General features: G+C 44.8%; 103 protein-coding genes and 1 tRNA gene (1 of these 104 running past the window's edge). 85 read left to right on the top strand and 19 right to left on the bottom strand.

Annotated features, from left to right (window positions below; genetic code table 11):
• From leuD to H0W44_05055, 16 genes are all read left to right on the top strand, one after another.
• On the top strand, positions 1 to 135 hold the 3' end of the coding sequence (gene leuD, locus H0W44_05130; protein MBA3581821.1) for a 3-isopropylmalate dehydratase small subunit. 504 nt of this gene lie to the left of the window's left edge; only the last 135 of its 639 coding nucleotides appear in the window; its start codon lies off the left edge, out of view; the stop codon is at positions 133 to 135.
• Positions 136 to 178: 43 nt separating this feature from the next.
• Positions 179 to 1,258, top strand: a complete 1,080-nt coding sequence (gene leuB / locus H0W44_05125) for a 3-isopropylmalate dehydrogenase (protein ID MBA3581820.1) — start codon at positions 179 to 181, stop codon at positions 1,256 to 1,258.
• A 94-nt stretch (positions 1,259 to 1,352) separates the two neighbouring features.
• The gene (locus H0W44_05120) at positions 1,353 to 2,375 is read left to right on the top strand and encodes an aspartate-semialdehyde dehydrogenase (GenBank protein ID MBA3581819.1); all 1,023 of its coding nucleotides are present in this window, start codon (positions 1,353 to 1,355) and stop codon (positions 2,373 to 2,375) included.
• 132 nt (positions 2,376 to 2,507) lie between these two features.
• Positions 2,508 to 6,209, top strand: a complete 3,702-nt coding sequence (locus H0W44_05115; protein ID MBA3581818.1) for a hypothetical protein — start codon at positions 2,508 to 2,510, stop codon at positions 6,207 to 6,209.
• Positions 6,210 to 6,233: 24 nt separating this feature from the next.
• Positions 6,234 to 7,013: a tRNA pseudouridine(38-40) synthase TruA gene (gene truA / locus H0W44_05110; protein ID MBA3581817.1), complete on the top strand. Its 780-nt coding sequence runs from the start codon at positions 6,234 to 6,236 to the stop codon at positions 7,011 to 7,013.
• A gap of 189 nt (positions 7,014 to 7,202) precedes the next feature.
• Positions 7,203 to 7,835, top strand: a complete 633-nt coding sequence (locus tag H0W44_05105; GenBank protein MBA3581816.1) for a phosphoribosylanthranilate isomerase — start codon at positions 7,203 to 7,205, stop codon at positions 7,833 to 7,835.
• Positions 7,822 to 9,030: a tryptophan synthase subunit beta gene (gene trpB, locus H0W44_05100; GenBank protein ID MBA3581815.1), complete on the top strand. Its 1,209-nt coding sequence runs from the start codon at positions 7,822 to 7,824 to the stop codon at positions 9,028 to 9,030. The genes H0W44_05105 and trpB overlap by 14 nt, the downstream gene beginning before the upstream one ends.
• Positions 9,027 to 9,851 carry a tryptophan synthase subunit alpha gene (locus H0W44_05095; protein ID MBA3581814.1) on the top strand — a complete coding sequence of 275 codons (825 nt, stop codon included), beginning with the start codon at positions 9,027 to 9,029 and terminating at the stop codon, positions 9,849 to 9,851. The genes trpB and H0W44_05095 overlap by 4 nt, the downstream gene beginning before the upstream one ends.
• Before the next feature lie 29 nt (positions 9,852 to 9,880).
• The gene (locus H0W44_05090) at positions 9,881 to 10,759 is read left to right on the top strand and encodes an acetyl-CoA carboxylase carboxyltransferase subunit beta (protein ID MBA3581813.1); all 879 of its coding nucleotides are present in this window, start codon (positions 9,881 to 9,883) and stop codon (positions 10,757 to 10,759) included.
• A 25-nt stretch (positions 10,760 to 10,784) separates the two neighbouring features.
• Entirely contained in the window at positions 10,785 to 12,050 is a 1,266-nt protein-coding gene (gene folC, locus H0W44_05085; protein ID MBA3581812.1) for a bifunctional tetrahydrofolate synthase/dihydrofolate synthase, read from the top strand.
• Positions 12,051 to 12,124: 74 nt separating this feature from the next.
• On the top strand, positions 12,125 to 12,730 hold the full coding sequence (locus H0W44_05080) for an SPOR domain-containing protein (GenBank protein MBA3581811.1): 606 nt from the start codon (positions 12,125 to 12,127) through the stop codon (positions 12,728 to 12,730).
• Positions 12,731 to 12,736: 6 nt separating this feature from the next.
• Positions 12,737 to 13,234: a CvpA family protein gene (locus tag H0W44_05075; protein MBA3581810.1), complete on the top strand. Its 498-nt coding sequence runs from the start codon at positions 12,737 to 12,739 to the stop codon at positions 13,232 to 13,234.
• 27 nt (positions 13,235 to 13,261) lie between these two features.
• A complete protein-coding gene (gene purF / locus H0W44_05070) occupies positions 13,262 to 14,779 on the top strand; it encodes an amidophosphoribosyltransferase (GenBank protein ID MBA3581809.1) in 1,518 nt (505 codons plus the stop codon).
• Positions 14,780 to 14,789: 10 nt separating this feature from the next.
• Entirely contained in the window at positions 14,790 to 15,350 is a 561-nt protein-coding gene (locus H0W44_05065; GenBank protein MBA3581808.1) for a L,D-transpeptidase, read from the top strand.
• Positions 15,351 to 15,370: 20 nt separating this feature from the next.
• The gene (gene mtgA, locus H0W44_05060) at positions 15,371 to 16,075 is read left to right on the top strand and encodes a monofunctional biosynthetic peptidoglycan transglycosylase (protein MBA3581807.1); all 705 of its coding nucleotides are present in this window, start codon (positions 15,371 to 15,373) and stop codon (positions 16,073 to 16,075) included.
• 163 nt (positions 16,076 to 16,238) lie between these two features.
• Positions 16,239 to 17,435 carry an O-succinylhomoserine sulfhydrylase gene (locus H0W44_05055; GenBank protein MBA3581806.1) on the top strand — a complete coding sequence of 399 codons (1,197 nt, stop codon included), beginning with the start codon at positions 16,239 to 16,241 and terminating at the stop codon, positions 17,433 to 17,435.
• 26 nt (positions 17,436 to 17,461) lie between these two features.
• Here H0W44_05055 and H0W44_05050 read toward each other — a convergent pair whose 3' ends face one another.
• The 5 genes from H0W44_05050 to H0W44_05030 all read right to left on the bottom strand — a co-directional run bounded on the left by H0W44_05050 (position 17,462) and on the right by H0W44_05030 (position 22,221).
• Positions 17,462 to 18,217, bottom strand: coding sequence for an SDR family NAD(P)-dependent oxidoreductase (locus H0W44_05050; GenBank protein MBA3581805.1), 756 nt, complete (start codon positions 18,215 to 18,217; stop codon positions 17,462 to 17,464).
• A gap of 77 nt (positions 18,218 to 18,294) precedes the next feature.
• A complete protein-coding gene (locus H0W44_05045; GenBank protein ID MBA3581804.1) occupies positions 18,295 to 19,524 on the bottom strand; it encodes a DNA recombination protein RmuC in 1,230 nt (409 codons plus the stop codon).
• Positions 19,521 to 20,177, bottom strand: a complete 657-nt coding sequence (locus H0W44_05040; protein MBA3581803.1) for an HAD-IA family hydrolase — start codon at positions 20,175 to 20,177, stop codon at positions 19,521 to 19,523. Before H0W44_05040 ends, H0W44_05045 begins: the two co-directional genes overlap by 4 nt.
• Positions 20,174 to 20,899, bottom strand: coding sequence for a bifunctional 2-polyprenyl-6-hydroxyphenol methylase/3-demethylubiquinol 3-O-methyltransferase UbiG (ubiG, locus tag H0W44_05035; GenBank protein ID MBA3581802.1), 726 nt, complete (start codon positions 20,897 to 20,899; stop codon positions 20,174 to 20,176). Before ubiG ends, H0W44_05040 begins: the two co-directional genes overlap by 4 nt.
• Positions 20,900 to 20,904: 5 nt before the next feature.
• Positions 20,905 to 22,221: a TRZ/ATZ family hydrolase gene (locus H0W44_05030; GenBank protein ID MBA3581801.1), complete on the bottom strand. Its 1,317-nt coding sequence runs from the start codon at positions 22,219 to 22,221 to the stop codon at positions 20,905 to 20,907.
• A 175-nt stretch (positions 22,222 to 22,396) separates the two neighbouring features.
• Here H0W44_05030 and H0W44_05025 point away from each other — a divergent pair, with 175 nt between their 5' ends.
• Genes H0W44_05025 through H0W44_05015 form a run of 3 tightly spaced genes read left to right on the top strand, consistent with a single transcriptional unit; the run spans position 22,397 to position 25,378 of the window.
• The gene (locus H0W44_05025; GenBank protein MBA3581800.1) at positions 22,397 to 23,026 is read left to right on the top strand and encodes a penicillin-binding protein activator LpoB; all 630 of its coding nucleotides are present in this window, start codon (positions 22,397 to 22,399) and stop codon (positions 23,024 to 23,026) included.
• Positions 23,027 to 23,080: 54 nt separating this feature from the next.
• Positions 23,081 to 24,391 (top strand): hypothetical protein, encoded by a 1,311-nt coding sequence (locus tag H0W44_05020; protein ID MBA3581799.1) that lies wholly within the window; start codon positions 23,081 to 23,083, stop codon positions 24,389 to 24,391.
• On the top strand, positions 24,392 to 25,378 hold the full coding sequence (locus H0W44_05015) for an LPP20 family lipoprotein (protein ID MBA3581798.1): 987 nt from the start codon (positions 24,392 to 24,394) through the stop codon (positions 25,376 to 25,378).
• Between the two features lie 206 nt (positions 25,379 to 25,584).
• Here the strand turns inward: H0W44_05015 and H0W44_05010 are convergent, their stop codons facing one another.
• The 4 genes from H0W44_05010 to H0W44_04995 all read right to left on the bottom strand — a co-directional run bounded on the left by H0W44_05010 (position 25,585) and on the right by H0W44_04995 (position 30,768).
• Entirely contained in the window at positions 25,585 to 25,911 is a 327-nt protein-coding gene (locus tag H0W44_05010) for a hypothetical protein (protein MBA3581797.1), read from the bottom strand.
• A 172-nt stretch (positions 25,912 to 26,083) separates the two neighbouring features.
• On the bottom strand, positions 26,084 to 27,136 hold the full coding sequence (locus H0W44_05005) for a 2-oxoacid:ferredoxin oxidoreductase subunit beta (protein MBA3581796.1): 1,053 nt from the start codon (positions 27,134 to 27,136) through the stop codon (positions 26,084 to 26,086).
• Between the two features lie 12 nt (positions 27,137 to 27,148).
• Entirely contained in the window at positions 27,149 to 28,996 is a 1,848-nt protein-coding gene (locus tag H0W44_05000) for a 2-oxoacid:acceptor oxidoreductase subunit alpha (protein MBA3581795.1), read from the bottom strand.
• Entirely contained in the window at positions 28,984 to 30,768 is a 1,785-nt protein-coding gene (locus tag H0W44_04995; protein MBA3581794.1) for an FAD-dependent oxidoreductase, read from the bottom strand. The genes H0W44_05000 and H0W44_04995 overlap by 13 nt, the downstream gene beginning before the upstream one ends.
• A 382-nt stretch (positions 30,769 to 31,150) precedes the next feature.
• Between H0W44_04995 and H0W44_04990 the strand changes: the two genes are divergently transcribed.
• Complete coding sequence (locus H0W44_04990; GenBank protein ID MBA3581793.1) at positions 31,151 to 33,373, top strand: PAS domain S-box protein; 2,223 nt, start codon at positions 31,151 to 31,153, stop codon at positions 33,371 to 33,373.
• On the opposite strand, the gene H0W44_04985 is transcribed toward H0W44_04990, so the two are convergent.
• Positions 33,339 to 33,719, bottom strand: coding sequence for a hypothetical protein (locus tag H0W44_04985; protein ID MBA3581792.1), 381 nt, complete (start codon positions 33,717 to 33,719; stop codon positions 33,339 to 33,341). The genes H0W44_04990 and H0W44_04985 overlap by 35 nt on opposite strands.
• 73 nt (positions 33,720 to 33,792) lie before the next feature.
• On the opposite strand from H0W44_04985, the gene mtnA reads away from it, so the two are divergent.
• The 14 genes from mtnA (at position 33,793) to H0W44_04915 (ending at position 50,565) form a co-directional block, all read left to right on the top strand.
• Positions 33,793 to 34,857: an S-methyl-5-thioribose-1-phosphate isomerase gene (mtnA, locus tag H0W44_04980; GenBank protein ID MBA3581791.1), complete on the top strand. Its 1,065-nt coding sequence runs from the start codon at positions 33,793 to 33,795 to the stop codon at positions 34,855 to 34,857.
• A gap of 308 nt (positions 34,858 to 35,165) precedes the next feature.
• On the top strand, positions 35,166 to 36,737 hold the full coding sequence (locus tag H0W44_04975; protein MBA3581790.1) for a YdiU family protein: 1,572 nt from the start codon (positions 35,166 to 35,168) through the stop codon (positions 36,735 to 36,737).
• A gap of 192 nt (positions 36,738 to 36,929) precedes the next feature.
• Positions 36,930 to 39,575, top strand: coding sequence for a DNA gyrase subunit A (gyrA, locus tag H0W44_04970; GenBank protein ID MBA3581789.1), 2,646 nt, complete (start codon positions 36,930 to 36,932; stop codon positions 39,573 to 39,575).
• Positions 39,576 to 39,611: 36 nt separating this feature from the next.
• Entirely contained in the window at positions 39,612 to 40,694 is a 1,083-nt protein-coding gene (gene serC / locus H0W44_04965; GenBank protein MBA3581788.1) for a 3-phosphoserine/phosphohydroxythreonine transaminase, read from the top strand.
• Positions 40,695 to 40,726: 32 nt separating this feature from the next.
• Positions 40,727 to 41,893, top strand: coding sequence for a phosphoglycerate dehydrogenase (locus H0W44_04960; GenBank protein ID MBA3581787.1), 1,167 nt, complete (start codon positions 40,727 to 40,729; stop codon positions 41,891 to 41,893).
• A gap of 3 nt (positions 41,894 to 41,896) precedes the next feature.
• The gene (gene pheA, locus H0W44_04955) at positions 41,897 to 42,970 is read left to right on the top strand and encodes a prephenate dehydratase (GenBank protein ID MBA3581786.1); all 1,074 of its coding nucleotides are present in this window, start codon (positions 41,897 to 41,899) and stop codon (positions 42,968 to 42,970) included.
• A gap of 61 nt (positions 42,971 to 43,031) precedes the next feature.
• Positions 43,032 to 43,886, top strand: coding sequence for a prephenate dehydrogenase/arogenate dehydrogenase family protein (locus H0W44_04950; GenBank protein ID MBA3581785.1), 855 nt, complete (start codon positions 43,032 to 43,034; stop codon positions 43,884 to 43,886).
• Between the two features lie 43 nt (positions 43,887 to 43,929).
• Entirely contained in the window at positions 43,930 to 45,240 is a 1,311-nt protein-coding gene (gene aroA / locus H0W44_04945; protein MBA3581784.1) for a 3-phosphoshikimate 1-carboxyvinyltransferase, read from the top strand.
• On the top strand, positions 45,237 to 45,923 hold the full coding sequence (locus H0W44_04940; protein ID MBA3581783.1) for a (d)CMP kinase: 687 nt from the start codon (positions 45,237 to 45,239) through the stop codon (positions 45,921 to 45,923). Before aroA ends, H0W44_04940 begins: the two co-directional genes overlap by 4 nt.
• A 190-nt stretch (positions 45,924 to 46,113) precedes the next feature.
• On the top strand, positions 46,114 to 47,790 hold the full coding sequence (rpsA, locus tag H0W44_04935; GenBank protein ID MBA3581782.1) for a 30S ribosomal protein S1: 1,677 nt from the start codon (positions 46,114 to 46,116) through the stop codon (positions 47,788 to 47,790).
• 38 nt (positions 47,791 to 47,828) lie between these two features.
• The gene (locus H0W44_04930) at positions 47,829 to 48,161 is read left to right on the top strand and encodes an integration host factor subunit beta (GenBank protein MBA3581781.1); all 333 of its coding nucleotides are present in this window, start codon (positions 47,829 to 47,831) and stop codon (positions 48,159 to 48,161) included.
• A gap of 129 nt (positions 48,162 to 48,290) precedes the next feature.
• The gene (lapB, locus tag H0W44_04925) at positions 48,291 to 49,466 is read left to right on the top strand and encodes a lipopolysaccharide assembly protein LapB (GenBank protein MBA3581780.1); all 1,176 of its coding nucleotides are present in this window, start codon (positions 48,291 to 48,293) and stop codon (positions 49,464 to 49,466) included.
• A 20-nt stretch (positions 49,467 to 49,486) separates the two neighbouring features.
• Entirely contained in the window at positions 49,487 to 50,224 is a 738-nt protein-coding gene (gene pyrF, locus H0W44_04920; GenBank protein ID MBA3581779.1) for an orotidine-5'-phosphate decarboxylase, read from the top strand.
• A gap of 68 nt (positions 50,225 to 50,292) precedes the next feature.
• Positions 50,293 to 50,565, top strand: coding sequence for a helix-hairpin-helix domain-containing protein (locus H0W44_04915; GenBank protein MBA3581778.1), 273 nt, complete (start codon positions 50,293 to 50,295; stop codon positions 50,563 to 50,565).
• 153 nt (positions 50,566 to 50,718) lie between these two features.
• On the opposite strand, the gene H0W44_04910 is transcribed toward H0W44_04915, so the two are convergent.
• Positions 50,719 to 50,805, bottom strand: a tRNA-Leu gene (locus tag H0W44_04910).
• Between the two features lie 96 nt (positions 50,806 to 50,901).
• Here H0W44_04910 and queA point away from each other — a divergent pair.
• The 5 genes from queA to secF all read left to right on the top strand — a co-directional run bounded on the left by queA (position 50,902) and on the right by secF (position 56,403).
• Positions 50,902 to 51,954, top strand: coding sequence for a tRNA preQ1(34) S-adenosylmethionine ribosyltransferase-isomerase QueA (gene queA / locus H0W44_04905; protein ID MBA3581777.1), 1,053 nt, complete (start codon positions 50,902 to 50,904; stop codon positions 51,952 to 51,954).
• On the top strand, positions 51,944 to 53,086 hold the full coding sequence (tgt, locus tag H0W44_04900; protein ID MBA3581776.1) for a tRNA guanosine(34) transglycosylase Tgt: 1,143 nt from the start codon (positions 51,944 to 51,946) through the stop codon (positions 53,084 to 53,086). The genes queA and tgt overlap by 11 nt, the downstream gene beginning before the upstream one ends.
• Positions 53,087 to 53,149: 63 nt before the next feature.
• Positions 53,150 to 53,479 (top strand): preprotein translocase subunit YajC, encoded by a 330-nt coding sequence (gene yajC, locus H0W44_04895; GenBank protein ID MBA3581775.1) that lies wholly within the window; start codon positions 53,150 to 53,152, stop codon positions 53,477 to 53,479.
• Positions 53,480 to 53,501: 22 nt separating this feature from the next.
• Entirely contained in the window at positions 53,502 to 55,424 is a 1,923-nt protein-coding gene (secD, locus tag H0W44_04890) for a protein translocase subunit SecD (protein ID MBA3581774.1), read from the top strand.
• Between the two features lie 16 nt (positions 55,425 to 55,440).
• The gene (gene secF / locus H0W44_04885) at positions 55,441 to 56,403 is read left to right on the top strand and encodes a protein translocase subunit SecF (GenBank protein ID MBA3581773.1); all 963 of its coding nucleotides are present in this window, start codon (positions 55,441 to 55,443) and stop codon (positions 56,401 to 56,403) included.
• A 73-nt stretch (positions 56,404 to 56,476) separates the two neighbouring features.
• Here secF and H0W44_04880 read toward each other — a convergent pair whose 3' ends face one another.
• Positions 56,477 to 57,280: an inositol monophosphatase gene (locus tag H0W44_04880; GenBank protein ID MBA3581772.1), complete on the bottom strand. Its 804-nt coding sequence runs from the start codon at positions 57,278 to 57,280 to the stop codon at positions 56,477 to 56,479.
• Between the two features lie 151 nt (positions 57,281 to 57,431).
• On the opposite strand from H0W44_04880, the gene H0W44_04875 reads away from it, so the two are divergent.
• The 21 genes from H0W44_04875 to H0W44_04775 all read left to right on the top strand — a co-directional run bounded on the left by H0W44_04875 (position 57,432) and on the right by H0W44_04775 (position 77,200).
• A complete protein-coding gene (locus H0W44_04875) occupies positions 57,432 to 58,181 on the top strand; it encodes an RNA methyltransferase (protein MBA3581771.1) in 750 nt (249 codons plus the stop codon).
• 99 nt (positions 58,182 to 58,280) lie between these two features.
• On the top strand, positions 58,281 to 58,766 hold the full coding sequence (gene iscR / locus H0W44_04870) for a Fe-S cluster assembly transcriptional regulator IscR (protein MBA3581770.1): 486 nt from the start codon (positions 58,281 to 58,283) through the stop codon (positions 58,764 to 58,766).
• 15 nt (positions 58,767 to 58,781) lie between these two features.
• Positions 58,782 to 59,924 carry a cysteine desulfurase gene (locus H0W44_04865; protein MBA3581769.1) on the top strand — a complete coding sequence of 381 codons (1,143 nt, stop codon included), beginning with the start codon at positions 58,782 to 58,784 and terminating at the stop codon, positions 59,922 to 59,924.
• Between the two features lie 24 nt (positions 59,925 to 59,948).
• Positions 59,949 to 61,172: an IscS subfamily cysteine desulfurase gene (locus H0W44_04860; GenBank protein MBA3581768.1), complete on the top strand. Its 1,224-nt coding sequence runs from the start codon at positions 59,949 to 59,951 to the stop codon at positions 61,170 to 61,172.
• A gap of 60 nt (positions 61,173 to 61,232) precedes the next feature.
• Positions 61,233 to 61,628, top strand: a complete 396-nt coding sequence (gene iscU, locus H0W44_04855; GenBank protein ID MBA3581767.1) for a Fe-S cluster assembly scaffold IscU — start codon at positions 61,233 to 61,235, stop codon at positions 61,626 to 61,628.
• A 32-nt stretch (positions 61,629 to 61,660) separates the two neighbouring features.
• Positions 61,661 to 61,984, top strand: coding sequence for an iron-sulfur cluster assembly protein IscA (gene iscA / locus H0W44_04850; GenBank protein ID MBA3581766.1), 324 nt, complete (start codon positions 61,661 to 61,663; stop codon positions 61,982 to 61,984).
• Between the two features lie 75 nt (positions 61,985 to 62,059).
• Positions 62,060 to 62,584, top strand: a complete 525-nt coding sequence (gene hscB / locus H0W44_04845) for a Fe-S protein assembly co-chaperone HscB (GenBank protein ID MBA3581765.1) — start codon at positions 62,060 to 62,062, stop codon at positions 62,582 to 62,584.
• A gap of 2 nt (positions 62,585 to 62,586) precedes the next feature.
• Positions 62,587 to 64,461: a Fe-S protein assembly chaperone HscA gene (gene hscA / locus H0W44_04840; GenBank protein ID MBA3581764.1), complete on the top strand. Its 1,875-nt coding sequence runs from the start codon at positions 62,587 to 62,589 to the stop codon at positions 64,459 to 64,461.
• A gap of 19 nt (positions 64,462 to 64,480) precedes the next feature.
• The gene (gene fdx / locus H0W44_04835; GenBank protein ID MBA3581763.1) at positions 64,481 to 64,822 is read left to right on the top strand and encodes an ISC system 2Fe-2S type ferredoxin; all 342 of its coding nucleotides are present in this window, start codon (positions 64,481 to 64,483) and stop codon (positions 64,820 to 64,822) included.
• A gap of 10 nt (positions 64,823 to 64,832) precedes the next feature.
• Positions 64,833 to 65,033, top strand: coding sequence for a Fe-S cluster assembly protein IscX (gene iscX / locus H0W44_04830; GenBank protein MBA3581762.1), 201 nt, complete (start codon positions 64,833 to 64,835; stop codon positions 65,031 to 65,033).
• Between the two features lie 104 nt (positions 65,034 to 65,137).
• Positions 65,138 to 65,587 (top strand): nucleoside-diphosphate kinase, encoded by a 450-nt coding sequence (ndk, locus tag H0W44_04825; protein MBA3581761.1) that lies wholly within the window; start codon positions 65,138 to 65,140, stop codon positions 65,585 to 65,587.
• Between the two features lie 20 nt (positions 65,588 to 65,607).
• Positions 65,608 to 66,744: a 23S rRNA (adenine(2503)-C(2))-methyltransferase RlmN gene (gene rlmN / locus H0W44_04820; protein ID MBA3581760.1), complete on the top strand. Its 1,137-nt coding sequence runs from the start codon at positions 65,608 to 65,610 to the stop codon at positions 66,742 to 66,744.
• Positions 66,745 to 66,837: 93 nt separating this feature from the next.
• Positions 66,838 to 67,578 (top strand): type IV pilus biogenesis/stability protein PilW, encoded by a 741-nt coding sequence (pilW, locus tag H0W44_04815; protein ID MBA3581759.1) that lies wholly within the window; start codon positions 66,838 to 66,840, stop codon positions 67,576 to 67,578.
• A 55-nt stretch (positions 67,579 to 67,633) separates the two neighbouring features.
• Complete coding sequence (locus tag H0W44_04810) at positions 67,634 to 68,521, top strand: helix-turn-helix domain-containing protein (GenBank protein ID MBA3581758.1); 888 nt, start codon at positions 67,634 to 67,636, stop codon at positions 68,519 to 68,521.
• Positions 68,522 to 68,558: 37 nt separating this feature from the next.
• Positions 68,559 to 69,842: a histidine--tRNA ligase gene (gene hisS / locus H0W44_04805; protein ID MBA3581757.1), complete on the top strand. Its 1,284-nt coding sequence runs from the start codon at positions 68,559 to 68,561 to the stop codon at positions 69,840 to 69,842.
• 36 nt (positions 69,843 to 69,878) lie between these two features.
• Positions 69,879 to 70,571 (top strand): tetratricopeptide repeat protein, encoded by a 693-nt coding sequence (locus H0W44_04800; protein MBA3581756.1) that lies wholly within the window; start codon positions 69,879 to 69,881, stop codon positions 70,569 to 70,571.
• Positions 70,555 to 71,715 (top strand): outer membrane protein assembly factor BamB, encoded by a 1,161-nt coding sequence (gene bamB, locus H0W44_04795; GenBank protein ID MBA3581755.1) that lies wholly within the window; start codon positions 70,555 to 70,557, stop codon positions 71,713 to 71,715. Before H0W44_04800 ends, bamB begins: the two co-directional genes overlap by 17 nt.
• A gap of 54 nt (positions 71,716 to 71,769) precedes the next feature.
• Complete coding sequence (locus H0W44_04790; protein ID MBA3581754.1) at positions 71,770 to 73,296, top strand: DUF945 family protein; 1,527 nt, start codon at positions 71,770 to 71,772, stop codon at positions 73,294 to 73,296.
• 95 nt (positions 73,297 to 73,391) lie between these two features.
• On the top strand, positions 73,392 to 74,801 hold the full coding sequence (der, locus tag H0W44_04785) for a ribosome biogenesis GTPase Der (GenBank protein ID MBA3581753.1): 1,410 nt from the start codon (positions 73,392 to 73,394) through the stop codon (positions 74,799 to 74,801).
• Between the two features lie 113 nt (positions 74,802 to 74,914).
• Positions 74,915 to 76,141, top strand: coding sequence for a flavodoxin-dependent (E)-4-hydroxy-3-methylbut-2-enyl-diphosphate synthase (ispG, locus tag H0W44_04780; GenBank protein MBA3581752.1), 1,227 nt, complete (start codon positions 74,915 to 74,917; stop codon positions 76,139 to 76,141).
• Positions 76,142 to 76,150: 9 nt separating this feature from the next.
• Positions 76,151 to 77,200 (top strand): squalene/phytoene synthase family protein, encoded by a 1,050-nt coding sequence (locus H0W44_04775; GenBank protein MBA3581751.1) that lies wholly within the window; start codon positions 76,151 to 76,153, stop codon positions 77,198 to 77,200.
• A gap of 3 nt (positions 77,201 to 77,203) precedes the next feature.
• On the opposite strand, the gene queF is transcribed toward H0W44_04775, so the two are convergent.
• Positions 77,204 to 77,593: an NADPH-dependent 7-cyano-7-deazaguanine reductase QueF gene (gene queF / locus H0W44_04770; GenBank protein ID MBA3581750.1), complete on the bottom strand. Its 390-nt coding sequence runs from the start codon at positions 77,591 to 77,593 to the stop codon at positions 77,204 to 77,206.
• Positions 77,594 to 77,698: 105 nt separating this feature from the next.
• Between queF and smc the strand changes: the two genes are divergently transcribed.
• From smc to H0W44_04745, 5 genes are all read left to right on the top strand, one after another.
• Complete coding sequence (smc, locus tag H0W44_04765; GenBank protein MBA3581749.1) at positions 77,699 to 81,202, top strand: chromosome segregation protein SMC; 3,504 nt, start codon at positions 77,699 to 77,701, stop codon at positions 81,200 to 81,202.
• Positions 81,203 to 81,211: 9 nt separating this feature from the next.
• On the top strand, positions 81,212 to 82,420 hold the full coding sequence (locus H0W44_04760) for a hypothetical protein (GenBank protein MBA3581748.1): 1,209 nt from the start codon (positions 81,212 to 81,214) through the stop codon (positions 82,418 to 82,420).
• Positions 82,417 to 84,441 carry an NAD-dependent DNA ligase LigA gene (gene ligA / locus H0W44_04755; GenBank protein ID MBA3581747.1) on the top strand — a complete coding sequence of 675 codons (2,025 nt, stop codon included), beginning with the start codon at positions 82,417 to 82,419 and terminating at the stop codon, positions 84,439 to 84,441. The genes H0W44_04760 and ligA overlap by 4 nt, the downstream gene beginning before the upstream one ends.
• 108 nt (positions 84,442 to 84,549) lie before the next feature.
• Positions 84,550 to 85,035 carry a YajQ family cyclic di-GMP-binding protein gene (locus H0W44_04750; protein ID MBA3581746.1) on the top strand — a complete coding sequence of 162 codons (486 nt, stop codon included), beginning with the start codon at positions 84,550 to 84,552 and terminating at the stop codon, positions 85,033 to 85,035.
• Positions 85,036 to 85,093: 58 nt separating this feature from the next.
• Complete coding sequence (locus tag H0W44_04745; protein MBA3581745.1) at positions 85,094 to 85,660, top strand: Fic family protein; 567 nt, start codon at positions 85,094 to 85,096, stop codon at positions 85,658 to 85,660.
• 14 nt (positions 85,661 to 85,674) lie between these two features.
• Here the strand turns inward: H0W44_04745 and H0W44_04740 are convergent, their stop codons facing one another.
• Positions 85,675 to 86,415 carry a methyltransferase domain-containing protein gene (locus H0W44_04740; GenBank protein MBA3581744.1) on the bottom strand — a complete coding sequence of 247 codons (741 nt, stop codon included), beginning with the start codon at positions 86,413 to 86,415 and terminating at the stop codon, positions 85,675 to 85,677.
• 69 nt (positions 86,416 to 86,484) lie between these two features.
• Here H0W44_04740 and H0W44_04735 point away from each other — a divergent pair, with 69 nt between their 5' ends.
• Both H0W44_04735 and H0W44_04730 read left to right on the top strand, forming a co-directional pair.
• Entirely contained in the window at positions 86,485 to 86,850 is a 366-nt protein-coding gene (locus tag H0W44_04735) for a VOC family protein (protein ID MBA3581743.1), read from the top strand.
• A 449-nt stretch (positions 86,851 to 87,299) separates the two neighbouring features.
• The gene (locus tag H0W44_04730; protein ID MBA3581742.1) at positions 87,300 to 89,621 is read left to right on the top strand and encodes an RNA-binding transcriptional accessory protein; all 2,322 of its coding nucleotides are present in this window, start codon (positions 87,300 to 87,302) and stop codon (positions 89,619 to 89,621) included.
• A 24-nt stretch (positions 89,622 to 89,645) separates the two neighbouring features.
• Here H0W44_04730 and H0W44_04725 read toward each other — a convergent pair whose 3' ends face one another.
• From H0W44_04725 to mltF, 4 genes are all read right to left on the bottom strand, one after another.
• Positions 89,646 to 89,990 carry an ArsC family reductase gene (locus tag H0W44_04725; protein MBA3581741.1) on the bottom strand — a complete coding sequence of 115 codons (345 nt, stop codon included), beginning with the start codon at positions 89,988 to 89,990 and terminating at the stop codon, positions 89,646 to 89,648.
• A 25-nt stretch (positions 89,991 to 90,015) separates the two neighbouring features.
• Positions 90,016 to 90,843: a 2,3,4,5-tetrahydropyridine-2,6-dicarboxylate N-succinyltransferase gene (dapD, locus tag H0W44_04720; GenBank protein ID MBA3581740.1), complete on the bottom strand. Its 828-nt coding sequence runs from the start codon at positions 90,841 to 90,843 to the stop codon at positions 90,016 to 90,018.
• Between the two features lie 18 nt (positions 90,844 to 90,861).
• Entirely contained in the window at positions 90,862 to 92,064 is a 1,203-nt protein-coding gene (locus tag H0W44_04715) for a succinyldiaminopimelate transaminase (protein ID MBA3581739.1), read from the bottom strand.
• 164 nt (positions 92,065 to 92,228) lie between these two features.
• Entirely contained in the window at positions 92,229 to 93,722 is a 1,494-nt protein-coding gene (mltF, locus tag H0W44_04710) for a membrane-bound lytic murein transglycosylase MltF (protein ID MBA3581738.1), read from the bottom strand.
• Between the two features lie 252 nt (positions 93,723 to 93,974).
• Between mltF and H0W44_04705 the strand changes: the two genes are divergently transcribed.
• Positions 93,975 to 95,480: a hypothetical protein gene (locus H0W44_04705; protein MBA3581737.1), complete on the top strand. Its 1,506-nt coding sequence runs from the start codon at positions 93,975 to 93,977 to the stop codon at positions 95,478 to 95,480.
• Positions 95,477 to 95,980: a low molecular weight phosphotyrosine protein phosphatase gene (locus H0W44_04700; GenBank protein MBA3581736.1), complete on the top strand. Its 504-nt coding sequence runs from the start codon at positions 95,477 to 95,479 to the stop codon at positions 95,978 to 95,980. Before H0W44_04705 ends, H0W44_04700 begins: the two co-directional genes overlap by 4 nt.
• Here the strand turns inward: H0W44_04700 and H0W44_04695 are convergent.
• Positions 95,977 to 98,613, bottom strand: a complete 2,637-nt coding sequence (locus H0W44_04695; GenBank protein ID MBA3581735.1) for an Rne/Rng family ribonuclease — start codon at positions 98,611 to 98,613, stop codon at positions 95,977 to 95,979. The two genes, H0W44_04700 and H0W44_04695, sit on opposite strands and share 4 nt — an antisense overlap.
• Positions 98,614 to 99,045: 432 nt before the next feature.
• Here H0W44_04695 and H0W44_04690 point away from each other — a divergent pair, with 432 nt between their 5' ends.
• The 16 genes from H0W44_04690 (at position 99,046) to H0W44_04615 (ending at position 115,190) form a co-directional block, all read left to right on the top strand.
• The gene (locus H0W44_04690; GenBank protein MBA3581734.1) at positions 99,046 to 99,981 is read left to right on the top strand and encodes an RluA family pseudouridine synthase; all 936 of its coding nucleotides are present in this window, start codon (positions 99,046 to 99,048) and stop codon (positions 99,979 to 99,981) included.
• Positions 99,978 to 100,667: an HAD-IA family hydrolase gene (locus H0W44_04685; protein MBA3581733.1), complete on the top strand. Its 690-nt coding sequence runs from the start codon at positions 99,978 to 99,980 to the stop codon at positions 100,665 to 100,667. The genes H0W44_04690 and H0W44_04685 overlap by 4 nt, the downstream gene beginning before the upstream one ends.
• 37 nt (positions 100,668 to 100,704) lie before the next feature.
• Positions 100,705 to 101,682, top strand: coding sequence for a S49 family peptidase (locus tag H0W44_04680; protein MBA3581732.1), 978 nt, complete (start codon positions 100,705 to 100,707; stop codon positions 101,680 to 101,682).
• Positions 101,683 to 101,688: 6 nt separating this feature from the next.
• On the top strand, positions 101,689 to 103,191 hold the full coding sequence (locus tag H0W44_04675) for an NAD(P)H-hydrate dehydratase (protein MBA3581731.1): 1,503 nt from the start codon (positions 101,689 to 101,691) through the stop codon (positions 103,189 to 103,191).
• Between the two features lie 3 nt (positions 103,192 to 103,194).
• The gene (gene tsaE / locus H0W44_04670; GenBank protein ID MBA3581730.1) at positions 103,195 to 103,680 is read left to right on the top strand and encodes a tRNA (adenosine(37)-N6)-threonylcarbamoyltransferase complex ATPase subunit type 1 TsaE; all 486 of its coding nucleotides are present in this window, start codon (positions 103,195 to 103,197) and stop codon (positions 103,678 to 103,680) included.
• 239 nt (positions 103,681 to 103,919) lie between these two features.
• On the top strand, positions 103,920 to 105,173 hold the full coding sequence (locus H0W44_04665) for an N-acetylmuramoyl-L-alanine amidase (protein ID MBA3581729.1): 1,254 nt from the start codon (positions 103,920 to 103,922) through the stop codon (positions 105,171 to 105,173).
• 137 nt (positions 105,174 to 105,310) lie between these two features.
• The gene (mutL, locus tag H0W44_04660; GenBank protein MBA3581728.1) at positions 105,311 to 107,113 is read left to right on the top strand and encodes a DNA mismatch repair endonuclease MutL; all 1,803 of its coding nucleotides are present in this window, start codon (positions 105,311 to 105,313) and stop codon (positions 107,111 to 107,113) included.
• A gap of 11 nt (positions 107,114 to 107,124) precedes the next feature.
• Positions 107,125 to 108,072 (top strand): tRNA (adenosine(37)-N6)-dimethylallyltransferase MiaA, encoded by a 948-nt coding sequence (gene miaA, locus H0W44_04655; GenBank protein MBA3581727.1) that lies wholly within the window; start codon positions 107,125 to 107,127, stop codon positions 108,070 to 108,072.
• Positions 108,073 to 108,167: 95 nt separating this feature from the next.
• The gene (gene hfq, locus H0W44_04650; GenBank protein MBA3581726.1) at positions 108,168 to 108,392 is read left to right on the top strand and encodes an RNA chaperone Hfq; all 225 of its coding nucleotides are present in this window, start codon (positions 108,168 to 108,170) and stop codon (positions 108,390 to 108,392) included.
• A gap of 27 nt (positions 108,393 to 108,419) precedes the next feature.
• Complete coding sequence (gene hflX, locus H0W44_04645) at positions 108,420 to 109,736, top strand: GTPase HflX (GenBank protein ID MBA3581725.1); 1,317 nt, start codon at positions 108,420 to 108,422, stop codon at positions 109,734 to 109,736.
• 94 nt (positions 109,737 to 109,830) lie between these two features.
• The gene (hflK, locus tag H0W44_04640) at positions 109,831 to 110,958 is read left to right on the top strand and encodes an FtsH protease activity modulator HflK (GenBank protein ID MBA3581724.1); all 1,128 of its coding nucleotides are present in this window, start codon (positions 109,831 to 109,833) and stop codon (positions 110,956 to 110,958) included.
• A 21-nt stretch (positions 110,959 to 110,979) separates the two neighbouring features.
• On the top strand, positions 110,980 to 111,855 hold the full coding sequence (gene hflC, locus H0W44_04635; protein ID MBA3581723.1) for a protease modulator HflC: 876 nt from the start codon (positions 110,980 to 110,982) through the stop codon (positions 111,853 to 111,855).
• Between the two features lie 5 nt (positions 111,856 to 111,860).
• Complete coding sequence (locus H0W44_04630; GenBank protein ID MBA3581722.1) at positions 111,861 to 112,049, top strand: DUF2065 domain-containing protein; 189 nt, start codon at positions 111,861 to 111,863, stop codon at positions 112,047 to 112,049.
• Between the two features lie 26 nt (positions 112,050 to 112,075).
• On the top strand, positions 112,076 to 113,278 hold the full coding sequence (locus H0W44_04625) for an ATP phosphoribosyltransferase regulatory subunit (GenBank protein ID MBA3581721.1): 1,203 nt from the start codon (positions 112,076 to 112,078) through the stop codon (positions 113,276 to 113,278).
• A gap of 23 nt (positions 113,279 to 113,301) precedes the next feature.
• Positions 113,302 to 114,600 carry an adenylosuccinate synthase gene (locus H0W44_04620; protein ID MBA3581720.1) on the top strand — a complete coding sequence of 433 codons (1,299 nt, stop codon included), beginning with the start codon at positions 113,302 to 113,304 and terminating at the stop codon, positions 114,598 to 114,600.
• 194 nt (positions 114,601 to 114,794) lie between these two features.
• The gene (locus H0W44_04615) at positions 114,795 to 115,190 is read left to right on the top strand and encodes a hypothetical protein (GenBank protein MBA3581719.1); all 396 of its coding nucleotides are present in this window, start codon (positions 114,795 to 114,797) and stop codon (positions 115,188 to 115,190) included.
• The last annotated feature ends 153 nt before the right edge of the window (positions 115,191 to 115,343 follow it).

Below are 115,343 nucleotides of genomic sequence, written 5' to 3'. Positions count from 1 at the left end.
TTTGATATTGCCGATTATCGACGTCATCGTTTGTTGAACGGTTTAGATGACATTGCTTTAACCTTGCAACACGCTGAGGCTATTCGAGCGTATGAGCAGCAACGTAAACAAACCTCGCCTTGGTTATTTTCTTGATATTAAAATCTTTTATTAATTTATTTTTAGTGAGTAAAGCTGCATGACAAAAAAAATCGCAATTTTAGCGGGTGATGGCATAGGTCCGGAAATCATGGTCGAAGCATTAAAAGTATTAACGGTGTTGAATAACGAATTCGCTCTGAATGTTGAAACGGAAAAGGCCTTAGTCGGTGGCGCGGCTTACGATGCAGAAAAACATCCATTGCCAGAAAGCACTTTAAAAACATGTCGCGCTGCGGATGCTATTTTGTTGGGCGCAGTCGGTGGTCCGCGTTACGACAACTTACCGCGTGAATTACGGCCTGAGCGTGGTTTATTAGGATTGCGCTCAACTTTTGGTTTGTTTGCAAATTTGCGTCCCGCTATTTTGTATCCGCAGCTAGCCGCAGCTTCTAGTTTAAAAACAGAATTGGTTGCAGGTTTAGATCTTATGATTGTTCGCGAATTAACCGGGGGTATTTATTTTGGTCAGCCACGCGGTTTGGGTCTGAACGCCGACAAACAACGCGAAGGTTTTAATACGATGCGTTATTCAGAACCCGAAATTGAACGCATTGCACGCGCAACGTTTGAAATTGCTATGAAGCGTAATAAGCGCGTTTGTTCAGTTGATAAGGCCAACGTTTTAGAAGTATCTGAGTTGTGGCGTGAAGTGGTTACACGGGTTGCGCAAGAATATCCTGCGGTGAGTTTGTCGCATATGTATGTTGATAACGCCGCTATGCAATTAGTGGCACGACCGAAACAATTTGATGTGATGGTTACCAGTAATTTGTTTGGCGATATATTGTCAGATATCGCCGCGATGTTAACGGGTTCGATAGGTATGTTGCCATCGGCTTCTTTAAATGAAGACGCCAAAGGTATGTATGAGCCCGTACATGGTTCGGCGCCTGATATCGCAGGCAAAGGCGTTGCGAATCCGATCGCGACGATTTTGTCTTTAGCAATGTTATTGCGTTACACCTTTAACGAAGCCGCATTGGCGGATCGCATAGAGCAGGCGGTAGCTAAAGTGTTAGATGCAGGTTTGCGTTGTGCAGACATTGCAACGGCAGGCACGCGTGTCGTTAGTACCGCAGAAATGGGTGATGCTATTACGCAGGCATTACGTGCATAGATAGGCTTATGTGCGTAAAGATGCAGCAACAAAGGCTTCGCGTTATAATGCGCGACTTTTTTCGTTAAACCGTATTTGAGAGTGCAGATCCGCTATGAGTAAGAAAGTGAATGTTGCGGTAGTTGGTGCTACCGGCGCTGTCGGTGAAGCTATGTTAGCCATTTTGGCTGAGCGTAAATTTCCCGTTGATCAAGTGTTCCCGTTGGCGAGCGAACGCTCCGCGGGTAAAACGATAGAATTTAACGGCAAGCACATCAGAGTCGGAAATTTAGCGGAATTTGATTTTAGTAAAACGCCGATTGGTTTGTTTTCAGCAGGCGCTTCAGTATCAGCAGAGTATGCGCCGAAAGCCGCAGCTGCGGGTTGCGTTGTGATCGACAACACGTCGCAGTTTCGTTATGACGATGATATTCCCTTAGTCGTGCCTGAAGTTAATCCGCACAAAATTGCGGAGTATAAAAATCGCGGCATTATCGCAAACCCTAATTGTTCAACGATTCAAATGCTGGTGGCTTTAAAGCCTATTTATGATGCGGTAGGTATTGAGCGCATTAATGTGGCGACTTACCAAGCGGTATCGGGTACCGGTAAAGAAGCGATTGAAGAGCTGGCTCAACAAACGGCTAATTTGTTAAATGGTAAAGCCGCTGATTGCGAAGTCTATCCAAAACAAATCGCTTTTAATGTGTTGCCGCATATCGACGTATTTATGGATAACGGCTACACCAAAGAAGAAATGAAAATGGTCTGGGAAACTCAGAAGATCATGGGCGACGACACCATTATGGTTAATCCTACCGCAGTGCGTGTGCCTGTGTTTTACGGTCATTCGGAAGCGCTTCATATTGAAACGCGCCGCAAGATCAGCGTTGAAGATGCCCGTGCTTTATTGGCCAAAGCGCCCGGCGTAGTAGTGTTAGATGAGCGCAAAGCAGGCGGTTACGCGACCGCTGTAACAGAAGGTGCTAATCATGATCCCGTCTATGTCAGCCGCATTCGCGAAGATGTCTCGCATCCGCGGGGGCTAAACTTGTGGGTTGTGGCGGACAATGTGCGTAAAGGGGCAGCACTTAATAGCGTGCAAATTGCTGAATTGTTGCTTAAAAACTATCTGTAAGTTATTGTTATTGCATGTTGTTAAAGTAATTTATTTAAAGTATATTCTCAAAAGACCACGTATCCCCGTGGGATATATAGATAAATTGTCTGACGGGGGTGTAGGTATGGCAATTTGGGGGCAGAGCTTCACGTGCGACAAATAACGGCAGCATTACTCATCGGACTTATTGTGCTAGGTGCAAGCGCCGCGCATGCATTAGGTCTGGGCGATATTGAAGTTTTTTCGGCATTAAATCAGCCTTTAGACGCTGAAATTGCTTTAACTTCAACTAAGCCCGGCGAAACAGACGGCATGATTGTTAAGCTGGCGTCAGAACAAGTATTTCAACAAGCAGGTTTAGAGCGTCCCTTCTACCTGACCAAGCTGAGTTTCCAAATTGCAGCAAAGCCGAATGGCAGTCAGTACATCAAAGTTTCCAGCAAAGATTTAATTCGCGAACCATTTTTGAGTTTTCTCGTAGATGTCGAATGGCCTCGAGGTCGTTTGGTGCGCGAGTACACCTTATTATTAGATCCTCCTGTATTCACCACGCCATCTGAAACAACAGCACAACCTGCGGTTCAACCCGCTATCGTGCCAGCACCTGTAATGCCGGCGCTTAGTGAGCCTGCACCGATACAGCGCGAGATAGTGCCTTTACCTGCTACCACCGAACCTCCTGCTGGCGATGCGTTTGATTTTGGCGAAAACGGCGCAGCGACTGGCGATCAAGTTGCAGTGATCCCTGGCTTACCCGAAATAGAAATTGAAAATAATAATGATGCTGTAGCGCCAATCGCGGAAGCTTCAGTATCAGTTCCAGTCAGCGATGAAACCGCTGTGATGGAAGCTGCTGCGGAAACGCCCGTCTTCACTGATGCTGCTGAATTCCCGGATATTGAATTAGAGTTTGACGAAAGCATTCCTTATGACAAGGTTGCAACGGCTGCGGTATTAGCACAAATCAAAGCAGAAGAGTTGGCAAAATCTACTAAGCCAACTGTCAAACCACCTGCGCAAAGCGGTGATCATAAAGTGGTAGCTGGTGACACCTTGTGGGAAATTGCGGAAAAATATAAACCGGCAAATGTTAGCGTGCATCAAGCGATGTTAGCTATTTTGCAAACCAATCCAGATGCGTTTATTCGCAACAATGTAAACAGTGTGCGCAAAGGTTATGTTTTGCGTATGCCTGATGGTCAAGCTATGAGTGCTATCAGTTATGCTGATGCAGCTGCCCAAATTAAAGAACAAAATGCTTTATGGCGCGAGTACAGCGGTCAAATTGCCGGTGCTGCTACCATGGGCGTTGAAAGCGGTAGTCGGCCCACTGTTGCAAAAGCAGATGCGCGCTTAGATCTGCTCGCACCTAGCAACTCTAAAAGCAGTAAGTCTGCTAGTGGCAACCAAGCCGGCAGTGATGCTGGTGATGTTAAGCAAAACGATTTGAAGTTAGCGCGTGAAGCATTAGCTGCAGAACGTGTTGAGAAAAATGAACTACGTTCACGTCTAACTGATTTGGAAAAACAAATCAAAACCATGCAACGCATTATTTCTCTGCGGGATGAGCAGCTTGCACAATTACAAGCACAGTTAGAAGCCAAAAATAAAGCGGCAGCCACTACAAAACCTAGCGTACCTACTGCTGACAAACCCTCTAAAATAAAATCTTCTGCTGGCGCCTCGGAGGGTGCCCCGCTGGGGGAGTCCCAAAGAAATAACCTTTCGGCGCCGGTGACAGATGTTTCGCCGGCGAGTAAATCTGTTAGCCCGTCTGTTAGTAAGCCAATTGATCCCTCGAATACCGTAATAACTAAAGATACTTCTCCTGCTGCTCCTGCTAATACCAACGCACTCGATAAAACTGACATTGAAAATAATACAGATGCGGCAAATGATATTGCTAATAGTGATGTGGTTGATAGTGATGTTGCAGAAAAACCCATAGCGATAGAACCCGCACCCACGCCTGTTACACGTAAACCAACGGGCCCATTAGCGCTAATTTATAATTCATTACCCGCACCTTATAACATGATGCTGGCGGATGCTTTAGAAAGTCCGTTAGGCTTGGGCGTTTTAGCTGCAGTATTATTAATTTTACTCGGCATTATATTTGCCATTTTTAAAATGGTGACTGGCAGCACTCAAGATAACAAACCTAAAATTAAATCAAATAGTATGCAATCTCGAGCTGCGCCTACTGCTTCATTTGGTGAAAAGCTAAGTGAAATGTTTGCGCCTCTGTTGGCCGTATTTCAAGGCAATAAAAATAAGAATAAAAAAATTATTATTAATATGCCGCCTGAAGATGACGATGAAGATTTTCCGGTAGAGCGTTCTATTGAAGACCAAATTTTTGGTGATGATGAACTTGGTGGCACTCAAGATGGTGATGACGTAGCGGATGAGATTTTTGGTAAACCAACACCAAAATTAACGTCTAAAACAGATTATCAAGAAAGCCCCACTATTATTGAAGCGCTGCCTATTATCGATGAACCTGAAGAAGACGAGGTCATGGATGATACAACGGCGGAAGCAGACGTATATCTCGCCTATAAACTATTTGATCAAGCCGAAGAATTATTGAAACAAGCGATTGCAGATAATCCTGCGCGCAATGATTATAAATATAAGCTCGTTGAAAGTTATTATGCGATGGTAAAAGACGCGCAGGATGAAAATGACACAGCGACTGCCAATAAACATCAAGCGACTTTCTTAACCGCTGCCGATAGCTTGAAAAAAGCGACTAAGGCAAAAGGTCGTTTATGGGCTAAAGCGGTTGCAATGGGTAAACAATTAGCCCCCGATCATGCTTTGTTTGCAGGTGAGTCGGCTGCAGGCGTGAATTTGGCAGAATTAGCGCCGGCTAAACCACAAACACCGGATCTTGATTTCTCAGATTCTGATACTGACACTGAGGCTGCACCCGATTTTAATTTGGATGATGGCAGTAGCGATCTAGAGTTTGATTTAGATCTTGATGCAAATTCAACCGACGTGGTTGTTTCGCTAGAAGACGATTTAGAGTTTGATGGTGATCTGCTCGGCAATAACGCGCTTGAATCAGACGATGATGCTTTAGATTTTGATATGCCGACAATGGTTGAAGAAACCCTTGCGATAGATGACAGCGATATGGATTTAGATTTTGATGCCGCTGAGTTAGGTTTAGACGATGATTCAGCAGATGAGACGGGTACTGCAACCTTAGTTGAAGATCCATTTAGTATTGAAATGGGCAATGAAACCCTGATTGATGATGCGGATTTTGGTGGCGAAACGTTAATTGAGGGTGGCGGCGATGATGCTGGCAACGAAACCTTAATTGACGCGGCCGATGCAGGGGAAGCAGAAGATGATGATGAATTTGATTTAGGTTTAGAAGATTTAATGGATGAAATTGATCCTACTTCTAATCGTCGTTCTGAAGAAACTATCGCTTTAGATTTTACGGAAGATTTTGAAGTTGCTACCACCGGCGGCAACAGCAAATTATTAGCAGATGACGAAAATGAATTATTGTTTGAAGACTTCCAAACACCAGCGAAACCAGTAAAAGCTGCGCCCGCTGTAAGTTTTGATGATGACGATGATACTGATGACACAATGTTTAATTTTGCTGATGAAGATGGCGGTGAAGATACCCATATCGATAATGAAGATGATGATTCTTTAATTGGCGATAGCGATGCTGATGAAGTAGATACCAAATTAGATTTAGCTAAAGCGTATCTTGATATGGGCGATTACGATGGCGCCAACAGCACGTTGGAAGAAGTGTTAAGCGAAGGTAATGAAGAACAACGTCGTGAAGCTAGTTCTTTATTGGAACAGATAGCCTAATAAAGTTTTAAATAGCGATTTTTTATGCGTATCGCCTTAGGGCTAGAATATAACGGCTCCGCATTTAAAGGTTGGCAATATCAAGTGCATACTGCCACTGTACAAGCAGCGGTTGAAGCCGCTATTAGTAAAGTCGTTAATCATCCTATTCGTGTGGTTTGTGCGGGTCGCACCGATACTGGTGTACACGCCACTGCGCAAGTCATCCATTTTGATACTGATGTCATGCGTGATGACCGCGCGTGGATTTTTGGCATCAATGCTAATTTACCTAAAACTATTTCTGTGCAGTGGTTCAAATACGTCAGCGATGATTTTCATGCTCGATTTTCGGCGCTAGCGCGTAGTTATCGTTATATATTATTAATGCGTCCCATGCGTCCCGCTTTATTGCCCCGTTACGTCACATGGGATTACCGACAATTAAATATTGAATTTATGCGTGAAGCTTTGCATAGCCTCATTGGTCAACATGATTTTAGTGCTTTTCGCGGCGCGGGTTGTCAGGCAAAAAGTCCGGTACGTGAAGTGCAATACGCGACGTTAACGCAAGCCGGTGAAATGATGTGGTTGGATATTCGCGCCAACGCATTTTTGTATCATATGGTGCGCAATATTATGGGCAGCTTAATAGTCGTGGGCGCGGGCGTACAATCACCTGGTTGGTTAGCGGAAGTACTGGCAAGCCGCCAACGTGAGCGAGCGGCCGCAACGGCGGTGCCGGATGGTCTGTACTTTACGGGCGTTTATTATCCGGAGCACTTCAATTTGCCTAATGAGCCACGTTATCCTCATATTGCTTAGCGTCCGCCGCGTGTGGGATAGAGCCAAATCTGCTAATCTACGATGCTTTTTGAAAATGTTGGATTTATAAAGGATTTTCTAAGGGGTTCCCTGGAAAACTCGGTAATAAATCCCATCGACGATGATGTTAATTATTGGATTTTGTTTGGTGTTGCACATTACTTCGTTCTTTTTTAAGGTCGATTCTGCATGAAGCCGCGAATCCGAGTGAAAATCTGCGGCATTACGCGTGAAGAAGATGCGCTCGCAGCAGCACAATGTGGCGCGGATGCGATTGGTCTGGTGTTTTATCCTCCGAGCGCGCGTCATGTGAGTGTGTCGCAAGCGCGGCAAATTGCCGCACAGGTTCCACCTTTTGTAACCGTCGTCGGTTTGTTTTTAGATGCGACGGAAGAGGCAATTCGTGCAGTATTAGAGGAAGTTCCGCTCGATATGCTGCAATTCCATGGTCGAGAAACGGCCGCAGAGTGTGATCGTTGGGGGTATCGTTATTTAAAATCCGTGCCCATGAAAGATCAACCGGATTTACACGATTTTATGCTTCGCTATCCAAACGCAGCCGGTTTTTTATTAGACACGGTTTCTGCTGGCGAAGCCGGTGGTTCGGGGCAAGTATTTGCTTGGCAGGCGTTACCGACTAACCTTACACACCCCACCATTTTAGCGGGTGGCCTCACACCGGAAAATGTGAGCTCAGCCATGACTCAAACGAATTGTTATGCCGTAGATGTGAGCAGTGGTGTTGAAGATGGAAAAGGCATTAAATCATTGAAAAAAATACGCGCTTTTATGACGGAAGTCCGAGCTTATGAATCACATTAATTATCATGCATATCCCGATGAAAACGGCCACTTTGGTGAATTTGGTGGACGCTTCGTATCTGAAACTTTAATGGCACCTATTGAAGAGTTAACCGCTGCATACGAGCGTTATCGCGACACGCCAGAATTCCTTAATGAATTGCACTCTGATTTAAAACATTACGTGGGTCGACCTTCGCCATTATATTTTGCTGAACGTTTAACAAAAGAATGGGGCGGCGCAAAAATTTATTTAAAGCGCGAAGATTTAAACCATACCGGCGCGCATAAAATTAACAACACGATTGGCCAAGCATTATTAGCAAAACGCATGGGTAAGACTCGTGTGATTGCAGAAACAGGCGCAGGTCAACACGGTGTAGCAACCGCAACGGTAGCCGCACGTTTAGGATTGGAATGCGTAGTGTATATGGGCGAAGACGATATCGTCCGCCAAGCACCGAATGTTTATCGCATGCGTTTATTAGGCGCAACCGTGGTTGCCGTTAAATCAGGCTCGCGCACGTTGAAAGATGCAATGAATGAAGCGATGCGAGATTGGGTGACTAATGTCGATAATACTTTTTATATTATTGGTACTGTTGCAGGACCGCATCCTTATCCCGCGATGGTGCGTGATTTTCAAGCTATTATTGGGCGTGAAGCGCGCGAACAAATTCAATTAGCAGAACAACGTTTACCCGATGCATTAATTGCATGTGTGGGCGGCGGCTCAAATGCGATTGGATTATTTTATCCGTTTTTAAATGATGCCGATGTTGCTATGTATGGTGTAGAAGCAGGTGGTCACGGACTTAATACAGGCGAACATGCTGCACCATTAAGTGCGGGTAAGCCCGGTGTTTTACACGGTAACCGTACTTATTTAATGGAAGATGAAAATGGACAAATTAAAGCCACACATTCTATTTCGGCAGGTTTAGATTATCCCGGTGTAGGCCCTGAACATTCCTGGTTAAAAGATAGCGGCCGCGTTAATTATGTTAATGCGACCGATGCAGAAGCGATGGCGGCATTTCATTTGTTAACGCGCAAGGAAGGCATTATTCCCGCGTTAGAAAGTGCGCATGCGATTGCTTATGCGGCTAAGCTCGCCCCGCAAATGTCGGCTAAACAAATTATTATTATTAATTTATCCGGTCGCGGTGATAAAGACGTGAATACCGTGGCTAATTTGCAAGGCATTACGTTATGAATCGACTTGACCAAACATTTGCATTGTTACGCGAATCCAAACGCGCCGCTTTAATTACTTATATTACTGCGGGTGATCCTCAGCCTGATGCAACCGTTGGTTTTATGCATGCATTGGTGAAAGCCGGTGCGGATGTATTGGAATTAGGTGTACCGTTTTCTGATCCGATGGCGGATGGCCCCGTCATTCAAGCCGCACACGAACGCGCGTTAGTGCATAACATAAGCTTACGTGATGTACTCGCGATGGTGAAAGCGTTTCGTGAACACAATCAACATACACCGGTCGTGTTGATGGGTTATTTAAATCCAATCGAAGTTATGGGTTATAAAACTTTCGCACAAGCGGCTCAAGTGCACGGTGTGGATGGTGTGTTGACAGTTGATATGCCGCCGGAAGAAGCGGTTAAAGCAGTGGCTATTTTCCGTGAAGAAAATTTAGCGCCGATTTTTTTAATCGCCCCAACGTCTACTCCTGCACGCATCGCGCGCATTGCAGAACTCGGCAGCGGTTTTTTATACTATGTTTCGCTTAAAGGTGTGACCGGTGCGGCAAGTTTGGATGTTGGCGCAGTAACGGAAAAGTTAGCCTTGATTCGGCAATACAGCGACTTACCCTTAGGCGTAGGTTTTGGTATAAAGGATGCGGAGAGCGCGCGTCAAATTGGTCGAATTGCCGATGCCTTGATCGTAGGCAGCGCCTTGATTAAACAAATTGAAACTCATCTAGACTCGCCAGCGCAGGCTGAAAAAGCCATGGCGCATTTAGTGAGTGAAATACGTACAGCACTGAATGACTTAGCTGCGGCAAATGCAGCTTAATAATATTAAATAACGTTACGGGATCCATTATGAACTGGTTTGAAAAACTGATTCCTTCTAAAGTTGGTAACAACAGCAAAAAAACTTCTGTGCCAGAAGGGTTGTGGATTAAATGTGAAGCGTGCAGCAATGTGCTGTATCACGAAGAGCTGATCAGTAATTTATATGTATGCCCTAAATGTAATAATCATATGCGCATCTTTGCGCGTCAGCGTTTAGATTTATTTTTAGATGCAGAAAACCGTGAAGAAATTGGCGCAGATATTACGCCTATCGATACTTTGCATTTCAAAGATACTAAAAACTATAAAGACCGTTTGGTAACCTTCCAAAAAAATACCGGCGAAACCGATGCCTTAGTGGTGATGCGCGGACAACTGTTAGGTAATCCTATCGTCGCTGCTGCCTTTGAGTTTCGTTTTATTGGCGGTTCTATGGGCTCAGTAGTCGGCGAACGTTTTGTGCGCGGCGCTGAACGTTGCTTGCAGGACAATGTACCTTTTATTTGTTTTACTGCATCCGGTGGCGCACGTATGCAAGAAGGTTTGTATTCATTAATGCAAATGGCAAAAACCAGCGCAGCCTTAGCAAAACTTGCCGAACGCGGCATTCCTTTTATATCAGTTTTAACGGATCCGACTACGGGTGGCGTATCAGCTAGCTTAGCCATGTTAGGCGACGTCAATATTGCGGAACCTAATGCTTTGATTGGTTTTGCTGGTCAACGTGTGATTGAGCAAACCGTGCGCGAAAAATTACCAGCAGGTTTTCAGCGTAGTGAATTTTTATTAGCGCATGGCGCGATTGATATGATTGTACCGCGCGGTCAAATGCGCGAGACCGTCGCTTCAATTTTCAGCATGTTACATTATCGTTCCGGTGTAAAAGCACCTGTGTCCGCGGCCTAGTGTTGTTGAGTGTTGTTGTGTTTTGATAGGATCCACTTCACAGCCTAATTCTTTATCTGAATGGCTAGACTGGCAGACACGCCAGCATTTTAAATCGATTGATCTTACTCTTGAGCGCGTTCGCATTGTGTACGAACGCCTCGCTATTGCCCGCATTGCTCCCCATGTTATTACTGTAGCCGGTACTAATGGCAAAGGTTCTTCGGTTGCTTTATTAGAAAGTATCTTGCGCGCGGCGGGTTATCGTGTGGGTTGTTATACCTCACCTCACATACTGCGATATAACGAACGCATCGTGGTTAATCAGCAAACTATTAGCGATGAAAGTTTATGCGCAATTTTCGCCCGCATTGAAGCGGCGCGTGGAGAGATTGCCTTAACCTATTTTGAATACGGGACGTTGGCGGCTTTTTTATATTTTGCAGAACAATCATTAGATGTCGCTATTTTGGAAGTTGGTTTAGGTGGCAGACTCGATGCAGTGAATTTAATTGATGCCGATGTGGCGTTGATTACAACGATTGATTTAGATCATTGCGAATGGTTAGGTAATGATCGCGATAGCATTGCGCGCGAAAAACTGGGAATTGCGCGTAAAGGTCAGCCGCTGATTGTGGCAGAGTTAAATCCACCCGAGAGCATCGCAGAAATAGTCCAACGCGTGCAGCCGCAGCTCTATCAAGCAGGACAACATTTTGGTTATCACCTCAACAATAACACCTGGCAATGGTGGCAGGGCCCGCATTTGCGCTGGACTGATTTACCTAAGCCGGCTTTACTCGGCGAGCATCAATTACAAAATGCCGCCGCCGTGTTATGCGTTTTAGCCTGTTCGCAGACACGACTGCCGGTAACGCAAATCGCGGTTGAACAGGGCTTGCGTGAGGTGCGTTTAGCTGGACGCCTACAGCGCGTTACTGAAAATGTATGGATAGACGTCGCGCATAATCCGCAGGCAATGCGCGCCCTTGTTCCGGTTTTGGCTAACGTGTCAGGATCCTGGCATATCGTTTTCGGCGTATTGGCGGACAAAGACGCTAAACAGATGTTAGAAATTTTAGAACCGCTCGTGGTTTCGTGGCATTTAATTACACCCAATAATCCACGGGCGCTGAATGCTGAAGTACTAGCCGCGGCGTTGCCAGAAAATTCGCAACACGTCGCCGCTGTAACGATTAGTGCGTTACCACAAGCATTGTTAGCCGCCCAAGCAGCAGCGCAACAAACGGGCGGTCAAGTTTTAGTATGTGGATCATTTTATACCGTGGCCGAAGCATTAAGTGTTCTTTAGTGGTGGAACGCGCTACAGATGCATGCCGCATAACGGTATAATGGCGACCTCTAATATCTCGCAGTGAGCAGGCCATGGAACGTCAAGTACAACAACGTTTGGTCGGCGCCATCGTCTTGGTCGCACTCGGTGTTATTTTCATTCCCATGTTGTTTGATCAGTCCGATAAACAGGCCTGGCTCAGCAAAACCTCGCAAATCCCAGACGAGCCTAATATAACCGTACGTGATCGTTTGGCCGAACAAGAACCCATTCCAGAAATTGTGCCGCCGCCGGCGTTAACTGAAACATTGCCTGCTTTGCAAGCTGAGCTGGGTGTTACCGCGGAAGACACCGTGTTAGCGACACAAAATGAATTGCAAGCGCGCTTGCCGGCAGCTACTGCAACCGTTGCTGCGACCATTCAAAAAACACCGCCTAAGCCTGTCATCAAAGAAACTAAAGCAGCACCGCGTTGGTGGGTACAAGTCGGTAGCTTTGGTAAACAAGCGAACGCGCAAGTGTTGAAAGATAAATTGCAACAGCAACAATATAAAAGTGCTATCGCAAAATTAAAAGGTACTACCGGCATTATTTATCGTGTGCGTGTGGGGCCAGTAACGGACCGTGCAAAAGCGGATAATTTGCTAAAACAATTACAGAGCAAAGGTTATCGTGGCATGGTAACGAATGATGAGTAACTAATAGTGATGGGTTTTGCGTGGATTGATATTACCATTGTATTAGTAATGCTAATCTCAATTGGGATAGGCGCATTCCGTGGCTTTACTCGCGAAGCGTTATCATTAGCTACCTGGATTATGGCGTCGGTATTATCGATTACTTTAGCCGGCAAATTAGCGCCGATGTTGTCCGACAGTATTGAAACTCCGCAATTTCGAATTGCCATTGCGATGGCTATTTTGTTTGTGCTGAGTATGGTGGCGGGTGGTTTAATCACTTTTTTAATGATGGGTTTATTGCAAGCGTCACATCTGCAAGGTATAGATCGTAGTATCGGTATTGTGTTTGGTTTATTACGCGGCGTGATTGTTATTTCGATTTTAGTTATGTGCGGTGTATTTAGTAATATTCATCACGCGAGCTGGTGGCAAGAATCAAGTTTATTACCTTATTTTACGACGTTGTTACATTGGTTGAAAAATGTAATGCCGAGTGATATTGCGCAATATATTTTAGTTTAATTTACTCCGTTCAAAAGGCGAATTAGCATGTGTGGCGTTGTCGGTGTTATCGGAACTGCAAATAGTGGTCCGGTTAATCAGATGTTGTACGACAGTCTGATTTTGTTGCAACACCGTGGTCAAGATGCAGCGGGCATCGTAACCTGTAATTACGATGGTAAATTATTCATGCGTAAATCCTTAGGTTTAGTGCGTGACGTATTTCAACAACGTCATATGGAACGTTTAGAAGGTAGCATGGGCATTGCGCATGTACGGTATCCCACCGCAGGACATGCTAAAACGTCGACCGAAGCACAACCATTTTATGTGAATTCACCTTTTGGTATTGCATTGGGTCATAACGGTAATTTAACCAATGCCGATGATTTGCACGCTGAATTATTTCAAGAAGACCTACGACATATTAATACTTCGTCTGACTCGGAAATTTTGTTAAATGTATTTGCGCATGAAATGCAAAAATACAGCAAAGCCAGCATGAGTGAAGACGATGTATTTTATGCCGTAGCAGGTGTGCATCGCCGCGTTAAAGGTGGTTATGCCGTTGTTGCTTTAATTACCGGGCGAGGCGTTTTAGGTTTTCGCGATCCAGATGGCATCCGCCCTTTGGTTTACGGTAAACGCGACACCGCGCATGGCACTGAATATATGATCGCCTCTGAAAGCGTCGCGTTAGAAGGCAATGGCTTTAAAATTGTCCGAGACATTGAACCCGGCGAAGCTGTTTTTATTGATAAAAAAGGCCAAGTATTTACGCGTCAATGTGCGGAACATACAACACGCACAAACTGTATATTTGAATTCGTTTATTTTGCGCGTCCTGACAGCATTATCGACGGCGTATCAGTGCATCATGCGCGCATGCGCATGGGCGAAAAACTCGCATCAAAAATTATGCGCGTATGGCCAGATCATGATATTGATGTGGTGATTCCTATTCCTGATACCAGTCGCACCTCTGCACTAGAATTGGCTTTGCATCTTGATTTAGATTATCGCGAAGGTTTTATTAAAAATCGTTATATTGGTCGTACTTTTATTATGCCTGGTCAAGTAGAGCGTACTAAATCCGTGCGACAGAAATTAAATCCCATTGGTTTAGAATTTAAAGGTAAAAATGTTTTATTAGTTGATGACTCGATTGTGCGCGGCACCACTTCACAGCAGATTATTCAAATGGCGCGGGAAGCAGGTGCACGCAAAGTGTACATGGCCTCGGCGGCGCCACCGGTGCGTTATCCCAATGTATACGGCATTGATATGCCAGCAGCACAAGAATTTATTGCACACAATCGAACTGAAGTTGAAATTGCTGAAGCTATTGGTGCGGATAAATTAATTTACCAAGATTTAGACGACTTAATCGAAGCCGTAAAATTTGGCAGTCCAACATTGGAGCAATTTGATTGCTCTTGTTTTAATGGTGAATATATTACAGCGGATGTGGATGCTGCTTATTTCGCTAGTTTAGAGCATCGTCGAAATGACAAAGCTAAAGCGCATAATGAAGCGTTGGCTATGATTGAAGATACCGATCTTTGAGTTTTTGGCAGTGAATGAAAATCCGCAATCGCTTGGACTTGAAAAAGTCATACACGCTGTTACAGAAAAAACAGGCAGTTCTGCGTCTCGATTTATTTGGATTAACGTTGCTGAGCAGTGTTTGTATCTAATTGATGCTAAACAAGTCGTTCAGCAGTACGCGATATCCACATCACGTTACGGTGTGGGAAATCTGCAAGATAGTTTTAAAACCCCTTTAGGCCTGCATCACATTGCAGAAAAATTAGGCGCCGAGTGTAGCTCAGGAGAAATATTAAAAGCGCGACAAGCTACGGGAGATTTGGCGCCGATTTGCCAAGACGCGATCGCCTTGGACAAAGACTATATTACGTCGCGTATTTTATGGTTAAGTGGATTAGAGCCTGGTTACAATCAAGGCGGGCAGGTTGATTCTCACTCGCGTTATATTTACATCCATGGCACCGCAGAAGAAGGTTTGATTGGTCGTCCTGCTTCTATTGGTTGCATACGCATGCGCAATCAAGATGTCATTAAATTGTTTTCCGAAGTAGAGCAGGGACTGCTAGTTATGATTACCAGCGACAATTAAAAAAATCAGGAATTAATGCAATGAGTGTTCGTCGTATAGCCAATTGGCTATTTTTTTGTGTCTTATTTTCTTTGTTGTTGCCCATCGCAATCATGACGAGTTTGCGTTGGATTAATCCATTGGGTAGCAGTTTTATGTTTTTGCAACAACATGGTTGGTTTATGGAGCGCGAGCCTTGCGAAAAAATTTATTATCAATGGTCAGATTATGAAGAGATTGCGGCACATGTTAAATGGTCAGTGTTAACCTCTGAAGATCAAAAATTTTTTGAGCATCAAGGTTTTGATCTTGAGTCTATTCAAGATGCAATGGAAGAACGTCGGCGACGTGGTAAAACGCGGCACGGCGCTAGTACCATTACTCAGCAAATGGTGAAGAATTTATTTTTATGGCCAGGTAAAAGTTGGCTGCGTAAAGGTTTGGAAGTTTATTTAACAGTAATTGCTGAAACAACTTTAAGCAAGCGTCGCATTTTAGAAATTTATATTAATATTGCCGAATTCGCGCCTTGTACTTTTGGCGCAGAAGCGGCTGCGCGTAACGTATTTCATGTACGCGCAAAATATTTGAGTGTGCATCAAGCCGCATTAATGGCCGCCGTTTTGCCTAATCCTAAACGTTTGCGGCTAAAGAGGCCGTCACCTTATGTGCAACGACGCGCATATGAAATTGCTTCAGAAGCAAAAAAATTGCGAATATTGCAAATATTGCCGGTTCCAAAATAGCGCAGCGAGTTGACTTCAGGGTTTATCTGCGCTACTTTCCTGTGGCGCCGATTTGATAAATTTCAGCTTGCGGGCGCAATAAAAATGCAGCTAAAGCAAGGTTGGTCACATTTCAAAACCTGCTTCGCTAAGCAGGTTTTTTTGTTTGTGTAGGATGAAAAAAATGTCTGAAAAAGAACAGCAAGAAATTGAAAGTCAATGGGGGTTTGATACCCGCTCGGTGCGTGCTGGACAAGTGCGCAGTCAGTTTGGCGAGCATTCTGAAATTATTTATACAACGTCTAGTTTTGTATTTGATTCAGCTGAACAAGCCGCGAATCGTTTTTCCGGCGTGGAAAGTGGCTATGTTTATTCACGCTTTAGTAATCCTACGATTACCGCGTTTCAAAAACGCTTAGCCATATTAGAAGAAGGTGAGAGCTGTGTAGCATTTGCTTCTGGCATGTCGGCCATTAGTTCAACTTGTTTGGCCTTATTGCAACAAGGTGATCATATTGTTAGTTCGCGTGGCGTATTCGGCGCTACTGCGCAATGGTTTAATAAATATTTGCCGCGCTACGGCATTGAAGTCAGTTATGTGCCGTTGATTGATCTTGACGCGTGGCGCAAAGCGATTCGAAAAAACACTAAATTTTTGTATCTTGAAACGCCTTCTAATCCTTTGACTGAAATCGCGGATGTGCGTGCATTAGCGAATCTTGCGCATGAGTATGGTTGCTTGTTAGTAGTGGATAATTGCTTTTGCTCGCCCGCTTTGCAAAAGCCATTAACATTAGGTGCAGATATTGTGATTCATTCGGCCACTAAATATTTAGATGGTCAAGGTCGTGCTATTGGCGGCGCGGTCGTCGGTTCTGCAAAAATAGTAGGCGAAACGATTTTTGGATTTTTGCGCACGGCAGGGCCTAGCATGAGTCCGTTTAATGCTTGGGTTTTTATTAATGGCATGGAAACGTTGCGCATTCGGATGGAGGCGCATAGTCATAATGCCTTGCAAGTTGCGCAATGGCTAGAAACGCAGCCGCAAATAAGCCGCGTGTTTTATCCTGGCTTGCGATCGCATCCACAACATGAGTTAGCCAAACAACAACAAAGTGGTTTTGGTGGCATTGTTTCTTTTGAAATGAAAGGCGGGCGTGACGCGGCTTGGCGAGTCATTGACAGCACCAGTATGCTGTCGATTACAGCGAACTTAGGTGATGCAAAAACTACTATCACTCATCCCGCAACAACGACGCACGCTAAACTAAGCCCAGAAGAAAAAACCGCCGCAGGTATTACTGAAGGTTTAATTAGAATCGCCGTAGGTTTAGAAACTGCGGAAGATATTATTAAAGATTTACAAGCAGGTTTTGCTTAAATAAAAATCGTGTTAACTGGAAAAAGTTAATGCGTGTTCTGTACGGTCTTTAATTCCGCTGCCTGTGCGCTAATAATGTGTCCATTGTTTGTGTGTGTGCTAAGTAATAAAGGCAATAATTGCGCAGCGATAACATCAGCCGTGGGCAATAGGGTTTGATCTAAACCAGGATAGCCATGTGATTGTGTTGGTGTTTGCATGGCACCTGGACGAAAAATATTCGCTGTTAACTGAGTGTTTTGATTTTCTGCGGCGATACTTTTAAATAAATTTTCCATCCCCATTTTTGCTGCGCCATAAGCACCCCAATAGGCGCTTTGATTAAAATCATGGCTGACATAAACTAAACGCGCGGCCGCGCTTTGCATAAATAATTCGTATAAAGAACGCACTAAATAAAAAGGTGCGTGTAAATTTATTTGGATGCTTTTATGCCACACACCAGGATCGTAATAACGCACCGGTGTTAATGCGCCTAACCACGTTGCCGTGTAAACAAACCCGTCAAGTCGTCCAAAAGATTCGTTAATCATAGTGGCTAGTTGTCCATACGCAGCTTCTGGCTGTTTTTCTAAATCAAAGGGAATGCTTACGGGTTGTGCGCCACCCTTAGAAATAATTTGATCATAGACTTGATTCAATTTATGTTTGTGTTTACCCAGCAATAAAACCGTCGCGCCTTCATTCGCTAACTGCAGCGCTAGAGTGCGACCTAATCCATCGCCGGCGCCGGCAACTAATATAACGCGATCTTGTTGTAATTTTTTGTGCTCGTTCGTCATTCTAAGAATCTCTATATGTTTATAAATAAATTTGGCTAAGTGGGTAGATCGTTGCTAATAATGTTTAACAAGATAAGTTATACGGATTTTTCATCATCCACAGATAAATTACTAATAGGAGAGCGTGGCGTGATATCGATACTGCTTAAATCTTCTAAAGATTTTTTCTGTTCAACGCCCAGTTCAGTAAATTTACGTGCGCCGGGTAATACGCTGTTTTCTAATGAACCTACGCTATTGTTATAACTTTCGACGCTGCTGCGTAATTGCCGACCTAATTTGCTTAAGTGGCCAGTGAAAGTGCTTAAGCGGTTATATAGTTCTACGCCTAATTGTTGAATGTGTTCTGCATTAGCGGCGACCGCTTGTTGACGCCATCCAAAAGCAACGGCGCGTAATAAAGCAATGAGTGTAGTCGGCGTAGCTAAGATCACGCGATTGCTCAAGGCGTAATCCATTAAGTCATAATCTTGTTCTAATGCCGCTGATAAAAATTGTTCGCCAGGAATAAACAGGATTACATAATCAGGCGAGTTTTTAAATTGCGACCAATAAGATTTGCTGGCTAAGCTTTTTATGTGACTGCGAATATTGCTGGCATGCTTTAATAAAAACGTCTGCTTATCAGCATCAGTTTGTGCTTCTATGGCGCTGAGATAAGCATCTAACGGTGTTTTAGCGTCGACAATTAATTCACGTTGGTCGGGCATGCGCACAATCATATCTGGTCGTTGCCGACCTTGTTCGGAATCAACGCTGATTTGTTCGTGAAAATCACAATATTCCACCATGCCAGATAATTCGGCGATACGTTTTAATGTTGCTTCACCCCATTGGCCACGCACTTGCGGTTTGCGTAAAGCATTAACTAGATTACGCGTTTCTTGTTGTAATCTAGCTTGGCTTTCGGCCACGCTTTTAAGATGTTGTTCAACCGCGCCGAGACTGTGTTTTCGATCTTTTTCAATTTCTCGTAATTGAATTTCGGTTTTAACTAACGCTTCTTTAACGGGCTTTAATAATTCTTCGATAGATTTTTCTTTTTTGTCTAATTCGTGCTTTGCTTGGATTTCATGCTTGCGAAAATTTTCCTCAGCCAATTTTAAAAAATTGTCGTTATTGTTTTTTAAAGCTTGTGCTGATAAATGCGAAAATTGATGAGCGATATCGGTTTGTGCGGTGATTTTAGCTTCTAGTTGACTGCGTTCAAGAGAGTGCTGATGTTTTAGCTGCATGCCGCGCCAAGCAGCAAATAATCCGCCAGCTAATAAACCGATAACAATACCTATCCATAAATCGATATTCATTGTTGTTTTAGCCAGTCGAGTACATCGGTAGCTTTGTGTAAATAACCGGCGCCACCCCAGCTATCGGTGGGCTCGTTTGCATCAATATAACCATACAACGCGATTAAAGTAGGAATGCCCGCTGCATTACCCGCTTGCACATCGCGAATGTCATCGCCTAAAAATACACATTGTGATGGTTGACGCTGAATTAATTTACACGCATGTAATAAGGGTTCTGGATGAGGTTTGCGTACGGCCAACGTATCGCCGCTAACGATACATTGTGGTTGCCAGGGTAATTTTATCGCTTTAAGCAAAGCATCGGTGAGCCAACCGGGTTTATTGGTAACGATGCCCCATTGCAAACCTAAAGTTGCAAGCTGCGGCATTAATTCTGCAACATGACTAAACACGGTAGAGCTATCGCAAATGTGTTCTAAATAAGTATCCAAATATTCTTGTTGCAAAGTGCGTATTTGATTTTCGGATAGTGCATCACCAAAACCCAGTTTTACCAAGGCTAAGCTGCCTTGAGAAACATGTACGCGGACAATATCGTAAGGCAAGGGTGCTTGACCATGTTTAGCTAATAAAAAATTTAGCGTGCCGACCATGTCAGGCGCGGTATCAATTAAGGTACCGTCAAGATCAAATAATAAAGTATCAATCATGAGGCTTTAACAGCGTGTAATAAATAATTAACCGACACGTCGTTATTCAAACGATGAATATGCGTGAGTGGATCGTAATGTAAACCGCTCAGTTGTTGTACGTGCAAACCTTGTTGACGCACGACACGACTTAATTCAGCCGGACGAATAAATTGATTATAAGTGTGCGTGCCGCGTGGCACTAAAGATAATAAATATTCCGCGCCGATGATGGCGAGTAAAAAAGCTTTGGGTGTGCGATTTAACGTAGATAAAAATAAATGACCGCCGGGTTTTAACGCCTGCGCACACGCGACAATAATCGCAGCCGGGTCAGGGACGTGTTCCAGCATTTCCATGCAGGTAATCACGTCATAATGCGCAACATGCGTGACACTATGCGTTTCTACGCTTTCAAGTTGATAATCAAGTTTTAGATTTTGTTGTTGAATGAGAGCGTTGCTGTGTTCTCGCGCCGCGTGTAAGGCGCCTTCCGCTAAATCGATGCCGGTTACTTGCGCACCTTGCAACGCCATGGCTTCGCTTAAAATTCCGCCACCACAACCCACATCTAAAATGCGCAAACCGTGAAAACCGGTGCGCATGCCCATTTGAGATGCAATAAACTGTAAACGCAGTGGATTAATTTCGTGCAGCGTTTTAAACGCACCGTCTAATTCCCACCACTCTTCCAGCGGTTGACTAAATTTTGCGAGTTCTTCTGCTAATACATTGTTGTGCATAATCGTTACGCCGGCGTGTAAATGCGCGCTCGCCATTCACTTGCGCGTTGTTTGATTTGAGTTTCATCTAACGTTGTGAGTTGAGCATTTTGTAAAACGTGTTTGCCGGCAATCCAAACATCGGATACTTGATCGCTGCTGGCGGCATACACAATTTGAGAAATCGGATCGTACAGTGGTTGCGTGCGTAAATGATCTAAATTAATCGCGATAATATCGGCTGCTTTGCCTGCTTCCAAACTGCCGGTGATATCACCTAAACCTAATGCTTTAGCGCCATTTAAAGTTGCCATGCGTAAAGCTTGCGCGGCTGGTACTGCGGTTGCATCTTGTGCGACGGTTTTTGCTAACAGCGCCGCAGTGCGCATTTCGCCGAGCATATCTAAATCATTATTACTGGCGGCGCCATCCGTACCTAGCGCAACATTAACGCCCGCCGCGAGTAATTTTGCCACCGGACAAAAGCCGCTGGCTAATTTTAGATTTGATTCCGGGCAATGCACCACATGTGTGCCGGTACTCGCTAACAACGCAATTTCTTCATCAGTGAGCGTGGTCATATGCACCGCCGCAAAACCGCTAGACAATAAACCGAGCGCATGTAAACGGGCCAATGGACGTTGGCCACTTTGCGCCACCGCTTGTTCGACTTCAAACGCGGTTTCGTGCACGTGACAAGTAATAGGAATATCCAGTTCGTTGGCGTAGGTCAGCAATTTCCGAAAGGGTTCGTCAGAGACCGTATAAGGCGCATGTGGACCGAACAAGGTCGTCAACAGTGCGTCGTTGTGAACTTCATCGTGTAAAGCCAAGCCCTTGCTAATGTACTCATCTGAGTTTTGCGCCCAGGCGGTGGGAAAATCTAAAACCGGCGTGCCGAGGCAAGCGCGGATACCGCTATCACGTACGACTTGAGCGACGATTTCAGGATAAAAATACATATCAGCAAAACAAGTCGTGCCGCCGCGCAGCATTTCGGCGATGCCCAAACGAGCGCCATCGGCGACAAAATCGGGTTTTACCCATTCCGCTTCAGCTGGCCAAATCTTGTTTTGCAGCCAGTCCATCAAGGGTAAATCGTCGGCCATGCCGCGAAATAAGGTCATCGGTACATGGGTGTGCGCGTTGATAAAACCCGGCAACACCGCATGGTGAGGTAAATCGTGAATGTGTCTCGCCACATACATGCGTTCGGCTTCATCGCTGGGCAAAATATCGATAATACGACCACTTTGCAGCACCAGTGCATGATGCTCGAGCACCACGCCAATGGGTTCAACGGGAATTACCCAGCGCGCTTTAATTAAGGTATCAATTACGATGGTCATAGCAGCTTCCCAATAACGGCGGGCAAGTTTACCGTGAAGCAGCAGGGATGGGAATTTTTCGGCATGCCGCGCATCAATTCATCGTTATAGTGGAGTTTCTACGTTAAATATTTTATCGTGCTACAAGCTCGGCTTCCTAATATCCCCACGGCATCGCAAAGGCATCAAGATGAAACAAACAACACACGGCAGTAAGTATCAGTACGCGTTTGCAATTATAGGTTTGGTAGGCTTGCTCAGCATCGGATTAAGCGGCTGCGCGGGCAAAGTTGAGCGTATCGACGCTAACTCAACGACCGATTTAAGCGGTGATTGGAACGACACCGATTCACGCCTTGTTGCTGAAGAAATGATTAAAGATGCGCTGTCACATCCGTGGGTGATGCAGTTTACTAATAGCAATCGCCGCAATCCAACCGTGATTGTCGGCACGATAGATAATAAAAGCCACGAACACGTCAATGTTGAAACCTTTGTTAATGATATGGCGCGTGCTTTAATTAATTCCGGCGAAGTAGATTTTGTTGCTAATAAAAACTCACGCAATGAGTTACGTGAAGAACGTCAAGAACAAGATATTCACGCGACAGAAGCGACGCGTAAAGCGGCAGGCCAAGAAATCGGTGCCGACTTTATGTTAAAGGGTAGCATCAACAGCATCATCGATGCCGTTGCTAAAGAACAAACGCGTTTTTATCAAGTTGATCTAACCTTGATTAGCCTGAAAGATAATAAAATTGTTTGGGTAGGACAAAAGAAAATCAAAAAAGCGGTTTCTAAAAAACGCGTACGTTTGTAATTTTCCTCAACCGCCTTCGTGATGTTGCAGCAGAAATCTCTGTGGCTAGTAATAATGGCTGCACTCAATCTAACATTGAGCGCATGCGCTAGCTATTCCACCCGCACTCAAGATTTTCGTCAGCTGTTAAATAATGGCGATGCTTCTCAAGCCTTAGATTACTTGCGCACACATCCACCCAGTGGTGATGATCGCGTGTTGTATGATTTGAATATGGGCTTAGTGTTGCGATTAAATGGAGAGCTTGCCGCCAGCAATACGGCTTTAGAAAAAGCTAAGCGTCACATGGACGATTTAGAATCCTTTAGCGTTACGGAAAATATTGGCACATTAGTAATCAATGATCAAACCGGTAGTTACGCTGGCCAGCCTTATGAACGTTTATATGTTTATGCTTATAAAGCACTGAACTATATTGATTTAGGCGATTGGGCTGGCGCTCGCGTAGAAATGCTGCAAGCCAATGTCAAAATGCAAGAATGGAATACAAGTAATAATGTTGAAGGCATTAAAGCTTCAGCATTTGTGCGTTATCTCGCGGGTATTGTTTACGAAGCCAATAATGAACTCAATGATGCATTGATCGCTTATCGACAAAGTTACGAGATTTACCAAGCTAATGAACAATCTACTCCCGAACCTTTGCAGCGTGATTTATTGCGAATAAGTGAACGTCTGAATCGTGATGACGAGCTAAAAAAATACCGCGCTGCTTTTGGCTTTATTGAAAATAAAAAACCTAAAGAAAATAAAAGTCTCCTTAAAGAGAATAAACCGCATATTGCTGAATTGGTGGTGTTGCATCATCAAGGTCTTATTAGCGCCATGCAACAACACAGCAGCATGGTGTTTGCCCCCACGTTAAGTAAAAGTATTCGCATCTCCGCGCCGTATTATGGGTCGCGCCCCTTTAGCGTCAATAACACAGACGTAATGCTAGATGATCAAACGGCGTTAACCGTCGAGTTAGAAAACGTCGATCAATTAGCGCGCAATAATCTGGAGGCGCGCATGGCGGGCATTATTGCGCGGATTATTGCGCGTTCAGTCGTTAAATATAATGTGGCCGATCAAGTCGGTGATCGCAATCCTTTATTAGGCTTGATGACGCAAGTCGTTAATTTGGTAAGCGAAACCGCAGACACTCGCAGCTGGCAAAGTTTACCTATGAATATTCAAATCACGCGTTTGCCTATAGAAATAGGCGAGCATCGCGTCATCATTAAATCCACCATGCCGAATGGCATGTCCTATCAGCGTGAACATATGGTCCGTATTAATAAAAATACCAGCATTATATTAATCAACGACCATACGAATGGGATTGATACGATACGAACAGAAAAATCCGCGAGGATATTTTAAATGTATATCATTATAATTTTTCTGAAAGTTTTAATGCTTACTTGTATTGCAGCCTGCGCAAATTTGAGTGCTGAACGTCCTAGTTGGTTAGATGATCCGAATAGTGTTTATCCTCAAGCAGAATATCTAAGCGCCAGCGGCAGTGCAGATACCGCTGAAAAAGCTAAAGATCGTGCCATGGCTAATACCGCAAAAATTTTTAGCGTAACGATTTCATCAGCAAGTCGTGACGTATTGCAAGTACAACAAAACACAGATATTAATAACAAAACTGAAAGCGTTGAACGTTCCGCGCAAATGTTTACCAATAGCATTGCCGCCCAAACCATGGAAGGCGTAAACATTGCACGCGAATGGCGCGATCCTAAGACCCAAGAATATTATGCGCTAGCGATTATTTCGCGTGCGCAAGCGGCCAATAAATTACGCGCTGCATTGCGCGGAATTGATGAAGCGCTAGAAGATTTAGCTCGACGCGCTAATGCCAGTGCGCAGCCTTTAGAAAAGGCGCGGCTTTATAATGCCATGTTAAAGTTAATGCCTGATCGAGAAGCATTGCAAGAAAAAATGCGCATCGTTAATTTGCAGGGCCTAGCTTATCCTGCAGAATATACCGTGAACGCGTTAGAGAATCAGCGTCGCCTTGCGCTGGAGCAAGTGGTTGTAAGCATTGCGGTAACAGAAGCGGCGATGGCTTATAAAAGTAATCTGGAAGCTGGTTTAAATGCATTAGGTGTAAAGCTAGCTCCCACTGCTGCATTACAAGTTTCCTTAGATATTAAAATGGAACCTATCACGCAAAAAGACGGGTGGTATTGGCTGCGTGGTGAAGTGGTGCTGAGTTTGAACGAAAATGCCGTGACGATTAACCGCATTGCAGAGCCTTTTAAAGTGCCGGCTACCACGAAAGAAGAGGCTATGGTTCGTGGACTGCGAAAAGCAGATGAAGTGATTTCGCTACGGTTAAATGAAGTTTTGTTGAATTAGCTTTTTAAATAATTGGGTAGCTCGTGTGGAAAAAACGTATTGCGACGAATGATTTTTCTAAAAAACGTCATTTCTCTTTGTGAAATATTTTTATTGCTAGATGCCACATTCGATAACGTGATCTGGCAGCTATCTTTTGAATGTTGATAACTGTCAGATGGTGCTATTTTCACTACTGGATAGATAACAGAATTGTTGGCCGGAAATTAATTCTTGTGATCTTCTTTTCTTTCTTCGCGTATTGTCTTGCGCATTTTTGCTTCGCGTTGTTTTGTCATTTCATCCATTTTTATCATTTGATCTTTGCTTAAAATGCCGGACAAATCAGTGCGAAGTGCTTCGCGTAAGACTTTCATTTTCTCAAAGTGTTTTTTATAAGCTTCTTTAACTTGTTTTTCTTGCTCTGGGGTTAGTTGCAGTTCTTGCGTTAATTTAGCCATGCGTCGATCTTGATCGTGCTCTTCAGGTTGAGCGGCTAAGGGCAGTGCTAGACAAAGAGCTAAAGAAAACAATGCTATTTTGGGGGTGCGCATAAAAATCTCCAAGGTCATAAACAAATATGAATTAATTGAACACAAGTAAGAAGTTTAGTGTGGAGATTCGTTCCCTGAAATGGATGTTTTATACCCGTTAATTGTAAATACTACGCACGCATAAAAAACCCGGCAGTGCCGGGTTTTTGTTTTATTGCCTATTGTTTGTTGTTTAACGCAAACTGTTGTTGATGTTTTCCAACGCTTTTGAACCTGGGCAGAGTTCTGCTTCGGTGAGTTGGCTTAATGGTTTGTTGGTGGTGCTGATCATTTCATGTAAATCAGCGGCGTTTGGATCCATGTATAACAATCCAGTTAAATAACTGCCTTTACGTTTTTGATCTTCAATCGCGTTTAACGCAGCTTGACGGTCGTGAATGTCGTGGCCGGTTTCGGCTTTGTGTAAGTGAATGGTTGAGCCATCATGCAGGGTAACTTCTTGAGTTTTGCCTGCTTCATATTGCGTGGTGATTTCTTTGCGCATAGGTACGAAGTCGACGGTGCCGGTAGCTTCAACGTGTTCACGTACGTAGTCGTAACTTTTAGTAGAGCCCACGTTATTGTTGAAGGTGACGCACGGTGAGATCACATCAATGAAAGCAAAACCATGATGCGATACGGCGGCTTTGATCAATGGAATTAATTGTTGTTTGTCGCCCGAAAAACTACGACCTACAAACGTTGCGCCGAGTTGAATGGCGATGCTGACTAGATCAATCGGCGAATAAAGATTTTCAACGCCTTTTTTACTTTTTGAACCAATGTCGGCAGTAGCAGAATCTTGGCCTTTGGTTAAACCATAACAACCATTATTTTCTACCATGTATAACATATTTAAACTGCGACGCACCACGTGCGCGAATTGTCCCATGCCGATAGAAGCGGTATCGCCGTCACCGGAAACGCCGATGTAAATTAAATCACGATTGGCTAAGTTCGCGCCCGTGGCGATGGAGGGCATACGACCATGCACAGAGTTGAAGCCGTGTGATTTGCCTAAGAAGTAGGTAGGTGTTTTTGACGAACAACCAATGCCGGATAATTTTGCAACACGGTGAGGTTCAATCGACATTTCCCAACACGCTTGAATAACCGCGGCGCTGATCGAGTCGTGGCCACAACCTGCGCATAAGGTTGAAATTGCACCTTCGTAATCACGGCTTACATAACCGAGATCATTTTTTGGCAGTTCGGGATGATGAATAGTAGGACGTTGATAGCTCATAGCGTATTCCTTTTAACCTGCTGATTTAGCACTGCGGCGCAGCGGGGTAACATTCGAATCGAAATATTTACGTAATTGCGCGGCGATGCTGCGCGCCATAATTGGCGTGCCATCGATATGCAATAGTGAAATAAGTTTTTGCGGATCGGCATTGTTTTCGATTAACAATAAGCTGCGCAATTGTGCATCGCGATTTTGTTCGATAACAAATACCCGTTGATGCGCGTCAATAAATTTCTGCACATCTTGATTGAACGGAAATGCTCTAACGCGAATAGCATCGAGTTCAATGCCTTCACCCGCTAATATATCAAGTGCTTCTAACGTTGATGAAGCGCTGGTGCCGTAGAACAATACGCCATCGGCAGTGCCGGGATTGCGTTCTGCATATAACTCCGGTGCAGGCACATGATCTTTAGCGGTTTCCCATTTTTTCAGTAAACGTTCAACGTTGCGCAAGTAGGCGGCGCCGTCTTCGGTGTATACCGCATATTCATCACGTGACGTACCGCGCGTGAAGAAAGCACCTTTACTAGGATGCGTGCCAGGATAAGTGCGATAACAAATACCATCGCCATCAACATCTAAATAACGACCGAATTTTTCTATCTTATCTAATTGTTCCGCGTTTAAAACTTTGCCGCGATCATAGGTGCGACTGTCGTCCCATTCAAACGGCGGTGACAAGGTATCATTCATACCTAAATCTAAATCGGTCATGAGAATAACCGGCGTTTGTAAACGTTCGGCTAGATCAAATGCTTGCGCGGTCATGTCAAAACAATCTTTAGCATTCGATGGGAATAATAAAACTTGTTTAGTATCACCGTGTGACGCATACGCTGCCGCTAAAACGTCGGCTTGTTGTGTGCGTGTAGGCATGCCGGTGGAAGGACCTGCACGTTGCACGTTAATTAACACTACGGGAATTTCCGCGAAATACGCTAAGCCTAAAAATTCTGTCATCAGTGAAACGCCGGGACCGCTGGTGGCGGTGAACGCGCGTGCGCCGTTCCACATTGCGCCGATGACCATGCCCATAGCTGATAATTCATCTTCAGCTTGCACGATCGCATAGTTCTTTTTGCCAGTGCCTGGATCAATACGCAAACGCCGTGTGTATTTTTCAAATGCATCAACTACCGATGTTGATGGTGTAATCGGATACCACGCGGCAACAGTTGCGCCGCCATAAATAGCACCTAGACCTGCGGCCGTGTTGCCATCGATTAAAATTTGATTGCCGACATTGTCGCAACGCTTTAAGCGTACGGGTAATGGGCATTCGAAATTTTCTTGAGCGTGACGATAACCGAGTTCCATTGCATGAATGTTCGGCGCGATAAGTTTTTCTTTGCCTTTGAATTGTTCCGATACCAAATCTTGTAATACTTTGAATTCAATATCTAACAAAGCCGCCAATGAGCCGACATAAATAATATTTTTAAATAATTGGCGTTGACGTGGATCGCTGTATTCGCGCAAACAAATTTGCGTGAACGGAATGCCAATATAGTGAATGTCTTTGCGAATATATTGAATGTCTAAAGGCTTGCTAGAGTCATAAACAAAATAACCGCCGGCTTCAACTTCAGCAACGTCTTTGGCCATGCTTTGTGGATTCATGCAGACCATCACATCAATGCCGCCGCGACGACCTAAATAACCTTTTTCGCTAATGCGCACTTCGTACCAAGTTGGCAAACCTTGAATGTTCGACGGGAAAATATTCCGCGGGCTTACTGGAATGCCCATGCGAAATATAGCTTTCGCAAACATACTATTCGCACTCGCAGAACCCGTGCCGTTGATGTTGGCGAACTTAATAACAAAGTCGTTGAGGGCTTTTATTTTGTGCATGTAGAGGTACCTGCCTTCGTGACTTGATAAAGGAATTTCTGCATATCCCAAGCGCCAGTAGGGCAACGCTCTGCGCATAAACCACAATGCAGACAAACGTCTTCATCCTTAACCATGACACGTCCGGTTTTTAAATCTTCTGAAACATATAAATCTTGCGTGAGATTATTGGCGGGTGCTTGCAAACGAGTGCGCAATTCCGTTTCTTCACCGTTAGCCGTAAAACTAATACAGCTGGTGGGACAAATGTCCATGCATGCATCACATTCAATACAGCGACTGCCAGTGAAGGTAGTTTGAATATCACAATTCAAACAACGCTCTGCTTCTTTGTAAGCAATCTCGCGACTAAAACCGAGTTCGACTTCGGTTTTCATGCTGCTCAACGCTTGTTTCTTTTCTGCATGTGGCACTTTGAAACGATCGTCGTTGGTGACGCCGTTGTCATAGCTCCATTCATGGATGCCCATTTTTTGGCTAACTAAATTAACGTTGGGCGCAGGTCGGGTTAAAACATCAATATCGCGCAAAAACAAATCAATAGAAACAGCGGCTTGGTGGCCATGCGCAACAGCGGTAATAATATTTTTGGGACCGAAAGCGGCGTCGCCGCCAAAAAACACTTTCTTATTAGTTGATTGGAAACTGGTTTGATTAACAACCGGCATGCCCCATTTATCAAAATCCACGCCTTGATCACGTTCAATCCAAGGGAATGCATTTTCTTGGCCGACTGCCATGATGACATCATCACATTCCAAAATAACTTCTTCGCCGGTTTCAACTAATTGACGTTTGCCATTAGCATCGTAGCTAGAAGCGACTTTTTCGAATTTCATGCCGACTAATTTGCCATCTTTAACGATGTAAGCTTTGGGTGAATGCTCGCAGTAGAAAGGTACGTCTTCGTGCATCGCATCTTCTTTTTCCCAAGGCGATGCTTTCATATCTTCGAAGGTTGAACGCACTACGATTTTTACATCTTCACCGCCTATGCGACGTGCCGTACGACAACAATCCATCGCGGTGTTACCACCACCCACAACGATGACACGTTTGCCAACCGTTTTGATATGACCAAAAGCCACGCTATCTAACCATTCAATACCCACATGAATATTGCTGGTGACGTGATCACGATTTTCTAGTTTTAAATCACGACCGCGCGGTGCGCCAGTGCCGATAAAAACAGCGTCGTAATTTTTCGCGAGAATATCTTTTAAGCTACTGACATAGTGGTTAAAGACGCTTTTTACGCCCATGTCCAAAATGTAGCCGGTTTCTTGATTTAAAACTTCTTCCGGTAAACGGAAAGAAGGAATTTGGCTGCGCATAAAACCACCCGCACTGGCGTTAGCGTCATACAAATCAATTTCATAACCATGCGGCATTAAATCGCGGCATACGGTTAATGCAGAAGGTCCCGCACCGATGACCGCAACACGCTTGCCATTTTTAGTGGTGGGAATATTAGGTAATAACGCGCTGATGTCGCCTTTATTATCAGCAGCAACACGCTTCAAACGGCAAATGGCCACCGGTTCTTCATCGACTCGACCACGACGGCAAGCCGGTTCGCAAGGGCGATCGCAGGTACGACCTAACACACCGGGAAATACGTTGGACTCCCAGTTCACCATATAAGCATCGGTATAACGACCTGCAGCGATTAACCGAATGTATTCGGGAACCGGCGTATGTGCAGGGCAGGCAAGTTGGCAATCAATTACTTTATGGAAATATTCAGGGTTCGAAATATCTGTCGGTTTCAAAACTGCTCTCCGATCACTAAGGGATCATTAGGGAAGGCGCTCCCAAGGGGGCGCCATTTTCCAAGTTATTGTTCCTTATGACAAGAACACAGCGGGCTTTTTTTTATTTACTGTCGAAGTTGTGAGTTTGGGGGTTAACTATTTTGCGAAATGCGATGAACATGAACAAAAATACAGTTTGACGGCGGGTTTATCAGCGCAAAATAAACAGCTTGATAGTTATGTGAGTGACCGTTTCTACACAAAGCACATCATAAGATGTCCACTATCTTCTGCAAGACAGGCGCGATTAATCTGGATATGATGAACTTCAGTCAATTGTGATGTTTTAAATTATCGCAGTGGGCTAGAAATAAAGGACATGAGGCACAAGGGAGTGAGCATGCTAGGATTAAATTTTAGTAAGGCTAGATTTTCTCTAGCACCCCGTTTTTGGACGGGTTGGGTTTTTTATTGGGGTTTGTTGTTCTCCGCCGGTATTCTTGGCTTGGAATTTTCCGCCCCGTTCTTCGATTACAGTGCCACCGACACGTGGTATTCCAATTTATTAGTCGGTTTGGCGCTCGGTGTTTTCTTGTTATCCTTGATTGCACAAATCTTATTAAATCAATATGCCCGCGTGGCAGAAGCTTTACGACAAAGTGAAGCCTTTTATCGTAATTTAATCGAAGACCAAGCCGAATTAATTTGGCGTTTCCGCGCCAGTGGCGAACTCACTTTTGTAAATGCCGCGTTTTGTTTTTATTTTGATCGCAGCGCAACTCAACTGTTAGGCCAACGATTTTTTGATTTCATTCATGAGTCTGATCGCGCGCGCGTGTTGCGGATATTAGCGCGCTTAAATCAACACATGCCCAGCTGTCATTTAGAGTGTTGGGTAATGACATCCTTGGGCATGAAATATCAACGTTGGACGATTCGAGCTTTATTTGAAGACGGCGTTTTCACTGAATGCCAAGCCACCGCGCGTGATATGACTGAACAACGCGAAACCGAACGAGCGTTGCGCGAAAGTGAAGAACGTTATCGTGCGTTAGTCGAGCATGCGCCAGAAGCCTGCGTGGTATTTGATGTTGATAAAAATAGAGTGGTGGATTTAAACACGAATGCCGAAGTGTTATTTAAAACACCGATGGAAAAATTATTGGGCATGCGGCCTTTTGAATTAAGTCCTATCTTGCAACCCGATGGTCGTCCTTCGAAAGATGCTGCGCGTGAATACGTCAGCGCAGCGCTGAATGGCCAGACACCTCATTTTGAATGGTTGCATCATGATGCCGATGGCGGCGATGTGATTTGTGAAGTGCGTTTAGTGCGGCTGCCGGGTGAAGGCCGACGGTTAATTCGCGGTAGTTTGATTGATATTACAGAACGCAAACAAATTGAAATAGAACGCAAACGCTGGGAAGCGAAAGTTCAACAAGCTCAGAAGATGGAAAGTTTAGGTGTATTAGCGGGTGGTATTGCGCATGATTTTAATAACTTGTTATCCGGCATCATGGGTTTTGCGGATTTAGCGCAGCAACGCATATTGACGGATGTCGTAGCGCAAGATTATTTGCATGAAGTGTTGCGCGGCAGTGAGCGTGCGGCGGATTTATGTAAACAGTTGTTAGCTTATTCCGGTAAAGGACGTTTCACTATTATGCCGGTTGATCTGGCTGAAATCGCGAATGACATTCGACATCTTTTGGAAATTTCTATTTCCAAAAAAGCGGAGTTAGATCTGAGATTGCAAACCGATGCAGCAGCAGTGGATGCGGATGTTACACAATTACGCCAAGTGTTATTAAATTTGATCACTAATGCATCAGATGCTTTGCAAGAACAATCCGGTGTGATTACGATGAAATCCGGCGAAGAATATTTTGGTATGGATAGACTCAATGAATTTTATGGCGAAAGTTTATTGCCGCGTAGTTATGTTTATTTAGAAGTCAGTGACACCGGTTGTGGTATGTCACCTGAAATACAAAAACGAATGTTCGATCCTTTTTTCACTTCTAAATCTACTGGTCGGGGTTTGGGTTTAGCGGCGGTGATGGGGATTATTCGTGGGCATCGCGCGGGAATTCGCGTGCGCAGTCAACCAGGTCAAGGCACTACTATTACGGTGATTTTTCCGCCGTCTACGGAACTCGCACGCCATTTAAACAAACCGCAGCGCGTGTCGGATCAATGGCGCGGTCACGGCGTTGTGTTAGTCGTTGATGATGAAGCGACTATTCGTGAGTTAGCGCAAACCTTTTTACAAAACTGGGGATTTGAAGTGTTAACTGCTGCGGATGGCGCGGCGGGTGTAGAGGTGTTTCGGCAAAATGCTAGTCGTATTCGTGCGGTGATTTTAGATATGACGATGCCGAAACTATCCGGCGAAGAAGTGTTTAATGAAATTCGAAAAATTAATCCTGATGTTGCCGTGGTGTTATCAACGGGTTACGACGAACAAGAAGCCACCGGACGTTTTACCGGTAAAGGTTTGGCAGGGTTTGTGCAAAAACCGTATCGAGGCGATGATTTGAAGCGCGTGTTAAAGCAAGTATTAAAAACCACGACACCGGTATCGGCCGTTATTTTACAACCTGCGTTTCGCGGAAAATCTTAATTTGCGCGTTGAAATTAGCGGCGATTGACGCTTCAGTATCTACTGAGGAGTTATATAACTGAGCGATATAATCTTTTTGCGCAGCGTTCAGCGCTTCACCAAAAGCGGTTTCTTCTTTTTGTAAACATTGACGGTAATCCATTAAATCCGCTTGAAAAGATTTAATACGGATTATTGCGTCTTCTAATTGAGCGTCAGTAGCATGGCTACCATCAGGAATCGTAGGTGATTTAGGCAGTTGACACGCACTTGCTACCACCGGCATTGTGATCGACGGCGTTTCTACTGCAGACGAGGCAGTGCTTGCTAATAATATTAAAGATGCGCCTAGAAAATAGCCCTGCATGGCTTTCATCCCATAGTGATGGATACAGTGATTTTGGTATAGTGGGGGCATCTAGCTTAACGAGTGCGCTGTAATGAATGCAAGCTTAAATAATACTAATGTCAAAAACGATGTTCGCGCGTTTGTGTGGCGCCACGATCATTTGCTTTTATTAGATCAACGGCGTTTGCCACAAGCAGAGATCTGGGAAACATTATCAGATCTACCAGCAGTAGCGGCCGCTATTCATGACATGCGTGTGCGCGGTGCACCTGCTATTGGCATTTGCGCCGCGTATGCCGTCGTGCTTGCCGCGCAACAACGTTATGCACAAAACCCACAAACGTGGACGCAGCTCATTCAAGCCGATTTAATCCAATTAGTCGCGGCGCGACCTACCGCGGTTAATTTGCAATGGGCAGTCACACGCATGCAACAATGCATTCTTGAAAATATCAATGCACCCGATGTGTTGCAATTATTAGAAAATGCAGCGCGTAATATTGAAGCCGAAGATTTAGCTGCGAATTACCGCATGGCCGAGTGGGGTGCCGCGTATTTAAATGATCAATGTGGCGTATTAACGCATTGCAATACAGGATCACTTGCCACTGCCGGACATGGCACCGCGCTTGGCGTGATTCGTACTGCACATCGCGCTGGCAAAATCGGTGCGCTCTACGCAGATGAAACGCGACCGTGGTTACAAGGCTCACGTTTAACCGCATGGGAATTAAGTCGCGATAATATTCCTGTCACATTAATCTGCGAAGGCGCCGCCGCAAGTTTAATGCAACAAAAAAAAGTCGATTGGATTATTGTCGGCGCTGATCGCATCACCGCGAATGGCGATGTCGCGAATAAAATCGGCACTTATAGTTTAGCAGTACTAGCAAAACATCATGGTGTAAAAGTCATGGTAGTCGCGCCATCATCCACAGTGGATTTGTCGTTAACGTCAGGCGCACAAATTCACATAGAAGAACGCAGCAACACCGAAATATTAACTTTGAATGGGCATCTCATTGACGCAGAAAACATTAATGCATGGAATCCAGTGTTTGATATTACGCCAGCAGAACTTATTGATGTATTAGTCACCGAACGAGGTGTGATTGAAAAACCAGCTTTAGGAAAACTAGCGGCGATATTAAATTAAATAATATTTATTAACGTATGGATGCATCAAGCATGTCCATGCTCCAAGATCCATTGCACTATTGAATGAACAGCTTCAAGTTTAATGTACTAAACAAGGACATAATTATGCAAAACGAATTTTGGTTAAATCGGGCTTCTAGCGATTTAATAACGGATCAATCGAGTCTGAACTTACCCTGCTTTAACGAGCACTTCGAAAGGGGTTGTGTTAGCCCACTTAAGGATTGATCAATGAGATCAGACTCGCTTGATCCGCAAATAATCTGTCACGTAAATTTAAGCAGCAGTTAAGTTTCAGGAAAATTCATGCTCGATTTAAAATTCGATAATCGCTTTATTCAAGAATTGCCCGGCGATGTAGAAAACAGCGCGCGTTCACGTCAAGTGAAAGGCGTGTGTTGGTCTGCGGTTGCGCCGACGCCTGTCGCTGCGCCACGTTTGTTGGCGCATTCACCGGAAGTTGCGCAGTTGTTGGATTTAAAAGAAACAGATATTCGTGCGAATAATTTTGCGGCGGTGTTTGCGGGTAATGAATTATTACCTGGCATGCAAACCTACGCGACGTGTTATGGCGGTCATCAGTTTGGTCATTGGGCGGGGCAATTAGGTGATGGTCGTGCGATTTATTTAGGTGAAGTACTTAATCAACGCGGTGAGCGTTATGAGTTGCAATTAAAAGGCGCGGGGCCTACGCCGTATTCGCGTAACTCTGACGGTCGCGCGGTGTTGCGTTCATCTCTTCGCGAATTTTTATGCAGTGAGGCGATGTTTCATTTAGGTGTGCCGACGACGCGTGCATTAAGTTTAGTTGCAACGGGTGATGATGTGATGCGCGATATGTTTTACGATGGCCATCCGCACGCGGAGCAGGGTGCGATTGTGTGTCGCGTTGCGCCATCGTTTATTCGTTTTGGCCATTTTGAAATTTTTGCGCAGCGTGGCGAATTAGATATTTTGCAGCAGTTAGTTGATTTCACGATTGATCGCGATTTTCCGCATTTAAAAAATCTGCACCCTAATGAACACGATAATAAAATTGAACCATGGTTTAAAGAAATCTGCGCACGCACTGCGCGCATGGTGGTGGAATGGATGCGTGTGGGTTTTGTGCATGGCGTGATGAATACCGACAATATGTCGATCTTAGGTTTAACGATTGATTATGGCCCGTATGGTTGGGTCGATAATTTTGATTTTGGCTGGACACCTAACACGACGGATGCGTCAGGTAAGCGTTATTGTTTTGGGCGGCAGCCGCACATTGCGCAGTGGAATTTGCAATGTTTAGCGGCGGCTTTAAATGCTTTGGTAAAAGATGAGGCGATATTCGCAGCGGGCTTAGAACATTTTGATGAAGTGTATGCGCAAGCGTTTACTAGCATGTGGGCAGCGAAGTTTGGTTTACTAACCTGGCAAGCAGAAGATGCCGCATTAGTAGAAGCGGTGTTTGATTTGATGCAGTCAGCCGAAGTGGATATGACGGAATTTTTTCGGTGCTTAGCGACTATAGATAGTGCTGCACCGCAGTTAGCGACTATTCAACCCGCATTTTACCGTGATGATTTGTACCAAAAATTTGCTGCGCCGTTTACCGAGTGGTTGCAGCGATACGCCCTACGTTTACGCGCAGAACCCGATGCGTTGATAACGCGCGCAGCACGCATGAATCGCGTTAATCCTCGTTTTGTGTTGCGTAATTATTTGGCGCAACAGGCCATCGAGTTGGCCGAGCAGGGTGATGTGACGATGATCGAGGAATTGTTAGCGGTGCTGCGCCATCCTTATAATGAACAAACAGACCGTGCTGCCTTTAGTGCAAAACGTCCCGATTGGGCGCGACATAAGGCGGGTTGTTCGATGTTGTCGTGTAGTTCCTGAGCGCAACCGGCGGCTTCGGCCGAAATAAAAAACGTGCTTTGCTAAAAAACTCAAAGTCAGCCGCTATATAAGGTCTTTTCAGGGGCTTAAGCGTCTCCCGTACCCCCCCAAGCTGTGGTAAAGTTGCGCCTGTTTTGTGTTCGGGTTTTTTTCTCCGTTTTTTTAGTTCGTTAGACGTGGGCTTGGCGATACATGGTTGATTTTGCAAAAGAACTCTTCCCAATAAATTTAGAAGATGAAATGCGGCAGTCCTATTTGGACTACGCCATGAGCGTGATCGTGGGACGCGCTTTACCTGATGTGCGCGATGGCTTAAAGCCGGTGCATCGTCGCGTTTTATATGCGATGAGCGAGTTGGGTAACGATTACAACAAAGCGTATAAAAAATCCGCCCGGGTTGTCGGTGACGTGATTGGTAAATACCATCCGCACGGTGACTCGGCAGTGTATGAAGCCATGGTACGGATGGCGCAACCCTTTTCCATGCGTTACATGTTGGTCGATGGCCAAGGTAACTTTGGTTCAGTAGACGGCGACGCACCCGCGGCAATGCGTTATACCGAAGTGCGTATGGCAAAACTAACGCATGAAATGTTGGCTGATCTTGATAAAGACACCGTTAACTTCGTTGAAAACTATGACGGCTCAGAACGTGAGCCCGTGGTATTTCCTGCACGCGTACCTAATCTATTAGTGAATGGTTCCTCCGGTATCGCGGTGGGCATGGCGACCAATATTCCGCCGCATAATTTGCGCGAAATTGTCAGTGCTTGCATTGCATTGATTGATGATCCTGCTTTAGATATTGGTCAGTTAATGGAATACGTTTCGGGCCCGGATTTTCCTACGGCCGCCATTATTAATGGTGCTAGCGGCATTCGCCAAGCGTATCGCACGGGTCGTGGTCGCGTGCAAGTACGTGCGCGTTCTGCGATTGAAAAAGACGAAAAAACCGGCAAAGAACGCATTGTTATTATTGAATTGCCGTATCAAGTTAATAAAGCTCGTTTGTTAGAAAAAATTGCCGATCTGGTTCGTGAAAAGAAAGTGGAAGGCATTACTGAAATTCGCGATGAATCAGATAAACACGGCATGCGCGTGGTGATTGAATTACGGCGCGGTGAAGTCGGCGAAGTTATTTTAAATAATTTATATGCGCATACCCAGTTGCAAACCGTATTCGGTATCAACATGGTGGCGCTGGTTGATGGCCAACCAAAATTATTAAATTTAAAAGAAATTTTACAAGCCTTTGTTAAGCATCGGCGTGAAGTAGTTACACGCCGTACTTTGTTTGAATTACGCAAAGCACGCGAACGTGTGCATACCTTAGAAGGTTTGGCGGTTGCATTAGTTAATATCGATGAAATTATCGCTTTAATTAAATCGTCTAATAGTCCGGCTGCTGCGAAAGAAGCGCTGGTAACAAAAACCTGGCGTTCAGGCATGGTCAGCGAAATGCTCAGTCGTGCTGGCGCGGACGTATCGCGGCCTGATGATTTAGCCGCAAAATATGGTTTGACTGCCGCGGGTTATCATTTGTCAGAAACTCAAGCGCAAGCGATTTTAGATTTGCGTTTGCATCGTTTGACAGGACTTGAGCAAGATAAAATTTTAGAAGAATACGGTGTGTTGCTAGAACGCATTCGTGATTTGTTGGATATTTTATCGAATCCGGAACGTCTAATGCAGGTTATCCGTGATGAGTTGTTAGCGTTGGTCGCTGAATACGGTGATGAACGTCGGACTGAAATTCAAATCAATCAAACAGATTTAACCGTTGAAGATTTAATTACTGAAGATCAAGTCGTGGTGACCTTATCACACGCCGGTTATGCCAAAGCGCAACCGTTGTCTGATTATCGCACCCAACGACGCGGTGGCCGCGGTAAAGCGGCTACGGCGATGAAAGAAGAAGATTTTATTGATAAGTTATTTGTAGCGAGCACACATGACACATTGTTGTGTTTCTCTAGTGCCGGTAAATTGTATTGGAAAAAAGTGTATGAGTTGCCGGTCGCAGGTCGTTCTGCACGCGGTAAGCCAATGGTGAATTTATTGCCATTAGAAGCGGACGAACGTATTAATGCGATGTTAGCGGTGCGTGAATTCCCCGAAGATCAATTCATCTTTATGGCAACCAGTAATGGCACGGTAAAACGCACGCCGTTATCAGATTTTTCGCGGCCGCGTAATAGTGGTATTCGCGCAATTGATATTCGCGAAGGCGATCAATTAATTGGTGTGGCGTTAACCGACGGTAAACAAGAAATTATTTTGTGTTCTAGCACCGGTAAGGCGATTAAATTTAATGAAACCGATGCGCGTTCGATGGGTAGAACCGCAGCAGGTGTGCGTGGTATTCGCATTGGCGATAATCAACAGGTGATTGCTTTGTTAGTTGCTGAGCCGGGTGCGGATGTATTGTGCGCGACTGAAAATGGTTACGGCAAACGTACACCAGTAGAAGATTATCCATTGCAAGGTCGTGGCGGCCAAGGCGTGGTTTCAATTCAAACCACTGAACGTAATGGCGCAGTGATTGGCGCCGTCTCGGTTAAACCAGAACATCAAGCGATGTTGATTTCTAATGGTGGTGTGTTAGTGAGAACGCCAGTAACTGATATTTCGCAAATGGGTCGTAACACACAAGGCGTACGTTTGATTCGTTTAGATGAAGGCGAAAAATTAGTTGAGATCGAACGTATTATGGATACAGGTGACGAAGAAGCCGATGAATTAATGGTTGCGGATGCGAGTCCTGTGGATGCAACGATGAATGATGACAAGATTATCGACGACGAATTGGTTGCCGATGATAGCGGTGAAGCAGAATAACCCGCTGGAAGATTTTTATTTTTGAGGTGTAAGTGAATGAAACGCGTATATAACTTTAGTGCAGGTCCGGCAGTATTGCCGGAAGCAGTGTTGCAGCAAGCGGCTAATGAAATGGTAGATTGGCACGGCAGTGGCGCTTCTATTATGGAATTAAGTCATCGCGGCAAAGAATTCATTTCTGTTGCCGCAGAAGCCGAACAAGATTTGCGTGATTTGTTGAATGTTCCTAAGAATTACAAAGTATTGTTTTTACAAGGCGGCGCAACTTTACAGTTCGCGGCGATTCCTTCTAATTTGTTGCGCGGCAAAAAAACGGCTGATTATGTGCATACAGGTCAATGGTCGGAAAAAGCTATTAAAGAAGCGAAGCGTTATTGCGATGTGAATGTTGTTGCGAATGCGGAAGCGACTAACTACACCAGCATACCGGCGTTTAATACGTGGAAGCTAAATAAAGACGCTGCGTATTTACATTACACGCCGAATGAAACCATTGGTGGCGTAGAGTTTCATTGGACGCCTGACGTTGGCGACATGCCTTTAGTGGCGGATATGTCTTCAACGATTTTATCGCGGCCGATTGATGTTTCTAAGTTTGGTTTGATTTACGCAGGCGCGCAAAAAAATATCGGCCCGGCGGGTTTGGTCGTTGTGATCGTGCGTGAAGATTTGATGGGCGATGTTATTAAACCGTCACCTTCTTTGTTTGATTATAAAACGTTGGCAGAAGCCGATTCCATGAGCAATACGCCGCCGACGTATGCTTGGTATTTAGCAGGTTTGGTTTTTAAATGGTTAAAAGCGCAAGGCGGTTTGCAAAAAATGGCTGACATCAATCAGCGCAAAGCGCAGAAGTTATATGCCGCGATTGATCAATCCAGTTTTTATAGTAATCCCGTAGAAGTTGCGAGTCGTTCGTGGATGAATGTGCCTTTTGTATTGGCAAATGCGGAATTAGACAAAACGTTTTTGAAAGAAGCGGAAGCGCGTGGTTTAACGACTTTGCAAGGTCATCGTTCAGTGGGCGGCATGCGCGCCAGTATTTACAATGCAATGCCCGAAGCCGGTGTGGATACGCTGATTGAGTTTATGCGCGAATTTGAAAAAACTAACGCTTAATTTTTATTACTTATTTAATTTAACGAGTTGTTATGAAACAGAAAATTTTAACTTTGAATAATATTTCGTCTAAAGGTTTAGATCGTTTGCCACGTGGTCAATACGAAATCTCTGATGAAATTAAAGACCCCGACGCTATTTTAGTGCGTTCTTTTAAAATGCAGGGTTTTGCCGTTGGCGCTAATTTAAAAGCGATTGGTCGTGCCGGCGCCGGCGTTAACAATATTCCTGTTGAAGAAATGAGCAAAAAAGGCATTGTGGTATTTAATGCGCCAGGCGCCAATGCAAATGCGGTAAAAGAATTGGTATTAACCGGGATGTTCTTAGCGTGTCGCAATATTTGCCAAGCATGGGCCTATACGCAAAAGTTAGAAGGTGATGACGCTAAAATAAATAAAGATGTCGAAGAAGGCAAAAAGAAATTTGCCGGCTTTGAATTACCAGGCCGCACTTTAGGTGTAATCGGCTTAGGTGCGATAGGTGTATTGGTGGCGAATGCTGCGCGTGCATTGGGAATGAATGTTATTGGTTATGATCCCGCTGTTACTGTGCAAAATGCGTGGATGTTATCGTCAGATATAAAACGTGCCACCAGTGTAGATGACGTTTTGCAGCAATCCGATTTCGTTACGTTCCATGTACCTTTGATGGACGCTACTCGCAATATGTTAAACGCCGAACGTCTGCGCAATATGAAAGACGGTGTCGTGATATTGAATTTTGCGCGCGAAAACATTGTGAATGACGAAGCTGTTTTGGAAGGTTTGAAATCCGGCAAGGTGTATGCGTACATTTCTGATTTTCCTAGCAAAGAATTAATTGGTAATGATCGCGTTATTACATTGCCACATTTAGGTGCCTCTACCGAAGAAGCGGAAGAAAATTGCGCCATCATGGTAGCCGATCAAGTTCGCGAGTTTTTAGAAAATGGCAATATTAAAAATTCGGTGAATTTTCCTACCGTACAATTACCGCGTGCCGCAGAGCAGCGTTTATCAGTAGTCAATGAAAATCGTCCTGACATGGTAAGCCAAATTTCGCGCGTATTAGGCGCAAGTAATATTAATATTGTGCGCATGGTAAATGAGTCACGTGGCGATGTTGCTTATACGTTAATGGATGTGAGCTCAGAATTAAGCGAAGAAATTTTAGCGCAAATCCAAAAAATCAGCGGTGTGTTAACGCTGCGTGTGATGTAACGCATGAACGAACTAGACACTCTGCGCAAAAAAATTGATCAACTGGATAGCGATATTCAGCGGTTAATTAATGAACGTGCGCAGTGTGCTCAAGTGATTGGCCAAATTAAACATCAAGCGGGCGACGGCAATTTTTATAAACCCGAACGTGAAGCTCAAGTTTTGCGCGCGGTGCAAGAACGCAATCAAGGTCCTTTACCTGCTGATGTGATGGCGCGATTATTTCGCGAGATTATGTCGGCGTGTTTAGCATTAGAACAACCATTGCGTGTAGCGTATTTGGGTCCTGAAGGTACGTTTACACAATTAGCTGCTTTAAAACATTTTGGTCAAAGCGTTACTGCGGTGCCGTTGAATGCGATCGATGAAGTATTTCGTGAAGTGCAAGCGGGCAGTGCGGCATACGGTGTTGTGCCCGTTGAAAACTCTACCGAAGGCGCCGTTACACATACCTTAGATATGTTTCTGCAATCGCCTTTAAGAGTGTGCGGCGAAGTATTGTTGCGCGTGCATCATAATGTTTTAAGTACTGCAGACCAACTCACTGCCATTAAAACTATTTATGCGCATCAACAAGCCTTAGCGCAATGCCGCGAATGGTTGAATACGCATTTGCCACAGGCTGAACGTGTGGCGGTTGCTAGTAATGCTGAAGCGGCACGTTTAGCTGCTAAGAACTCTGCAACCGCTGCCTTGGGCAGCACTCATGCTGCAACGATTTATGCGTTAAATATTTTGGCGAATAATGTTGAAGATGAGCCGGACAACACCACTCGGTTTTTAGTCATAGGCCAGCAGACGATTGCAGAATCCGGTGACGATAAAACATCATTAATGGTTTCAACCAAAAACAAATCCGGTGCTTTATATAGTTTGTTAAAGCCTTTGGCTGATCATGAATGCAGCATGACGCGGATTGAATCGCGGCCTTCACGTCAAGGCGCGTGGGAATATGTGTTTTTTATTGATATTGAAGGTCATCATGAAAGCTCGGTGTTGCAACGTGCGTTGCGCGCACTAGAAAAAGAAGCAGCTATGGTTAAGGTTTTGGGTTCTTATCCCAAAGCAGCTTTATAGTTTTTGTAGAAAAATATTCGAACATTTCAGTAACATTCATCAATCCATACACAGGTGCTGCGTGATTAAAAAACTTTGCATTGTGGGTGTGGGTCTCATCGGCGGATCTTTAGCGCTGGCTTTAAAAAAACATGCGTATGTACAAACCGTGGTGGGCATTGGCCGCGATGCGAAACGTTTAGCTGCCGCGCAAGCGGCTGGTATAATTGATATAGCGACTGATGATTACGCACAATGCCAAGATGCAGATGTGATTTTAGTGGCTGTACCCTTGGGCGCATTTGAAAATGTATTTGCACAAATCAAACCTTATTTAACGCCGGATACCGTGTTGACTGATGCGGGTAGCGCGAAAGCCTGCGTAGTAAATATTGCGCAACGCGTATTTGGACATGTCCCAGAAAATTTTGTACCGGGTCATCCTATTGCGGGCACTGAAAAAAGTGGCTTTAGCGCTGCTTTTGCCGAGTTGTATTTAAATCGTCGTGTGGTGTTAACGCCGGTTACGCGAACCGCAGATTGGGCGCGTGCGCGCGTGCAGGCGATGTGGCAAGCCGCAGGTGCAGTGGTTGAAGTCACGACGGTTGAACATCATGATTTAGTATTGGCTGAAACCAGTCACTTACCGCATATTTTGGCATTTGGTTTGGTTGATAGTTTGGCGAAACAAAAAGACGCACAAGAAATTTTTCGTTTTGCGGCGGGCGGCTTTCGCGATTTCACGCGCATTGCTGCGAGCGATCCGGTGATGTGGCGAGATATTTGTTTATATAATCGCGATGCTATTTTGCAAGCTTTAAAAGCCTATGAAAGTGATTTGAGCGAATTACATGCCGCCATCGAAAAGGGTGATGGCGATAGTTTAGAAATCATTTTTGCGCGTGCTAAAGCGGTGCGTGAACAGTTTAATTTTTAGTTTTTCCAGTTTTTTATATTTTAGTTTTGAGTCAATCATTAATATGCAAAATTTAATCGTACAAGCCGGTAATGAAGCGTTTGCAAAATGGCGTGGACGTGTGCGCGTGCCGGGTGATAAATCGGTTTCACATCGTTCGATTATGTTAGGCGCTTTAGCAGAAGGGACGACACACGTTAGTGGTTTTTTACAAGGCGAAGATAGTTTAAATACCTTGCGCGCGTTTCGCGCTATGGGTGTGCAGATCACGGATCCGGTTGACGGTTGTTTAACGATTCGCGGTGTGGGTTTGCATGGTTTATCTGCGCCTGCTAGTGATGTGTATTTAGGAAACTCTGGCACCTCGATGCGTTTGTTAGCCGGTATTTTAGCGGGACAAAAATTTAGCAGCGTTTTAACCGGTGATAGTTCATTAGCAAAACGTCCGATGCGTCGCGTGATTGAACCTTTGCAAGTGATGGGTGCGCACATTGATAGTGTTGATGGCAAGCCACCGTTGCGCATTAAAGGTAATGCTTTGTTAAGCGGCATTGATTACGTAATGCCCATGGCGAGTGCGCAAGTAAAATCGTGTGTGTTATTAGCGGGGTTATATGCGCAAAATATTACGGCTGTTACTGAACCTGCGCCTACGCGTGATCATACTGAGCGAATGTTGCACGCATTTGGTTATGCGATTACGCGCAGCGCGAATCGCGTGAGCTTACAAGGTCAAGGACGTTTGATAGCGACTACGATTGAAGTGCCGGGTGATATTTCATCCGCAGCATTTTTTATGGTGGCGGCAGCGATTACACCGGGCGCTGATATATTAATTGAACGGGTTGGATTAAATCCTACACGCACAGGCGTGATTGATATTTTGCGATTAATGGGCGCGGATATTACGGTGTTAGATGAAACATTATTAAGCGGCGAACCAGTGGGCACTCTGCGTGTGCGTGGCAGTGAATTAGTCGGTATAGATATTCCCACACATTTAGTGCCGCTTGCGATTGATGAGTTTCCAGCGATTTTTATTGCCGCCGCGTGTGCACAAGGCGTTACGCGGTTAACTGATGCAGAAGAATTACGCGTTAAAGAAAGTGATCGCATTCAAGTAATGGCCGATGGCTTGCGCGTGTTGGGCATTAATGCCGAACCCACGGCTGATGGCATCGTGATTGAAGGCGGCGCATTCGGCGGTGGTGAAATTAATTCGCATGGCGATCATCGTATTGCTATGTCGTTTGCTATGGCTGCCTTGCGCGCGCAAGGTTCTATCCATATATTGGATTGTGAAAACATTAATACTTCATTTCCTGGCTTTGTGCCTTTGGTGCAAGGCTGTGGTTTACAAGTGAGCGTTGCATGACGGTTCCTGTAATTACTATTGATGGGCCTTCGGGTTCTGGTAAAGGCACGATTGCTAAATGGCTGGCCGAGCAATTGGGCTGGCATTTATTAGATTCGGGTGCTTTGTATCGATTAACGGCGTTGGCGGCTGAAAAATACGCGGTGTCCTTAGACGATGCTGCCGCGGTCAGCAAAATTGCCGCTGAATTAGACGTGCGCTTTGCGATTGATAATGCGGTGGATAAAGAAGGGGTCGTGACGTATTTGGAAGGTCAAAACGTCAGTTTGGCGCTGCGCACTGAAGAAACCGGCCGAATTGCCTCTATAGTCGCCGCGATTCCGGCGGTGCGCGCCGCTTTATTACAAAGACAACGTGATTTTCGTCAAAAGCCAGGCTTAGTGGCAGATGGGCGCGACATGGGAACCGTGGTTTTCCAGGATGCGCCGTTAAAGTTTTACCTTATTGCCAGCGCTGAAGAACGCGCCCTAAGACGCTATAAGCAGTTGAATAGCAAGGGTTTTGATGCTAATCTCGCCGGCCTTTTGGAAGATATACAGGCGCGGGATGCACGGGATATTTCACGCGCAGCTTCGCCCCTTAAGCCGGCTGACGATGCGATGGTGCTGGATACCACAACGATGAGTATCTCCCTTGTTTGTCAAACGGTGTTAGCAACTGCGCAACAACGCATGTTGGTATAACGCTTCTGAAGGTTTAGCGTTAGCTGTCAGGATGATGGTTAATATTTTTAACAACCGTGACCAGTTACAAGGCGTTCGCCTGTTTTAATCCTCTGCCTATTTTCTACCTAATACATTTAGGTGTTGTAGTGCGAGAGAGCTTCTTGAATAGGCATCTGAGTCGTGTGTAATTCCTTATAGGTAGTTTTTAATGATGGAAAGTTTTGCTGAGTTATTTGAACAGTCGCTTGTTCAAACCGAAATGAAACCTGGCTCGATTATTTTTGCTAAGGTTGTCGATATCCGCAGTGATTTTGTTGTTGTTTCTGCTGGTTTAAAATCCGAGGGTTTGATTCCCTTAGAACAGTTTCTTGATTTGAATGGTCAGATTGAAGTTCAGATTGGCGATAGTGTTGAGGTATCACTTGATACTGTCGAAGATGGTTTTGGTGAAACACGTTTATCGCGCGAAAAAGCGAAGCGTCAACAAAGCTGGCGTGAATTAGAAGCCGCATTCGAAAAAGATTTATCTGTACAAGGCATTATCACCGGTAAAGTAAAAGGTGGTTTCACCGTTGAAATTCAAGACTTGCGTGCATTCTTGCCGGGTTCATTAGTCGATGTGCGTCCAGTACGCGATCCTACCCATTTAGAAGGCAAGGTTTTAGATTTCAAAGTTATCAAAATGGATCGTCGTCGCAACAACGTTGTCGTTTCACGTCGTGCGATTGTTGAAGGCAATTACAGCGCGGAACGCGATGAATTGTTGAAAAATCTTGAAGAAGGCATGGTTGTAAAAGGCGTAGTTAAAAACTTAACTGATTACGGCGCATTCTTAGATTTAGGTGGCATCGATGGTTTGTTGCACATCACTGATATGGCGTGGAAACGCGTTCATCATCCTTCAGAAATCGTCAGCATTGATGATGAAATCGAAGTTAAAGTTCTTAAATTCGATCGCGAGAAAAATCGTGTATCACTCGGCTTAAAACAACTCGGCGCAGATCCGTGGGTTGATTTGATGCGCCGTTATCCAGAAGGTAGTCGCGTGTTTGGTAAAGTGACCAACATTGCTGATTATGGTTGCTTCGTGGAAATTGAAGAAGGCGTTGAAGGTTTGGTGCACGTTTCAGAAATGGATTGGACCAACAAAAACGTTAATCCTTCTAAAGTTGTTACATTAGGTGATGACGCCGAAGTCATGGTGTTAGACATTGATCAAGAACGTCGTCGTATTTCACTGGGTATGAAGCAATGTCATCCTAATCCTTGGGAAGAGTTTGCGAAAACCCATAATAAGAATGACAAAGTCAGTGGCAAAATTAAATCAATTACCGATTTTGGTATTTTCATTGGTTTAGATGGCGGCATTGATGGCTTAGTGCATTTGTCAGATTTGTCTTGGGATGATACCGGCGAAGACGCTGTGCGTAATTACAAGAAAGGTGATGATTTAGAAGCGGTTGTTTTGTCCGTTGATCCAGAACGTGAACGTATTTCATTAGGCGTTAAGCAAATTGAAAATGATCCGTTCTCAGCATTCTTAGCGGATAATCCAAAAGGCACGGTCATCAACGGTAAAGTTATTAGTGTTGAAGCTAAAGCAGCGACCATTGAAATCATCGAAGGCGTAGAAGCGATATTACGTGCTTCTGAGTTATCGAAAGATCGCATTGAAGACGCAACTACGATATTAAAAGTAGGCGATGCTGTTGAAGCTAAAATCATCAATATTGATCGCAAAAATCGCGTAATTAATTTGTCGATTAAAGCGAAAGAAACAGATGATGAAGCAGCTGTTATGCAAGATTACACTCGCACCAGCGGTCCTGCTTCAAGTTCTTTAGGTGATTTACTTAAGGAACAGTTAGGAGCCAACGGCGAATAATTCGCTGCTGCAGGTTCTGATATGGAAACAGCAGGCTCATGATTGAACAAGAAGACTTAATCACGGTTACGAAATCGGAACTAATCGAGGCACTGGCGCGCAAGCAAGGCCATCTCGCTTACAAAGATGTCGAACTGGCGGTTAAAAGTTTATTGGAATACATGAGCCGCACTCTTGCGTCGGGCGAAAGAATTGAAATCCGAGGATTCGGTAGTTTCAGTTTGCATTTTCGCCCGCCACGCATAGGGCGTAATCCAAAAACAGGTGCATCGGTTGCCTTATCGGGTAAATATGTACCGCATTTCAAGCCAGGCAAAGAATTACGTGAACTTGTAAATGATGATCTGGATGATAATAACGCTTCGGATTGATAAGAAAAATTGTTTAAACATTGCTGCGCGTGCTGTGTGTCAGTTATTTTTTCTGCTCTTCTCCATTAAACAAAACAAATTTTTTGTAAAGGATACTATCTGAGCGAGAATTGGCTATGGATCCTTTTATTGCCATTAGCCGCCGCTAGTGGTTGGTTTGCTGCGTGGCGCAGTTATAAACGGTTTAATCAAATTAATCCGCGTCTTGCGCCCGAATACTTTCGTGGCTTAAATTATTTATTAAATGAACAACCTGACCAAGCTTTAGATGTATTTTTGCGCTTAGCAGAAGACGATGCAAAAACTGTCGAAATACATTTTGCTTTAGGCGGTTTGTTTCGTCGGCGCGGAGAAGTAGAGCGCGCGATTCGTGTTCATCAGGATTTATTAGCGCGGCCTTTATTAAGTGTGTTGCAACGCCAAACTGCATTGTTGGAGTTGGGCCGTGATTATATGCACGCGGGTTTATTTGATCGCGCTGAAAGTATTTTTCAAGATTTACTGAAACAGCGTGTGCGTGAAACGGATGCGACAAAATTATTGTTAGAAGTATATCAACGAGAAAGTGATTGGGATCAAGCTATACAAATGGCTGAGCGTTTAACCAGCGCCAATGATCCTGAGCATGCTGCGATCTTGGCGCATATGTATTGCGAGCGTGCAGAAGTGTGGTTGCGCCGTGGTCAGCCCGATAAGGCTTTGCAAAGTATTTCACAAGCATTGGATACGGATGCGCGCTCGGTACGTGCAACTTTATTACTAGGCGATACTTATTTTAAAAATGGTGATTTTGAAAAATCGCTGCGCCAGTATTTACGCTTGTTTGAACAAGAAGAAGAATTTTTGCCGGAAGTATTGCCGCGCATTTTACAATGCTTGCAAGCAGGCGCGCCGTTACAGCAATTTGAAAAACAAATGCACCGATTTAATCGGGATTATCGTCAAAGTTATTTTATTCGTGGTTATGTGCATTATTTGCAACAGCAAGAAGGTTTGGAAGCGGCCCGAAATTATTTGCGTGCAGCATTAACTCAGCAACCTTCTTTGTATGCCTTACAAGAATGGTTAGATTTAGAATGGGCAGAGTTAATAAAAGGCCGGGATCCAGATGCGCAAGATCCTGATTTATTGCCGTGGCGTTTGATGATTGATACCTTGAAGCGCGTGATGCGCAATATGCCTAAATATCAATGTCGTCATTGCGGTTATGCAGCGAAGACCCTGCATTGGCAATGTCCGGGTTGCAAAACGTGGGGCAAATTAAAGCCGTTAAATCTAACTCAAATGGATCATTTGTCATCATAGTGATGCGACAAATTTTATAAATGACCATGACTCATAAAATGCAACGTATAGTTACCCAGCCGCGTGTCATTGTCGCGCTAGATTTTTCAAACGAGACAGCGTTATGGTCTTTAGTAGAAAAGCTTAATCCTGCGGATTGTCGTTTGAAAATTGGCAAAGAGTTATTTACGTCACAGGGCCCTGATTTAGTTCGACGTTTAACGCAACGTGGGTTTGATGTGTTCTTGGATTTAAAATTTCACGATATTCCTAACACCGTTGCTAAAGCCGTTAGTGCCGCTGCAGATTTGGGCGTGTGGATGGTCAATGTGCACGCCAGTGGCGGCGCTAAAATGTTGGATGCTGCACGTGCTGCTTTATCAGCAGCAGATGGACCATTATTAATTGCAGTTACAGTGTTGACGAGTTTGCAGCAGAGTGATTTAACTACCGTTGGTGTTAATGATAGTGTTGAGCAGCAAGTGCAACGCTTAACCCGCTTGGCGGCGAATGCAGGATTTGATGGTGTCGTGTGTTCGGCGCACGAAGCCGCAAGTGTTAAACAATTAACCAATACCGATTTTTTAACGATTACACCCGGTGTGCGTCCGCAAGGTGCTGCGGTCCAAGATCAACAACGCATCATGACACCGCGCGAAGCGTTGCGTAATCAAGCGGATTATTTAGTTATTGGCCGTCCTATCACTCAAGCTGACAACCCCGTCAGTGAATTGCTGACAATTAATTCGGATATTAACGAATATCTTGCTCAGCGCTAAATAAGTATGGTGAAGCGCGTTGTCAGCTAGACAACAGTTTTCATTTTATATTATTAGGGAGTAAGGGCATGCAATTACAAAAGTGGTTCGGCATTATTGTTTTGAGTGTGATGAGCAGCATCGTGTTTGCAGGAACGGTAGATATTAATACCGCGAACGCTAAAACATTAGCCGCTGAATTAAAAGGTGTAGGTGATGATAAAGCCGCGGCGATTGTGCAATATCGAGAAAAACACGGCCCTTTTAAATCCATTAATGAATTAAATAAAGTTGATGGCATCGGTGAAAAAACCATTAAAAATAATGCGGATAAATTAAGCATCGGTAAACCGAAAGAATAAAGTTTAGTAATAATCAATCATGAACGGGGATCCCCAGAAGTTAGGGAATCCCCGTTTTTTTTTGTAATTTATTAATTATCTTGAATTTTATGAGTACGAAGCGAATAGCACAAAAATGCCACCGCTTTAATATATAGGTTTGGAATACGAATATGGTGCCGGGGGCGAGAATCGAACTCGCACGAGTTTAACCTCACTGGATTTTGAGTCCAGCGCGTCTACCAGTTCCGCCACCCCGGCAGGGGAAGGCGCGCATTGTAATCGAATCTGCTAGTGGCGCAAAGCAAGAATGCATAAATCCTGCACGTGATTATCCTGTGTTAATATCGCGCCGGCATGAAAACGGCCGACTTTGATTACGAACTCCCCGCCGACTTGATTGCGCAACGGCCTTTGCCGCAGCGCACTGCGAGTCGTTTACTGTATTTGCCAGCCAGCGTTAATCCAGGCGAGTGGCAAGATTGGCAGTTCCCGCAATTATTAGATTGGTTGCGTCCGCATGATCTTTTAGTGTTTAACGACACGCGGGTTTTTCCAGCGCGTTTGTTTGGCCAAAAAGCCTCGGGCGGTAAAATTGAAGTGTTGGTCGAGCGTTTGTTAGATGAGCATCGCGTGTGGGCACACGTTCGCGCTAGCAAAGCGCCTAAATCCGGGAGTCAGTTAGATTTTGGGTCGAATACGGCCATGGTCTTAGGCCGCCCCGCGATGAACGGCGGCGAATTATTTGAGCTCGCTTTTGCTCAGCCCGTATTACCCTTTTTACAACAACATGGTCATATTCCATTACCACCTTATATAGATCGTGCGGATGATGTTGATGACAATCTTCGTTATCAAACCGTATTCGCTCGCGAAGTAGGTGCGGTGGCGGCGCCTACCGCCGGACTGCATTTCGATGAATCTTTATTAGCGGCTATTAAAGCGCGAGAAGTGCAACAAGCATTCGTGACTTTGCATGTCGGTGCGGGGACGTTTCAGCCGGTACGCACGGATGATCTGGATAAACATCATATGCATTCCGAATGGTTACATGTTTCAGCGCAGACCTGTGAGCAAATTAAAATTTGTCGGCAACAAGGCGGGCGCGTGATTGCGGTAGGGACGACCGTGATGCGCAGTTTAGAGACCGCATCGCTGAACGGTGGCTTGCAGCCTTATATAGGTGATACGCAAATTTTTATTCGTCCCGGTTTTAAGTTTCAATGTGTGGATGCGCTGATTACCAATTTTCATTTGCCGCGTTCGACTTTGCTAATGTTAGTGTCAGCATTTGGCGGTTATGCGCAATTAATGGGTGCGTATCAGCATGCGGTGAATTCACGTTATCGATTTTTCAGTTATGGGGATGCTATGTTGATTGAACGTAATGAGGCTGTGCATGCAATTTGAGATTTTTGCTAAATCTGGGCAAGCGCGGCGCGGGCGTTTGAGTTTTAAACGCGGCGTGGTCGACACGCCTGCTTTTATGCCGGTGGGCACTTATGGCACCGTGAAAGCCATGGTCGCAGAAGAAATTCAGGCTTTGGGCGCACAAATTATTTTGGGTAATACTTTTCATTTAATGCTGCGACCCGGCACCGAGATTATTCGGAAGCACGGTGATTTACATGATTTCATGCATTGGCAAGGTCCCATCTTGACTGACTCGGGTGGTTTTCAAGTTTTTAGTTTGGCCAAATTACGCAAAGTCACACGCGAAGGCGTGCGGTTTCAATCTCCCGTAAACGGCGATACGGTGTTTCTGGATCCAGAAATTTCTATGCAAGTGCAGCGCGATTTGGGTTCAGACATCGTGATGATTTTTGATGAATGCACGCCTTATCCAGCGACCCATGAAGTAGCCAAAGCGTCGATGGAGTTATCGTTGCATTGGGCCGAACGTAGCAAACACGCGCATGCCGATAATCCGGCTGCTTTATTCGGGATTGTGCAGGGCGGTATGTATGATGATTTGCGTCATGCGTCTTTGGCAGGATTAACGGATATCGGCTTTGATGGTTATGCCGTCGGCGGCTTGGCCGTAGGCGAACCCGCGGAAGAGCGCTTGGCAGTATTAGATGAATTAAGTGACATGCTGCCGCAAGATAAACCTCGTTATTTAATGGGCGTGGGTACGCCGCTCGATATTTTAGCGGCGGTAGCGCGGGGCGTAGATATGTTCGATTGCGTGATACCCACCCGCAATGCACGCAATGGTTTTTTGTACACGTTTGATGGCGTATTGCGGATCCGTAATGCGCAATACGCCGATGACATCAGCCCGATCGATCCGCAATGTGGCTGTTATACCTGCCAACACTACAGCCGTGCTTATTTGCGACATTTGGATCGTTGCGGTGAAATTCTGGCAGCACGACTCAATACCGTACATAACCTATATTTTTATCAGCAATTGATGCGGGAAATCCGCGAAGCCATTAGTCAAAACCAATTAGCCGAATATACGCATGCATTTGTCACACGTTTTCAGGCAGGCAAATTTGCTCAAAAATCTAATCTCACCCGCGATGCACAGCCGTGATGCAATTCAATGCTGCTGTGGCATAATACGCGCCTCTTTTGGGTCTAACTAAGGTTGTTTGTTATGGATTGGTTTATTGCTAGCGCGCATGCACAAGGTACTGCAGCCCCTCAGGGCGGTGGTTTATTGCCGATTTTGTGGATGGTTGCGTTAATCGTCTTCTTTTATTTTTTCTTAATTCGTCCACAACAAAAACGTGCGAAAGAACAGCGCGAATTAGTGGCTGCCTTGAAAAAAGGTGATGAAGTGATTACTACTGGCGGTGTCTTAGGCAAACTTACCGATGTAGGCGAAAATTTTGTGACCTTACAAATCGCTGATGGTGTAGAGATCAAATTACAAAAACAAGCGATTGCCAATGTAGTGCCCAAAGGTACTGTTGGGAAAGCGTGAACCAAATTAATTAAGTGAGATAATCGTGAATCAATATCCTCTCTGGAAATATCTGTCGTTACTCGTGGCTTTGATGCTAGGCATTTTGTATGCCTTGCCCAATCTGTATGGTGATGATCCCGTAGTACAAGTTGCTTCACGAGAAGTGGCTATTGATGCATCGTTACGTGAACAAGTAGAAGTGGCATTAACCGAAGCGGGCGTTCCATTTTCGGCGGTAGACATTGAGCCATCCCATGTTGTTGCGCGCTTTGCAGATACCGATATTCAATTAGCGGGTCAAGAAGCATTAGTGCAACGCATGGGTGAAAAATTCAGTGTTTCGTTGAATCTAGAATCAGCCACACCAAAATGGTTACGTGCTATCGGCGCAAAACCCATGTATCTCGGTTTAGATTTACGCGGTGGTGTGCACTTTTTGCTGCAAGTAGATATGGATAGCGCATTAAAACAACGCATGGAAAGTTATACCGATGCGTTTCGTTCGGTGTTAATTAAAAACAAATTACGTTATGGTCGGGTTCAACCCGGCGCTGATCGCATCACTTTAGGATTTCGCGATGCTGCAGTCGCTGAAAAAGCGCAGAGCACATTAGAAAATGAATTTCCTGATTTAAAATTTACTGCTAGCACTTTTACATCTCCAGATCCAACGGTAGCGGCAACTCCCGCAGCAGGTGTAACACCGGTTGCTGGCGTGCAAGAAGTGGTCACGTTAGTGGCAACCATGCGCGAAGAAGTGATCAAAAAAGAACGCAGCGATGCGCTTACGCAAAACATTGTAACTTTGCGTAATCGTGTGAATGACTTGGGTGTGGCCGAACCTATTATTCAGCAACAAGGTACAGATCGTATTATTGTGCAATTACCGGGCGTACAAGATACCGCTGAAGCAAAACGTCGTTTAGGTAATACCGCAACTCTTGAATATCGTTTGATTTATGGCACGCCTAGTGATTGGGCGCGTGCTGATCAAAGCGGTGCAGCAGTGCCCGTAGATGCCAAACTTTATCGTGATCGAGATGGTAAAGCGGTGTTATTGCGCCGCTCATTAATTGTGACGGGCGATAGTATTACTAGCGCCAGCGCTGGCTTTGATCCAACAAATGGTCAGCCTGCTGTGTTTGTAAATTTGGATGGCAAAGGCGCTGATCGCATGAGCGAAGTGACCGGCCAAAATATTAACAAAGATATGGCGGTTGTGTTTATTGAGTATCAAACCGATACCAAAGAAGTGGATGGCAAATTACAAATCTCTACCAATAAAAAAGAAACCGTGATTAGCATTGCTACTATCCGTGATCAACTGAGTCGACGTTTTCAAACAACCGGTGTTAGCACTGCTGAAGCACAAGATTTAGCATTGTCATTACGTTCAGGCGCGTTAAAAGCGCCAATGAAAATTGTTGAAGAACGCACGGTGGGGCCAAGTTTGGGTCGCGATAATATTGATAATGGTTTGAAATCCGTAATGATTGGTTTCATCGCCGTGTTTGTTTTCATGATATTGAATTATAAAACATTTGGTTTATTAGCGAATATTACGTTAGCCGTGAACGTGGTATTGCTCGTCGCTATTTTATCGTTACTGCAAGCAACGTTAACCATGCCGGGTATTGCTGGTATCGTCTTAACAGTAGGTATGGCGGTAGATGCAAACGTATTAATTTATGAGCGGATCCGCGAAGAAATACGCTTGGGTAATAGTGTGCAAGCGGCTATTCATGCTGGCTTTGATAAAGCGTTTGCCACCATTACTGACTCGAATGTCACAACCTTGATCGCCGCTTTAGCGATGTTGAGTTTAGGTTCAGGTCCTGTGCGCGGATTTGCGGTAACGTTGGCCTTAGGTATTTTAACGTCTATGTTTACAGCGGTCGTGGGTACTCGCGCCATGGTGAACTTGTTATACGGCGGTCGTACCATCAAGCGTTTATCGATTTAATGTGAGAATAGATATCATGAACATACATAATTTAAAAATAAATTTCATTGGCGCACGTTATTGGTTAATGGCCGCTTCCATTTTGTTTGTTGGCTTGTCGATTTTCGGCCTGGCAACGCGCGGTTTGAATTTAGGCATTGATTTCACCGGCGGTTATTTGATTGAGGTGGGTTACGCTGCACCGGTTGAATTATCAAAAGTGCGCGGAGCATTAGAAGAAAACGGCGTACCTGGTGCAACCGTGCAATATTTTGGTACTTCTAGAGATGTGCTAATTCGAGTGTTGCCATCAGACGAAGCAGAGACTGGTCAAGATCAAGCCACAACCTTAAGCGACAAAATTTATAGCATCTTGCAGCAGCATACGACAGGCGCCACATTGCGCCGTGTTGAATACGTTGGCCCACAAGTCGGCGATGAATTAAAAAATAGCGGCGGCATGGCAATATTAGTCGCGACGTTTTTTATTTTCCTTTATGTGGCTATGCGTTTTAATCGTTGGTTCTTTTCCGCCGGCGCTATTGTCGCTACCGCGCATGACGTGGTTCTGACATTAGGCGTGTTTGCTTGGTTAGGTATTAGTTTTGATTTAGCAACCTTAGCGGCGATATTAGCGATCATTGGTTATTCGCTGAATGACACGATTGTTGTTTTCGATCGTATTCGCGAAAACTTTTTCCGTACGCGCAGTAATGATACTGCAGAAATTATGAATGTTGCGATTAATGATACTTTAAGTCGTACTTTGATGACATCGGGCGTTACTTTGTTATCAGTGCTAGCGTTATTTTTCTTTGGCGGTGAAGTGGTTTATGGTTTTTCACTCGCACTTATTTTGGGTATTTTAATCGGTACTTATTCATCTATATTTGTCGCGAGCCCTGTTGTTTTGTTTTTGGGTTTAACCCGCCAAGATATGTTGAATGCTGAAAAAGAAAAACAAACTGCAAAAGAAGCCCGTGAAATTGGCATGCCATAGTTTTTTAAATCAGAATTATAAAAAAGGGCGTTATCATTAACGCCCTTTTTTTTGTGCTTTGATCAGTAGAAAACTATTTTGATTTTATTACTGGCCGACTATTTTGAATATTTTCTAATAACCATTTATGTAATTTAGGATTTCCACCCACGACGTTGCCGCTAGCTAAATAATTTTCGCCACCGTTATCATCGGTAACAATTCCGCCAGCTTCTTGTATCAATAACACGCCTGCGGCCATGTCCCAGGGTTTTAGTTTGAATTCCCAAAAACCATCTAAGCGTGCGCATGCTACATACGCTAAATCTAAAGCAGCGGAACCTGCACGACGGATGCCGGCACTGTTCGCCATGATCGGTTTGAGTGTTGTTAGGTACGCATCAAAATCCATTGCGCCCGGTGTATTGAAAGGAAAGCCGGTACCAAAGAGAGCGCCCTCTGTGTTGTGTCGATTGCCCACACGAATACGTTTGTCGTTTAAGCGCGCACCGCCACCTTTTTCAGCCGTGAATAATTCTTGTTTGATAGGATCGTAAATCACCGCGAGCTCTAAATGTCCACGAATTTGTAAACCAATAGAAACAGCGAAGTGTGGAAGACCGTGCATGAAGTTGGTGGTGCCGTCGAGCGGATCAATGATCCAGCAATGATCGCTATCGCCGTGTGCGCCACTTTCTTCGGCAAGAATGGCGTGCGCAGGATAAGCGCGGCGTAATACTTTGATGATTTCGTTTTCGGCGTGTTGATCCGCTTCTGTAACAAAATCATTTTGTCTTTTAATGTCGACAGTTAAGGTGTCCAACCGATTGTAATAACGGAGGATGCTACTGCCAGCCGCACGAGCGGCACGGATTGCGATGTTAAGTGCTGGATGCATATTTTATAAAGAACGAGTCACAAGGCCGCGTAGGATAAAGCCATGACCCGGACTACACAAGTTGAATTCCAAGTAAGCGCCAGATTAAAAAGTTGCGCTCTCCATTTCGGGATACTCGCCTTGTGTTGATGAAGTGGGTATTCTGCGCGCCATGTTAAAACAGCTCCCCAATATTCGTTTGGTCTTAGTGAATACCTCGCATCCCGGTAATATTGGTGGTGCTGCGCGCGCCATGAAAACCATGGGTTTGAATCAATTGCATCTGGTTGCGCCGAAACTGTTTCCCGCCGAAGAAGCCACTGCGCGGGCGGCAGGTGCAGATGATGTGTTGGAAAATGCGCACTGTCATGAGGATTTGGCGTCGGCGCTAGCGGATTGCGCATTGGTGATTGGTACGTCGGCACGCACGCGACATTTATCATGGCCGGCATTTTCGCCTGCCGAAGCGGCGGCGCGTTTATTGGCAGAAGTGCAGCATCGGCCGGTAGCATTGGTGTTTGGCCGCGAACGCACCGGTTTGACTAATGAAGAGTTAGATTTATGTCATTTTGTGGTGAACATTCCTACCAATCCTGATTACAGTTCGCTGAATTTAGCCTCTGCCGTGCAGATTATGGCCTATGAAATTCGTCGTTTAGCTTTAATCGAAACACCGGTCGAAACGTCGACTGAAGCCGAAGAGCCCTTAGCCAATGTGGACTTAGTAGAAGGTATGTTGGCGCATTTAGCCGACGTTTTAGTGCGTTTGCGGATTACTGAAGCTGAAAACGCCAAACTGACCTTGTTACGCCGTTTCCGACGCATCTTTACCCGTGCGCGCTTGCGCACTGAAGAAGTCCATATATTAAGAGGATTATTTGCGGCTATGGAGAAACGCAGCCGTGCTCCTGAGGAATTATGAACAGGCAGGAGCTATAAGATAGGTATGGGTGAATACTTGACCAAATTGATAGGGTATATATAATCCTACCAAATTACTCAGTTATTACCGGTGGAGAGTATGCGACTTACAACCAAAGGCCGTTATGCGGTAACAGCCATGTTAGACCTAGCCGTACATGATAGCGGTGGTCCTGTAGCCTTGGCTGATATTTCAGAACGCCAAGGAATTTCGCTATCTTATTTGGAGCAATTGTTTTCGCGTTTACGCAAAACCGGTTTAGTAAAAAGTACGCGTGGCCCTGGTGGCGGGTATAAGTTGAGTAAGGCTTCTAGTGAAATTGCGATTTCGGATGTGATTGAAGCGGTTGATGAAAGTGTTGATGCGACCCGTTGTGGCGGTTCACGTAATTGCCAAGGTAATACGCGGTGTTTAACGCACGATTTATGGGAAGATTTAAGTGCACAAATTCGTGTGTTCTTAAGAGGCGTGAGTCTCGCCGATTTAATTAATCGTAAAACTACGTTAGATGTTGCTGATCGACAAGATACATTTTTATTAGAACGTCGCCGTGACGGCGAAAAAATGTTTAGCAGTCGTCTTTAAGGAATCTTAAACGTCATGAGTGCTTATTTAGATTACAACGCAACAACGCCGCTGGATCCACGCGTGCGCGAAGCGATGTTGCCGTATCTAGGTGAAATTTATGGCAATCCTTCCAGCTTGCATTGGCAGGGTCGTTTAATGCGCAGTGCTATTGAACAAGCGCGTGATCAAGTCGCCAGTTTAGTGAATGCGCATCCTAGCCAAGTTGTCTTCACCGGCTGTGGTACTGAAGCCAATAACTTAGCGATTAAAGGCGCATGCGCAACCTTTACTAATCCTGAAGTTGTAATTAGTTCGATTGAACATGCGTCAGTTTTAGAAGCGGCACAAGCGGCAACTCAACACGGCGTTTTAAAATACATTCCAGTAGATGCGCAAGGCGTCACGCAGCCCGATGCTGTGTTGCAAACATTATCATCGGCTACAAAACTAGTTTCAGTCATGTGGGCGAATAACGAAACCGGTGCAATTCAACCGATTGCAGCGATTGGTCAAGCATTAGCGGGTCGTGGTGTGATTTTTCATAGCGATGCTACGCAAGCGATTGGTAAACAGCCGGTTGATTTTGCAAGTAGCGGTGCACAGCTGCTGACTTTGTCGGGTCATAAAATGTACGCCTCACAAGGCGTAGGTGTATTGATTCATGATAAACGCGTGAACTTGCAGCCTTTATTACACGGTGGCGGTCATGAAAAAGGTCGGCGTTCCGGTACTGAAAATGTCGCCGCTATTGTTGGTTTAGGTGTAGCCGCACGTTTGATTAAAGAAGAATTACAAACACGCATTACACACATGCGCGCACTGCGAAACCTAGTAGAGCAAGGTTTACAAAAAATTACTGGCTTAGTTATTTTTTCTGAGCAAGCAGAACGTTTGCCTAATACGGTACAGTTTGCGGTTCCAGCGTGTCACGGCGAAACGTTGCTGATGATGTTAGATAAAGAAGGCATTGCCGTATCCAGTGGCTCGGCTTGTCATAGCGACATACAAGAACCTAGTCATGTGTTAACCGCGATGGGTGTTGATGATGAATTAGCATTAACTGCAATTCGCGTCAGCGTTGGTAAAGACACGACCGCAGATGAAGTGAATCAATTTTGTCAGGCGCTTTATAAAATAGTAAATACACTGAGATCGCAAGCAATGTCTGCGGCCTAAGTTCTGGAGTTGAGTGAGGTGAGTATGAGTGAGAAAAAATTACCAATTTATTTAGATTATTCCGCGACGACGCCGGTAGATCCGCGCGTGGCCGATAAAATGTGGCAATGCTTAACGATGGATGGCGCATTTGGTAATCCTGCGTCGCGTTCACATAGTTTTGGTTGGGAAGCCGAAGATTTAGTAGAACAAGCGCGTGTTGATGTTGCGGCGCTCGTGAATGCAGATCCGCGTGAAATTGTGTGGACCAGCGGCGCTACTGAATCAGATAACTTAGCCATCAAAGGTGCTGCGCATTTTTATAAACAAAAAGGTAAACACCTCATTACCGTTAAAACTGAGCATAAAGCCGTGCTCGATAGCATGCGTCAATTAGAGCGCGAAGGTTTTGAAGTAACTTATTTAGAACCGCAAAATGATGGACTGTTGGATTTAGAAAAATTCACCGCTGCAATTCGTCCTGACACAGTTTTAGCGTCGGTTATGCATGTTAATAATGAAGTCGGTGTGATTCAAGATATTCAAGCGATCGGCGATATTTGTCGTAAGCACGGCGTCATTTTTCATGTTGATGCTGCGCAAAGTGCTGGCAAAATTCCTATTGATTTAGAAACATTGCCCGTTGATTTAATGTCTTTTTCTGCGCATAAAATTTATGGCCCGAAAGGCATGGGCGCTTTGTATGTGCGTCGTAAACCGCGCATTCGTTTAGAAGCGCAAATGCATGGCGGTGGTCATGAACGTGGTTTACGTTCAGGCACTTTGCCCACTCATCAAATTGTTGGTATGGGTGAAGCATTCCGCATTGCGAAAGCAGAAATGGCTACTGAAAATGTGCGCGTGCTCGCTTTGCGTGATCGTTTGTTGAATGGTTTGAAAGAAATGGAAGCGGTATATGTGAATGGTGATCTTGAGCATCGCGTGGCCGGTAATTTAAATATCAGTTTTGCGTTTGTAGAAGGCGAAAGCTTAATTATGGCGTTGAAAGACATGGCTGTGTCCAGTGGTTCTGCGTGTACTAGCGCAAGCTTAGAACCCAGTTATGTGTTGCGAGCTTTAGGTCGTGAAGATGAATTAGCGCATAGCTCAATTCGTTTTTCGATTGGTCGCTTTACCACTCAGCAAGACGTTGATGAAGTGATTGGTAAAATTCAACATGCCGTGACACGCTTGCGTGAATTGTCGCCTTTATGGGATATGTATAAGGAAGGCGTAGACTTGAAAACGGTTGAATGGGCCGCACATTAATTAATAGTGTTGCGTGCATTTGGTTTTGTATATGTAAGGTAAGTATGTAGGAGTAATGAAATGGCATACAGTGAAAAAGTTTTAGATCATTATGAAAATCCACGTAATGTTGGATCATTCGAAAAAAATGATCTTGATGTAGGAACCGGCATGGTCGGTGCACCTGCGTGTGGCGACGTAATGAAATTACAAATCAAAGTAAGCAAAGACGGCATTATCGAAGATGCGCGTTTTAAAACCTATGGTTGTGGTTCAGCAATTGCCTCTAGTTCTTTGGTGACCGAATGGGTCAAAGGAAAAACGTTGGCGCAAGCTTCTACGATTAAGAATAGTCAAATTGCGGAAGAGCTCGCATTGCCGCCGGTTAAAATCCATTGTTCAGTATTAGCAGAAGATGCGATTGCTGCGGCAATTGCAGATTACAAAACCAAACACCCAGAATTTTCTGGCCAATAACGGATTAATGCCACAGCATTTGTGAGGTCGTTATGAGCGTAACATTAACCACTGCCGCCGCAAAACACGTACAAAAATCTTTGCAACAACGTGGCAAAGGTTTAGGTTTGCGTTTAGGTGTTCGCACCACCGGCTGTTCGGGTTTGGCCTATGTAATGGAATACGCGGATGAGTTGCAGCCTGAAGATGCCGTTTTTGAATCGCATGCTTTAAAAATTATTGTGGACCCTAAAAGTTTGCTTTATATCGATGGCACGGAATTGGATTTTGTACGCGAAGGTTTGAATGAAGGTTTTAAATTCCAAAATCCTAACGTTAAAGACGAATGTGGTTGTGGTGAAAGCTTTACGGTGTAAGGTTATCCTACTTCGACACTTAACAATGGCTATGCAATGCGTAGCCATTTTCATTAATACGCTAGAAGATTTTGTATGAATGCTGCACAGACGGCTAATAACTATTTTAAGTTATTTGAATTGCCGGAAAATTATGCCGTTAAGACAGACGATTTGGTAACGCGTTATCGTTTGTTGCAAGCCCAATTGCATCCTGATCGATATGTAGATAAAAGTGAGCGTGAACGCCGTATGGCCTTAGAACGCGCTGCTTTGGTGAATGATGCGTATCGAATTTTGCGCGATGATGTGGAGCGTGGTTTGTATTTATTAAGCTTGCATCAGCCTGAGATAGCGCAACAAAAACCGACCTTGTCGTCTGAGTTTTTAATGACGCAGATGGAGTTGCGCGAAGCATTGGTAGAAGCGAATTGCTTTGATCAATTACATACATTATTAGCATCTGTGCGCATTGCTATGCTTGAATCGGTTGCGCGTATTGCGCTTGCATTAGATAACGATGCGCAATTTTTGAAGGCGTTGAATGAATTGGCTGAATTGCAATTTTTGAAAAAATTAGCGCAAGAAATTGATGATCGTTTATTTGGACTCGAATCTTAATCATGGCTTTATTGCAAATTTCTGAACCCGGTAAATTTACTGCGCCGCATCAACATCGTTTAGCGGTGGGTATTGATTTAGGTACTACTCATTCTTTAGTTGCCACTGTACGCAGCAGTATTCCTGATGTGTTGGTGGATGAGATGGATAACGCCATTGTGCCGTCGATAGTGCGCTATTTATCAAATGGTGTGGTGCAAGTTGGCGAAGCAGCCAAACATCATTTAGCAGAAGATCCGGAAAATACTATTGTCTCTGTTAAGCGTTTGATGGGCCGCAACCTAGAAGACATACAGCGTGAACAAGCGTATTTACCTTATAATTTTGTTGCGAGTGACAGTGTAGTGCCACGCATTGTTTGCGCAGGACGTGAAATAACGGCGGTAGAAATATCTGCAGAGATCTTGCGATATTTACGCGCGCGCGCAGAAGCCAGTCTTGATGGCGAGTTAACCGGTGCCGTTATTACAGTGCCCGCTTATTTTGATGATGCGCAACGTCAAGCTACGAAAGATGCGGCTAATTTAGCGGGTATCAAAGTTTTACGTTTGTTAAATGAACCCACTGCCGCAGCGATCGCGTATGGTTTAGATAGCAAGCGCGAAGGTCGAATTGCAGTTTATGATTTGGGCGGCGGAACGTTTGATATTTCTATTTTGCATTTGCAAAAAGGCGTGTTTGAAGTCGTTGCTACTGGTGGTGACGCGGCTTTGGGTGGGGATGATTTTGATCAATTATTATTAAATCATTTTTTTGAAGTACTCGCGCTAAATGCAGAAACACTGAGTCCACAGTATCGTCGTTACTTGCAGCAATTAGCGATTGATAGCAAAGAAGCATTATCCAGTCAGATGAATGTTGAGCTCGCAATTAATTTGCCGAATGGCGCAACACACGCGTTAACCCTTACGCGCATGCAATTAGAAACGTTAATAGCGCCGTTACTTGCAAAAACCTTGCAGGCTTGTCGGCGCGCAGTGCGCGATGCGAATTTAACATTTGGTGCGATTGATGAAGTCATAATGGTGGGTGGTTCAACGCGCATTCCGAGCGTGCGTCAGCAGGTTTCAACATTGTTTGGCCGTGAAGTTCTAACTACGATTGATCCCGATAAAGTAGTAGCGTTAGGTGCAGCTCTGCAAGCCGATGTGTTAGTAGGTAATAAAGCTGAGCAAGATATGTTGTTATTAGATGTAGTGCCCTTGTCACTCGGTTTAGAAACCATGGGTGGTTTGGTGGAAAAAATTATTCCGCGCAACACCACGTTGCCGGTGGGTCGCGCACAAGAATTCACTACCTTTAAAGACGGCCAAACGGCAATGATGATTCATGTTGTGCAAGGTGATCGCGAATTAGTGCAAGACTGTCGTTCTTTAGCGCGTTTTGAATTGCGCAATATTCCTGCGATGGTGGCGGGCGCGGCGCGGATTCGGGTGAGCTTTCAAGTCGATGCCGATGGTTTGCTCAGTGTTGCCGCTACGGAAATAACGAGTGGCACTGAAGCCACGATTGTAGTGAAACCTTCGTATGGTTTAAGTGACGCAGAAATTGCCGATATGTTGCAGGCTTCGATTCACTATGCTGCTGATGATCTTGAATTACGGCGCGTGCGCGAACAACAAATTGATGCAGCACGTTCATTGGAAGCGGTTGATGCGGCCTTGCAAGTCGACGGTGAATTATTGTTATCGGAATCTGAACGTCAAATAATTTTAGTAGCGCGCGAAAAGTTAGCGGCTCTGCAAAATAGTAATGACGTAGCGGGTATTAAACAAGCGATTGAAAATTTAGAAGCGCAGTGTGCAGACTATGTGGGTAGGCGTATGGATCATAATATTCGTAAAGCCTTAGCTGGTCAGCGCTTGGATCAAATATAAAAATGCGAGTAATACAATCATGACTAAATTAATATTTTTGCCGCATCCTAAGAGTTGCCCTCAAGGCGCGGTCATTGAAGTTGCAGCGGGTATTAGTATTTGTGATGCCGCTTTAAGCAATGGTATAGAGATCGAACACGCTTGTGAAAAAGCGTGTGCCTGCACTACCTGTCATGTGCATGTGCGCGAAGGTTATTCCACGCTCGAGCCCAGTGATGAATTGGAAGATGATCTGCTCGATAAAGCGTGGGGTTTAGATCCTGATTCACGTTTAAGTTGTCAGGCGTTGGTGGGTGATGTCGATTTGGTTATTGAGATCCCTCGCTACACAATTAATATGGTTTCCGAACGTCACGAGTGAGCAAAGCATCATGACTTTAAAGTGGACAGATACACTCGATATTGCGCTGGCATTAATTGATGCGCACCCAGATGTTGATCCTCGGTATATAAGATTTACTGATTTACATGCGTGGGTTTGTGACTTAGAAGATTTTACCGATGAACCAACACGTTCCGGTGAAAAAATTCTTGAAGCTATTCAAACGGCGTGGATTGCAGAACGCGATTAATGCAGTAATAAGTAGGTAGCGCAGCAGTGCTGTCCTACCTTTTTACGAATAACCCTAGTAGAATCCCGCCTTCTTTTTAGGTCTGAACAACGGAGTTAGTATTCATGGCAATTGAACGTACTTTATCCATCATCAAACCTGATGGTGTTGCCAAAAATGTGATCGGCGAAATTTATAGTCGCTTTGAAAAAGCCGGTTTAAAAGTTGTCGCTGCCAAAATGATGCATCTTAATCGCGAACAAGCTGAAGGCTTTTATGCGGTTCATAGCGCACGTCCCTTTTTTAAAGATTTAGTGGGTTTTATGAGTTCGGGTCCCGTGATCATTCAGGTTTTAGAAGGCGAAAATGCCGTCGCTAAACACCGTGACTTAATGGGCGCAACCAATCCTAAAGACGCCGTTAAAGGTACGATCCGAGCAGATTTTGCAGCCAGTATCGACGAAAATGCGGTGCATGGTTCGGATGCAGCCGACACAGCCGCCGAAGAAATTAACTTCTTTTTTGGCACCGGCTTGGGCGCTAGCAGTGCCGTGATTTGTCCACGTACGCGTTAAAGTCAGCTATAGTCAGACCCATGTCAGAACCGCACAATTTAATGGGTCTAGATGCCGCTGGTTTGCGGCAGTTTCTTGAGCAGTTGGGCGAGCCCAGCTTCCGCTCGCAGCAATTATTGCAATGGATACATCAACGCGGAATCACCGATTTCGCGTTGATGAGCAATTTATCTAAATCCCTACGAGAACGTTTGGCGGCAGTAGCGGTGGTTGCGCCGCCCGAAGTTGCCTTTGATAGTGAATCCAGCGACGGCACTCGTAAGTGGTTGTTTCATATGGGTCAAAGCGCTGCTCGTGGTAGTGAAAGCCTGTTAGGAAATGCGATTGAAACGGTTTATATTCCCGAAACGCGGCGTGCGACTTTATGTATTTCTTCGCAAGTAGGTTGCAGTTTGGATTGTTCGTTTTGTTCGACTGCGCGCCAAGGTTTTAATCGCAATCTGACCACCGCCGAAATTATTGGCCAGGTCTGGACAGCTGAGCGTTTACTTAAACCCACGGATCGGCGAATCACCAATGTCGTTTTGATGGGCATGGGCGAACCGCTGATTAATTATGAAAATGTAGTGCCTGCCTTAAAATTGATGATCGATGATTTGGCGTACGGCTTAGCTAAGCGTCGCGTGACCGTCAGCACGGCCGGCGTTGTGCCCGCGATTTATCGATTACGCGATGAGCAAATTGAAGTGGCCTTGGCCATTTCTCTGCATGCGCCCAATGATAGTTTGCGCAATGAGTTAGTGCCGCTTAATACCAAATATCCAATCGAAGAATTACTCGAAGCCTGTAGCGCCTATATAAAAGGTCTACATAAACGCCAAATTACCTTTGAATACGTGATGCTCGACGGGGTTAACGATAGCCCGGTTTTGGCGAAAGAGCTGGCGCGTCGCTTGGAAGGTATTCCCAGCAAGCTCAATTTAATTCCGTTTAATCCATTCCCCGGTTCTGGTTATCGCCGCTCCAATGATGAAGCGATTGGTCGTTTTATGAGCATCACCCAACGTGCGGGTATTGTGACCACCGTCCGTAAAACCCGTGGCGATGATATTGATGCCGCGTGTGGTCAATTAGTAGGGCAAGTCGCAGATCGCAGTCGTCGTGAAAAACGCTTTATTCAACCTCGTTTTGGCGAAAAACAGACGGGTATCGCCTGAAGTTCGCCGCTGCGCTATCATGCGCGGATCTTTAGATTTTCCGATTTTCCATATCATTCCTTATTAATGGTTAATGAGACTTATAGGGTAGGCATGAAGCGTCAATATTGTCTTTTGTTTGTCATTGCATTGTTCAGTTGTCTGACAGCTTGTGTATCGTCGGGTCCAAAACCTAACTTGGAAAAAGCCGCAGAATTTAATGCCCAATTAGGTGCAGGTTATTTGGCACAAGGCCAGGTGGAGCGCGCTAAAGAAAAACTAGAAAAAGCGTTAGATCAAAATTCCAATTCCGCATTAGCAAATGCTGCATATGGCTTGCTGCAAAATCAACTGGGCGATAATAAAAAAGCGGATAAGCATTTGAAAAAAGCGCTCCGCATTGAACCCGAAAATCCAGAATATAATAATAACTACGGCACTTTTTTATGTGGCGTAGGACGTTTGCAAGAAGCAGAAGAGCGTTTTAATAAAGCGTTGCGTGATCCTTTATATCCTACTAAAGAATTTGCATGGACTAATTTAGGTATTTGCGCCTTAAAAATCCCCGATGAAGTAAAAGCAGAAGTCTATTTTCGTAAAGCCCTCGATTTAAATCCTTATTTTGGTAGTGCGTTAATGCAAATGGCGCATCTATATGAACGTAAACGCAATCCACGCGTGGCTTATGGTTATGTACAAAAGTATTTTGAAAAATTACCGGAAACACCTGATAGCCTTGCAACCGCAATTCGTTTGACTAAACAACTAGGCGATCGTAATGCGGAAGGCAAATACACCATAAAACTGCGTAATCGTTTTCCGGATTCGGAAGCAGCGCGCAATATTAATAAGTAATTAACACAACTTTAAATTTCGATAACGATTAGCGAAAAATCGAAGGGAGCAATGCATGTTGCCAAATGATCAAACTTTAGGTGCCAGCTTACGACAAGCGCGTGAACAAGCGGGTATAGAATTAGCAGACTTAGCGCACAAACTTCGTTTGCAACGTGACATCATTGATGCGTTAGAACAAGACGATCACAGTCGTTTACCAGCACCGACTTTTGTGCGTGGTTATTTACGCCAGTACGCTGACGCAGTAAATGTAGACGCCACTGTTTGGGTACAACATTATAATCAATTGGGTTTTCGTGATCCGGCGTTGATTGATACTGCCACTGCGAAGCCACCCGTGACCATGCGTGATCCTCGAATCAAATGGTTAACGGTTGCGATAATTTTATCGTTGCTCATCTATTTAATTTATTGGGCAGTTGCACAAAGCAGCAAACCGAACGTAGAGGTAATTGAAGTCACTGAATCTGCGGCGGTTGATACGGTACCAAATGAAACTGCTGCGATAGAAGCAGCATTGTTAGCAGCACAACAAGAGGCAGCAGTAACGGAAGATGAAACTCCCGAAGCGGCAGTGGTTCCTGATAAAGCTGCGGCCCTACCCAAATTAGAACCTATAACCGACGCGGCGCAAGTGCCGATTGCTGTACCTGTCGCTAAACCCACCTTGCGTAAACAAGCACCGCAGGGTACGGATCGTTTAGCAGTAAAAATGACGGGCGCATCTTGGATTGAAGTTTATGATGCAAATCAATTTCGTCATGTCTATGGCATGTTTTCCCAAAAAGATTCTCCTATAGTGTTACAAGGCCAAGCGCCGTTCCATGTAATGTTAGGTGATGCTGCGCAAGTCGGTTTAGAAATAAATGGCCAGATCTATAATCTTCAGCCATTCGTTCGCAGTAATCGCACCGCACAACTTATCATTGAAAACGAATAGGTTGGTTTTTCGCTAATTCACGCGTAACACAATAATCATGTCAACAACTGTTAAATCCGTCAAAGGGATGCACGACATCCTGCCTGAACAGAGCGCTGCTTGGCAGTGGCTAGAAGTGCATTTGCATCAATTAATGAACAGCTATGGTTATCAAGAAATTCGTACGCCCATACTTGAGAGTACTGATTTATTTTGCCGTTCGATTGGTGAAGTGACCGATATTGTTGAAAAAGAAATGTATACCTTCAAAGATCGTGACGACAGCTTGTTGAGCTTACGTCCCGAAGGTACTGCGAGTTGCGTACGCGCGGGTATAGAGCACGGTTTGTTTCGTAATCAAATTCAGCGCTGGTGGTATACCGGGCCGATGTTTCGTCGTGAACGTCCACAGAAAGGTCGTTATCGGCAATTTCATCAAGTCGGTGTTGAAGCGTATGGCATGGAAGGCCCCGATATTGATGCGGAAATTATTTTGATGACCGCGCGTTTATGGCGCGCGTTGGCATTGCCTGCGGTTCGATTGGAATTAAATTCCTTAGGTACGCGTGCAGAACGCCAACAATATCGTGAAGCGCTTGTCCTGTATTTGACGCAACATCACGCTAAGCTAGATGAAGATAGTCAGCGTCGTTTGCAGCAAAATCCATTGCGTGTATTAGATAGTAAAAATCCAGATACACAGGCAATAGTAAAACAAGGCCCTATCTTGAGTCATTATTGGGGCGCGGAAACTCAAGCGCATTTTGCTGGTCTGTGTGCTTTGTTAGATCAAGCGAATATTGAATACACCGTAAATCCTTATTTGGTGCGCGGTTTAGATTATTACAATCACACCGTGTTTGAATGGATTACTGAATCATTAGGCGCGCAAGGCACAATTTGCGCGGGTGGTCGTTATGATGGTTTGGTTGAGCAATTGGGCGGACAAGCAACGCCTGCAGTGGGTTTTGCGATGGGCTTGGAACGTTTATTAGCCTTGTTAGAAAACGAAATAGTTGCGATGCATTCAGTCGATGTTTATATCATTGCTGTCAATAATGCGGGCAGTGACGCTGCTAGCGTTAAAGCCATGCAAATCAGCGAACAGTTACGTGATGCATTGCCTAACTTGGCGATACAATTAAATTGCGGTAGCGCTAGCATGAAAAGTCAATTTAAACGCGCTGATCGCTCAGGTGCTGAGATTGCCTTAGTGTTAGGCGAAGAAGAATTGCAGAATGCTAGTATCACCATAAAATATTTGCGTGATCAGCATGCTGAGCAACACACGGTCGCGATCAGTGCAGTGATTAATAAATTAGCTGAGCATTTTGATTGCTGAGCACGATAAATAAAAACCTTAACTTAGGAATAAGCCATGAGTGAATTAGATACTGATGATGTACAACTTGAACAGCTCAAGTTGTGGTGGAAAGAAAATGTAACTGCGGTTATCACCGGCGTGGTGTTAGGCGTGGGCATGCTAACGGGTTGGTATTTTTGGCAAGAGCATCAACGCAAACACGCCGAAGATGCTTCCATACAATACACGCATTTAATGATTAACATGCAAGCCAAAAGTATTGAAACCATTCCGGTCACCGCCGATATTTTATTTAAAGATTATGCTGATACACCGTATGCCGCATTAGCGGGTTTGGGTGCAGCTAAAGTAGCGGTCGAGAATAGTCAAGAAAGCGTGGCGATTGAGCGGCTGCAATGGGTAGTTTCAAATGCTAAACAACAACATTTGAAATTGATTGCGCGTTTGCGTTTAGCAGAACTGCAATTATCACAAGGTCAAATTGAAGCAGCAGAAAAAACCGTAGATGTTGAATATCCCGCTGCATATCTCGGTTTATTAGAAACTTTAAAAGGCGACATTGCATTAGCTAAAGCTGACACCGATGCTGCTAAAAAACATTATCAAGCAGCATTAAATGCTAAAGACAGTGCAAGTGATAGTGCTTTGCTGAAAATGAAATTAGAAGACTTAGGTGTTGCTGAAACAACAGCTGCGGTAACTGATGCCGCAGTTAAAGCGGATGAAACGCATGCGCCCGATGCATAAGTTATTAATGCCCTTAGTATTTTTGTGCAGCGTGCTCGTATTGACTGCTTGCGCATCTAAAGATACGACGGAGCCACCTGCTGCTTTAGAAGACTTTAAGCCAGAGTTACGTTTTAAAACATTATGGAAACGTGATACCGGTGCAGGCGCAGGTCAATATCGTTTAAGTTTGCAACCGGTGATTAGCGGCGATGCTATTTTTACCGTAGATCGCAAAGGTGAATTAACCGCGCTCAATAAAAAAACCGGCAAAGTATTATGGTCGCGTGATACCGATTTACCGGTAAGCGCGGGCGTAGGTGTAGGGCATGGCTATTTATTCATTGGTACCCGTGAAGGATTGTTAGCAGCATTTGCAGAAAAAGATGGTGCGCCTGCGTGGCAAGCCCAACTGTCCAGTGAAATTTTAGGCGTGCCTACTTCGGGTTATGGTGTCGTCACAGCACGTACCGTTGATGGCGTCGTGCACGCTTATTCTGCAACTACCGGTGAAAAACTATGGACGTTTAAACATAACGTACCGGCATTAAGTTTACGTGGCACTAGCAGTCCTATCATTTTTGCGGGACGCGTCATCAGTGGTGCGGATAACGGACGCATAACGGCATTAACGTTAGCGGATGGTCGGCCGCTATGGGAATCAGTCATTGCTGTTCCAACGGGTCGCAATGAATTAGATCAAATGGTTGATATTGATATGGTGCCATCAATTGATGGCGGCATTATTTATGTCGCGGCGTATCAAGGCCGTTTAGCCGCATTAACAGCGGATCGCGGACAAATTATTTGGTCGCGTGAAAAATCCGTGTATCGCAATTTAGCGATAGGTGATGATCAAGTGTATGCCGTTGATGACACCAGTCATGTGTGGGCATTTGATCGCAATACCGGCGGCTCTGCGTGGACGCAAGATAAATTACATGCGCGACCTTTAGTAGGCGCAGCGGTATTAGGTGATGTAGTGCTGACCGGTGATTTTGATGGATATGTACATGCGCTTAGTAAAACAGATGGTCGCTTCGTTGCGCGCACCCGCATTGGCAGTGACGGCATTTTATCGGAAGCGTTGATTGAAGGTCCGGTTGCTTATGTTTATACACGTGAAGGTATTTTGGCTGCATTATCGATCGCACCTGTTAAATAAAATTTTAAACCTCGCATTATTTATTAACTACTATAATCAGAGGCCATGACTCTAATGCGCCGTTTTATTTATGGCGGAATGTTGTTAGCGGCAGTGGTGTCGATGCTACTGCTGCTCGCACCGTTAGGCATCGGTCTCTTTCTGCAAACGCATTTCCAACAAAATTGGCAACGTCCTGTTAGCACACCCGGTGGTGCTTTAGGCCGTGGACAATATGTGCAAGGCGCTTATCACAGTGCAGCCGCATGGATTTGGCAACCCGTCGAACAAGGTCGGGGTCATTATGTTATGCAAGTCGATTTAATCCACGGACCATTTTATTTAGGCGCATTAAATTACGGCGTTACTCCTATGTTATTAGCCGCAGCGAATGGCGTGGTCTTGCAGCGCTTAGTCGGTGAACAAGCCGGCATGGATGATAGGCATTTGGCGAACGTGCGTTTGTATCAAGAATTTAATGGACGTTTAACCGGCTTGATTGATTTTATTGATGACGGCAAAACCGCGCCAGCATTATCCGGCTTAGGTGATTTTTATTGGCAACCGCGCTCGCAACGATTAACTGCAACAGGTGAATGGCAACGGGTTCGCATTGATAATATTGATATGCGTGATGCTAGCTTGGCATTAGATTATTACATGCAGCCATCACCTGCGGGCACGATGGAAATGCGCGCTAAACAATTTCAGCAAATATGGGACGATGGAAAAAAATTACAATTAAGCGATGCTGAGTTGTCAGTGGTCACCGTTGAAAAACAAGCGCGCATGCAAACGGATATTTCAGTGCGATGGAAAAAATTATTGTGGGATGATTCAGAATATCAAGACGGTAAAGTAGATTTGCAATGGCTAGGTTTAACCGCAACTCAGCAACGCCAACTAGTGAAATACTTAATGCGTTGGTCTGATAACACCGAAGCGTTACCGGAAGCGCTAACCATTTTATTGCCAACCTCTGCGCAAATAGAATTAAAAAAAATCCAATTACAAAATGATGCTGGCGTATTAGAGGGCTGGGTGCGAATCACCATGCCTTCTACACCGATTGAAAATTATACTTTTGCAGCGTTGATTGAAAAAATTCATGTGCAAGGTGAAATATCAATTTCTATCGAGCTCGCTGAACAATTGTACATACGTCGAGCAGAAGACCTGTTGGCAGAACAATTAGTGGAGCAAACAGCATTAGAAAAAACGGCGACATTGCCACGTGTAACAACGCCGACTAAATCTAAAATAGAAGCGAAAAATAAAAAGCCTATCGATCCTAAAGAATACGCAGCGATACAAATCACTCAATTGATTGATCGACATGTGCTGGAATTAAAAGGCGATCGTTATCACGCAAACTTTGATTGGGTGCGCGGCCGTTTACAAATAAATGGTGAACCGATTGAATGGCGCGACCTTTGGTATCCCGCCGCCGACACAGCTGCAGAGCCTGCGTCAGCAGAAGCCGCCGTGAGCGTTCCGTCTACGCCATTATCTATATCGGTATCTACACCAGTATCTACACCGGTATCTACACAGGTATCTGTGCCGGTTTCGATACCGGCACAGAAGAGTAAAACGCCGTAAAGCACTTTGTATAAGCGCCGGCAGTTGCTCGCTGTCATGGGCTATGTCATGATCCGCGCCCCGTCATATCGTCTTGAAAAGCATCATATTTTTGTATGAAACCGGTAATCGCTATCGTCGGCCGACCCAATGTTGGCAAATCGACCCTATTTAATTGCTTAACCCGCACTCGCGCTGCTTTGGTTGCAGAATTTGCCGGGCTAACGCGTGACCGTCAGTATGGTCGCGGTGTGGTAGGTGATAAGCCTTATATTATTGTTGATACCGGTGGTTTGAGTGGTAACGCCGAAGGCGTTGATGCCGTTATGGCGCAACAAGTGCAACAAGCTTTAGATGAATCACACGCGGTATTATTTGTAGTGGATGGCGCAGAAGGTTTATCGGCGGCCGATCAACAAATTGCGAGTGCTTTACGTCGTACCCAAAAAATTATTCATTTAGTCATTAATAAAACCGATGGCCGTGATCCTGATATCGCCGCTAGCGATTTTTATCGTTTAGGTTTTACCACCGTATTTTGTATTGCCGCATCACATGGTCGCGGTATCGACGAAATGATGGTTGAAGTTTTAAAACCGTATCCTGTATTAGATGAAACCGAAGAAGCTGAACTCGGCATCAAAGCCGCCATTATTGGCAGACCGAATGTTGGCAAATCAACATTGGTAAATCGTTTGCTGGGTGAAGAACGCGTGATTGCGTTTGATCAACCAGGCACCACACGCGACAGTATTCATGTGCCGTTTCAATATGGCGATCAACGTTTTACCTTAATTGATACTGCCGGTATTCGCAGACGCGCGCGCGTCAGTGAAGTTATTGAAAAATTCAGCGTGATTAAAGCGTTGCAAGCGATTGGCGACGCGCATGTCGTGTTGATGGTGATTGATGCTAGTGAAGGTATCACCGATCAAGATTTAACGTTGTTAGGCGAAGTTTTAAATCAAGGTCGTGCGATTATTTTGGTTATTAATAAATGGGATGGCTTAGATGCGGATCACAAAGAACGCGTTAAATCTGAATTAGCTCGTAAATTAAATTTTATTGATTACGCGGAATATCATTTTATTTCTGCTTTGCATGGTAGCGGCGTCGGTTTATTACCCGAAGCCATTATCAAAGCCTATAACTCGGCTATGCGGCAGATGCCAACGCCGCTGTTAACCGATTTATTGCAATCCGCCGTGTTCACGCATCAACCGCCATTAGTACGCGGTCGACGTGTGAAATTACGTTACGCGCATCAAGGGGGTAAAAACCCACCCGTAATTGTGATTCATGGCAGCCAAGCAGAACATTTACCGAATGCGTATATTCGTTATCTCGAACGTTTTTTCCGTACCCAATTAAAATTATTTGGTACACCGGTACAAATTCAATTAAAGACCGGCAAAAATCCCTATAAAGATAAAGCGAATGTTTTATCCGAACGCCAACAACTGCGTCGCAAGCGTTTAATTAGCCACATTAAAAAAAGCGATAAAAAGCGCCGCAATAAAGACTAAGTTGACGTGGCAATAAAGCGATTATTTTGTCCTGAGAGCGCACGTTGAGACCGATTTTTAGCTAAAATGCAGCGGCTGTGTATCTGTCGGTTTGAGTAGATTCTATGAGTACCATGAAGTCCGCATCCATGATTGAGCTACCCCTGCGTAAGAGCGTACGTGTCGGCCATGTGTTGATGGGCGGTGGTGCGCCCGTCGTGGTGCAATCGATGACCAATACCGACACCGCTGATGCCATTCGCACTGCGGCGCAAGTCGCCGAATTAGCGCAAGCCGGTTCGGAATTAGTCCGCATTACCGTCAATACCGAAGAAGCCGCTGCTGCCGTGCCTTTCATTCGTGATCAATTAGATCGCATGGGCGTTAACGTGCCTTTAGTCGGCGACTTTCATTTTAACGGTCACAAATTACTGACGCGTTTTCCTGCGTGTGCAGAAGCATTAGGCAAATATCGCATCAATCCCGGCAATGTTGGTCGCGGTGCAAAACGCGATACCCAATTTGGGACCATGATTGACATAGCTTGTCGTTACGATAAACCCGTGCGCATCGGCGTCAACTGGGGCAGTTTGGATCAAGAATTATTAGCGCGCATGTTAGACGACAATGCTAAACAAGCTAAACCTTTGGAATTAGATGTCATCATGCGTGAAGCGGTGATTACCTCAGCGATTGAGTCCGCTAAACGCGCAGAAGAATTAGGTCTAGGCGCTGATCGTATTATTTTGTCCTGCAAAACCAGCAAAGTGCAGGATTTGATTGCGATTTACCGCGCGCTTGCGCGTCGTTGTGATTACGCACTGCACTTAGGTTTAACTGAAGCAGGCATGGGTTCTAAAGGTATTGTTTCATCTACCGCCGCTTTATCTATTTTATTGCAAGAAGGTATAGGCGATACCATTCGCATTTCATTAACACCTGAACCCGGTGGTGCGCGCACGCAAGAAGTGATTGTTGGACAAGAAATTTTACAATCATTAAATTTACGTTCGTTTACGCCGGCGGTTGTGTCATGCCCAGGTTGTGGTCGCACCAGCAGCACCTATTTCCAAGAACTCGCTGATAAAATTCAACGTTATTTACGCGCGCAAATGCCCATTTGGCGCGGTCAATATCCCGGCGTTGAAACCATGACGGTGGCGGTAATGGGTTGCGTCGTTAACGGCCCCGGCGAAAGTAAACATGCAAACATTGGTATTAGTTTACCCGGTACGGGTGAATTGCCGGTTGCGCCGGTTTATATCGATGGCGAAAAAGACGTAACACTAAAAGGCGATCGTATCGCTGAAGATTTTCAAGTGTTAGTTGAAAACTATGTAGCACGTCGTTACGGTAGTTAATCGCTGTACATGACTGTTCAAACAGTGGCACCACTAGCAGAAACACCGTTAGCATTACAAAATCGCTTATTAGCGGGTGTGTCGCGCACCTTCGCTTTAACTATTCCGCAATTACCCGCTGCCTTACGTGATGTTGTCGGCAATGCTTATTTATTGTGCCGCATCGCCGACACTATCGAAGATGATCCACAATTAAGCGCCAGCGCCAAAGAACAATACGCGTATCAATTTGTGCAAGTCCTTGCAGGCACACAAGATGCGCAAACATTTGCGAATGCAGTAGCGCCGCAAATTTCTGCGGACATGTTGCCGTTAGAACGAGAGTTAATCTTACACACGCCCGTCATCGTCGGCATTACGCAAACGTTTAGTTCGGTACAACAAGCATCACTGCAACGTTGTATTCGTATTATGGTCGATGGCATGGTGCGTTTTCAGTTGCAACCACGGCAACATGGTTTACGCGATGAAGCCGAGATGGCGGAATACTGTTATCACGTCGCCGGTGTTGTCGGTGAAATGCTCACTGAATTGTATTGCGACTATTCACCCGAGATGAACGAACAACGCGCCGCATTAATGCGCTTAGCAGTTGGCTTTGGTCAAGGTTTGCAAATGACCAATATCATGAAAGACATTCACACCGATCACGCGCGCGGCGCTTGTTGGTTACCCCAAGCATTATTTACTAAGCACGGTTTTTCCTTAGAAGACTTGCAGCCCGGTTGCCAAGACCCCGGTTTCTTAAAAGGCATGCACGAATTATTAGGCATCAGTTACGGCCAGCTTTGTAAGGCCATGGCCTATACCTTATTAATACCCGCGCACGAACGCGGTTTAAGAAGATTCTGTTTTTGGGCCTTGGCGATGGCGGTATCAACCTTGCGCAAAATCCAAGCGAAACCGAATTATCGCGATGGCCGCGAAGTGAAAATTACGCGCTTACAAGTCAAATTCATCATTGCCAGCACCGAGTTGGCCGTGGGCGGCGAACGACGTCTGAAATGGTTATTTCGGACACTGGCGCGAGGTTTGCCCGCGCCGAATGACGTTAATTAGCCATTAAGGCAAGATAACCGGCGCAGCCGCTACCCAGTTTTTGGCACGATGTTCCGCAATCACACTGGTCCAAATCCCGCCGCGTACGTTGAAATTACCGGTTAGGCGCATGAAACGGGGTTCACAAGCCCTGACCAGATCATCCAAGATTTCATTGGTGATGGCTTCGTGAAAAGCACCTTGGTCACGGAAGGCCCACATATAAAGCTTCAGGGCTTTTAACTCTACGCAGCGCTGCGCGGGAATGTATTCCAATAACAAGGTTGCGAAGTCTGGCTGTCCCGTTTTCGGACAGATACAGGTAAACTCCGGAATCTCGATTCGGATGGTATAATCTCGACCCTGTTGGGGGTTCTCGAAGGTTTCCAGGTCTTTGCTCGGCTTTGTCGACATGACCACTCCTGTTGATTTGATGGTCGTTAAGACGTTATCGAATTAACGGGCGGTATTTTATAGCAACTCATCGCACTTGTGACTTTACTTAGGATTTAAGAATACATGCGGCTGTCAAAAATCAAGCTAGCCGGGTTCAAATCATTTGTTGAACCTACCACTATCCAATTTCCATCCAACTTGACGAGCATTATCGGCCCTAATGGCTGCGGCAAATCAAACGTGATTGATGCTGTGCGTTGGGTCATGGGCGAATCATCCGCAAAACAATTGCGCGGCGATTCAATGGACGACGTTATTTTTAACGGTTCAACTTCGCGCCCACCGGTGAGCCGCGCATCGGTTGATTTAGTGTTCGATAATTCCGATCACACACTCGGCGGACAATACGCGCAATATTCTGAAATTGCGATTCGTCGCGAAGTCACGCGTGATGGCCAATCTAACTATTATTTAAACGGCACCAAATGTCGCCGCCGTGACATTGCCGATATTTTTCTGGGTACGGGTTTAGGTCCGCGCAGTTACGCGATCATCGAACAAGGCATGATCTCGCGCATCATCGACGCGAAGCCAGAAGAGCTGCGCGTTTATTTAGAAGAAGCTGCAGGCATTACTAAATATAAAGAACGTCGTAAAGAAACGGAAACACGGATTCGTCATACGCGTGAAAACCTAGAACGTTTAAATGATTTGCGCGAAGAAATCGCCAAGCAGTTAACGCATTTAGACCGTCAAGCGCGTGCGGCTGAAAAATTCAAAGAATTAAAAACCGAAGAACGCCGTATGAAGGCGGAACTGTTAGCTCTGCGCTGGAAAGTCTTAGACGAAAAAGTTCAACAAGACGATCAAGCGATTGGCGAACAACAAATTAAAGTAGAAGCGGTGATTGCGGAACAACGCCACGTTGAAGCCAATATTGAAAAACAACGCGAAGAACAAACAGTTGCTAATGACACGTTAAGCAAAGTACAAAGTGAATATTATCGTTTAGGCGCAGAAATTTCGCGTATTGAACAAAGCATTCAGCATTACAAAGAAACGCGTCAACGCCAGCAACAAGACTTGCAGCAAATTGAAACCGCATGGCGTGATGCGCAACAACATATTGAAGATGACAAACAACGTCTCGAAGAATTAAGTCGTGACTTGGCGCATAAAACACCCGCGCTTACAGCTTTAAAAGATACGCAACAACATTCTGAAACGAGTTTGCACAATGCTGAAAAAGCGATGCAAGATTGGCAATCTGAATGGGAGCGTTTTAATCAAGACGCCGCACGTATTCAACAAGCCAGCAAAGTAGAAGCCACACGTTTAGAGCAATACAAAGCGCAATTGCAACGTTTAGAACAACGCAAGCAGCGTATGTTAGAAGAAGCACAAACGCTGAATGTTGAACCGTTGATTGAGCAACAAGAAATTTTGCTGCAACAAGAATCGCGGATTCATGCCGAGCTAGAAGGTTTGGAGCAGGGCATTGAAACCAACAATAAAAGCATTTTGTTGACGCGTGAAAAAATTGATCAGATTAATAAAAATTTAAATGAAAAACGTTCGGAATCACAAAGTGTACGCGGCAAACTCGCATCATTAGAAGCGTTACAACAAGCCGCTTTAGGCAAACAAAACACCAGCTTGAATCAATGGCTAGAACGTCGTGGTTTATTAAAACAGCCGCGTGTTGCTGAACAATTAGATGTAGAAAAAGGCTGGGAGCGTGCTGTTGAAACAGTCTTAGGCAGCCATCTTGAAGCAGTCTGCGTTGACGGTTTTGATGACATCTCCGGCACCTTGGCGGAATTAGAAAAAGGCGCATTAATTTTATTAGATCGCAAAGGCGCAGCCCGTCCCGCTAAAAGCGGCACCTTGGGCGCGAAAGTACGTGCACCGTTTGATTTGTCAGAACCCTTAAACCGCGTGTACGCAGTAGAAACCTTGCAAGATGCGTTGCAAATGCGCGCACAACTCGCCGAACACGAATCCGTCATTACGCGCGAAGGTTTGTGGTTAGGTCGGAATTGGTTGCGTGTTAAAAACGAAGACGACAAACAAGGCAGCGTCTTAACTCGCGAGCAATTAATTAAATCGAATAAACAAAAACTTGATGCTTTTGATGAAGAAATTCAAAACCAAGAAAAAGCCTGGGACGATGCAAAAAATCAATTGCGCAGCAACGAAGAAGAACGCGACACGCTGCAAAAATATTTAAAATCAATTAATTTTCAGCAAACGGATGTCAAGACCAAGCTTAACAGCGCCAAGCTGCAATTAGAGCAGCAGCAAAATCGCCGCGGTGTGTTAGAAAAAGACATGGCTGAAATTGCGCAGCAAGTGCAACAAGATCAAGAGCAGCAAGCGAGTGCGCAAGCGCGTTTGCAAGAGGCCGAGCAACAACAGGCTGGTGTTGAGCAGCGTCAACGTGACTTACAACAAAAACGCGAACAGCTCACACAGTCTTTAAGTGAAGTGCGCAAAGCCGCCCAAGCTGATCGTGATTTGTTACGCGAATTAATGGTAAGCATTGAATCCATGCGTTCAACGCATGATTCAACCGACAAAAACTTGAGCCGTATGCAGCAGCAGGTTTCACATCTGCAAGCGCGTCGTGATGAATTAACCGCGGCGTTATCGCGCGGCGATGAACCGATTCATGTCATGGAAGCGGAGCTCAAAGAATTTCTTGATCAACGTGTCGATATTGAACGAGCGTTAAGTGATGCGCGTGCAGCGGTCGAAACATTAGAAAATGAAGTGCGTCGTTTGGAATCAAGTCGCGCAGGTTTAGAGCAACGCGTGCAAGAACTGCGCAGTGAATTAGAAATGGGGCGTTTAGGTGCGCAGGAAAATCGCGTGCGTTGCCAAACGTATAAAGAACAACTCAGTGAAACGGGTTTTGAAACAAAATTGCTGTTCGATGAAATGCCCGAAAATGCGACCATTGATGAATGGGCAGATCAGCTCGGCAAAATGGAGCAGCGCATTCAACGCATGGGCGCGATTAACTTAGCCGCGATTGATGAGCACAAAGAACAATCGGAACGTAAAAATTATCTAGATGCGCAAAACGCAGACTTAGTCGACGCATTAGAAACCTTAGAAGGCGCGATTGCAAAAATTGATAAAGAAACACGCGCGCGTTTCAAAGAAGTGTTTGAAAAAGTAAACACCCAAATTGGCCGCATGTTCCCGCGTTTAGTTGGTGGCGGTAAAGCCTATCTTGAAATGACGGGCGATGATTTGCTGAGCACTGGCGTGTCGATCATGGCGCAACCACCGGGCAAACGCATTTCAAATATTCATTTGTTATCCGGCGGTGAAAAAGCAATGACCGCGGTAGCGATGGTGTTTGCAATTTTCCAATTAAATCCCGCACCGTTTTGTATGCTCGACGAAGTTGACGCGCCATTAGACGAAGCGAACGTGGGCCGCTTCTCAGACATGGTGCGCGAGATGTCGGACAAGGTTCAGTTTATTGTTATCACTCACAACAAGACCACCATGGAAATGGCGGAGCAGTTGATGGGCGTGACGATGCGTGAAGCAGGGGTGTCGCGCATTGTAGCGGTTGACGTTGAAGAAGCCGTGAAAATGACGGCTACTTCTTGATGTAGTGATATGGATAATCTGCGTTGGATATTATTAGGCTTAGGCATTGCAGTCATCGCGATTGTTTATGCTATTAGCTATCACCGCAGTGAAAAACGTTCACGCTTAGCACCGCGTTTAAGTGATCAGTTAAATGACTTTGATGAAGATTTAATCGGTTGGAAAAAATCAAACTCATCTTATAACAACAAAAATGAGTTTGACGACGCAGATGACCTAGGCGATCCATCTGATTCAGATGAGTTCGATGATATTCCACCGGCGTCGGCAGTATTAAAACCACAACGCACTGTTTATGATACCGATGAATTTGATGATGCCTTGTTAGATTTATCAGAATTGATTCGTGAAATCGCCGAAGACACGCGCACTGAAACTGTAAGTGAAGTTACTAATCCTATTGTTATTCCTGCTGCAGCTGAAAATATTCCTGCGGCATCATCACTGCCACCCATTAAAACCGAACCGACGTTTAACCAACGTCCTGTTGCGCCAACCATTAATCCACGACCTAATCCGAATTTAAATACCGGTGTTAATGCCAGTGGTTTAAGCGCAGCTATAAAGTCACCTAATAATCCTGCGGCTATGAATCCTGCACAAGTCGCTAAACCTGCACCACGCCCAGAACCGAACACAGAACCGAATTTATCGAATAATGCGAATGTGGCAAATAAGCCGACTACACCTACTTCTAAGCAAATGCCATTGCCCACAATAGCACCACCGGTAAATGCTAAAACCAATACAGGCAAAGCGCCGGTCACGACTAAAGCGCGTAACACCAGTGAAGTGTATAACTTAATTGTTGATGCTGATTTAGTAGTGATTCATTTTGTCTCACGCGAACGTGATGGCATGGGTGCAGTTTCATTGCATAACGCGATGAATGCAGCAGGTTTTGAATATGGCGCATTGAATATTTTTCACTACCGTGAAAATCCGCGCATGGCCATGAACGCAGTTAATATGTTTAAGCCCGGTTATTTTCCAACTGCCGATGACATCCACTTTAGAACCCGCGGCTTTAGTCTGGCGCTGCAACTGAGTCGATGTGATCGTCCACTCAAAGCCTTTGAAGAAATGCTGCATACCGCCAAACGTTTATCCGATGCATTAAATACACGCTTGTGTGATGCACAACACAGCTCACTGACGCGTCAAACCGTGGCGTATCTCTACGAAGAAATTAAACGCTACGACTCACGCCGCGCATGAGCAAGCTCACTCCGGCAATTCAACATCTGGCTGAATTATTACGCACAGAGTTACACGAATATAACTATCAATATTACGTACTCGATAAACCCACAGTGCCAGATGCTGAGTACGATCGCGTATTTCAAGAGCTCCAAAAACTCGAAACCGAATATCCTGATTTGCTCACGCCCGATTCTCCCACTCAACGCGTAGGTGCAGCACCGATCAGTGCGTTCGGTGAAGTCGTGCATGCAGTACCCATGTTGTCATTAGGCAATGCATTTGCTGAAGAAGATTTATTCGCCTTCGACAAACGCGTGCGCGAACGTTTGAAATTAAGCGAAAGTGATTTAATCGAATATTCTGTTGAACCCAAACTCGACGGCCTTGCAGTTAATCTGCGTTATGAAAATGGCAAACTCGTGCGCGCCGCCACACGCGGTGATGGCGCGACCGGTGAAGACATCACCCAAAACATTCGCACCTTAGCAACCGTGCCGATGGTTTTACGTGGCCATGAATTTCCAAAAATATTAGAAGTGCGCGGCGAAGTATTTATCAGCAAAGCCGGCTTTGAAAAACTAAATGCGCGTGGCCGCGATAAAGACGAAAAAACATTTGCGAATCCCCGCAATGCAGCAGCAGGAAGTTTGCGCCAACTAGATCCACGCATTACCGCGACACGCCCATTAGAAATGTATTGTTATGGTTTCGGTGAAGTCGACGGCGCAATGCCCGAACGTCATAGCGATATGTTGCTGGCGTTACGCCAATGGGGTTTTCGCATTAATCCAGAAACATCGATTGCGAACAACGCCGAAGGTTGTTGGGCGTATTACCAATACATCGGTCAGCAGCGCGACAAGCTCGCTTACGACATTGATGGCGTGGTGTATAAAGTCGATAAATTCGAATGGCAACAACAATTAGGTTTTGTCTCACGCGCACCGCGTTGGGCGATTGCACATAAATATCCCGCGCAAGAACAACTTACCATATTAAATGACGTGGAGTTTCAAGTCGGCCGCACCGGCGCACTAACGCCGGTAGCGCGTTTAGAACCCGTGAATGTTGCGGGTGTCGTCGTATCAAACGCGACACTACACAACATGGATGAAGTAGAGCGCAAAGACATACGCATCGGCGACACCGTTATCGTGCGCCGCGCAGGTGACGTAATTCCAGAAGTGGCTAGCGTGGTGTTAGAACGCAGACCAACGACCGCAAAAAAAATCAAACTACCAAAAGTGTGTCCCGTCTGTGGTTCAGAAGTGTTGCGAGTAGAAGACGAAGCCGTTGCTCGTTGTACCGGCGGTTTGTTCTGCGCCGCGCAACGCAAAGAAGCGATTAAACATTTTGCATCACGCAAAGCCTTAGACGTTGAAGGCCTCGGCGATAAATTAGTCGAGCAATTGATTGATGCAAAATTAATTGAACACTTACCAGATGTGTTTCGTTTAAATTTACAACAACTCGCCAATCTTGAACGCATGGGCGAAAAATCCGCCGCGAATTTATTAGCGGCATTAGACAAAAGCAAACAGACCACTTTGCCACGCTTCATTTACGCGCTAGGTATCCGCGAAGTGGGTGAAGCCACTGCAAAAAACCTCGCGCAACACTACGGCGATATCGAAACACTGATGAACGCTAGCGTTGAACAATTACAAACCGTCAACGACGTAGGCCCTATCGTCGCGCAACACCTCGCACATTTTTTTCAGCAAGCACATAACCGCGATGTCATAAAACAATTACAAAACGTGGGCATACACTGGCCAGCGCTTCAACGCACCGGCACAGACGCACCGTTAGCAGGTAAAACCTACGTCATCACCGGCACGCTGAGCAGTATGAGCCGCGATGAAGCTAAAGCCAAACTCGAAGCACTCGGCGCAAAAGTTGCCGGCAGCGTTTCCAAAAACACAACGGCATTAATCGCCGGCGAAGCCGCTGGCTCGAAATTAGAAAAGGCTGAAAGTTTAGGTGTGCCGATAGTCGATGAAGCAGGGTTGTTAAGTTTATTAGTAGATAATTAATAAGTCATATTAGAAGCGTTTTTATTTATAATTATTAAACGCTGAAACTGAAAACATTTGATTGAAATTTTATTTTTTTAAAACGTAATTAAAAGCTAGAGGATTTTTATGCCTTCGTTTGATGTCGTATCTGAGATTGATAAAGACGAGTTAAAAAATGCGGTTGATAATGCTATTCGTGATGTGACGTCGCGTTTTGATTTTCGTGGGGTAGAGGCGACGATTGAGCAGAAAGACTTAGTCGTGACGTTAAAAACTGAATCGGAGTTTCAGGTCAGGCAATTAGAAGAAATTTTTCGTAATGCTTGTATCAAACGTGGCATTAGTGCTGCGAATGCAGATATCAGCGACAAGCCTATTCACAGTGGTAAAACTTATTCTTTGGTGATGACGTTTAAGCAGGGTATCGAGCAGCCAAAAGCTAAAGAGATGATTAAGTTTATTAAAGATGGAAAATTCAAAGTCCAAGTGGCGATTCAAGGCGATAAGTTGCGCGTGACGGGCAAAAAACGCGACGATCTACAGGAAGTGATGGCGGGTTTGCGTAAGGAAGATTTTGGTTTGGCTTTACAATTTGAAAATTTCCGCGATTAAGTCCTGCTTTAATGACGTGATTGATTTCGGCTATTTATAATCTTATTAATAATTTCTTATGACTAAGGATAAAGCTATGACTACCCCTGATTCTGATGTAAGCGCCTTAAAAGTAGTAACGGATTACGCGCGTACCTGGACAATTTTGCAAGGTTATGATGAGCAATCTTTGAAAGCCGTTATAGATAAACAGGAGGCAATGCATTCGCTGGAGTTTGAATCAGTATTGACGGCGATTGGCGAATTAAAAAAAGAACTCATGCGGAAAGGTGAAGCGTCCGATTTGTTCGGACAGTTACGCGATGAAGGTTTAAGTACGGCGATTGCTTCTATTGAACAAACATTTGGTGGCGAACCGTTGTATGCCAATGTGGCGAGTCGTGCAGCGAATTTATTGTATTTTGTTATCAAAAACCATCCTTTGTCGGATGGCAATAAACGTTCGGGAGCTTTTTTGTTTGTGTGGTACTTGCGATTGAATCAAGCTTTGCTAGCGCGTCCTGTAGAAACGTTGATTAACGATAACACCTTGGTTGCATTGGCGTTGTTAGTGGCAGGTAGTGATCCTGCACAAAAAGATCTTATTGTGCGTTTAATTGAGCAGTTTATTGTTTTAAAGAAATAAATGTTAAGAAGGCGCTAAGGGTTTTGTATTTTGCGCAATGTGTACCGTAGCAGACCAGTTTTTTGTTTTTTTGTTAAATCAGGATTTAATTTAATTTCATTTTTAAATAATGATATTGAGCTTATTTGTCGTGTAAATGCTAAGACATGATTTTGCAGGGTATGTAAGCGGAACTGAAAAATAGCGGCGAAGCCGCTGCTATTGGCTTTAGTAAAAGCCGCTTCTTTACTATCTGCATTGTTAATAACTAACATGCCTTTTTTGTTGAGCAGTCGTTTTAGTTGTTTTAACCAGGTTTTGTTGTTGTGCATTAGTCGAGTTGGCTGGCCTTCGTGTTCGGTGAAAATGTCTTCGATGATCAAATCAAACTTTTCGCCTTTATAATGTTTGACCCATTCAATCGCATCAGCATGATGCAGTGTTAGGTTCTTGTAGCGCAGATTAAAAAAACGTTTGGCGGCGTTTAAATGGATTGCATCAATCTCAACGCCGACAATTTCTTTAGGTGTGCGGTAATGATTGAGCAAGTGAATGACCGCGCCGCCGCCGACACCAAGTAATAAAACGCGTTGTAATTGATGAGTAGGATAGAGCAGTGCAGGAAGAAATAATAAATCCCAAATACTGCTGGTGATGATATTGTCTGGATGGTAAGCCGTGTGTAATACGCCGTTGCGGTACAAGCGTCTAGATTTTCCAGCGGCACGCACTTCGTAGTGATTGTGTTGTTGCGTTTTTGTCCAGACAATTGCCACTGCTGTTACCTGTTTTTATTAATACACTAAATAAATATTACGTCATATTACATAGCCGGAGATTACATGATTATTGATCACATTGGTTTATTTGTTAAAGACTATGCGGCTAGCAAAGCATTTTATCAAGCTGCTTTTGCACCATTGAATATTGTGTTGTCTAAAGAATATGAAAACTACGGTGGTTTCGGTTACGGACAAAAACCAGAGTTCTGGATTGGTAGTGGCGGCACAGTGCATTTGCCGATGCATGTTGCGTTTATTGCGGAGTCACGCGCAGCAGTAGATGCATTTTATGTAGCGGCGATTAAAGCGGGCGGTACGGATAATGGTAAGCCTGGCATACGTGAGCATTATCATGCTGATTATTATGGTGCTTTTGTGATTGACCCCGATGGTCATAACATCGAGGCCGTGTGTCATAAGCCAGAATAGCTTATTTTGTTGGCGGTATTACCAGCTAGGTGTGTTGCCGTTTACGTCTACTAATGTAGAAGGTTTTTCGCAAAAGATAATATCTTCTGGCCAGATATTAAATGAACCGTCGCTATCAATAAATTGATCTAATGTATAAGTTTGGACAGTAAAAAGTTGGCCAAGAAATTCTTCTGTCGGATAACATTCATCTGGTTTTGATTATAAGTATTTTTTGAATGCGCTACTCAATACACCGCTTGTCATTGATCTTTTTTGCAAAGCTTTTCTTATGTCAACCATGCGCTATTTTTATGGCAATATGTTGACAAGCGGGCTTAAAAATGGGCAAAAATTTTGTTAAAAATAGATGTATTTTGATGCCACGCATTATTCAATTAGCGCGAATTTTAGCTCTTGCGTATAATGCCTGCTCTTAATTGTCGTTTTATTACGCTTTGGAATTTCGCATGAATCTCGCTCGCATTGTCACTCGTCTCGCTGTTGAAGTTAACGCCAAAATTGTTCAAATTAATGCTGCTGTTGCACTGCTTGATGAAGGCGCGACGGTACCCTTTATTGCGCGCTATCGCAAAGAAGCGACGGGTGGCTTAGATGACACTCAATTGCGTTTATTAGAGGAACGCTTGCGCTATCACCGCGAATTAGAAGAGCGCCGTGCAACTGTGTTGAAAGCGATTGAAGAAGACGGCAAGTTGACGGATGAGTTACGCGCATTGATTGATGCTGCTGAAAGTAAAGTTCGTTTAGAAGATTTGTATCGTCCGTATATGAAAAAACGGCGTACTAAAGCACAGATCGCTAAAGAAGCTGGTTTAGAGCCATTGGCCTTAGCTTTGGTAAATGATCCTACATTAAATCCAGAGTTAGAAGCCGCAAGTTATGTTGCAGAAGACAAAGGTATTGCTGACATTGCCGCTGCTTTAGAAGGCGCGCGTCAAATATTGATGGAACAATTTGCTGAAGACCCAGAACTGAATCGCAAGTTACGTGAATACAGTTGGGAAAATGGTCAATTACAATCCAAAGTGCGAGATGGAAAAACCGAAGAAGGCGCAAAATTCTCAGATTATTTTGATGCGATTGAAGCGGTGAAAAAAACGCCATCACATCGTGCCTTAGCGATGTTGCGTGGCCAAACCGAAGAAATTTTATCACTGACCTTATTTATTGATCCCTTGGATGAAAATGGTAAGCCATTAAATCCGCGTTCGATCGGTGAAGTGATGATTGCGCAGCATTTTAATATTGTGGATAAAGGCCGCGCGGGTGATGCGTGGTTAATCGATACGGTACGTTGGACGTGGAAAGTAAAAGTGGAATGGCACATTGATTCTGAAATTAAAAAACAAATGCGCGAATTAGCGGAAGAAGAAGCCATTAAAGTTTTTGCGCGCAATTTGCGTGATCTATTATTAACCGCGCCTGCTGGCCCGCGTGTAACCATGGGCTTAGATCCCGGCATTCGTACCGGTGTCAAAATTGCAGTGGTTGATAACACGGGCAAAGTAGTTGATACCAGCACGGTTTATCCTTTGCAACCGCGTAATGATTGGCAAGGTTCGTTGTTAACGATTGCCGCTTTGTGCCAAAAACATAATGTTGATTTGATTGCGATTGGTAATGGCACGGGTTCGCGCGAGACGGATAAATTAGCCGGTGAAATTGTTGCGCTTAGTAAGGGCAAGATTCAAAAAATCATGGTGTCAGAAGCGGGTGCTTCAGTGTATTCCGCATCTGAATTAGCGTCACGTGAATTTCCAAATTTGGATGTATCGCTGCGCGGCGCGGTTTCGATTGCGCGTCGTTTGCAAGATCCTTTGGCGGAATTAGTGAAAATTGATCCTAAATCAATTGGTGTTGGTCAATATCAACATGATGTATCGCAAGTGCAATTAGCGCGTATGTTGAATGCCGTCGTAGAAGATTGCGTGAACGCGGTGGGCGTCGATGTGAATACGGCATCAGCACCTTTATTATCGCGGGTCTCAGGCTTGAGCAGCAGTTTGGCGGAGAACATTGTTAGTTTTCGTGATCAACATGGCTCTTTTAAAAATCGCCAACAATTACTTAAAGTTACGCGGTTGGGCGATAAAGCGTTTGAACAATGCGCGGGATTTTTAAAAGTGATGAATGGCGACAATCCTTTAGATGCATCTTCGGTGCATCCTGAAGCGTATCCAGTGATTGAACGCATCATTAGTAAAAATAGTCGTGACATGCGCCAGATCATTGGTGATGTGAGTTTCTTGCGTGGCTTAGCCGCAAATGATTATGTTGATGATAAATTTGGTGCGCCGACCGTGCGCGATATTTTGGCGGAATTAGAAAAACCGGGTCGTGATCCGCGTCCTGAGTTTAAAACCGCAGAATTTAAAGAAGGCATTGAAAGTTTAGCGGATTTAAAACCCGGTATGCGTTTGCAAGGTGTGGTGACCAATGTGGCCAACTTTGGTGCGTTTGTCGATATCGGTGTGCATCAAGATGGTTTAGTGCATGTCTCACAATTAGCGAATAAATTTGTTAAAGATCCGCATGAAGTCGTCAAGACGGGTGATGTTGTACAAGTGTATGTTGTTGAGATTGATCCGAAACGGAATCGTATTTCTTTAACCATGCGTTCTGATGAAGATGCGTTGAAGACAGGTGAGCATAGCGACAAAAATGCGGGAAAATCAGTTAATGCAAAAACGGCTAATCAGGTTAAAAATAATCAGCCCGATATTAAAAACAATCCTTTTGCAAATGCCTTAGCCGGTTGGAAAAAATAGCAGACAATTATTTTATGGCGACTTTTATTTATTAATCGCTTTAAAGTCAGCTTCGTTGAAACCGACAAAGGTAGTTTTGTCGGTTTCAACTACCGGACGTTTGATTAATGCCGGTTGTATCAGCATTAGTTTTTTTACTTTGTCTTCGTTGAGCGCTAACTTTTCTTTATCCGGTAACTGACGATAAGTAGTGCCGCGTTTGTTCAGCAATATTTGCCAACCAATAATTTTCAGCCATTTTTCTAGCTGCGCTTCACTTAAGCCGTCTTTTTTGAAATCATGAAACTGATATTCCACTCCATTGGTTTCTAACCAAGCGCGGGCTTTTTTAACTGTATCGCAATTCGGAATGCCGTAAATTTTTAACATGTGTTCCACTTAAATAATTAATAACTTAATCTGGGCGTAACAAGTCGTTCAAGCTAACTTTGCTGCGGGTTTTTTCATCGACTTTTTTTACAATAATCGCGGCGTATAAACTGTATTTGCCGTCTTCAGAAGGAAGGTTGCCCGGCACAACAACTGAGCCTGCGGGTACACGACCATAATGAATTTCACCGGTTTCACGATCATAAATACGCGTGCTTTGTCCTAGAAAAACGCCCATGGAAATTACCGCGCCTTTTTCGACAATAACACCTTCTACTACTTCAGAGCGTGCGCCGACAAACACATTATCTTCAATGATGGTGGGTGATGCTTGCAACGGTTCAAGCACGCCGCCGATACCTGCGCCGCCAGAGATGTGTACGTTCTTACCAATTTGCGCGCATGAACCTACGGTTGCCCACGTATCAACCATCGTGCCGCTATCAACGTATGCACCGATGTTTACGTAAGAAGGCATTAAGATAACACCGGAAGCGATGTAACTGCCGCGACGTGCAACCGCCGGCGGGACGACACGAACGCCAGAGTCTTGTAATTGTTGGTCGGTGTATTGACCAAATTTAGAATCTACTTTGTCGTAAAAACGCGTGAAGCCACCGGCTTCCATAGGTGCGTTGTCACGAATACGAAAAGATAACAGCACCGCTTTTTTTAACCACTGATTAACCTGCCAACCGCCTTCGGCTTTTGGTTCAGCGACGCGGACTTTGCCTTGATCTAATAAAGTGATGGCTTCTTCAATTGCATTTTTAATGGTGGCGTCGACGGTCTTTGGATTAATCGCGTTGCGATTTTCAAATGCGTCTTCAATAATTTTTTGTAAATCAGCCATGTGCAAGATTGCCTTTATTTAAAGTTGATGAAGAAATTCGCGCATACGCTGAGCCGCGTCTATGCATTCGGGTAATTCGGCCACTAGCGCCATACGAATCCGTTGATTACCTGGATTGCGACCATTGATATTGCGTGATAAAAAACTTCCCGGTAAAACGCTGACGTTTTGTTGCGCAAATAAATCATGGGTAAATATCGTATCGTCAATCGGTGTTTTTAACCAAATATAAAAACTTGCATCAGGCCAGTGCACGTCAGTAACGGGGGAGAGTATATCAATTACCGCTTGAAATTTTTCACGATAATAAGCGCGATTTTGTTGTACGTGCGCTTCATCTTGCCATGCGGCGATGCTTACACGTTGAATAGTGCGCGACATTGCACCACCCAAATACGTGCGATAGAGAAAAAACTTTTCAATGAGAGCTGCGTCACCTGCAACAAAACCAGAACGCAAACCCGGGACATTGGAACGTTTAGATAAAGAATGAAATGCTAAACAATTTTTAAAATCGCTGCGGCCTAATGACTGGGCAGCTTCTAAAATGCCGATGGGTTTAGTGTCCGCAGAAAAATAAATGTCGGCATAACATTCGTCGGATGCGATGACAAAGTTGTATTTATCAGACAGCGCGATTAAATCTTTGAAGTGCGTTAAGGGTAAGGTGCGACCCGTAGGATTTGAAGGTGAGCAAATAAAAATGAGCGCACAACGCTGCCAGACATCGGCGGGTATAGCGTTCCAGTCCGGCAGAAAATCATTGTCTTCATCGGTGGAATAAAATACGGGTTCTGCGCCCGCTAATAACGCGGCGCCTTCATAGATTTGATAAAACGGATTAGGCATTAAAATAGTGGGTTTGGTCGTGCGGGTGTTATCGACCACGGTTTGCACAATGGAGAACAAGGCTTCGCGTGTACCGTTGACTGGCAATATATGACGCTCTGCTTGTAATGTGCCTGTCGTCAAACCAAAGCGTTGATTCAACCACTGCACTATAGTTTCGCGTAAATCCAGTTCGCCGCGGGTTTTGGGGTAATACTGCAAATCATTTTGCGCGGCATGCAGCGCATCAAAAATGAGCTGAGGCGGTTTGTGTTGGGGTTCGCCGATGGAGAGATTAATCGCAGATTTTCCTGCAATGGGCGTAATACCTGCTTTGAGCGCGGCCAATTTTTCAAATGGATAGGATTGCAATTGTGCAAGGCCGAGATTCATCGCGTTTCCATGGGTTATTTCAGCGGGCTAATATAATGGCAGGGCGCATTATACCTAATACTGGCCGCAGAGGGGACGCGGATATGGGTCAGCCAGCGTGTGGAAATCGGGAAAAAGGGCCGTGTGATAATTAAAAACGTGAGCTTTTAAGCGTCAAATGTGCTTTAAAAAGCCAAAGGCAAATCTGCTGTTTTGCCAATAGGCGATTGATTGCCATCCCAGCGTTTAGATTTATTGCGTTCGTCTAACCACAGCAAGACTTCGTAATAACCGCGAATATTTTGCACATAAATAACCGGCTCGCGTCCGCGCGCATAACCATGTTTAGTTCGTTGATGCCATTTCTGTTGACTGAGAAGTGGCAAAGATTCTTTAACATCTATCCATTGATCAGGATTTTTTTTGAGCGTTTCGGTGAGAATGCGCGCATCTTCTAAATGACCATAACCCACGTTATATGCGGCAAGCGCTAACCACGTACGATCCGGTTCATTGATACGTGTTGGCATTTTATCTTTTAATGTTTTTAAATACTGCGCGCCGCCTAAAATGCTGGCTTCTGCGTCTAAACGATTAGCAATTCCTAAATGCCCGGCTGTCGCATGCGTTAACATCATAATGCCACGCACGCCGGTAGGGGAAATGGCTTCCGTACGCCAATGTGATTCTTGATAAGAAAGCGCCGCTAATAAACGCCAATCGAGTTCATGACGCGCAGCTCCGATTTTAAAATAAGATTGATATGTGGGTAAGCGTTCATTGATATGGTGTAGGAAAGTTGTGGTTTCGACAATATCAAAGTCACCGTTATGACCATAATGCCGTTCCATTAATTGCGTGAGCGTGCCATCAGTGGTGATTCTTGCAAAAAACTTTTGCGCCGCTTTTAATAAAGCAGGATCGACATTTTCACGAAATGCCCATGCTAATTGTTGAGGCGCGGATATATTGAAACCGACATTTAAATTCTGATAGAGACGTCTTTGAATATTAAACTCATTGGAGTCGGCGATGGTGTAATCGATTGCTCCTGTTGAAACGCGCACTAATAATTCATCAAGATCAATATCCTTGATCGCCGTCCATTTTAAAGCCGGATATTCTTTTTTTAATTCTATAAGACGTTCTTCAAAACTACTGCCGGCGATGACTTCGATTTTGCTATTGAGAATATCGTTAATCTCACGCGGTTTATTATCACCGTCAGTATTGTAAATAAGCTGTTGCGTAATTTCTTGATAAGCTGGCCCAAATTCAACTTTTTGCGCACGCGTTGCCGTGATCGTCATGCCGGCTGCGATTAAATTGCCACCGCCACCTCTGAGCGTGGGAATAAGATCCGAAAAACTATTAGGGACTACAACTTTCAAATCTACGTGCAAATCATTAGCAAATAATTTGGCTAAGTCATACTCAAAGCCAGTTTCGCCGTCAGTATTTTCGTAATAAGTGGTGGGAGTGTTGCGCGTTAAAATCACCAATGTACCGCGATCTTTGATTCGATTTAACTCAGAGCGATTAACTTTATAAACAAAATAACAAAATAAAATAAAAATAACGCAGCCAACTGCAATCCAAATGTTTTTGCTGATTTTATGCCGTCGCTTAGCCGGTGTAACAGGCCGAACTTTGTGTTTTCTAATTTTACGACGGGACATGTTGCGTTACGGCGTCTCTGCAATTAATGGGCATGTTGAATAAATTTTCTAGCCAATCATGTTTCATGCTGGTTTTGGAGAATAACGTTTTCTTCGAGTATAGACCATGTTTGTATTACAAGAAGGCTCAAATTTTCTGATTGACTCGCAGTATTATGTTTAGTAGTACCCAGCCCAAGGCTTGTAACGTCTTGTGACGGCTTGTGCTAAAGTTAAAATATCAAAATCGCAGATTGTTAATGGAGCGGCCTCGTGAGATTACATTTTTTGCCAGTATTGTTATTTATGCTAGCAACGCCTTTGTTAGCAGCAGAGCCGCGCGCGGAGTATGGTCGATCGGATTTGCCTATTTGGAGCCCGCTAACGGATTTTGAAGTGGCTACTTTAAAAAATCGCGCTGCTATTGAGGCGGGTGATCCCGATGCATTATTGGCTTTATATTTAATTGCTTCTGGTGATGTGCGGGATACTAAAAGTTTCGCAAAATACAAAAAACAAATAATAGACTTTGTAAAACTGCAGCGTCCTATTCTGGCCGCCATAAAAGATCCCGTTGAGAAAGGTTTGTTGTTGCATCGTGCTATGCACGAAACATTTTTTGGGATTCGCGGGCCACACGATGATATTTCGCATTATGAGGCTAATCAAAGTAAGTTTAGCGAAGTATTACTTAAACAGCGTTATAACTGTGCCAGTTCCACAATCCTGTATGTGGTGCTAGCACGATATTTTGATTTACCGGCTGCGGTAGTTAGTATGCCGTCACATGTGTTTGTGGAGTTAAGTTTCCCTAATAATAAAAAAGTGGAAGTTGAGACAACTTCAGTGAATGGCTATAACTGGGTACATGATAAAAAATTTTATGAACAGCAAGGATCTGGTTGGTTTGGTCGTTTAAATTTAAATCCAGCAACTTATGATGATTATTTGCAGCGACAAAAAATTTCACCGTACCAATTAGCGGCATTAAATATGAATTCGCAACACACTGCGAGCTCGCGCATGAGTGCAGTGGACCGGGGGCGTTTGTCGGAAATAGCCGCGTGGCTGATGCTAGCAGATTTTAAAATTCAGAATAATCGGCTAGCTTTTTATAATAATGAATTTAATGCTTTGCAAGCCACTAATGATTATGCCGTGTTAGCGAGAATGCATGCTGCGATTTGGCCTAATATTCCACTCGTAGAAAAGCAGTGGGCGAGCTCGCTAGATATTATGAATAAACTATCATGGTTAAAGTATCAGCGCATTGCTGTGTATGCAAATACGGGTCAGCATGATATTGCCTTGACTGAATTGATAAAACTTATAAAAAATATGCCATCTAAAATAGAAGGTTATGCGACCATTAAAGAAAATTTATACAATGTGTTTGCAAGCATGATGCAAAGCTGGATGCAGCAAGAGAGGTTTCAAGAAGCTGAAAATGCTTATCAGCAGCTGATGCCGGATTGCTTAAAAAATACAATGTGCAGCGCGCATTTGTCTTTGTTATATATGAATTGGTCGCAACAAGAAGGCCAGCAAAAAGCTTGGGCAGCTGCCATCGCTAAAATTGATAAGGCGATTGTGTATGATAAAAAACAAAAATTCAGTAGCACTTTGCTGGCAAATAAAGAAGCCAGTTATATTAATTGGGCGGGTGATTATTTGCGGACTAAAGATACTGCGAATGCTAAACGCATCTTACGGGATTGTATTGCGCAATCCCCAAATTTTAAAAAATGTGAGCAATACTTAAGCGAGTTATCGAAATGAGTGCCGATAAAATTAAGGTCTTATTTGTTTGTATGGGTAATATCTGTCGTTCACCAACGGCTGAAGGCGTGTTTCGTGCCGCTGTAGAACGCGCGAATTTGACGGCACATTTCCATATCGATTCTGCCGGCACTCATAGTTATCACCTTGGTCATGCGCCCGATAAACGTTCGCAAGCGGCTATTTTGCGTCGAGGTATTGATATTGGTGCGTTACGTTCACGCTTGATCACGCCAGATGATTTGCAGCATTTTGATTATGTGATTCTGATGGATGATGACAATATGAAAAATGTGAATGATCTAAGTCGTCGCGTAAAAACTCAACGAGCGACCAATAACGTCACGGTGGCCTTATTGTTGGATTATGCGGAGTTAGCAGTGCGTGAAGTGCCAGATCCGTATTATGGAAACGAGCAGGGCTTTGAAGAGGTTTTAGATTTGATTGAAGCAGCCGCGAATGGGCTGCTTCAATCCATTGTTAACAAACACAAATTTTAATCGTTGCTGCTATCAGTTGTATCGTTAGTTAATGTGTAAATCCCAGGTTTAATTTCCCGTAATTTACTTGAAGCAGCCGGTGCTACATTTGTCGCTGCGTTGGTCGCTGGTGCTGATGGTGCAGGCGACACAGTTGTGCTGTTGTTGCTAAAGTCTTGCGTGGAAACAACTGGCTTCGCTTCAGCTGCTTTAACTTCAACAGTTTTAACCTCAACGGCTTTAACTTCTGCTGGTTTAGTTTCTGTCGGTTTGGCCTCTGGGGCATACGACGTTTCGCGCACTGATTCCACAATAGGTGCTGAGACAATATTAGGTGCAATCGTTGCCACAGTACTTATTGAGACGGGATTAGGACTGCGTTCGCTGTCTGTTTTATTGTCAAACGAGATCACTGGCGATGATTCATTGAATTGAATCGATTTTGCAACGGGTGCGGGCCGCTCATAATTAGGTTCGCTAATATTGATGGTAATCGGTGTCATATCTTCGTTGACTGGATTGTTAGCGAAGTTTTCTGGATTGACACTGGTTTCCGCATTGCCGCTTACTGCATTGTTATTGCCACGATTACGACCACGACCGCCACGACGATTTTGTTTGCCGTTGCGACGTTTCTCATTACGTGGCTCGCCGTTGGCAGCAGCATCTACCTGAGTAGCAGCGGCTTCTGTAATAGGCGCTGGTGCGGAGGTGTTTTGTGCTTGTGCTTGCGCTTGTGCGGGTGCAGGATTGCGGTGTTGATGTTGTTGTTGTGGACGTTGCTGACGCGGTTCGTTATTGCGCGAGTCATTATTTTGCGCAGTATTATTTCGCGGCTCGTTCGTCGTACGTGACTCATTCTGTTGAGCGTTATTACTACGTTGTGGACGATTGTTATTATTGCGACGAGTATTATTGTTCGCATGACGATGATTGTTATGCGGTCTATTGTTGTCACGGTTTTGTTGAGTTGGGCGTTTTTTCTTTTTGCCGCCGAATAAAAACTTAAATAAACGGGTTAATAGACTCATCAAGCTTTTGGGAGCCGGTGCTTGTGGAATTAATTCTTTCACCGCCGGTTCTTCAGCTTTAGGTTTCGCGTGTTGTGAAACTAAAGGCGTTGTTTCTTTTTTGACGGTGGCATGTTCAAAACTGCTCTTACTTTCTGAAGCGGTGCTTTCCGATAGACGAATACGCTCGACCAAATAGTTAGGCGTTTCCATTGCGGGATTAGGCACGATCAGTACGTCAACTTTATTGCGTGATTCAATATCGACCACGATTTGGCGTTTTTCATTTACTAAGAAAGTGGCGACTTCAACTGGGCATTGTGCAACTACACGCGCCGTGTTGTCTTTCATCGCTTCTTCTTCGATCAAGCGTAACATCGCAAGTGCTAGTGATTCGGCACCTCGAATAGAGCCGTGACCATGACAACGCGGACAGGTCATTTGGCTAGATTCGCCTAATGAAGGACGCAAACGTTGACGCGACATTTCTAATAAACCAAAACGTGAAATGCGACCAATCTGTACGCGTGCACGATCAATCTTCAGCGCATTTTTTAAACGGTTTTCAACTTCACGTTGATTGCGATTAGAGGTCATATCGATAAAGTCGATAACCACTAAACCACCTAAGTCGCGTAAACGTAATTGACGCGCAACTTCGTCAGCAGCTTCAAGATTTGTGTTGAGCGCGGTTTCTTCAATATCTGCACCTTTGGTAGCGCGTGCGGAGTTGATGTCGATAGAGATCAAGGCTTCAGTGTGATCGATAACAATCGCGCCGCCAGAAGGCAAAGTAACTTCGCGTTCAAAAGCTGATTCAATTTGCGATTCAATTTGGAAACGATTAAACAAAGGTACTGGATCAATATAACGCTTGAGTTTGCGCAAATCACGCGGCATAACTTGTTTTAAAAAGTTTTGCGCTTGATGAAAAATCGCTTCTTCATCAATTAAAATTTCACCAATGTCGGAACGATAATGATCACGCAGTGCGCGAATAATGACATTGCTTTCTTGATAAATTAAAAAAGGCGCTGCACGTTCGGTGGCTGCAGTGGTGACGGCGGTCCACACATTGACGAGATAATCTAAATCCCATTGCAGTTCTTCAGCAGAACGACCGACGCCGGCTGTGCGTACGATGACGCCCATGCCTTCAGGAATGGTAATTTCAGTTAAGGCTTCGCGAATTTCAGAACGATCATCGCCTTCAATGCGGCGTGATACGCCACCTGCGCGGGGATCGGTAGGCATTAAAACTAAATAGCGACCTGCTAAACCCACTTTAGCGGTTAAAGCGGCGCCTTTATTGCCACGTTCTTCTTTGTCGACCTGGACAATAATTTCTTGGCCTTCTTTGATCGAGTCTTTAACGGACACACGCGTATTTTCGTCGCTGCCGTTTTGATCTAAATAATTAGCGCTGATTTCTTTGAAAGATAAAAAGCCATGGCGTTCAGAGCCATAATCGACAAACACCGCTTCGAGACTAGGCTCTATGCGAGTAATACGACCTTTGTAGATATTCGCTTTTTTCTGTTCGCGAGCAGGAACCTCAATATCAAGGTCGTAGAGTTTCTGGCCATCGACCAGAGCAACGCGCAGTTCTTCGGACTGGGTTGCGTTGATAAGCATACGTTTCATAAGTAATAAACCTGTTAATAGTTATAGCGTGCTCCAAAAGCAGGCTTAACACATCTGATGCAAGAAGACAGCGCAAACGAAGCCACCGACAGATTGTCGGTGGGCTTTGGCAAATAATCCGTAACGCGATAATTAGAAGCTGCGTCATGAAATAGGTCATTTCGTTACTCGGCTGTTGTTGTGCTACAGATGCGTTCAAGCGTGATGGAGCGGGTTGCACACACCGCTAGTATTTCGCTAGCGCATCCTTTCTGTGAAAGATCGAGCGGTTGAGCTCGTTCATTCAGAAAACAATTTGTGGCGGAAGGTTATGTTGATGGCTCTCATTCGAGCGACCAGCTAGAATCCGCCTCCCGACAGACCATTGGATGATATACCAAGTCTCCAATGCTCTTCAACTAATTGATTTTTTTAAATTTTCCGAGGCACAGCGTGACGCAGACGGCAAAAGTGAACTGGTTGACCGTAGATGAGTACGCCGTTGGTCAACGGATCGACAATTTTTTATTGAATCAGCTCAAGGGCGTACCGCGCAGCGCTATTTATCGTATTTTGCGGCGAGGCGAGGTGCGCGTAAATAAAGGCCGCATCAAACCTACATATCGTTTGCAAATCGGCGATCTGGTGCGCATTCCACCTTTGCATCTTGGTGATGACGCGCCTCCTGCGATTATTCCTGATGAGGTTTTGCAGCAACTGCGGCAATCCATTATGTATGAGGATGCCGCGATCTTAGTGTTGAATAAACCGGCGGGTTTGGCTGTACACGGTGGTTCGGGTTTGCGTTTTGGTTTGATTGAAGCGTTGCGCGAAATGGGTGAGCAATACGCGCATGCCGAATTAGTGCATCGTTTAGATCGAGAAACCAGTGGTTGTTTAGTGCTTGCTAAACAACGCGAAGCTTTATTGACCTTGCAAGCATCATGGCGTAGTCGCGAAGTGCAGAAATATTATTTAGCGTTATTGTGTGGACGTTTGCCTAAAGGTAAACATCGGGTTGATTATGCTTTGTTGCGCGGCCGCATGAACAGTGGCGAACGTGTGGTTGAAATTGATGAAGAAGGTAAAGCGGCTATTAGCCATTTTGATGTACAAGAATATTATGGCGAACATTCCTTAGTGAAAATTCAAATTGAAACAGGTCGTATGCATCAAATCCGCGTGCATGCTGCGGGTCTTGGGCATCCTGTCGCCGGTGATGAAAAATACGGTGATCGAGCTTTGAATAAAGCATTAAAACAGCAGGCAGGTTTAAAGCGTTTGTTTTTGCACGCCAGTCATTTGATGTTTGATTATGCCGATGAACAGCATGATTACACGGCGCCGTTAACGCTTGAATTAAATGCAGTGCTCGAGGCGTTGACATGAAACAAAATCCTTATCAATTACTGATTTTTGATTGGGACGGTACCTTGATGGATTCCGCCGCAAAAATTGTTGCGTGTTTACGCGCCGCTATCGCGCATGCGGGGTTGCCCGCGCGCACGGATGCTGCGTTACGGCATATTATTGGTTTAGGTATTTATCAAGCATTTGAATATTTATTTCCCGAAGGCGTGACCGCAGCACAACATGAAACCTTGGTGCAAGAATACAAACGTCAATTTTTAGAATTGAATGTGACGCCTGCGGCGATGTTTGCGAACGTCGAGCCTTTTTTACACGACTTGCGTGCACAAGGTTATTATTTGGCGATTGCGACCGGTAAAAGTCGTTTAGGTTTGAATCGTGTATTAGACGACGTTGCATTGGCGCCGTTGTTTCATGCGAGTCGTTGCGCTGACGAAACCCAATCTAAACCGCACCCGCAAATGTTACACGAGTTACTTGAAGCGTTTAATGTTCCCGCAAGTGCGGCTTTAATGATTGGCGATACCGAATTTGATATTGAAATGGCTAAGGCCGCCAATATGCACGCTGTGGCAGTCGCATGGGGCGCGCATGATCCTAGTCATTTAGAAAAATTTGCGCCTTTGACCATACTGGAAGACGTGACGCATCTGCTATCATGGCTGACGCAGCGTGAGCTGCAAGTGAGCAAAGCCTCTGCTTAGCAGATGCGCTAAAATTTAGAATAACGAGGAATTGAGCATGCAAGATACCGAAAATTCAGCATCATCTAATTCATCAGCAGATGTACAAAACACCGAACAAAATTGGGAGCGCCAATTATTAACGCGCCTCGCCATGGCTTCCTTGCATGAACAACGTCGTACGCGTCGTTGGCGAATTGTGTTTATTATATTATTTTTTGGCTACATCGGCGTGTTAATGGCCATGAGTGCGTTTTCTGGCAAAGGTACCGTTAGCACAGGTTCACATACGGCGGTTGTTGATTTGTTAGGTGTCATTGAAGCGGATGGCGATGCCAACGCACAAGATACGATAGATTCATTACGCGATGCGTTTGAAGACTCCGGTACTAAAGGCGTGATTTTACGTATCAATAGTCCAGGCGGCAGCCCAGTACAATCAGCTTATATCTATGATGAAATGGTGCGTTTGCGTGCGGAATATCCTGATGTGCCGTTATATGCAGTAATTGAAGATGTCGGTGCATCCGGTGGTTATTATGTTGCTGCCGGTGCGGAAAAAATTTATGCCGCGAAAGCCAGTATTGTAGGTTCTATTGGTGTGCGCATGGATGGTTTTGGTTTTGTAAAAACCATGGACAAATTAGGCATTGAACGTCGCTTGTTAACAGCGGGTAATAATAAAGGCATGTTAGATCCCTTTACGCCTGTGAATGTTGAGCAACAACAACATGTGCAAAATTTATTGGATCAAGTGCATAAACAATTTATTGATGCGGTTAAAGCGCAACGCGGTAATCGCTTAAAAGAAGATGAAACGTTATTTACTGGTTTGATCTGGACGGGTGAGCAAGGTATTAATTTAGGTTTGGTTGATGAATTAGCCAGTGTAGATTATGTTGCGCGCGAAGTTATTGGCGAAAAAGAATTGCAACATTACGGCCGCAAGAAAACCTTTATGGAAACGTTGCTAAGCGAAGTGCGCAATGGTGTTCAATTTGGCGTGCAAGCAATGTTAGAACCTCGTTTGCGTTAGTGATGTATGTATAACGGTGACACAGTAGATGTTTTACCGACTGCTTTATACCGTGCGAATCAAATCAGAGAATTTGATCGACGGGCGATTGAAGAGCTGCATATACCTGCTTATGAATTAATGAATCGTGCGGGCGCTGCGGCGCTCGCATTTGCACGAATTCGATTTCTTAATAATCAACTTAGCAATAAACGTATTACCGTCGTATGTGGCGCGGGTAATAATGGCGGCGATGGTTATGTTTTTGCACGTTTAGCGCAAGCCGCTGGTGCGCACGTTACCGTTGTTGCAATTACTTCGATAGAGCATTTACAAGCCGATGCAGCAACCGCGGCGCAAGCGTGGTTAAGTGCAGGTGTGGTCGTTAACACCTGGGAAAGTTTAGCCACGGCAGATTTAATTGTTGATGCATTATTAGGCATTGGTTTGCAGCGCGAAGTAGAAGGGCGCTTTGCAGAAGTCATTCATGCCATCAATAACGCACAAGCACCTATTCTCGCGTTGGATTTACCTTCTGGTTTACATGCGGATACTGGTCGCGTGTTAGGTGTTGCGGTGTGCGCCACTGCAACCATAACATTTGTGGGTTTAAAACAAGGTTTGTTTACCGCTGCAGCGACAGATCATGTTGGCGAATTAGTGTTTGATGATTTGATGCTGCCACTGTGCACAGAAACATCGGCAGCGGCGCAGCGTTTAACACTTAAACATTTACGCGCTTGTCAAAAACCGCGTGCGCGAAATGCGCATAAAAATAGTTATGGCCATGTATTAATTATTGGTGGCGATCAAGGCATGAGTGGTGCGGTATTGTTAGCTGCCGTTGCTGCACTGCGTTGTGGTGCGGGCTTAGTGACTATCGCTACGCGGATCGAACATGCCTCTGCATTAAATGTCGGACATCCCGAGTTAATGGTGCATGGCGTTGATACCGGCAGTGAATTACTGTCATTGATACAACGTGCAGATGTGATTGCGATTGGCCCTGGTTTAGGTCAATCAAAATGGGCGCGACGTTTGTTTAGCCAAGTGTTGTTGCAACATAAACCGCTGATTGTTGATGCTGATGCTTTGAATTTGTTAGCACAAGATCCGGTTAAACATCGCGATTGGATTTTGACACCGCATCCTGGTGAAGCGGCGCGTTTATTAAATGTCACCACGACCACTATTCAACATGATCGCTTTCATGCGGCTAAAGCATTAAGCGAACGTTTCGGCGCGCGCATAGTGTTAAAAGGCGCGGGCAGTTTAGTGTGTGAACCTGAGCATTTAGATATTAGTTTGTGCGATCGCGGTAATTCAGGCATGGCAACCGCTGGCATGGGTGATGTTTTAACGGGCGTGATTGCGGCTTTATTAGCACAAGGATTTTCTTTAACGGAAGCGGCGCGTATGGGTGTGTTGTTGCACGCTTGCGCGGGTGATCGCGCAGCGGGGCAAACGCCGCGTGGGTTAATCGCCAGCGATATGTGGAATCCGCTGCGTGATTTAGTTAACGGCATATAAAAAATGGCGTTGACGATCACACGTTATTTAATCGATGAAACGGCAACCGCGGCTTTAGCGGCCGAAGTTGCGCATGCTGCGCCGTTGCATGCGTGTATCCATCTGGAAGGTTCGTTAGGCGCCGGTAAAACCAGTTTTGCGCGCGGTTTTTTACGTGCGCGGGGTCATCAAGGTTTGGTGAAAAGTCCTACTTATACCTTGGTTGAGGTTTATGAGGATGTGCAGCCAGTGGTCTATCATTTTGATTTATATCGTTTAATGGATCCCAATGAACTCGAAGAAATGGGGATTCGTGATTATTTTGGAGACGCTATTTTGTTGGTCGAATGGCCCTCACGAGGACGAGGGGTATTACCGGAACCCGATTTGTTGATTACCTTGACGCTACCCGTTGGTAGGCAGGATGTCGACAATATAAGCAGCCGCGAAGCCCAATTACAGGCTTGTTCAACACAAGGGGAGGCGTGGTTAGCCGCTCTAAAATCCTAGGTTGTTACATTACAAAGTTCTTGTATCTTATTATTTTTATTGAAAAAATCCTTGCAATTGCCTATAGTTCTCAGACACTATTGCTGAACTGTTAGATGCACTTTTTGTTAGGAACCAGCGTGTTAATGAAATCACCGATGTCGCTGATCACCCGTTCTCTTCAAATTTTCGCTAGCCATGCGCTGGTGCTGCTATTGCTATCCAGTCCTGTTGTTAATGCCGCCACTCGTATTGCCACCATGGGCGAGCTGCGGGTTTCGGTGGTAGAAGAACGCACACGTATGGTTTTTGAACTGGACGGCGAGATCCGGCATTCCGTGTTTACCTTAAATAATCCCGATCGGGTCGTGATAGATCTTGATGCCGTTATTCTCAACAAATCCTTCCCTGAAATTGTGATGGGCGCGCCTATCGTGCGCAGTATTCGTAGCGCGGTGCGCAATGATCGCGTTAACCCAGTGGGCTTGCGCATTGTTTTAGATGTGAATCAGCACGTGCGCCCGCAAAGTTTTTTATTAAAACCTGAAAGCGGTCAAGGTTATCGTTTGGTTTTGGATTTGTTTACGACACCTGCGTTGCCGGCTTTAGCATCTGCTTCGGTAACTTCATCGGTATTGGCATCAACACCGATACAGCCTGCGACCGCAGTCATCCCTGCATTACCAGTGCCTTCGCCCACCGCAAGCACGACTACGGCGGCAGTAAAAAATTTATTTGATGAAAAAGGTTTACGCGATGTTGTGATTGCGATTGATGCAGGTCACGGCGGTAAAGATCCCGGCGCTAGCGGTCGTTATGGCACGCGTGAAAAAGATGTCGTGTTACAGATTGCGCGGGTACTTGCTGACAGCATTGAACGTGAAAAAGGCATGAAAGCGGTACTGATTCGTGATGGAGATTATTATTTACCATTACGTGATCGCATTAATAAAGCGCGTGCCCACAAAGCAGATTTGTTTGTATCAGTGCATGCGGATGCGATTAATCATCCTAATGCAACCGGCGCATCGGTTTACGCATTATCATTAAAAGGCGCAACGTCGGAAGCAGCTAAATGGTTAGCGGATCGCGAAAACGCATCAGATTTAATCGGCGGCGTGAGTTTGGGTGACAAAGATAAAATGGTGGCATCGGTGCTACTCGATTTGTCTCAAACCGCTACTATTCAATCCAGTTTAGATGTGGGTGGTGAAATTTTAAGTGAGCTTAAACGCTTTGCGCAATTGCATCGTAAAACTGTGCAACAAGCCGGTTTTGTCGTTTTAAAATCACCTGATATCCCATCAATTTTGATTGAGACTGCGTTTATCTCAAATCCCAAAGAAGAAAAACGTCTGGGTGATAAAGCGTATCAACAAAAAATGGCGACCGGCATTGTCGGTGGTTTAAAACGCTATTTTGCTCGTAAAGCGCCGCCCGGTACGTGGTTAGCTTATCAATATCGCGGCATCAAAGAAGTACCGCAATCGGTTCATACGGTCGCTCAAAACTAATTACCTTCGGTTTTTCTGTCTCGCTTTCCTCTCGTGCATGACGCTTTGTCTATTAAGCTAGCGGCTCAGCGCGTGAATTAGGATAATACCCTTCGTTGAAATGTTGTAACGTCGACCGACCTCGCGATGAGACTGTAATGCCACTGATTCAAAAATTACCTTCTTTATTAATTAATCAAATTGCGGCCGGTGAAGTCATCGAGCGACCTGCGTCTGTGGTTAAAGAATTATTAGAAAATAGTTTAGATGCGGGCGCGACGCGCATTGATATTGATATCGAAGCAGGCGGTAAACGTCTTATTCGCGTGCGTGATAATGGTTATGGTATTGAGCGCGAACAATTAGCGCTGGCGTTAGATCGCCATGCCACCAGTAAAATCGCATCGCTGGATGATTTAGAACGTGTGGGCTCTTTTGGATTTCGCGGCGAAGCCTTGCCCAGTATTGCATCCGTTTCAAATCTGCGATTAATTTCTCAAGCGCAACACGCAAGTGAAGCGTGGGAAATCGACGGACAAAATTTTACCATCGCACCTGCGCGTCATGCACAAGGTGCAACGGTTGAAGTACGAGATTTATTTTTTAATGTACCCGCGCGCCGCAAATTCTTGCGCGTCGATAAAACCGAATTTAGTCATATTGAACAAATGGTGAAACGGTTAGCATTAGGCTGTGCTGATGCTGAAATTCGTTTGAGTCATAACCAACAAGCAATTTTTGTAATTCCAGTGGGCGCTGAATCACAAGCCATACGTGTAAATGCAGTGTGTGGCAAAGGTTTGTTGGAACAAAGTATTTATTTTGATGAGTCCGGTGCGGGTTTGCGCTTGTCCGGTTGGGTTGGATTGCCGACGTTTTCACGCAGCCAAGCCGACATGCAATATTTTTATGTTAATCGCCGCATGGTGCGCGATAAAGTAGTGACGCATGCAGTCCGTCAATCTTACCAAGATGTTTTGTTTCATGGTCGTCATCCTGCTTATGTTTTGTATTTAGAAATGGATCCAACCTTGGTAGATGTGAATGCGCATCCGGCTAAATACGAAGTGCGGTTTCGTGATAGTCAATTAGTCCACGATTTTATTTATAAGACCTTACATAAAGTCTTAGCCAGCGCACGCGCCGGTCATGTTAATTCGGGTTTAAAAGAAAATGCTTTTGAAAGACGTATAGACTTATCAAATGGTTGGGCAACACCACAAAATAATTCGTTAAACCTTTTGAACAATGCCGTGCATGAATCCTTGGCGACCTATCAAGCGTTATACAGCACCGCATCTAGCAACACTGGATTCAACCACATTGGGCAATCGTATCCATCAAATCCAAATTTAAATCCAAATTTAAATAGGGATACGCCACCACTAGGTTATGCGCTGGCGCAATTGCATGGCATTTATATCTTGGCTGAAAACGCGCAAGGTCTGGTGATGATTGATATGCATGCTGCGCATGAGCGCATCACTTACGAGCGTTTAAAAGTTGAACATGATGCTGCTGCGATGTTGTCAATGCCGTTGTTGTTGCCGTTGACCTTGAACGTTAGTCAACGTGAAGCTGATTTAACGGAACAATATCAAACTACTTTTGAAGAATATGGTTTTGAATTGCATCGTACGGGTGTTGAAACTATAACGGTACGACGAGTGCCAAGTTTGCTAAAAGAAGCGGATATAGATGCATTAGTGCGAGATGTGTTGGCAGATTTAGCTGAGCATGGTCGTAGTCAGCGCATTGAAAATGAGCGCAATGAATTATTATCAACCATGGCGTGTCATGCTTCCATTCGTGCAAATCGTAAATTAACCTTGCCTGAAATGAATGCACTGTTACGTGATATGGAAATTACCGAGCGCAGCGGTCAATGCAATCATGGCAGACCTACCTGGATTCAGCTGAATATTGATCAGTTGGATAAATTATTTATGCGTGGCCAATAAATTTTATTCGCATGAGCATACCTTTAATTTGTTTAATGGGGCCCACCGCATCGGGTAAAACTGATTTGGCGATGGCTTTAGCAGAGCGTTGGCCCTTGAGTTTGATCAGTGTTGATTCCGGCATGGTTTATCGTGGCATGAACATCGGCACTGCAAAACCTGATGCAGCAACTTTATTGCGTGCGCCACATGCATTGATTGATATTTGTGATCCAGCAGAAATTTATTCCGCTGCGCGATTTGTTGAAGATGCGCGTGTAGCCATTCAAACGGCGTGGCAACAAGGCCGATGGCCGTGTTTAGTCGGCGGTACCATGTTGTATTTTCGTGCGTTGTTACAAGGCTTGTCAGATTTGCCCGATGCGGATGTTGCAATACGCGCCGCATTGCAACACGAATTAACTACACAAGGTTTAGAAAAATTACATCAACGTTTAGCGCAATTAGATCCCGTTGCTGCTGCACGCATTCATCCCAATGATCCGCAGCGAATTTTGCGTGCATTAGAAGTACAAAAAATTAGCGGACAAACAATGACAAGTTTGCAACAAGCAACACCTCCGCATGCATGGCCAGCACCCATATTAAAACTTGCGTTGGTACCTGATGATCGCGCACAGTTGCATGCGCGTATTGCACAACGTTTTGAATTAATGTTGCAACAAGGTTTTATTGATGAAGTGATTGCATTACGCACGCGCAAAGACCTATACAAAACTTTGCCATCGATCCGTGCGGTAGGTTACCGTCAAGTGTGGAATTATTTAGAGGGCGAATATGATCGGCAAACTCTGCAAAATAAGGGTATTATTGCTACGCGTCAGCTAGCCAAACGGCAGCTAACGTGGTTGCGCACGGAGCAGGCTTTATGTATTCAAGATCCGCTTGAATGCAATCTGCATCAACAAGTTGAACGATTTGCAGCAATGATCGATACGTTCATCGCAAAAAATTCGTAGATGCGCAACGAATTAACCGCACTGTGCTAGAATTTGTACGTAATGAAGTTGTCTTATTATTTGAAACCAAACAAAAACTTAACTGGAGAACGCATATGGCAAAAGGGCAACACCTACAAGAACCCTTTTTGAATGCCTTGCGCAAGGAACATGTACCCGTCTCGATCTTTCTGGTCAACGGCATCAAGCTGCAAGGACAAATAGAATCATTTGATCAGTTTGTGATCTTGTTGAAAAACACGGTTAGCCAAATGGTTTACAAGCACGCTGTTTCAACCATCGTGCCTTCAAAACCAATCAACATTAGTTTTGACGAGTAATCTATGCGCTCGCACTCCGTGACATAAATGGGTTGGAATTTATTTGAACGACCCCGTCACGGGGAACGAGCCTTATTAGTTGATGTGCAATTTGGTCCTCGTCGCGGGGACGGAGCCATCGAAGAATTTCACGCCTTAGCCGTTTCCGCAGGCGCCGATCCTCTTGCCACTATTAGCGCGCAGCGTAACAGAGCTGATCCGCGTTATTGTGTGGGCAGTGGTAAAGTTGAAGAAATCCGCTTGCAAGTGGAAGAGCATAAAGTAGAAATCGTACTTTTTAGTCGCCCCTTAAGTGCTAGCCAAGAGCGTAACCTAGAAAAAGTCTTGGGTTGCCGGGTGCTTGATCGTACCGGTTTGATTTTGGATATTTTTGCGCAACGCGCCCGCAGTTTTGAAGGCAAGCTGCAAGTGGAGCTAGCGCAGCTTAAACATTTATCGTCACGGCTCGTGCGGGGCTGGACCCACTTAGAACGTCAAAAAGGCGGTATTGGTTTACGCGGTCCCGGCGAAACGCAGCTCGAAACCGATCGCCGTTTAATCGCCCAGCGAATCCGTTCTTTGGAAGACAAGCTCGATAAAGTCGCGCAGCAACGTGATCAAAATCGGCGTTCTCGGCAAAAAGCCGCAGTGCCAACAGTATCGTTGGTTGGTTATACCAATGCCGGCAAATCTACTTTATTCAATCGCATGACCGTGGCTGATGTGTACGCAGCCGACCAATTATTCGCCACCTTGGATCCTACGGTTAGACGTTTAGCCTTACCGGGTTTGGGACATGTCGTGTTGGCCGATACGGTAGGATTCGTACGCGATTTGCCGCATGACCTGATTGCCGCGTTCCGTTCAACGCTGTTGGAAACGCGTGAAGCGGATTTGTTGCTACACGTCATTGATGCCAATGATGAGCTGTGTGACCTATATATAGATAAGGTCAACGAAGTTTTGCGCGAAATTGGTGCTGCCGACGTCCCGCAATTATTGGTTTACAACAAAATCGACCTTTCTGGCCAACCTCCCATGTGCGTCGCCGATCCAGATGGCCGGCCGCGCGCCGCCTATGTTTCTGCACAAACGGGCGCAGGTTTAAGTGAATTACAGCAAGCTATTGTTAATTGTTTTGCCGGTGAATTGATTCGCGGTTGGATACGCTTAAAACCCGAGGCGGCCAAGCAGCGCGCACAGCTTTACGAAGCGGGCGCAGTACTCAGTGAACAAGCGCAAAATGATGGCGATAGTCTCTTGCATGTCTGTTTACGCAAAGATCATCTACACCAAATGGGTTTAGCCATTGATCAAATAACTGATCAAGCCGGTGATCAATTAAGCGATCAAGTCACTCAGTAATAACTGTTTCATCGGTTGCGGCGGCCGCCGCTCCCCCCTAGAATGCACACCGAATTCACTTCTTAATATCTCGAACCGTAATGAGGATATTCACATGGCTTGGAATGAGCCGGGCGGTAGCCCGCGAGACCCTTGGGGTAAACGTAATACCAATAACTCCAATGATGTCGATGCAATCTTTCGCAAGCTAAGCGATTTTTTTGGCGGTAAAGGCGGCGGTAACGACGAAAATAGAATGTATATGATCATTCTAGCGGTCGTTTTTGCTTTATGGTTCTTGTTCGGCTTTTTTGTCGTCGATGAAACCCAACGCGCCGTTATCAAACAATTTGGTCGCCATGTGGATACCGTAGGCTCAGGCCCTCATTGGGTTCCGCTCTTTGTACAATCGCGTGAAATTATCGACGTGTCTTCTTATCGCACCATGAAAAACACTGCGCGCATGCTGACCAAAGATGAAAACATCGTAAATGTTGAATATGAAGTTCAGTTTAATATTTCTGATCCCGCCGATTTTTTGTTTAATTTGAAAGATCCAGAAAGTACCTTGAGCCAAGCGAGCGAAAGTGCGATTCGTGAAATCGTCGGTAAAAATACTTTGGATTACGTTATTAAAGAAAGCCGTCAAGATATTGCGCAACGTACCCAAGTGTTATTGCAAGAAATCATGGATCGTTACAAATCCGGTGTTAACGTAATTAAAGTGAACATGACACGCGCAGAAGCGCCCGAAGAAGTTCAAGCGTCTTTTGAAGATGTAAATAAAGCGCGTGAAGATAAAGAACGCTTTTTAAGTGAAGCAGAAGCTTACCGCAACAAAGTTATTCCTGTTGCGCGTGGTGGTGCGGAACAATATATTGAAGAAGCACGCGGTTATAAAGCGCGAATTGTAAATAGTGCGCAAGGTGAAACTTCACGTTTCTTAAAACTATTAGCCGAATATGAAAAAGCGCCGAAAGTAACACGCGAGCGTTTATATATTGAAGCGGTAGAAGAAGTATTAAGCAAAAGTTCTAAAGTGATGGTGGATGTGAAGGGCAGCGGCAACATGATGTATTTGCCTTTAGATCAAATCCTCAAAAACAAAAATGCAACACCTGACAACGCTACGCGTGCTGGCAATTTTAATAGCAACACCGGCGCTGCGTCTAAACAATCCGGTGTTTCAGGTGTAAGCGCTCAAGATGGCCGCGATGATCCACGTTCGCGCGATTTCCCTTAGAGATTATTTAGGAGTCTCTTTATGAAGGTTAAAGTTTCATCGATTGCCGCTATCGTATTTACGGCGTTTTTAGTCTTTTGGTTAAGCACGTTTACCGTTGATGAACGCGAATACGCCATTCGTTTTCAGCTCAGTAAAATTGTCAAAGCGGATTACAAGCCAGGTCTGCATTTTAAATGGCCTTTTATTGAATCAGCACGCAAATTTGACAAGCGTATTCAAACAGTTGATTTGCCGCCTGAAAAATTTTTAACGGCTGAAAAGAAAAATGTCGAAGTAGACGCTTTTGTAAAATGGCGAATTGTTGACATAACCAAGTTTTATAAGGCTACTGGTCGTGGCAGTATGACGATGGCGAACGATCGCTTAAGTCGTACTATTGTCGATGCATTAAAAGGTCAGTTTGGTTTGCGTGCTATTCAAGAAGTTATTTCGGGTGATCGTACTGAAATCATGAATGTAGTGCGCAAAAATGTAGATATCGAAGCGCAAAAACTCGGCATTGAAATTGTTGATGTGCGTTTAAAGCGCGTCGACTTTTCGCGTGAAGTGAGTCAATCCGTTTATGATCGAATGATTAAAGAACGCGAAGCCGCAGCACAAGATTTCCGTTCACGCGGTGATGAAGAAGCCAGAAAACTGCGCGCACGTTCTGAGCGCGAACGTGAAGAAATTTTATCTAAAGCGTATTCAGAAGCGGAAATTATTCGCGGTGAAGGTGATGCACAAGCTGCGCAAATTTATGCAAAAGCGTATGGTCGCAATCCAGAGTTCTATGCGTTTCATCGAAGCTTGCAAGCGTATCGCAATGCGTTAGGTAAAGAAGGCGACATGCTTATTTTAGATCCGAATTCAGATTTTTTTCGTTATCTGAAAGATTCAGCGGGTAAGCGATAAGTTTAATGGCGTGGCATAGCATTGTCACCAGTATTGCATTGTTACTCGTGATAGAAGGTTTGTTGCCTTTTGCCGCGCCGCAACGTTGGCGCAACATGATGCAACAAATTGCTTTAATGCCAGATCGTGCATTGCGTATCAGTGGTTTGAGCAGCATGTTGTTGGGCGTTGTGTTGTTGTACTGGTTAAGCTGAAAAATTTTAGGTAAATAAAAAAACACATGACCGACAATCGCTGGCTATTACCCGAAGGCATTCAAGAAATTTTGCCGCAAGAAGCTGCGCGCTTGGAATTGTTGCGTCGTCGTTTATTAGATCAATATGCTAGCTGGGGCTACGAGTTAGTTATTCCACCGTTGATTGAATATTTAGAATCATTGTTGATCGGCGCAGGCAGTGACTTAGAATTACAAACATTTAAAATCACCGATCAATTAAATGGTCGCATGATGGGCATACGCGCAGACATGACGCCGCAAGTAGCACGTATTGATGCGCATCAATTACGCCGCGATGAACCCACACGCTTATGTTATATCGGCACTGTATTGCACACACGCCCCGATGGTTTTGCAGGTTCGCGCAGTCCTGTGCAAACCGGCGCAGAATTATATGGCCATGAAGGTCCGGCGAGTGATATTGAAATCATCAGCTTGATGATCGAAACCTTGCGTGCGGCAGGTTTACAAGAACTCTATATTGATATTGGTCATGTGGGCATTTATCGTGAAGTAGCGAATGCTGCGGGTTTTGATAAAGCGCAAACGGATACGGTGTTTGATTTATTACAGCGCAAAGCCTTGGTTGAAATTCGTGAATATCTGACTGCGAATAAAGTGAATGCAAATGCGCAGGCAATGTTATTAGCGTTAGTCGAACTAAACGGCGACATCAGTGTATTAAACAAAGCCCGCACGCAATTAAAAGCCGCAGGCAAAAAAGTCGTTGAAGCATTGGATTATTTAACACAGGTAGCGGAAGGCGTACAACAGCGCGCACCGGATTTAAATTTACATTTTGATTTAGCAGAATTGCGCGGTTATCACTATCACCAAACGGGCGTTGTGTTTGCCGCTTATGCGCCAGGTGAAGGTCAAGAAGTAGCACGCGGTGGTCGATATGACGGTATCGGTGCCGTGTTTGGTCGGCCGCGTGCAGCAACAGGATTTAGCACGGATTTAAATGCCTTGATGCGTTTAACCACGCACGACATAAAAAACATTGCAGCGATTTACGCGCCCGTTGTGAGTGCGCAAGATGAAGCCGCGCTATGGCAAGCGATCACCACGTTGCGAGCGCAAGGCGAATGTGTGATTCAAGCATTACCTGAAACTGATACAAAAAAAATTGTTAACCCAGCCGCATTAAGTTGTAACAGACAACTGTTAAAAACTGCGCAAGGCTGGCAAGTTAAACCTCTTTAATCCTTTTATATAGTGCGACTCTCATGGCAAAAAATGTATTAGTACTTGGCACCCAATGGGGTGATGAAGGCAAAGGCAAGATCGTTGACATGTTAACGGATCGCGGTGTTGCAGCCGTCGTGCGTTTTCAAGGCGGCCACAATGCCGGTCATACTTTAGTTATCAACGGTGAAAAAACCGTATTGCATTTAATTCCATCGGGCATCTTGCGTGAGAACGTAGAATGTTTAATTGGCAATGGCGTAGTCGTATCACCCAGCGCGTTGATGGAAGAAATCGCTATGCTCGAAGCCAAAGGCGTGCCGGCACGTAAACGTTTAAAAATTTCTGAAGCCTGTCCATTAATTTTGCCGTATCACGTTGCAATCGATCAAGCGCGTGAACGCGCGCGCGGTTCAGCGGCGATTGGTACAACCGGTCGTGGCATTGGCCCTGCCTACGAAGACAAAGTTGCACGACGTGCAATTCGGTTAGGTGATTTATTACATCGTGAACGTTTCGCAGCAAAATTAGGTGAAGTGTTAGACGTGCATAATTTTATGTTAAAGCATTACTACAAAACCGACACCTTTGATTTTCAGCAATTACTCGATGAAACTTTAGCAATTGCCGAACATGTTTTACCGATGATGGATGACGTATCAACACGCGTGCAATATTGGATCGCGCAAGACAAACCTATTTTATTCGAAGGTGCGCAAGGCACCTTGCTTGATGTTGATCATGGTACCTATCCATTTGTAACATCATCCAATACCACCGCAGGCGGTGCATGCACCGGCAGTGGCATGGGGCCATTAGATTTAGATTACGTATTAGGTATTACCAAAGCGTACACCACACGTGTGGGCGCTGGACCATTTCCCACCGAATTGTTTGATGCAATGGGCGAGCATCTTGCAAAACGCGGCCACGAATTTGGTTCAACCACAGGACGTGCACGTCGTTGCGGATGGTTTGATGCAGTAGCATTACGCCGCGCAGTACAAATAAATAGCGTCAGTGGTTTATGCGTAACAAAGTTAGACGTATTAGATGGTTTAGAAACACTGCGTATCTGCGTTGGTTATAAAGTAGATGGCAAAGAATTAGACATGCCACCTGTAGGCGCAGAAGCGTATGCCGCATGCGAACCTGTTTACATCGACATGCCAGGTTGGCAGACATCAACAGTAGGCGTGCGTCAGTTTGACAAACTACCTATCGAAGCAAAAAATTACTTACATAAAATGCAAGAAGTAGTGGGCATACCGATAGACATCGTATCTACAAGTCCCGATCGCGATGATAATATTTTATTGCGGGATCCATTTGCGCAGTAGTGTGTTTCAGAGAAAGTTTAAAAATAATTTGAATTTAAAGGCTTTGAATTTATGAATATTTTTATGGGCTCTGACCCCTTAAATTCTTGATTATCCGGTTCGTAACTTTGAAACTTATGGTGGTTTCTATTTTGCTTCGGGCGCAGGAATATTTGTAGGTACGGATTTTCTTATCCACTATTCAGGACAGCCCAATGTCGCTCAAGAAACCAATTAAAGTGATTTTGGTGGCGCTTACTTTGTTTGCGTTGTTACTTGTGGTAGCTAGTCAATTCTTGGGGCCTGGCGTCGGAGACTTCGCGGATCCTATCATCAATGGCTATGAATATAATTATGCCGGTGGAAATGAAATTAATATTGTGTATACAGGAAATGAACGATCTAAGCAGATTGTCATTGATTCTAGAGTCGATGAATATAAAGTAGATGGTGATAGGCTGTTGGTGGCTAGAAGACCTAGAGAGATTTATCGTACAGATGATGGCGTCACAAGGACTCGACTTTCTTCCATTTGCGAGTATTGGATAATTAATATTAATACCCATCAAGTTGAAATGACACCTAAATCTCGAGATGTTGCTTGTAAATAAATAGATTAATTCTAGTAAAATAAGGGGAAAAATAAGGGGACGCTACCCTTTAAATTTGATGCATGTTAAGCTGCTGCTATGCCAAGACAAGCCAGAGCCGTATTTCCTAAAGTCCCTCACCATATCACTCAGCGAGGCAATCGCCGAGAAGAC

The organism is Gammaproteobacteria bacterium (assembly GCA_013817245.1).
In the GTDB taxonomy this organism is placed as follows: domain Bacteria; phylum Pseudomonadota; class Gammaproteobacteria; order HTCC5015; family HTCC5015; genus JACDDA01.
Note: the sequence above shows the minus strand (reverse complement) of the source record. Positions and strands in the feature narration are given on the sequence as shown.

Bases quoted from the DNA above. Each gene is read 5' to 3' on its own strand.
- ubiG (MBA3581802.1), bottom strand. From the start codon at position 20,899: ATGCACAACAATGTATTAGCAGAAGAACTCGCAAAATTTAGTCAACCG.
- serC (MBA3581788.1), top strand. From the start codon at position 39,612: ATGAAACGCGTATATAACTTTAGTGCAGGTCCGGCAGTATTGCCGGAA.
- H0W44_04730 (MBA3581742.1), top strand. From the start codon at position 87,300: ATGAATCTCGCTCGCATTGTCACTCGTCTCGCTGTTGAAGTTAACGCC.
- gyrA (MBA3581789.1), top strand. From the start codon at position 36,930: ATGGTTGATTTTGCAAAAGAACTCTTCCCAATAAATTTAGAAGATGAA.
- H0W44_04715 (MBA3581739.1), bottom strand. From the start codon at position 92,064: ATGAATCTCGGCCTTGCACAATTGCAATCCTATCCATTTGAAAAATTG.
- H0W44_04880 (MBA3581772.1), bottom strand. From the start codon at position 57,280: ATGCATCCAGCACTTAACATCGCAATCCGTGCCGCTCGTGCGGCTGGC.
- H0W44_04790 (MBA3581754.1), top strand. From the start codon at position 71,770: ATGCGCCGTTTTATTTATGGCGGAATGTTGTTAGCGGCAGTGGTGTCG.
- H0W44_04960 (MBA3581787.1), top strand. From the start codon at position 40,727: ATGAAACAGAAAATTTTAACTTTGAATAATATTTCGTCTAAAGGTTTA.
- rpsA (MBA3581782.1), top strand. From the start codon at position 46,114: ATGATGGAAAGTTTTGCTGAGTTATTTGAACAGTCGCTTGTTCAAACC.
- H0W44_05000 (MBA3581795.1), bottom strand. From the start codon at position 28,996: ATGCACAAAATAAAAGCCCTCAACGACTTTGTTATTAAGTTCGCCAAC.
- H0W44_04990 (MBA3581793.1), top strand. From the start codon at position 31,151: ATGCTAGGATTAAATTTTAGTAAGGCTAGATTTTCTCTAGCACCCCGT.
- H0W44_05005 (MBA3581796.1), bottom strand. From the start codon at position 27,136: ATGAGCTATCAACGTCCTACTATTCATCATCCCGAACTGCCAAAAAAT.
- H0W44_05015 (MBA3581798.1), top strand. From the start codon at position 24,392: ATGTATATCATTATAATTTTTCTGAAAGTTTTAATGCTTACTTGTATT.
- H0W44_04745 (MBA3581745.1), top strand. From the start codon at position 85,094: ATGACTAAGGATAAAGCTATGACTACCCCTGATTCTGATGTAAGCGCC.
- H0W44_04615 (MBA3581719.1), top strand. From the start codon at position 114,795: ATGTCGCTCAAGAAACCAATTAAAGTGATTTTGGTGGCGCTTACTTTG.
- tgt (MBA3581776.1), top strand. From the start codon at position 51,944: ATGCAATTTGAGATTTTTGCTAAATCTGGGCAAGCGCGGCGCGGGCGT.
- H0W44_05040 (MBA3581803.1), bottom strand. From the start codon at position 20,177: ATGATTGATACTTTATTATTTGATCTTGACGGTACCTTAATTGATACC.
- hscA (MBA3581764.1), top strand. From the start codon at position 62,587: ATGGCTTTATTGCAAATTTCTGAACCCGGTAAATTTACTGCGCCGCAT.
- hisS (MBA3581757.1), top strand. From the start codon at position 68,559: ATGTCAACAACTGTTAAATCCGTCAAAGGGATGCACGACATCCTGCCT.
- H0W44_04865 (MBA3581769.1), top strand. From the start codon at position 58,782: ATGAGTGCTTATTTAGATTACAACGCAACAACGCCGCTGGATCCACGC.
- H0W44_04985 (MBA3581792.1), bottom strand. From the start codon at position 33,719: ATGCAGGGCTATTTTCTAGGCGCATCTTTAATATTATTAGCAAGCACT.
- secF (MBA3581773.1), top strand. From the start codon at position 55,441: ATGAACATACATAATTTAAAAATAAATTTCATTGGCGCACGTTATTGG.
- queA (MBA3581777.1), top strand. From the start codon at position 50,902: ATGAAAACGGCCGACTTTGATTACGAACTCCCCGCCGACTTGATTGCG.
- aroA (MBA3581784.1), top strand. From the start codon at position 43,930: ATGCAAAATTTAATCGTACAAGCCGGTAATGAAGCGTTTGCAAAATGG.
- H0W44_04860 (MBA3581768.1), top strand. From the start codon at position 59,949: ATGAGTGAGAAAAAATTACCAATTTATTTAGATTATTCCGCGACGACG.
- H0W44_04875 (MBA3581771.1), top strand. From the start codon at position 57,432: ATGTTAAAACAGCTCCCCAATATTCGTTTGGTCTTAGTGAATACCTCG.
- H0W44_05080 (MBA3581811.1), top strand. From the start codon at position 12,125: ATGGAACGTCAAGTACAACAACGTTTGGTCGGCGCCATCGTCTTGGTC.
- der (MBA3581753.1), top strand. From the start codon at position 73,392: ATGAAACCGGTAATCGCTATCGTCGGCCGACCCAATGTTGGCAAATCG.
- H0W44_04620 (MBA3581720.1), top strand. From the start codon at position 113,302: ATGGCAAAAAATGTATTAGTACTTGGCACCCAATGGGGTGATGAAGGC.
- ligA (MBA3581747.1), top strand. From the start codon at position 82,417: ATGAGCAAGCTCACTCCGGCAATTCAACATCTGGCTGAATTATTACGC.
- H0W44_04625 (MBA3581721.1), top strand. From the start codon at position 112,076: ATGACCGACAATCGCTGGCTATTACCCGAAGGCATTCAAGAAATTTTG.
- H0W44_05045 (MBA3581804.1), bottom strand. From the start codon at position 19,524: ATGAATATCGATTTATGGATAGGTATTGTTATCGGTTTATTAGCTGGC.
- H0W44_04685 (MBA3581733.1), top strand. From the start codon at position 99,978: ATGAAACAAAATCCTTATCAATTACTGATTTTTGATTGGGACGGTACC.
- H0W44_04810 (MBA3581758.1), top strand. From the start codon at position 67,634: ATGTTGCCAAATGATCAAACTTTAGGTGCCAGCTTACGACAAGCGCGT.
- H0W44_04680 (MBA3581732.1), top strand. From the start codon at position 100,705: ATGCAAGATACCGAAAATTCAGCATCATCTAATTCATCAGCAGATGTA.
- hfq (MBA3581726.1), top strand. From the start codon at position 108,168: ATGGCAAAAGGGCAACACCTACAAGAACCCTTTTTGAATGCCTTGCGC.
- pheA (MBA3581786.1), top strand. From the start codon at position 41,897: ATGAACGAACTAGACACTCTGCGCAAAAAAATTGATCAACTGGATAGC.
- H0W44_04975 (MBA3581790.1), top strand. From the start codon at position 35,166: ATGCTCGATTTAAAATTCGATAATCGCTTTATTCAAGAATTGCCCGGC.
- hflC (MBA3581723.1), top strand. From the start codon at position 110,980: ATGAAGGTTAAAGTTTCATCGATTGCCGCTATCGTATTTACGGCGTTT.
- truA (MBA3581817.1), top strand. From the start codon at position 6,234: ATGCGTATCGCCTTAGGGCTAGAATATAACGGCTCCGCATTTAAAGGT.
- H0W44_04695 (MBA3581735.1), bottom strand. From the start codon at position 98,613: ATGAAACGTATGCTTATCAACGCAACCCAGTCCGAAGAACTGCGCGTT.
- H0W44_05095 (MBA3581814.1), top strand. From the start codon at position 9,027: ATGAATCGACTTGACCAAACATTTGCATTGTTACGCGAATCCAAACGC.
- leuB (MBA3581820.1), top strand. From the start codon at position 179: ATGACAAAAAAAATCGCAATTTTAGCGGGTGATGGCATAGGTCCGGAA.
- smc (MBA3581749.1), top strand. From the start codon at position 77,699: ATGCGGCTGTCAAAAATCAAGCTAGCCGGGTTCAAATCATTTGTTGAA.
- bamB (MBA3581755.1), top strand. From the start codon at position 70,555: ATGCGCCCGATGCATAAGTTATTAATGCCCTTAGTATTTTTGTGCAGC.
- H0W44_05120 (MBA3581819.1), top strand. From the start codon at position 1,353: ATGAGTAAGAAAGTGAATGTTGCGGTAGTTGGTGCTACCGGCGCTGTC.
- iscA (MBA3581766.1), top strand. From the start codon at position 61,661: ATGAGCGTAACATTAACCACTGCCGCCGCAAAACACGTACAAAAATCT.
- H0W44_05020 (MBA3581799.1), top strand. From the start codon at position 23,081: ATGGCTGCACTCAATCTAACATTGAGCGCATGCGCTAGCTATTCCACC.
- H0W44_05055 (MBA3581806.1), top strand. From the start codon at position 16,239: ATGTCTGAAAAAGAACAGCAAGAAATTGAAAGTCAATGGGGGTTTGAT.
- pilW (MBA3581759.1), top strand. From the start codon at position 66,838: ATGAAGCGTCAATATTGTCTTTTGTTTGTCATTGCATTGTTCAGTTGT.
- mutL (MBA3581728.1), top strand. From the start codon at position 105,311: ATGCCACTGATTCAAAAATTACCTTCTTTATTAATTAATCAAATTGCG.
- mltF (MBA3581738.1), bottom strand. From the start codon at position 93,722: ATGTCCCGTCGTAAAATTAGAAAACACAAAGTTCGGCCTGTTACACCG.
- H0W44_04760 (MBA3581748.1), top strand. From the start codon at position 81,212: ATGGATAATCTGCGTTGGATATTATTAGGCTTAGGCATTGCAGTCATC.
- hflK (MBA3581724.1), top strand. From the start codon at position 109,831: ATGGCTTGGAATGAGCCGGGCGGTAGCCCGCGAGACCCTTGGGGTAAA.
- mtnA (MBA3581791.1), top strand. From the start codon at position 33,793: ATGAATGCAAGCTTAAATAATACTAATGTCAAAAACGATGTTCGCGCG.
- H0W44_05050 (MBA3581805.1), bottom strand. From the start codon at position 18,217: ATGACGAACGAGCACAAAAAATTACAACAAGATCGCGTTATATTAGTT.
- H0W44_04800 (MBA3581756.1), top strand. From the start codon at position 69,879: ATGAGTGAATTAGATACTGATGATGTACAACTTGAACAGCTCAAGTTG.
- H0W44_04915 (MBA3581778.1), top strand. From the start codon at position 50,293: ATGCAATTACAAAAGTGGTTCGGCATTATTGTTTTGAGTGTGATGAGC.
- H0W44_05025 (MBA3581800.1), top strand. From the start codon at position 22,397: ATGAAACAAACAACACACGGCAGTAAGTATCAGTACGCGTTTGCAATT.
- H0W44_05010 (MBA3581797.1), bottom strand. From the start codon at position 25,911: ATGCGCACCCCCAAAATAGCATTGTTTTCTTTAGCTCTTTGTCTAGCA.
- fdx (MBA3581763.1), top strand. From the start codon at position 64,481: ATGACTAAATTAATATTTTTGCCGCATCCTAAGAGTTGCCCTCAAGGC.
- hscB (MBA3581765.1), top strand. From the start codon at position 62,060: ATGAATGCTGCACAGACGGCTAATAACTATTTTAAGTTATTTGAATTG.
- H0W44_05105 (MBA3581816.1), top strand. From the start codon at position 7,203: ATGAAGCCGCGAATCCGAGTGAAAATCTGCGGCATTACGCGTGAAGAA.
- H0W44_04725 (MBA3581741.1), bottom strand. From the start codon at position 89,990: ATGTTAAAAATTTACGGCATTCCGAATTGCGATACAGTTAAAAAAGCC.
- iscU (MBA3581767.1), top strand. From the start codon at position 61,233: ATGGCATACAGTGAAAAAGTTTTAGATCATTATGAAAATCCACGTAAT.
- H0W44_04775 (MBA3581751.1), top strand. From the start codon at position 76,151: ATGACTGTTCAAACAGTGGCACCACTAGCAGAAACACCGTTAGCATTA.
- hflX (MBA3581725.1), top strand. From the start codon at position 108,420: ATGGGTTGGAATTTATTTGAACGACCCCGTCACGGGGAACGAGCCTTA.
- iscR (MBA3581770.1), top strand. From the start codon at position 58,281: ATGCGACTTACAACCAAAGGCCGTTATGCGGTAACAGCCATGTTAGAC.
- purF (MBA3581809.1), top strand. From the start codon at position 13,262: ATGTGTGGCGTTGTCGGTGTTATCGGAACTGCAAATAGTGGTCCGGTT.
- tsaE (MBA3581730.1), top strand. From the start codon at position 103,195: ATGGCGTTGACGATCACACGTTATTTAATCGATGAAACGGCAACCGCG.
- queF (MBA3581750.1), bottom strand. From the start codon at position 77,593: ATGTCGACAAAGCCGAGCAAAGACCTGGAAACCTTCGAGAACCCCCAA.
- miaA (MBA3581727.1), top strand. From the start codon at position 107,125: ATGAGCATACCTTTAATTTGTTTAATGGGGCCCACCGCATCGGGTAAA.
- ndk (MBA3581761.1), top strand. From the start codon at position 65,138: ATGGCAATTGAACGTACTTTATCCATCATCAAACCTGATGGTGTTGCC.
- H0W44_04750 (MBA3581746.1), top strand. From the start codon at position 84,550: ATGCCTTCGTTTGATGTCGTATCTGAGATTGATAAAGACGAGTTAAAA.
- H0W44_04675 (MBA3581731.1), top strand. From the start codon at position 101,689: ATGTATAACGGTGACACAGTAGATGTTTTACCGACTGCTTTATACCGT.
- yajC (MBA3581775.1), top strand. From the start codon at position 53,150: ATGGATTGGTTTATTGCTAGCGCGCATGCACAAGGTACTGCAGCCCCT.
- H0W44_05090 (MBA3581813.1), top strand. From the start codon at position 9,881: ATGAACTGGTTTGAAAAACTGATTCCTTCTAAAGTTGGTAACAACAGC.
- ispG (MBA3581752.1), top strand. From the start codon at position 74,915: ATGAAGTCCGCATCCATGATTGAGCTACCCCTGCGTAAGAGCGTACGT.
- H0W44_04940 (MBA3581783.1), top strand. From the start codon at position 45,237: ATGACGGTTCCTGTAATTACTATTGATGGGCCTTCGGGTTCTGGTAAA.
- rlmN (MBA3581760.1), top strand. From the start codon at position 65,608: ATGTCAGAACCGCACAATTTAATGGGTCTAGATGCCGCTGGTTTGCGG.
- H0W44_04665 (MBA3581729.1), top strand. From the start codon at position 103,920: ATGGGCGAGCTGCGGGTTTCGGTGGTAGAAGAACGCACACGTATGGTT.
- pyrF (MBA3581779.1), top strand. From the start codon at position 49,487: ATGACCATGACTCATAAAATGCAACGTATAGTTACCCAGCCGCGTGTC.
- H0W44_04700 (MBA3581736.1), top strand. From the start codon at position 95,477: ATGAGTGCCGATAAAATTAAGGTCTTATTTGTTTGTATGGGTAATATC.
- dapD (MBA3581740.1), bottom strand. From the start codon at position 90,843: ATGGCTGATTTACAAAAAATTATTGAAGACGCATTTGAAAATCGCAAC.
- iscX (MBA3581762.1), top strand. From the start codon at position 64,833: ATGACTTTAAAGTGGACAGATACACTCGATATTGCGCTGGCATTAATT.
- mtgA (MBA3581807.1), top strand. From the start codon at position 15,371: ATGAGTGTTCGTCGTATAGCCAATTGGCTATTTTTTTGTGTCTTATTT.
- H0W44_04630 (MBA3581722.1), top strand. From the start codon at position 111,861: ATGGCGTGGCATAGCATTGTCACCAGTATTGCATTGTTACTCGTGATA.
- trpB (MBA3581815.1), top strand. From the start codon at position 7,822: ATGAATCACATTAATTATCATGCATATCCCGATGAAAACGGCCACTTT.
- H0W44_04930 (MBA3581781.1), top strand. From the start codon at position 47,829: ATGATTGAACAAGAAGACTTAATCACGGTTACGAAATCGGAACTAATC.